Source organism: Actinomadura meyerae, from assembly GCF_900188445.1.
GTDB classification, from domain to species: domain Bacteria; phylum Actinomycetota; class Actinomycetes; order Streptosporangiales; family Streptosporangiaceae; genus Spirillospora; species Spirillospora meyerae.
Genome location: NZ_FZOR01000021.1, coordinates 56,784 through 143,406, shown reverse-complemented (window position 1 = coordinate 143,406; position 86,623 = coordinate 56,784). Strand labels below are relative to the sequence as shown.

Here is an 86,623-nt window from a genome sequence, read left to right as displayed (position 1 = left end):
GCGCGGGAGCCTGCAACACACCCGCCGCCAACGCCACAGCCGCCAACCGCGCCGTCCACACCCGGCGCCGCCACAACACCAACCGCGCACCATCGCCCCGACGACGCCGCCGCATATGAACCCCCGCACGTAAAGGGACGTTGAAGCGGCCTCACGGTAACCCGCTGATCAACTTCCAGGAAGACCTCGAAATCACCCCTTCACTCGTGACTCAAATCACACGACACGTCGGTAAACCTGACAAAGCAACGAGAGCGTCCTGTCCTAATCCCCAACACCGGGAAAGTAACGCTGCGCAACGCCATCACCGCACACCGACGATCTTTCTCGCGCGAACGCGTGCCCGCTAGCCGAGCCGTTCCGAAGAATCAAGAGAATCGACTGACCACAAGTGCCCCTAGCCGCCGAGGCAGACAATTACGCCTTGACGTGACCCGTTAATAACGGTATATCGGCCCGCGATGTGCTCGCAGCGGGTCAGGCGGACGACGGCGGGTCGGCCTTGTGCTTGCCGTTGGGCCGCAGCGGCGGGACGATCCGCACCGGCCGCGACGCACCCCTGGGCAGCGCGTGCCGGGCGGTGCGCCGGGGCGCGGGGACCGGCGGCGGCTCGACCGGGCGCGGCTCCTCCAGCGGGGCGTCCTCGACCTCGGCGAGCGGTTCGCGCTGCAGCTCGCGGACGTACTCCTCGAACTCCATCGAATGCGCGGTCGGCAGCGTGATGATGCCCGGGTTGGCGTCCACGAGCAGCGTCCGGCGGCCGCTGGCGCCGGAGTGCGTGAACACCATCGCGGTCGGCGGCAGCTCCTGCAGCTGCGGCGGCTCGACGAGCAGTTCGCGGAAGCGCTGCCTGTCCGAGCGGCGGTCGGCGACCGTCCGGCCCCATGCGGTGGCGGAGCTGATGCCCTCCACGAGGACGGAGTCGTCGGCGGCGGGGGCGGGCAGCGGCGACCACACCGGGTCGGTGAGGCCGTCGCCGCGCGGGCGCGCGAACGCGACCGTGCTGGCGTAGGTCTCCCCCGCGACGTCGAACAGCGTCTCCCCGGCCGCGTCGGTGATCTCCGCGACGAGGAGCGGCTGGCCGGAGCCGATGTGCTCGGCGGCGACCCGCGCGTCCTCGGGGTTGCCGAGCCGCATGAAGCCGACGGCGGCGTGGCCCCGGCGCCCGAGCCGTTCCCGGACGTGTCCGGGGATCGACCGGTACATCAGCACGAGGCCGGTTCCGGTCGCCTCGCACGCGTCGATGAGGCGGTCGAGGACGTCCCCCCGGAGCTTCTCCGCCCCGCACAGGAAGAGCGTGTGGTCCCACCGTCCGCCCGGCGGGGACTCCCGGATGCGGTGGGTGAGCGCGGTCGTGACGTACGTCCCGAGGATGCGGTTGGTGAGGACGCCCGCGCGCCGGTCCATCGACACCACGTGCAGCCTGGACGGCGGCAGCCGCACGGGCTCGGTCGCGAGCTTCTCCAGCTTCCGGAGCTGCGCCTCCAGGGCCCACGCGCGCCGGACGACGATCCGGTCCGTCGCGTCGCGCCCGAAGAGGGTGGCGATGCGCTCCAGCTGCTCGTCGCTCAGCAGCCCCTTGCGGAGGTCTTCGCGCGGGTCGCCGACCTGGGCGAGGACGCGCAGCGCCGCCGTGATCCGCGGGATCGTCGCGTCCGGCCCGAGGACTTCGATGAGCCGCTCGAGGATGGAGTTGTCGAACGACAGGTCCCGCGTGCCGCCCTCCTCCTCGCCCGCGCTGACGACGAGCGACAGGACGTCCGCCAGCGCCTCGCGGTTCAGGCCGCGCGTGACGTCCAGCCGGGGCAGGTCGGCGGGCAGCACCCACACCAGCGGGTCGTCGCCGCGGTCCGCCGCGAGCCGCAGCAGGTCGTGCGCGACCGCGCCCTCCGACAGGTCGATGATGGTGAGGCGCGCGCCCACCGCGAGCCGGGCCGCGCCCATGGTGGTGACGGCCGCCGACCATCCGGCGAGCGTCCCGCCGACCACGTCCAGCCGGTCGACTCCGGGCGGGACGGCGACCGGGTACCACTCGCGCTGCCCCTCGTAGGCGGCGTGCCGGCGCTCCCATTCGGCCCGGGCCTTCGCGTACTCCTTCTCGGCGGCCTCGCGCTCCCTCGCCTGCGCGGCGCGCTGCCGCTCCTCCTCGGACCGCTCCTGCGCGAGCCGTGCGCGGACGCCCCGCTCGTCCCGCCACAGCCCGCCGCCGGTGATGCCGAGGACGACCAGGCACGCGAGCAGCGCCACCCCGGCGAACGCCCACGGGATCACGCCGAGCAGCCCGCAGACCAGGAACAGGGCGATGAACACGACGGTCCCGCCGACCGCGATCCGTAGCGGGCGGCCGGCCATGTCCTCGCCGGGCCGCCGCGCCGGCGGCGGCAGCGGTGCCGCTCCGGGCCGCTCGGGCGCCTCCGGAGGCGGCCCCGGATCGGGGTGAACCTGTGCATAGCGCCAGCCCACGTGGACGCGGTCGGCCTGTGTGAGCCGCGCCATCGCGGACCCGCTCGCCATGTCCGTCACGTCGAGAGACCCCTGGAGTCGCGGGAGTGGAGGGAACGCCTCGGGGTTGCCGGGTTCGGTTTCCTGCGGTCGCTTACCTGCACGACCCAGGGTAAAGACCTATCCGCCTCACTGCCTCTCGTTCAAGGGAACAGGTCCCCAGATGCGCCCCTATCCCTGACATTCCGGTCACAACGCCCACCTGCATCGAAGATCAGACAACCCTCTCGGCGGCGCTGGCCACACCCGGCCAATCCGGAGAATGCGCACGGCGGATCAGGCGACCGGGTCGGCCTTCACCGGAAGGAACGTCTCCAACTCCATCGACGGGTGCGGGTACTTCCACTCCACGTCGTCGAACCGGACGTACATGCCCTCGGGCGTGTCGGCCAGGAAGTAGTTGCCGTCCCACTGGTTCGGATGCGTCACCGGCGCGTCGTGCGGGTACCGGGCGCCCATCGGCTCGTACTTCACCTCGGTCCCGAACATGGCGTGGACGGCGGCGTCCACGAAGTTGAGGTAGGCGATGTCTCCCCGGAGGTGGGTGGCCTGGATCGCCAGGCTGTGGACTCGGTCGCGGACGTAGAAGAGCGAACTGAGGTCCTTGATGACCTGATCGAAGTTGTGGGCACCGTCGTGGTGCACCATCGCGCGCGTCCGCGGCTCGCCGCTGAGGACGTGCGCGACATAGGTCGCCAGGTCACCGTGGAACATGCGAACCCTTGTCATGGCCCTGGGAAAGGCGCGCCTCAGCCGCTCGTGGGTGAAACGCAGGTAGGCGTCGTTGACGTCGACCAGGTCGAGTTCGAGGCCCATCGGCTCGACGCAGCCGGCGAGGACGGCCGCGGACCCGCCCATGAAGACACCGACGTCGACGAGCCTGGACAGTTCGCCGTGGCTGCGCTCGACACGGGTGAAGAGGTCGAAGTAGTGGTAGGCGCTGCATTGGTCCTCGTAGACGAGGTCGACGCCCTCGATCCTGGCGATCGTCCGGTCGAAGACGGCGTTCTTGCCGGCGAAGACGCCGAACTCCGCGTGATGCCCGCCCTGGATCGGGATGTGCAGGGCCTCGTGGAGGTCATCGACCTCGGCAAGCGCGGGGTCAGGTTCCAGGAACGTCCCCCACGTGCTCTGGTGCATCGCTGTGGTCGCGACGTAATCCGTCATTTCCAGACCCCTCTCTGAGAGACGGCATGTCCTCGGTCCGTGCGGAGGTGGCCAGCCGGACCATCGCGCCCAGCGCGAGGAGACCGGCGGCGGCCGTCCCGAGCGCCGTGGCCGGGCCGAGGGACGGCTGCCAGACGCCGTCGAACGGGTTCACCGCAGGGACGGGAGCGTAGAGCCCGTGCTGGTAGCGGACCATCGCGTACGCCAGTCCGATCAATTGCGCGGGAAGGAGGAAGACGGCCAGCCAGCCGGTGGCCGATCGCGCGAAGCGCGGCGCGAACGGGCCGCGCTCGTCGATGATGTGAGCGGCGAGGACCGCGGCGCCGACCGCACTCGGCAGGATGTAGCGCCCCTGCGCCATCATCCCGTTCTCTTCGGCGCCCATGACGTCCATCCACAGCGGAAGCGCGAACGCGGCCGCGAGGACGGCGGCGAGCCGCAGCCGGTCGGCGCGCCCGCCGGCCGCCAGCGCGGCGAGGACGAGGAAACCGGTCGCGGCGAACCAGACGGCGTAGTAGGCGTCGGGCATCTCCACATCCACCCAGCCGAACTGCCCGACCATCGACTTCAGGTAGAAGGACGTCCGCTCCACGGTCACCAGCCGCAGGGCGTCGGCGACGCCGAGCCCCGCGCCGCCCGGGACGGGAACGAGCTCCGTGGCCTTCATGGCGAGCGTCCAGACCGCGGACAGGCCGCATGCGACGGTCGCCGACAGCCCGAGGAGCCACGCTCCGCGGTCGCGGATCAACGTCCTGAGCCGGGCCGGGCCCGCCGTGCCCGCGAGGATCACCAGGGCGAGCGCGACGGTCATGGGGCCGTCCGGCCGCGTCCACGCGACCGTCACCGCAGAGACGCCGGCCAGGATCAGCAGCCGCCGGTCGGGCGGCCCCTCCGCGCGGACCAGCGGGATCAGCGCCGTCCACATCGCGATCGCGGCCGTGATCTCCAGACCGTTCGCGTTGATCACACCGGCGAGGTGCATCGCCATCGGCGTCGTGGCGATCAGCAGCCCGGCGAGCAGGAACGGGCGGCGGGACCAGGCCAGCACGCTGTAGACCGCGGCCGCCAGGAAGGCGGCCGACAGCGCGGCGCTGATCAGCCGGGCGAGCAGCAGCCCGCCTTCGCCCGGCCACCACTTGAGCGGCCAGCCGACCACCGCGTAGTACGTGGGCTGGTACCGTCCGGCGCCCGCGGTGAACCTCTCCACGGGCTTGTCCGGCGTTTCCGACTTATCGTGTGCGCAGTCCGCCGTCTGCTGGGGCTTGAACGCGAAACAGGGCGGCGACTGATGCGCGACACCGTCCGGGATGGTCTGGTGGCTTCCGGCCACCGGCCGCGAGATCTCCGGAACGGTGATGTAGTCGGGCGGCGCCGCGAAGTCCCCGCCGACGACGCCCGCGGCGCGGGTGATGTGCGACTGCTCGTCCGGGCCGCCGTCCCACGGCATGGCGATCGCCCATCCGGCGCCGACCGAAAAGAAGCCGAAGAACGCCAGGATCGTGATCGCCCGGAGCCGCGCGGCGGGGAGCCGGACGGTCATCGGGGGGCGCCCGGGTTCTTGCGGATGCGGGCGGAGAGCGCGCGGCCGAGCTGCGACACGGCCGCGCCCAGTTCCTGTTCCTGGCTCGGCGGCGCGGACGCCCTTTCCAGTTGCGCGCGCAGCCCCTGCAGATCGTGGCGGTAGGCCGCGGTCTCGGCGCGGGCGCGGTCGAGGTCGGCGCGGAGGGCGGCGATCTCGTGCTGCTGGGCGGTGACGGTCTCCGCCAGCCGGTTCGCGTCCTCGGCGCGGGCCTCGGCCTCGTACTGGAGTTGCAGGACGCGGGTGTAGAGCGCGATGCGGTTGTTCTCCATCGCGGCGAGCAGCCTCGCGGACGTGTACGGCCGCAGCGCGTCGAAGATCTCGGTGGCGCCGGGCGCGTCCGACCTCGTCAGGACGCCGAAGCCGAACACGGCGGGGACGATGGCGAAGCGCCAGCCGGGGGCGTCCGCCAGGGCGTCCTCGACGGCGGTGAGGACGCCGTTGCGCTCGCCGCCCGCGTGCGCGGCCACCGTGAACACGCCGTCGCCGACGAACCCGGCCGGGGTGAGGTCGTCGTGCCAGACGGTCGGCCCGTCGGCGCTCGCCGGGTGGGTGTCCTCCGGCGGCAGGACGGACGGCTGGTAGTAGAAGTCGCGGCGCCCGCAGGGCCACAGGACGTCGTGCAGGACGATCACCGCGTCGGGGGCGTTCGCCATGATGCAGGCGAGTTCGCGGCGGACGACCGCGTAGTTGTGGTCCCCGTCGAGGACGTACAGGTCGGCCGGCGGCACGTCGCCGAGGACGTCCGGGGACGGGCCCTCGACCAGGTTCAGCCGCGGGTCGGCGGCCAGCACGGCCCGCAGCTCCTCGCTGGGCGCGGGCTCGACGCAGTGCACGCTGGCCGCGCCGAGGTCGGCGTACAGCGAGCTGACCTGCCCGGACTCCACCCCGACCTCGACCACCGCGCGGATCTCCCGGCAGGCGAAGATCGCCGCGAAGAGCTCGCGGAACACCGACATCGAGTGCAGCAGCAGCGGCTGCTCGCGGGCGGCGCGGGCCTGGGCGTGCGGGTCCGCGGAGGACCCGGGCTCCGCGGCCCCGCGTTCAGCGGTCGTCACCGAGCTTCCTCCTCGCCACTCGCCTGGCGCCGGCGGCGACGCCCTTGACGCCGGCCGTCCGGTACTCCGCGCGCATCCGCTCGGTGAGCCGCGCCGCGCGGGCGGCCATCTCCGCCCGGCGGTCGACCGGCATCCGCGGCGCCATCCCGGACGCCGACTGCGGCAGCATCGCGAACGCGATCGTGACCTGCGCGGACGACACCGTCGGCGTCCCGGCGCGGCGGGCGAGCGGGAGCCACACCGCCGCGTACGGGGTGTCGAACTCCATGAGGTTGCCGCCGAGGTAACGGCATTCGGCGTAGTGCAGGCCGACGAAGTCTTCTGGTTTGTCCCATCGCAGCACCTTCTCGCGCCGGCGCCCGCCGGCGATGACCTTCGCCTCGATCCAGTCGACGCGGACGATCGCCGGGCGGCCCGGGATCGCGAGGGAGATGTCGACCGTGTCGTGGTGCTCGAAGTCGATCCGGGCGAACGACAGCCCGTTGTGGTTGATCCGGACGCGGCGGCGGATGGGCTCGTGCCATCGGTCGTCGGCGGTCCGGTACCGCAGCCGCGTCTCGTACGGCTCGCCCGCCGGGTCGAACGCGGCCGGGTCGATGGCGCCGTCGGTGATGGCGCGGACCATGGCGCCGAGGCCGGTGTCGGACGCGGCGATGAGCGCGGGCCAGAACGAGTCGCGCATGTGCAGGTCGCCGAGGTCGCCGGGCGACAGGTACGGGATGGCGGGTTTCAGGTCGGCGGGCAGCAGGGTGGTGACGAGGGTGGAGCCGAAGTTGTCCTCGTGGGTCCAGTTGCCGAAGACGGCGGCCTCGTCGGCGGTGGGCGACTCCAGCGCGGCCACGAGGATGCGGGCGAGCCGGTCGCGGGCGGCCCGTGGGCGGGCGAGGTCCGGCCAGTCCCCGCCGGACGCGGCGACGTAGCGGTTCCACTGCTGCTGGAACGCGAGGATGCCGTCCTGCACGGTGCGGCGCTCGGCGTTCTGCGACGGCGCGTCCGGGGTGTCGCCGAGGACGGGCTCGCCGTCCGCGGAGAACCCGATCAGCGACCCGCACAGCGCGTTGACGCACTGCTCCACGATCTCCGGGCTGCGGGTGATGGTCGCGGCGACGTGCGCGGGGTGGCCCGCCTGCGCGAGGTAGCCCTCGGCGCGCAGCCCGGCCAGGGCCACCCGCTCGGACCGGTTGTCGGTGGCGAGGTACAGGCCGGATACCCGCACGTCGATGCGCGCGATCTCCAGGGCGCGGGCGAGCTGCCGCTGGATCGTCCCGCCCCAGCCGAGGTCGACGAGGGTCAGTTCCGGGTCGTCGAGGGCGCCGGCGTCCCGCAGCGACCTGATCATGCGTTCGCGGGCGGCGGTGACCGTCACCGCGAGCCGGTTGCACAGGTGCGGGGTCTCGGTCAGCGCGCGGGCGACCCGGTCGGCGATGTCGCCGTTGTCGATGACGGTGTCCAGCTCGGCGGCGAGGCCCGGCACGTCGCCCGGCTGGAGGTCGAGGACGGTCAGCGCCTGCCGGACGGTCAGCCGGTAGCCGGACCGGATGAAGGCGTGCACCGCGCCGGTGTCGTGCGGGTCGAGCCCGGCCAGCGACGTGACGAACCGCGACAGCCAGACCGGGCCGGCCTGGACGTCCCAGCCGCGCGCCGCCGCGGCCTCGTTGATCAGCCGGGAGAGCAGCTCGCCCTCCCGCATCGAGCACCAGAGCCTGCGGGTGCCGGTGTCGTGCGCCTTCCACGCCGCCCACTCGGCGAACCCCGTCAGCACCGGGCCGAGGACGCCCGCGCCGTACCGCCACGCGACGTCCAGCGCCGAGGTGGTGAACGGCACGCCCGAGTGGACGGCCTTGGCGCGCAGGCTGGTGAGGCCGAAGTCGCCGTGCCGGTCGTCGAGGTCGGGGGCGTGGTCGCCGAACGGCTCGACGGGCTCCTTCTCCCGGCGCAGCACGTCCCGGTAGGCGTCGTCGAGCCGCCGGTAGTGGACGGTGCGGACGCCGAGCGCGGCGGGCACCTCGTGGTCGGCGACCTCGTGGTCGCCGACGTGCACGATCTGCTCGGGGCTGCGGCCGAGGTCGCGCAGGACGATCTCCCAGAGGCCGGTCGCCTTGCCGGTGCCGTGCTGGTTCGACCGGAAGATCCGGACGGTGTCCATCGGGCCCAGCTCGGGGCGGTCGAGGAGCCGCGCGAGCTGGTCGTCGGTGAAGTAGGTGTCGGACACCAGGACGACCTCGATGTCCTGCTTGCGCGCGGCCCGGACGACCTCGGCGATGTCGAGGTCGACGACGGTGAGCTCGCGTTCCAGCCGCAGCTCGGCGTCGACGAGCTGCTCCAGCGGCGCCGCGCCGAACACGCCGTCCGGCATGGCGCGCCAGATGTCGAACAGCGACACCTCGGGGCCGAGGGTGCCGCGGTCGCGGCGGGCGGCGTCCTCGGCGGCGATGCGCATCCGGCGGAACGTCGCGTCGGTCACCCACGGCGGGCACAGGCCGGCGTCCCGCAGCCGGGAGCCGAGCAGGGCGAACGCGTCGGTGGGACGGGGGACGCGGCGCCACAGCACGGTGTCGAAGATGTCCAGGGACAGGACGGAGCACGCCCTGTCGGCGACGATCCGGCGCACGTTGTCGAGCAACGGGCTCCCGGGTTCCTGCTTGGTCAACGCCGTACCTCTCCCCTGGCTCCGGACCGGCGGCGGCCGCGGCCCCCGGCCGCGGCTCGGGACACCCTATCCACCGGAATCTCCCGCTGTGGTGGTCGAAGTTCGGCCCGTCACGGCCCCGGCGGCCCCCGCGGCCCCCGCGGCCCCCGCCGCCTCGGCCGCAGCGGCGGCGCGGCGGGCGGCGCGGTCCTCGCGGACGAGCCGGCCGGCCTCCGCGGTCGGGCCGTCGAAGATCAGCCGCCCCTGCCGCATGGTGACGCCGCGGTCGCACAGGTCGACGAGCATCTTGATGTCGTGCGCGACGACGACCATCGTGCGGCCCTCGCCGCGCAGCTCCCGGATGCGCTCCAGGCACTTCTCCCGGAACGGCGGGTCGCCGACGGCCAGCACCTCGTCGATCAGGAACACGTCCGGCTCGGTGTGCGCCGCGATCGAGAACGCCAGCCGCATGAACATGCCGGACGAGTAGAACTTCACCTGGTCGTCCAGGAACCGCTCGACGCCGGAGAACTCGACGATCGCGTCGAACTTGCGGGCGATCTCCTCGCGGGACATGCCGAGGATCGCCCCGTTGAGGAACACGTTCTCCCGGCCGGTCAGCTCGGGGTGCAGGCCGGCGCCCACGTCGATGAGCCCGGCGACGCGGCCGCGGACGCGCACCGACCCCTCGTCCGGCCGCATGACGCCCGAGATGAGCTTGAGCAGGGTGCTCTTCCCCGACCCGTTGAGGCCCATGAGCGCGACGGTCTCGCCCTGGTCGATGGTGAGGCTGACCTCGTCCAGCGCCCGGAAGCGGTCCGACAGCCGCTGGCGGCGCAGCGCCCGGACGCTCATCTCCTTGATCGACCGCGCGTGCCGCAGCGTGAAGTTCTTCGTCACGCGGTCGATGACGATGGACGGACCGGGCGGCTGACTGGGCATCGGTCACAGCTCCTGCGCGAAGCGCGTCTGCATGCGGGCGAACGCCGCGTGCCCCGCGGCGAACACCAGCAGGCTCACGGCGAGGGACACGCCGGCGCGGGCGTACAGGTCGGGCGGGAACGCGAAGCCGCCGCCGGCCCCGGGGTACCAGAACGCCCGCTGGAACAGCGACACCGCGCTGACGAGCGGGTTGGCGAGGTAGACGTCCAGCACCCAGCCGGGCGCGTGGGTCCGGACGTGCGTCCACGGGTAGATCATCGGCACCGACCAGGTGATGACGATCATCAGGATGTCGACGACCTGCTCCAGGTCGCGGAAGAAGACGTTCACCGCCGCGCACAGCAGCGCGATGCCGAACCCGAGCACGACGATGATCGTGAACCCGAGGGCGGCCGCGCCGAGGCCCGCCGGCGAGGGCCGCCAGCCCGCCGCGAAGGCCCCGCCGAGCAGGATCAGCATGCCGGGCAGGAAGTGGACCAGCGACACCAGCGCCGACGCCGTCGGGAACAGCTCCCGCGGCAGGAACACCTTCCGGACGAGCGGGGCGTTGCCGGTGACCGACCGGGTGCCCGAGTGCAGCATCTCGGTGAACAGGTTGATCAGGACCATGCCCGCGAACAGGTAGACCGGGAAGTCGTCGATCTGCCGGTCCATGCCGAGGAAGACGCCGACGACGTAGAAGTACACGGCGAAGTGCACGGCCGGCCGCACGTAGGACCAGCCGAGCCCGAGCAGCGACCCCTTGTAGCGGGCGCGCAGCTCGCGGCGCACGAGGAGGCGCAGCAGGTACTTGTTGCGGAACGTCTGGCGGAGGCCGCCGTCCTCCCCGGGTGCGCGCAGGCCGCCGTCCGCGCGGATGGGAGCGACCGTCATCCCGGACCGTCCCCGGAAGCGGGAGAGGCTTCGCCCGCATCGCCGGTGTCCGCCGTGCCGGTGCCGGGGCTCGCCGCCTCGAACGTCGCCCGCCACGCCTCCGGCGAGGCGATCTCGGCCATCGCCGCCCGGTAGCGCCGGCTCAGCTCGGGCCACTCCCGGGTGAGCCGGGCGTGCAGCAGCGACGTCCGCGCCAGCAGCCGCCGGAACCGCTCCGGGTCGCGCTGGTACCAGGCGACCTTGGTGCCGTCGGCGGACGAGACGAGCGCGCTGTCGACCTGCGCCAGCAGGCTCCAGTGCCGGTCGATGTGCGGCACGGTCAGCTGCGGGTTGCCGCGCGCGGACGGGTCGACCGGGCGGAGCTGCTTGACGGTGCCGAGCACCGCGCTCGCCAGCACGTTCACGGTGCCGCGCGGCGGTTTGAAGCCGCGGCCCCGCTTCGGCGGCCGGCGCCGCCGCACCCGCGGGAACTCCTCGTGGCTGGCCCGGTTCCGCGCGTCCGGGAAGCCGGCCCGGAACCGCATGATCTCCGGCAGCTTGGTGGCGATCCCGGCGTGCATGTGCTCCGGGCCGCTCAGCACGTCCTCGATCGCCGACAGCATCAGCTCGGCGGTGGAGTACTGCATGGCGAGGGCGTGCTTCACCGAGATGATGAAGCTCTCCTTGACGAGGTTGCCGCCGCGCTCGTAGGGCGAGTGCATCAGCGCGGTGACCAGCCGGTTGCGCTCGTGGAAGTACGCCTGCCAGTCGATGCCGTCGTCCTTGTCCTGCCATGGGACGTGCCATGCGGCCATGCCGGGCAGGGTCACGGTCGGGAAGCCGGCCTCGCCCGCGCGGACGCAGTACTCGGCGTCGTCCCACTTGATGAACATCGGCATGGACAGGCCGACCTTGCGCACGACGTCGACGGGGATCAGGCACATCCACCAGCCGTTGTAGTCGACGTCGACGCGCCGGTGCAGCCACTTGGTCGCGCGCAGGCTCCCGGTGCTGGGACGCGTCTGCTGCTTCTGGACGGCGTCCGGCGCGGTGGGCGGCGGCGCGGGCAGCGCGAAGTCGTGCTCGCGCCGGGTGTGCGGGGCCTCCTCCCACCACCAGCGGTACCGCCCGATGGTCTCGCCGTAGGCGTGCAGCTGCGAGCGGACGAACAGGTTGAACATGTGGCCGCCGACGATCGTCGGGGTGCGGGCGAAGTCCGCGAACGCGACGCCGCGCAGGATGCCCTCGGTCTCGGTGACCACGTCGTCGTCGAGGAGCAGGACGTAGTCGCTCGCGCCGGCCTTGACGGTCTCGTCCATCGCCCGGGAGAACCCGCCGGAGCCGCCGAGGTTCCCCTGCTCGATGAGGCGCAGCGTGCCGCCGAGCGCCTCGGCGGCGCGCGCGAAGTCCGGGTCGTCGCGGACGCGGTCGGTGCCCTGGTCGACGACGTACACGGCGTCCACGACGCTGAGGACCTCGGGGGCGGCGGCCAGCGCGAGGAGCTGGGCGACGCAGAAGTCGGGGCGGTTGAACGTGGTGATGCCGAGGCTGACCCGGCCCTGCCGGACGTCCTCGTCCGGCTCCGCGCACCAGTCGGCCCGTTCGAGGACCGCCTCGCCCTCGCCGGCGAGGATGTCCATCCAGTACCAGCCGCCGTCGATGAACGGCCGGAGCGGCAGCCGGAACGTCTCCTCGTGCGCGTCCTCGGCGTCGACGCGGACGGAGTCGACCCGCTGGATGTGGCCCTTGGCGCTGGACCGGTACACGATCACGGTCGCCCGGCCGCGCACGCGGACCCGCAGGATCACCTCCTCCACCGACGTCCAGCGCCGCCAGTAGCCGGCGGGGAACGCGTTGAAGTAGGTGGCGAACGAGACCCGCCGCCCGACCGGCACCACCACGCTGCGCCGGCCCACGCTGTCGGCGATCCCGGCGCCGTCGGCGAGGCCCGCGAGGATGCCCTCCTCGACCGCGGCCTCCGCCGCGAGCGCCTCGGCGCCCCGGGCGATCTCGCCCTCGACGTACAGCTTGAGGACGTCCAGGTCGCGGTCGACCGGCATCACGACGCGCTGCAGGACGCGCAGGTCCGCGGGCGCCGCCCCGGCGCCGCGGCCGGCGGTCCCGGCGGATGCGCTCATCTGGCCCTACCTCCGCTCTTGAGACGCGCCCCGTCCGCGAAATGGGGACGCAGTTTGTTGTCGACCATGCTCAGCGCGGCGGCGATGGCCATGTGCATGTCCAGGTACCGGTAGGTGCCGAGCCGCCCGCCGAACAGCACGTCCGGCTCCCCCTTGGCCAGCTCGCGGTAGGCGAGCAGGCGGGCGCGGTCGGCGGCGGTGTCGACGGGGTAGTAGGGCTCGTCGCCGCGCGCGGCGGCCCGCGAGTACTCCCGCATGATCACCGTCTTGTCGGTGGGGTAGTGCGCGCGCTCGGGGTGGAAGTGCCGGAACTCGTGGATCCGGGTGTAGGGGACGTCCTCGTCGGCGTAGTTCATGACGGGGGTTCCCTGGAAGTCGCCGGTGGGTTCGACCCGCGTCTCGAAGTCCAGCGTGCGCCAGCCGAGGTCGCCTTCGGCGTAGTCGAAGTAGCGGTCCAGCGGCCCGGTGTAGACGACCGGCACGTTGCCGACCGCGTCGCCGCGCAGGTCGAAGAAGTCGGTGCCGAGCCGGACCTCGATGCGCGGGTGGTCGGCCATGCGCTCCAGCCACGCGGTGTAGCCGTCGACCGGCAGGCCCTCGTGGACGTCGTTGAAGTAGCGGTTGTCGAAGGTGTACCGCACGGGCAGCCGGGTGATGATCTCCGCGGGCAGCTCGCGCGGGTCGGTCTGCCACTGCTTGGCCGTGTACCCGCGGATCAGCGCCTCGTACAGCGGGCGCCCGATCAGCGAGATCGCCTTCTCCTCCAGGTTGCCCGGGTCGGTCACCTCGGCGGCCTGCCGGGCGATCAGCGCGCGCGCCTCGTCCGGGCTGAAGGCGCGGCCGAAGAACGCGCAGATCGTGCCGAGGTTGATCGGCATCGGGTAGACCTTGCCCTTGAACGTGGAGTACACGTGGTGCCGGTAGCCGGTGAAGGCGGTGAACCGGTTCGCGTACTCCCACACCCGCTCGTTGGACGTGTGGAACAGGTGCGCGCCGTACCGGTGGACCTCGATACCGGTCTCCGGCTCGGGCTCGCTGTAGGCGTTCCCGCCGATGTGGCCGCGCCGCTCGACGACGAGCACGCGCAGCCCCAGCGACGCCGCGCACCGTTCGGCGACCGTGAGCCCGAAGAACCCGGAACCGGCCACCACGAGGTCGACGTTCACAGGGCAGTGTCCATCCCGTGCGGGGGGAGCGGAGGACCTCGCCGCGCCACGGCACCGGCCGGTCCTTACGTACGGATTGCGGCTAAGATACCGGGGATTTCATCGGCACCAAGGCAGGGCTCCCCAAGGATCGCGGTGGTCGCACCCACTCCAGGCGGCGCGGAAGGCCGCACCGCGGACCGGACGGCGGGCGGCCCGCGCCGGTCGGTCTTCCTCCACGTCGGTGCCGCCAAGAGCGGGACGTCGTTCCTCCAGGACGTGCTGTGGCGCAACCGCTACCGGCTGCGCGAGCACGGCGTCCTCTACCCCGGCGCCGACTTCTCCGCCCATGTCAGGGCCGCCTTCGACCTGCGCCGGACGTTCTTCCCCGAGGCGTCCGACCCGTGGACGCGCGGCGCCTGGCAGGACCTGGTCGATGAGGTCCGCGCGTGGCCCGGCGACGCGGTCATCTCGCAGGAGCTGTTCGCCCCCGCGCGCCCGGCCGACATCCGGCGGGCCATGGCCGACCTGGGCTTCGCGGACGTCCACCTCGTCTTCACCGCCCGCGACCTCGGCAGGCAGATCCCGGCGCACTGGCAGGAGGACGTCAAGAACCGGTTCACCACCTCGTTCTCCGAGTTCGTGGCCGCGCTCCGGCGGCGCAACTGGCGGACGTTCGAGAGCGCGCGGCTGTTCTGGGGGCTCCAGGACCCGGTCGCGGTCCTGCGGCGCTGGGGCGCGGGCCTGCCACCGGAACGCGTCCACGTCGTCACGCTGCCCCCGCCCGGCGCGCCCCGCGACCTGCTGTGGCGGCGCTTCTGCGCGGCGGTCGGCCTCGTCCCGGACGACTACGACCTGTCCGGGACGTTCGCGAACCCGTCGCTCGGGTTGTCCGAGACGCAGTTCCTGCTCCGGCTCAACAGGGAGCTCGGCCTCGACACCGAGCTCGGCCACGGCACCGAGCCGGGTGAGCGGATCGGCTGGCACGCCTACAACGACGAGGTCAAGCTGTTCCTCGCGCAGCACGTGCTGGTGGAACGGCCGGCGCCGATCCGGATCGAGCTTCCCGCCGAGCACGTGCCGTGGGCGACCGAGCGGGCCGTGGAGATGGCCGAGGGGCTCCGCGCGGCCGGCTACCGCGTGGTCGGCGACCTGTACGACCTGATGCCGTCGGCCGCGTCCGGTCCTGCGCTCGGGACGCCGCCCGCGCCCGACCCCGACGAGCCGCGCTGGGCGGAGATGGCGGACGCGGGCGTCGACGCGGTCGCGGCGCTGCTGGCCCGCGTCCGCGACCGGCACGACGAGGCGGCGTCCGTCCCCGGTGCCGAGGTACCGGTCCGCGACCGGCTCGGACCGCTGCGGCGGGAGGCCGCCGAGCTGGCGGCGGAGACGGGCCGGATGGCCCGCGACGCCGCGCCGCTCGCCGCACGGGCCGCCCGGACCGCCCGCGACCGCTACCCGGCCGTCCGCCGCTTGCGCGGCGCCTACCCTCGGGGGCGGGGCGCGGCGGCATCGTCCGGGTCCGGGTCCGGGGCGAGCGAGACGAGCGAGACGAGCGAGACGAGCGAGACGGGAACGACGAGGTGAGCGCGCTGGTGAGCGAGCGGAGGTCCGGCACATCGGTCTACCTGCACGTGGGTGCGCCGACCGCCGGGACGGCGTACCTGCACCGGGTGCTGTGGGACAACCGGCGGCGGCTCGCCGACGGCGGCGTGTGCTACCCCGTCGCCGGGCCGCAGGAGCACTTCGGCGCCGTGATGGACCTGCGCGAGATGAGCTGGGGCGGTCGCCGCGACCCGGCGTGGGACGGCGCCTGGGCCCGGGTGGCGGAGCGGGCGCGCGAATGGGACGGCCCCGCGGTCGTGTTCTCCCAGGGGCTGCTCGCCGGAGCGACCGAGGAGCAGGTGAAGCGCGCCGTGGCCGCGCTGGAGCCGGCCGACGTCCATGTGGTTTTCGCGACGCGCGGCTGGGGCTGGCAACTGGCCCTCGACTGGCAGGAGCAGATCCTGCACGCCCACACGGTCGCGTTCGAGCGGTTCGCCGACGACCTCGTGAAGCTGGGCGTCAAGGCGCCCGAACCGTACGGCGAGATGTTCTGGGGGCTGCACGACCCGGTGCGGGTGCTGGCCGCCTGGGAGTCCGCCGTGCCGAAGGAGCGGATCCACGTCCTCACGCTCCCCGCGCCCGGCGGCGGCCCCTCCGTCCTGTGGGACAGGTTCCGCGCCGTGACCGGCATCGGCGCGGACGTGTGCGACACCGCCGGGATTCCGGCGGACGAGCCGCTCACGGCGGTGGAGGCCGAACTGCTGCGCCGGCTGAACGAGCGGATCGGGCCCGCGCTCGGCGAGGACTACGAGCGCGTCGTCCGCACCCACTTCCTCGACCGGACGACCTCCGGGACCAAGGCCGACCGGACGCCGATGGGCCTGCCCGCCCGGCACGCCGAATGGGCGGCGGCGCGGACGCGGGAGACGGTCGCGTCGCTGCGCGCGTCCGGCTACGACGTGGTCGGCGACCTCGCCGAGCTGGAGGCCGGCCCGGCGCCGAGGGGCGGGCTCGTCCCGGACGAGGTCCCCGACGAGCTGCTCGCGACCGCGACCGTCGAGGTCGCGGCGCACCTGCTCGAAGAGCTGTCGATGACGCGGGAGCGCGTCGGGCTCGCGCACCTGCACGGTGAGCTGGCCGGCATCCGGGAGAACATGCGCGAGCTCATGGAGGCCGCCGCGGACCCGTCCCCGGCGCTGCGGCGCGCGGCGCGCCGGGCCGCCCGCCGGCGCGGCCGATGAGCGGGCCGGCGAGCGAGCCGACGAGCGGGCCGACGAGCGGGCCGACGGGCGGGGAGCGCGACCCGGCGGCGGAGGTCCGCGTGACCGCCGTGGTCGTCACCTACAACCGGCGCGACCTCCTGGCCGAGGCGCTGGCCGCGCTCGCCGCGCAGACGCGCCCGCCCGACCGGACCATCGTGGTCGACAACGCCTCGGCGGACGGCACCGCAGCGATGGTCGCCGGCCGCTTCCCGGACGCGGACCTGCTGCCGCTGCCCCGCAACGTCGGCGGCGCGGGCGGCTTCGGCGCCGGGATGGCGCGGGCCCTGGACGGTGGGGCGGACCTGCTCTGGCTGATGGACGACGACACCGTCCCCGAGCCGCCGGCCCTCGCCGCACTGCTGGCCGCGCGCGAGCGGGCGACGACACGTACCGACGGGCCGCCCGCGCTCGTCGCGAGCAAGGTCGTGTGGACCGACGGGCGCCCGCACCCCATGAACACGCCCCGGCCGAAGCCCCGCGCGACCGCCGCCGAGACACGGCTCGCCGAAGCGGCGGGCTGCGTGCCGATCCGCTCCGCGTCCTTCGTGTCCGTGCTCGTGGACGCCGCCGCGGTGCGCGAGCGCGGGCTGCCGGTCGCCGACTACTTCCTGTGGAACGACGACTTCGAGTTCACGACGCGGCTGCTGCGCGGCCGCCGCGGGCTGCTGTGCCCGGACAGCGTCGCCGTCCACCGCACGGAGCGGTTCGGGGGTGCCGACGCCGACCCCGGCGACCGGTTCTACTACGAGGTCCGCAACAAGATCTGGCTGTTCACCGGCAGCCCGGGGCTGGCCCCGGCGGAACGCGTCCTGTACGCGGGGTCGACGCTGCGCCGCTGGTCGCGCACCTTCGCGGGCTCCCGCGACCGGGCGGTGCTGCGCCGCGCGCTCGCCCGCGGCGTCAAGGACGGGCTGACCGGGCGCCCGCGGCCCACGGCGGCGATCCTCCGGGACGTGGGCGTCGAGGTGCCGCCGGACGGCTACCGCACCTCGACGTAGTCGATCTGGCCCTGGCCGGGCCCGCCGAGCGGGCGCAGGCCCACCGTGTTCCATCCGGCGGCCAGCTCGACCTGCGCCGCCACCGACGTCCAGGCGAAGCCCCGCGTCGGGTGCAGCCGCACGGACGTCGCGGCGTACCCGTTCACCGCGAGCTCCATGTCGGCGTCGGCGGGCGTCGGGTTCGCGTACTGCGCCCGGAGCGTGTACTTCCCGGCGACCGGCGCGAAGACCGGCACGTCCATGCGGCAGTCGGCGCGCACGAGCGGGCCGACCGCCGCGCCGCCGGACGCGCCCGGCCGGGCCGCCGCGGGCGCGCAGCCGTTCAGCCGCCCCCGCTCGGCCTCGAACCGGGCGGGGACGCCGCGGACGGCGGGCCGCGCGCCGTCCCAGCCGAGCCGGGCGACGTACATGCCGCGGGTGACCTTGGAGCCGCCGTGGTAGCCGAGGATGCCGTGGAAGACCAGGTAGTCGCCGGTCTCGTCGCTGAGGACGTCCGCGCTCCCGGGGCCCTGCACCGCCCCGCCGTACTGCCCGGTCGACTGGACCGGCCCGCCCTTGCGGTACGGCCCCTCGATCGACGGCGCCACGGCGTACCGGGTCTGGTAGTTCGACTGGAAGTACCAGCCCGCCGAGTACAGCAGGACGTACTGGTTTCCGCGCCGGACGAGGTCGGGCGCCTCCACCAGGACCGGCTCGTCCGCGCCCCGCGCCATGATCTTCTTCGGCTCGCCCGCGCGGTGCAGCCCGTCCGCGCTGAGCCGGACCAGGTGGATGGCCGCCGTGCTCCGGTCGTCGGTCTTGTAGAGCAGGTAGCGCGTCCCGTCCGTCTCGATGTAGGACGCCGGGTCGATCGCGCCGCCGAGGTCCAGCGGGCAGACCAGCGGCCCGCCCTCGACCGGGACGAACGGGCCGGCGGGCGCGGACGCCGTCGCCACCCCGATGCACTGCGCGTCGCCGCCCTTGCGGCGGGCCGAGAAGTACAGCACGTACGGGCCCGACCCGCCCTGCGGCGGGACGACCTCGGGCGCCCACGTCCATCCCTCGGTGGCCCACGACGGCAGCCGGGCGAGGGCGTCGCCGGACGTCCGCCACGGCCCGGTCGGGGACGGCGCCGTCGCGACCGGTACCGCCGCGCCGCCGTTGTTGGTGCCGTAGGCGAAGTACGTCCCCGCGGCCTTGATCACGGTCGGGTCCGCGAACGCACTGGGGATCACCGGCTTGACCGGCGAGTAGCCGGGCGGGTCGAGCGGCTGCGGGGAACCGGCGGGGCTGGGCAGCGGCGGCTTGGCCGGACCGTGCGCCTGCCCCGGCCGCGCCCCGCCCGAGGACGGCAGGCACGAGACGGCCAGCAGGATGACCAGCGCGATCACGCCGCTGATCGCGGCGCCCGCGACCAGCGGCAGCAGCGGCGCGAGCGCCCGCGGATCCCCGCCCGGTCTCCTCATGTCACCGGCATCATGCCAACAAGCCGCAGGCACGGCGAACCGCCCCGGTACGCTCGACCGCGTCCGGATCGTTACGCTTGCCCGGCGACCGCATCGTGGAAGGGAAGACGTTGATCCGACACCGGGGGGCGGCCGCGGTCCTGTGCCTGATCGCCGTCCTCGCCCTCGGCGGGTGCTTCCTCCAGCCCGGCGGCCGCGGCGGCGACGCGAAGAACGGCGGGGACGCGAAGGGCGGCCAGAAGGCCAGCAAGCCGAACATCGTCTTCGTCCTCACCGACGACCTCTCCTGGAACCTCGTCGCGCACATGCCGCAGGTACAGCGGATGCAGCGGGAGGGGCTGACGTTCGGCAACTTCATCGTCGCTGACTCGCTGTGCTGCACGTCCCGCGCCACGATCTTCACCGGCCAGTACCCGCACAACACCAAGGTCCGGACGAACTTCCCGCCCAACGGCGGCTTCGAGGTGTTCCGGCGCAACGGCGGCGAGCAGATGTCGTTCGCCCCGGCCCTGCAGAAGGCCGGGTACCGCACCGCGCTGCTCGGCAAGTACATGAACGGCTACCTGCCGAGCATGAAGATGGGCGGGACGACCCAGTACATGCCGCCGGGCTGGACCGAGTGGTACGTCAACGGCAACGGCTACCCGGAGTACAACTACAACCTGAACGAGAACGGCCGGCTCGTCCACTACGGCGGGGAGCCGCGGGACTACCTGACCGATGTGCTGGCGGGCAAGGGCCTGGACTTCATCAAAAGGTCCCAGAGCTCGGACAAGCCTTTCTTCATGGAGGTGGCGACGTTCGCGCCGCACGGGCCGTTCATCCCGGCGCCGCGGCACGCGGGGATGTTCGCCGACCTGCGCGCGCCCCGGGCACCGTCCTTCAACGAGGCGGACGTGCGCGACAAGCCGTCGTGGCTGCGGTCGCACACCCCGCTGCGCAGTCCGGGGCTGCGCGGCATCGACGCGGGCTTCCGCGACCGGGTCCGGATGGTCCAGGCGGTGGACGAAATGATCGGCCGAATCCGGACAACTCTGAAGGAACTGGGCATCGAGCGCGAGACCTATGTGATCTTCGGCTCCGACAACGGCTTCCACATGGGCGAGCACCGGCTCGCCGGCGGCAAGATGACCGCGTTCGACACCGACATCCGGGTGCCGTTCGTCTTCACCGGTCCGGGCGTCCCGGCCGGACGGACGGTCGATCAGATCGCGCAGAACACCGACCTGTCCCCGACGTTCCAGGAGCTGGCCGGGGCGCGCCCCTCCCCCGCCGTCGACGGCCGGTCGCTCGTGCCGTTCCTGCGCGGTCGCACGCCACAGGACTGGCGCCAGGCGGCGCTCATCGAGCACGTCAAGCCGGCGCCGTCCCCGCAGGACCCCGACCGGCAGGACTCCGCACCCGGCGCGCCGACGACCTACAACGCGGTCCGCACGACCGACATGCTCTACGTGGAGTACGCCGCGGGCGAGCGGGAGTACTACGACCGCACCCGCGACCCGCACGAGCTGACCAACATCGCGGGGACGCTGCCGGAGCAGCGGCGGCAGCACCTGAGCGACCTCCTGTCCGCACTGACGCGCTGCGCGGGGGCGTCGTGCACCGCCGCCGGCCGGAGCCGGTGAGGACTTCCGTCCCTTATGCGCCGCTATCATCGCTGACGACTGCGGCGACGCCGCGATGTGCAGGGTGAGCAGATACCGCGCAGTGTGAGCAGATACGGGGAGAGCGGGCGTGACTCCAACCGGAAAGCCGGACGACGAGCACGAGGCGGAGCGTCCCGACCCCGGGCAGCCCGCCCAGGCCCCGCCGCCCCCGCGCTGGCTGGACGGCCAGGACGCCCCGAGCGGTCCGCTGCTCCCCGGCGGCGGGCCGGCGCAGGCGCTCCCGCCGGAACCGCCCGCGCAGCCGCCCGCGCAACCGCCGGCCGAACCGCCCGCCGAACCTGAGGCGGAGGCGGGACCGCCGCCCGCCGGTGAGGGCGCCGGAGCGGTCGGCCCCGGCGTGGCCGACCGGACCGTCCTGGAGTTCCGGTTCGAGCAGGACGACGAGGCGAAGCCCGCCCCCGCGGCACCCTCCGCTCCGGCTCCCGCTCCGGCCACGTCCACCGACATCCCCGGCCCGCCGCCGTTCCCGTACGCGCAGCAGCCGCCGGCGCCGCCCGCGCCGATGCCGCCCGCGCCCGTCCCGGCTCCCCAGCCCCCGGCCGCGCAGCCCCCGGCGGTGCAGCCGCCGCCCGTGCAGCCTCCCGCCGCGCAGCCGCCGCCTTCGCAGAGCCCTCCGGCGCACGAGCCGTTCCCCTTCGCGCAGGAGATCCCGAGCACCCCGGCGCGTCCGGCCCCGGAGCCGTTCCCGTACGCGCAGGAGGTGCCCGGCACCCCGGCGCCGCCCGCTCCCGAGCCCTTCCCGTACGCGCAGGAGATCCCGGGCGCGCAGAGCTCTCCGCCCGCCGCGGAGCCGTTCCCGTGGGCGCAGCAGATCCCCGCCGCCTCCGCCCAGCCCGCCCCGGAGGCCGCCCGTCCCGCGGCGCCGCCGCCGGTGATCGAGGAACCGTGGCGGACGACGCAGAGCGCGCCCGCGAAGCCGCGCAGGAGCTTCAAGAAGCCCCTGCTCATCGGCGCGGCGGGGCTGGCGGCCGTGGCCCTGGTCGCCGCGGCGGTGCTCGTGGTGCCCGGCCTGCTGGACGGCGAGGAGGAGGCGGGCGGCGGCAGCGCCAAGCTGGCCGGGGCGGTGTTCCCGGTCGACGGCGCCGCGCCCACCGACGGCCGCGACCAGCAGATCACCGGGGTCGCGGCGGTCGGCTCGACGGTCGTCGCGGTCGGCGGCGAGACCGATCCGCAGAACGCCCGCGGCCTGTTCCTGGTCTCCGGTGACGGCGGCCGGACGTTCGAGTCCGTCCCGCAGGAGAGCACCGACGGCGGCGTCGCGCCGCCCGGCGGGGTGCCCGAGGCGGTCGGCGCCTCGCCGCGCGGCTGGGTCGCGATCGGCAGCCGCGCGGGCGGCGCCGGCGCCGTGTGGACGAGCGAGAACGGCCGGGAGTGGCGGCGGCAGCCCGACGCCGTCGGCGACGTCTTCGGCCCCAACGACCGGGTGACCCGCATCGCCGGCACCCGCAGCGGGTTCATGGCCATCGGCGAGTACTCCCGCAAGGGCGACTTCAGCGACGCGCAGCGGGCCATGTGGCTGTCCTCCGACGGCCGCCGCTGGGAGGCGCGGATCGGCGACCAGACGGGCCTGCGCGTGGAGAAGTCCTCGCTGTCGTTCGTCGAGGCCGCCGCGAGCGGCGACGTGATCCTGCTGCAGGGGCTCGTGACGCCGAGCTCCCGCAAGCCCGGCCCGTACCGGAAGGTGTGGCGGTCCCAGGACGGCGGCCGGACCTGGGCGGTCTCCGAGGTGCCGGTGCCGAAGGGCAGCCGCGGCCTGATGATCGGCGGCGGCGCGGCCGGGTTCGTGGCGATGCGGGAGGTCACGGTGTCCGGCCGGGCCGCCGGGCAGGCGTTCCTGTCCAAGGACGGCAGGTCCTGGTCGAAGGGCGGCGTGCTGGCCCCCGGCGGCTACCGCGGCACGAGCGGGTTCGCCGTCGACGGCGACGGCTTCACCGCCGTCGTCACGCGGGACGGCGACACGCTGCTGTCGCGCAGCGCGGACGGCCGGAGCTGGCGCAACGCCGGCAGCGCCGAGGCGAAGCCGGGCCGGGAGATCCTGGACGCGGCGGCCGCCGGCGGCCAGGCGGTCCTCGTCGGCCGCGAGCCGGGCGGCGGCGACACCAACGCGGTGCTCGGCGTCTGGGACGCCAACGGCACCGAGGTCCCGATCGACCTCGCGAAGATCCCCGGCGCCGTCCGGCGCGACCACTCCGTCCGCTCCGTCACCGCGACCGGCGACCTGGCCGTCGCGGTCGGCAGCGCGAGCGGCGACGCCGCCGTCTGGTCGTCGCAGGACGGCGGCACCTGGAAGCCCGCGCAGGGGCTCGGCGCGGCGTTCACCCGGCCGGGGTCGCAGCAGCTGACCGACGTGGCCGCCGGGACGTCCGGCTGGGTCGCGGTCGGCTACGACCAGGCGGCCGCCCGCCGCCCGCTCGTCGTCACCTCCGCGGACGGCGCCACCTGGCAGGCCGCCGACTCGGCCGCCGCCTTCGCCGCCGACAAGACCGGCCAGCCCGTCACCTACGCGGCCGCGGCCGGGGAGCGCGGCTACGTGGTCATCGGCACGCAGGGGTACTCGGTGGCGACCTGGTTCTCCGCCGACCTGAAGAACTGGGAGCGCGGCACCGGGGCCGACCCGAAGCAGATGACGGGCGGCAAGGACGACCCGCGCTGGATGCTGGACGTCGCGACCGGCTCGTTCGGCTTCGCCGCAGTGGGCGGCAGCCGCGACGCCAAGGGCAACCACCCGTCGGTGTGGATGTCGTCCGACGGCAAGAAGTGGACGCTGCAGCAGCTTCCGGTGCCGTCCGGCGCGACCGAGGCGCACCTCACGCACGTGGCCGCCAAGGACGGCGCGATCGTGGCCGCGGGGATCGCCGCGATGCCCAAGGGCCTGGACCGGTTCGGCTACATCTCCACCGACGCGGGCAAGACGTGGCGCCCGGTCACGCTCCCCGGCGGGGACACGGCCGTCACGGTCACCGCGCTGGCCGCGACGTCCGGCGGGTTCGCCGCCACCGGCACGACCGGGCGCCCGGGTGCGGCGGACGTCGTGTCGTGGACGTCCGCCGACGGGGTGACGTGGAAGTCCGCGACGCCCGGCGGCACGGGGCTCGGCGGTGTCGGCGACCAGCAGATCACCGGTCTCGCGCCCTTCAAGGGCACGCTGCTCGGCGTCGGCCGCAGCGCCGACGGGAACGGGGACCAGCCCGTCCTGTGGTCCCGGCCGAGCTGACCCGCCCGCCCTCCAGCCCTACGGGAGAAGGGCCGGGCGCGGCGCCCCGCTCGGCGGTCAGCGGACGGGCGGGGCCGGCGGCTCCTGCCGGGGCGCCGGCTCCTGCGGCTCCCGCCGGGGCGCCGGCACCGGCGGCACCTTGCCCCCGCGCCGCGCGTGGCGGGGGATGTAGGACAGCGCGCCCGCCGGGGTGCTGCCGCCGTCGGAACGGTCCCGCGTGCGGTTGCGGCGGGCGCCGTAGGGGGCGACCACGGCCCGGTAGAACGGTTTGCGGATCATCGTGGGGACGAGGCGGTAGCCGCCGCGGACGACGACGTTGCGCCAGTACTGCGGCTGGGAGATGAAGCCCTCGCGGAGCATCTCGCGCTGGAGGCGCAGTTCGGAGCGCAGCAACTCGGTGCCGCCGCGCCGCTTGTAGGCGCCCTCCCCGACCCGGTAGTAGACGAGCGGCTCGGCGACGTTCACCATCCGGGCGCCGTTCGCGATCATGCGGACGAACAGCCAGTAGTCCTCCATCAGCGGCAGGTCGCCGTAGCCGCCCGCGGCGACGACGGCGCTGCGCCGGTAGACGACCGTCGGATGGTTGAACGGGTCGTGGAGGCGGGAGTAGCGGGCGATGTCGGCGGGGTCGCTCGGCGGGATGCGGCGGCCGACGACGTCGGTGATGTCGGCGCCGAACTCCAGCAGGCCCGCGCCGACGAGGTCGGCTCCGGCGCGCACCAGCGGCACCTGGGTCTGGAAGCGGTGCGGCATGGCGACGTCGTCGGCGTCCATGCGGGCGACGATGTCGTGCCACGCGGCGTGCAGCCCGGCGTCGAGGGCGGGGCCGAGGCCGCGGTTGTGCTCCAACGGGACGAACACCACCTTGACGGGGCTGCCCGCCATGAGCTCGCGCAGGCAGGCCGACAGCTCGGGCGGGACTGGCCCGTCCTGGACGAGCACCACCTGGTCCGGCCGCAGGGTCTGCAGGTGCACGGCGCTGCGGAACGCGTCCCGGACATGCTCCGCCTGGTCGCCGCCGTAGACGGTCATCAACAGGGAGAAGGGTTCGAGCTGCATGCGTCCGTTCCGGGGGAGCTCGGCCGGCCGGTGGAGCCCAGTGCGGGGAGGCGGCTCGTCGGGCCAGGATCGTCGGGAGTCAACTAGGCCGTCCTACTAGGGACGCTTTGCTGCGGTTGATGGTTTGCGCGGGGCCAAGATACCGCCTTGGACCTCCGCATCAGGTGTGGGCGCAGATGTCACGGTCCGCACGGATCTCACCCGCCACCTTGGGCACGACCGGTCTCAGCGCGCGCAGCCGGGCGCCGTCGTTCCCGATGAGGAGGTACACGTAGCCCGGCTTCGCCGATCGCCAGGGCCGCGGCTCATGCCCGGGGACCGCGATCGCCACCCGCGCGGCCTGCCGTTCGGCGCCCGCGCCGTACAGGATCCGGGTGCGGGCGTACTTCTTCTTGCTGCTGCCGACCTTGACGACCTGGTAGCCGCGGTCGGCGAGCTGCTCGGCGGTCCGCTGGGCGAGGCCGTGGGCGGAGGACGCGTTGTAGACGCCGATCTTCACCTGCGCGGGCGGCACGGGCTGCACCTTGTTCTGTGCGGCCACCGGCGTCGGCGGCGGGGTCGGCTCCGGTTCCGGGAGCTTGTTGTCCTCCCGGACGGCCCGGAACAGCGGCTCCGCCAGCGCCTGGTCGAACTGGACGCGGTTCCTGTCCTGCGGGTACGCCTGCACCGGCACGGTGACGAACCGGACCTTCCCCGCGCTCATGCCGCGCAGGCCGGCGGCGAGCTTCTGCATCACCGACAGGGTGAGCCGGTCGTCGGCCTTGATGGACTTGGTGGCGGCGGAGAGGAAGGCGTAGGTCCGCCCGGGGTCGGTGAGCATGCCCTTGTCGGTCGCCTTCTTGACGACGGAGGCCATGAACGCCTGCTGCCGCTTGATCCGGTCGAGGTCGGAGCCGTCCCCGAGGACGTAGCGGGTGCGGACGTAGCCGAGCGCCTGGTCACCGTGGACGACTTGCCGGCCCGCCCTGAGGTGCAGCTCGGCCTTGGGGTCGTCGACGCGCTTCGGCACGCAGATCTCGACGCCGCCGAGCGCGTCCACGACCCGCTTGAACCCCGAGAAGTCGACCTCGACGTAGTGGTCGATGTGGATCTTGGTGAGCGACTCGATGGTGCGCCAGGTGCAGGCGGGGCCGCCGTTGGAGAACGCCGCGTTGATCATCCCGAACTGGGCCGGGACGACGGAGCCGTTCCTCCGCTTGCACGGCGGCATCCGCACCATCGAGTCGCGCGGGAAGCTGATCCCGATGGCGCTCTCCCCGCCGGGCGAGATGTGCAGCAGGATCGTGGTGTCGGAGCGCTGCCCGGCCTCCTCGCCGTAGCGGGCGTTCTCCCCCGCGCGGCTGTCGGACCCCATCAGCAGGATGTTCAGCGAGCCGTTCAGCTTGGGCGGGCGGTTCTCGCCGAGCCGGTCGTCGACGTGCTCGCGGTCGATCTGGCCGTCCAGCCGCCGCCAGAAGCCGTAGGCGGTGAGGCTGCCGGCCACCAGCACGACCGACAGCGCGATCGACAGCCCGCCGAGCACGCGCCACAGGCGCCCCCGCACCGGCGGCTCCGGTGGCGTCGGGGCGCTGTCCGCGTAGTAGACGCCGGGGGGCGCGGCGGCTCGCTGCATCCGTAACATTTCAGCACAGATTGGACATGAGCCACCGGTGTCACGGGAAACTGCCCGGGCCCCGGGAAGGTGATCCGCGCGGGTCCGGCGGCCGCCCGGCCGGGGGGCGCTCCCGGTGACTAGACTCCCGGACGAGATGAGCACCGTAGACGCGCTGACCGACCAAGCGATGGTCGTCCTCCAGGACCGGCCGGTCGTGCCGCTGAGCGCCTGGCTGAACAAGGCCCTGGCCGACTGCGCCGAGACCGGCCGCACGCTGCAGCTCGTCACGCCGCTGGAGTCCCGGCTGACGCTGCCGCTGCGCACCGCCGCGTCCGGCGACGGCGCGCAGTGGATCGTGCGCAACGGCGACGGCTACTACGAGGGCCTGACCGGGCGGCCGATGAGATGGGGCGGCCGGACGTTCGTGCCCGTCCCGGAGGCCCGCGACTACGCGCCCGGCTTCACCACCCGGCCGACCGCGCCGATCGGCGCGCAGCTCACCCTCGTCTACCGGATCCGGCACGCCGCCGAGGGCGACCTCGCCGGGACGATCGAGCGCCTCCTCCAGCTGCTCACCGGAAAGTACCCGGCCGGGCTCGGGCTCGCCGAGCCGCTGGAGCACCCGTGGCGGCGCGACCGGCTCACCGAGTACGTGCGCGGACGCTCCAGCGTGCGGCTCGTCGTCGGCGGCGACGGCCCCCGCCCCGCCCAGGCGATCTGCGACTACAGCGCCGCCGAGGGCGGCGTCGTGGCCGAGACCAGCACCGTCACGGTCGGCTACGCCCCGCAGGACCCGCCGCCGTTGCAGCACCTCCCGACGCTCGTCGGCGCGCTCGCCGCCGACCAGCCGATCGCGTCGCTGTTCGTCCAGCTCACCCCCGGCCGCGCCGACCTCACCACCGAGCCCCGCTGGACGGGTGCGCCCGCCCCGGTCGCGCTGGCCGTCGCGGGCACCGTCGCCGGGCCGAACGGGATCCCCGGCCAGCAGGTCGGGCCGCCGCGCGCCCCGCTGACGTTCTTCCCGCTCGGCGACGGCCGCTCCCCGGACGGCTGGCAGCGGCACAGCGCGCTCATGCAGCACCTCCAGTCGTCCTGAGCCGGGGCCTGAACCGCGCCGGCTCCGCCCGTCTCCGGGGCCTGATCCGGTCACCGAAGAACATCCCGCCCATGCCGCCCTTCGGCCGGATGATCTACCCGATAGGGATGATGTACGGTCCATGACCATGGTGACGGACGGCCGGCTCGACGCGCTTGAGCGGGCCGTCGAGGGGACGCTCGCCGAGGGGTCGGTCGAGTACGACGGCGACGAGGCGGTGCTCCGCATCGAGAGCTCCCCCGTCCTCACCGCCGGCTGGAGCCTCGGGGGCACCGTGGGCGGCGTCGCGCTGCTGCTCACCGGGGCCGTGCTGTCCCTCACCGGGTTCCAGGACGAGGCGCGGTGGGCGCTCGCGCCCGGCGCCGCGCTGCTCGGCGCCGTGGCCTGCTTCATGCTGCTGTGGCGCTTCAGCCCGCTGTCGCGCCTCTGGGCGGACCTGGAGCTGCGGTTCGGCGAGCGCGCCATCGTCCACCGCGGGACCCGGCTGCCGTTCGGCGACCTGCGCCCCGAGCACCTGGTGTGGAAGAACGGGCCGTTCTTCCGGCGGCTGTACGTCCGGCACCCGGCGCTGCGCAAGCAGCTCACCGGGTTCTTCGGCAGCGAGAAGCGGCAGGCCGAGGAGTTCCGCCGGCGGCTCTGGGAGCTGATCTCCGCGCCCGACCCGCCCGACGCCCCGCCCGGCGGCGGCCTCACCCCGGTGCAGCGCTGGATCATCGGCGCGGGCGCGCCCTACGGCGCGATCAACGGGTTCCGGGTGGACCGCCTCGGCACCGGTCCCGGCGCCGCCGCGGCCGCCGACCGCCGCGCCGCCCAGGAGCTGCTCCAGGACCCGTGGGGCGCCTACGATCTGGAGCAGCTGCTCGCCGCCGTCAACTGGCTCGTCCAGGACGGGCACCGCGCCGACTTCACCCAGGACGCCCGCCTCGCCGCCCGTCCGCCCGCCGCGCAGGAGGAGTACGCGGCGCTGCTGCGGGAGGTCGACGCGCTCATCACCGCCGACCGGCTCGAACCGCCGTTCGTCGAGCGGCTGATCGAGCTGGTCCGGGTCCGGTACGGCGACGAGGGCGGCGCGTACGCGCGGCTCGTCCCGCCGCTGCTGCGCGACGAGCCGGGCGCGGACGCCAGCGAGGAGGGCGCCGAGCTGGCGCAGTTCCTCCACCAGCTGTTCAACGACCGCAACCACGCCGCCGAGGAGCTGCACCGGCTGAAGGTCCTCGCCGACCCGGCGCTGCGGGCCGACGTGGGGCGGTTCCTCATCTGGGACTACGGGCGCGCCCTGATGCTCTACCGCTGGGGCCACATGGTCGGCTGGCTGACCGAGGAGTACTGCTGGGAGCGGATGCTGCCGCTGGCCCTCGACATCCAGCGGCGGTACTCGTCCTGGCGGGACATGGCCACCTGCTACCTGCAGGGGCGGCTGCTCTGGTCGGGCGGCGGCGGGAAGGCGCAGGACGAGTACGAGCGGCTCGTCGACGACCTCGCCACCGAACCGCGCAGCCCTTGGAACCTCGTCCCGTGGGACCTGGACCTGACCCGCGACTGGACCTGACCCGCGAGCGGGACGCGACCCGCCGGGCGGACGCGGGCGGGGTCAGCCGATGACGCCGCCCTGGTAGGCGTCCCCGGGCAGGCCGCCCGGCTGCGGGGCGTCGTCGCCGTGCTCGGCCGCACGCCAGCTCTGGGCGGGCGGGTCGGTCGCGCCGTCGGGGTAGACGATGCCGCCGAGCCAGCGGACGAGCGAGTCGGCGAACACGCGGGCGACGCGCATCGCGTCCGGGACGTCGGCGACGGCGCGGACGTCCACCCACCAGACCGGCACCCCGACCCGCTCGGCGAACTCGGGGCCGAGCAGCCGCCGGATCTCGCTCGACGCCGAGACCCGCACCGCGTCCTCGATGGCGACGAGCAGCCGGCCCTCCGCGTCGTACAGCAGGGTCGGCTCGGGCTCCCCGCCGCGCAGCTCCAGCCGCTCGCCCATGGCGATCATGCCGTCGGCCACGGCGTGCACGTCCGGATCGCGGCGCACCAGCGCCACCAGGTCAGTGCTCATCGGTCACCTCGGCCTCGGGCGGGACGGAGCGGGCCGCCGCCGCCCCGGGCGGCCGGTCGCCGGATTGAGTCGGACACGTGCCTCCCCTCTTCCCCGCAACTTTATGAGAGATCCGGACGCGCCGCGCACGGGACGACCCTGCCTCCGCCGACATACCTACCATCTACCGCGAAATAGGAACGTTCCGCCCGATACTCTGGTCCGACCTTTCGCGCACCCCGCATGAGCACCGGCACGGAGCGAGCAGCATGTACCCCCCTCAGCAGCCGGGCCCGCCGCCCGGCGGTCCCGGCTACCCTCCGCCGGGCGGGCCCGGGTTCCCACCGCCGGGCGGCCCCGGCCCCTACGGCGCCCCCGGCTTCCCGCCGCCCCCGCGGCGCGGCGGCGGCGCGCTGGTCCCGCTACTGATCATCGGCGTGGTGCTGGTCCTCGCGCTCGTCGGGGTCGGCGCGTTCCTCATCCTGGACGGGGACGACGACGACGACGCCGTCGCGATCCCGTCGTACACGCCCTCGTCCCCCCGCCTCGGCTCGACGCCGGAGGCGACGTCCAGCCCGTCGAGCGAGACGCCGTCCGGCGACCTGTCGGAGGTGCTGTCGACGACCATCCGGACCGCGAAGGGCAACACCTTCACCCGGGCCGGCACCCGCACCCAGTCGTGCACCTCCCGGGCCAACGACCGGCTCCGCACCGCCCTGCGCGCGAACCCGTGCACCGGGCCGATGTACTCGGCGGTGTACGCCGACCCGACCAAGAAGATCATCACCGCGGTGTCGATCATGACGCTGTCCAGCCCGTCCGCGGCGAGCAGCGTCAGCCGGGCCACCACCGACAAGGGCTGGCCGCTGCTGCTCACCCCGTCCAACGCCAGCGGGCTGCCGCAGCCGCGCCCGGACCCCGCCTACTGGACGCGGTCGTGGACGCAGGGCTCGCGCGTCATCTACGCCCAGTCCTACTGGACGACCGGCGCCGCGACCGGCGGGCGCGACGGCAGCGTCTTCGCCACCGCCGGGGAACTCGGCGTCGAGGTCACCAACACCCTCATCTGGAAGAACTGACGGCCGCCGGGCGCCCCGACGGGCGGCCCGGCAGCGCGTTCAGTGGGTCGCCGTGGGGGTGAGCGCGCGCGAGAACACCTCGTAGACGACCCTGGTCACCGCCGCGCGCGCGGCGGCGGAGACCTTGCCCATCTCTACGGAGCTGCCCGTCGCCAGATGCCGGTCGTACGGCACGAAGACCACCGGCAGGCCCCAGGCGGAGAGCATCTGCTGCGCGCGGTGCAGGTCGGCGCCCACCTGGGGCGCGTGCGAGACCATCGCGATGACCGTCCGGCGGAGAAGGTCCTGCTGGCCGTTGGCCATGTACCACTCGAGCGCCCCGCGCGCGCTGAGCGCGCCGTCGACCGTGCCGGGCGTCACCAGGACGAGGCCGTGCGCGTTCGCGACGACGCCCCGGTTCAGCTCGGTGAGGATCCCGGCGCCGCAGTCGACGACGGTGGTCCCCACGTACCGGCCCACCACGCTGAGGGCGTTCTGGAACATGTCCAGCGTGAACTCGCCCGCGATGCGCCCGCCCCGCGTCGACGACAGCACGAACAGGCCCTCGGGGGTGCGCGCCAGGTACCGGGCCGCCTCCTCGAACGAGCCCGGGTTCTGCCCCGCGAGGTCGAACAGCGACAGCTCGGTGCGGACGCCGAGGCGCAGCGGCAGCGAGCCGAGTTCGGCGTCGGCGTCGGCGGCGAGCACCCGGTCCTGCCGGTAGCGGGCCAGTTCGGTCGCGACGAGCGCCGCCATCGTGGTCTTGCCGGCACCGCCGCGCACGCTGGCCACGGCGAGCCGCCGGGTGCTCGGCACCGGCCGCCGCATGAGGTCGATGAACCCGGCGAGCTCCCTGGCCTCGCGCCCGCCGCCGCCCATCGCGTTGCGGACGCCGCGGCCCACCCGGCGGGCGAGGGGGTCGCCGTGCTGGTTCCTGCGGACGAGCTCCTGCGGCGGGATCTGGTGGCCGGTGCCCGCGGCCTGGTCGGCCGGGGCGGGCGTCTGCGCCTGCGCCGCCTGGGCGGAAGCCTGCGCGCCCGCGGCGGCGTCCTCACCGGACGGGGCCGACACCCCGCCGAGGACGGGGTTGACCGCCGACTCCCAGTCGAAGTCGGCGTGCACGAGAGGCTCGGCGGGCGGCTCCGGCGCGCTCGGGGCCTCGGGCGCCTGCGCGCTCTCGGGCACCGGCGCGCCGTGGGGAGGCTGGGCGGCCTCGGGCGCCTGCGGGCTCGCCTGAACCTGCGGGTTCTCCGCGGCCTGCGCGCTCGCCTGGGCCTGTGCGCTCGCTTGGGCCTGTGCGCTCTCCGTGGCCTGCGCGTTCTCGGCGGCCTGCGGGTTCACCGGCCACGCGGCCGGCTGCTGGGCGTTCTCCTGCCGCGGCGGCTCGCGCTCGGCCGTCGCCTGCTGGTCGGTGCCGGGCGCGTCCTGGCGCGGGGGACGCTCGTACCACTGCGCCGCCGCCTCGGGCTGCGGCTGGGGAGTCTCGGGCCGCCGCTCGGCGGGCGGCTGCTGCTCCTGGGGCTGCGGGTCGGGGAGCAGCGGAGCCGGCTCGCCGGCCCCGGTGCCGTTCTGCATGCCGGGCGCGGCGAAGGGCGGCGTCTCGGGAACCGGCTCGGCGGTGCCCTGCGCGGCCTGGGCGGGCTGCGGCGAGGACGGCACCGGCTGCGCGGCGGGCGCGGCGGGCGGTTGCTGCTCGAGCGCGGGACGGGGCGGTGCCTCCGCGCCCCAGGACGCGCCGCCCAAGCCGTGCGGCGCACGGTCGAGCCGCCGCAGGCCCCGGCCCGAAACGCCCATGTCACGCAGCACCGCCTGCTGCCAGCTGGAGTCGGACACCTGCCTCCCCTCTCAGCGGCCAGCCTATGAAACGCGCGCCACCGCACGCACCGGAACGGGGGGCGGGTGACGCGTCCCTTACAGCCTAGGAGCCCTCGCGTCCCAGCGTTTCACCGGCGCGGGGGCCTGCACAGGGAAACGCGGTCACGAATCGGATGCTTCACCGGCCGCGCGCGCCGCCTTCCGGGCCTGCGCCGTCTCGTAGGCGGCGAGGGCGCGCTCCCCGCCGGGCCGCAGCTCGAAGCGGATGCCGCGGTCGCCCTCGAACGGGTTGCGGTGGTCGAAGCCGCCGCGGTAGATCTCGTCCGGCACCCGCTCGGGGAACGCGTCGCAGTAGGGGACCCAGCGGTCGAGCGACGTCTGCGCGTCAGGGTTCGACCTCTTCTGCAACCGCACGCAGGCGTCACAGATGTTCGGTCTCCTGCGCATCGTCCGCCACCCTCCAATGTCGTACCGCCGGCCCCAGCAGTGTTCCACACCACCACCGGTGCACACCGAGTCCCTCTATTGTTATCGATCGTTGCATACCGGTTGCTAAACCCAGTTTGAGACCCGTATACATTGATCAATCCCTGTGTGTCTGTGATCGTGCGCGGTCGCGGGCTATCGCAAGCTCCCGACGAACAGAGGGGTGGCCGTGCGCGCTGAATGGCAGGCGCATATCGACGAACTCCTGCAGACCTACCAGGAGAAGCGCCAGCAGATCGCGGACATGCAGTCCCGCCTGGAGGCGATCGAGGCCGAGGCGGAGGCCGCCGACGGCATGGTGCGGGTGAAGGTCGACCGGCAGGGCCGGCTCACGTCCCTGGAGTTCGATCCGCGCGTGCAGCGCAAGCTCGGTTCCGAGGAACTCGCCGAGGCGATCCTGGAGGCGTCCAAGGACGCGCAGGCGCAGGTCGCCGAGCAGATGCGCACGGCGATGCAGGGACTCGTGCCCGAGGGCCAGTCCGAGGGCGGCTTCGACCTCACCAAGCTGCTGCCGGAGCGTCCCGACGACTTCGAAGCGGTCCGCGAGCGCCTGAGGATGCCGCCGCGATGACCTACGAGTACCTAGAGGTCGACACAGAAGAGCTGAAGCGCGCCGGCAAGGGGTTCACCACCGGCGCCACGCAGCTCGAAGCGATCTTCAACCGGCTCAGCTCGGCGCTGTCCGCCGAGGGCGAGTGCTGGGGCACCGACGAGACCGGCAAGACCTTCGCCGAGGGCTACAAGGAGCCCAGCACGCAGGTGCTGGAGTCGTTCCCGAAGCTCAAGGAGGGCCTGGAAGGCATCAGGAAGGGTGTCGACCAGATGGCCAAGACCTACAAGCAGGCTGAGGACTCCTCAAGGCTGAAGTGAGCTGATCCGTGGGTCTTGAAATCCCAGATTCGGTCCAGTGGCTGTCCTGGATCATCGGAGCCGACTGGCCCGAGGGCGACGAGACGGCGATGCGGCGCTGCGCCGAGGCGTGGCGCGCCGCCGGCACCGAGGTCGGCGAGCTGATCGAGGAGCTGAACCAGGCCGCGAACGACGTCCGCGCCGCGCTCGACAGCGGCGCCGCCGAGGAGTTCGGCAAGAACTGGGAGAAGTGGGTCTCCACCGACCCGCAGATCCTCACCAAGCTCATCGAGTCGTGCGAGAAGTTCGGCGAGACGCTGGACGGCGGCGCGCTCGACATCGAGTACGCGAAGTACATGTGGATCGCGCTGCTGATCATCACGGCGATCGAGATCGCCTATCTGATCGCGGCGGCCTTCGCGACGTTCGGCGCGTCCACCGCGGCCATCCCCGCCGTGGAGGCGGGGGCGCAGATCGCGTCCAGGACCATCTTCCAGCGGCTGCTGGAGTGGCTGAGCCGGCGCTTCATCGGCGCCGTGCTGAAGGGCGCGCTGGTCGGCGCGCTCGAGGGCGGCGGGCTCGACCTGCTCGTCCAGGGCATCCAGGTCGCGCAGGGCAACCGGGACGGCATCGACTGGAAGAAGACCGGCGCGGCCACCCTGGACGGCGCCATCGGCGGCGCCATCTCCGGCGGCGTCGGGCACGGCATCGGCAAGATCCCCGGTGTGGGCGACGCCGCCGACACCGCGCTCGGCAACATGGTCAAGGGCGCCGTCCGGGACGGCGCGTCCGAGGCCATCAGCGGCGTGGCCGGCACGGTCGCCACCGCCGCCATCCACGGCGACCCGCTGACCTGGGACGCCATCGCCAAGGGCGCCACGTCGGGCGCGTTCGGGGGTGCCGTCGGCGGCGCCAAGGACGGCCTCAACAGCTACAACTCGCCCACTCCGGGCGGTGAGCCCCCCACGCCGGGCGGCGATCCGCCCACCCCCACCCCTACACCCACACCGACTCCGTCGAACGACCCGTCGCCTTCGCCGTCGCCTTCGCCCTCCGGCGGAGGCGGCGAAGGAGGCGGCGGCGGAGGTACCAACCCCGGCGGGGGCGGGCCCTCCGGCGGCGGAGGCGGCGGTGGAGGTGGCGGCGGCTACTCCAGCGGCGGTGACGGCGGCGGCGGTGGAGGCGGGGGCGGAGGCTCCCATTCCAGCGGCGGCGGAAGCGGCGGCGGCGGAGGCGGGGGCGGGGGCGGTTCCCACTCCAGCGGCGGCGGTGACGGCGGTGGAGGCGGCGGAGGCGGTTCGTCCTCCGGCGGCGGAGGCAACCGCATCGCGACGCTGCTCGGCGACACCGGCGGCGGTGGCGGCGGAGGGGGAGGAGGCGGAAACGTCTCCCTGGCCTCCTCGGCTCCCGACGGCGGCGGCGCTCCCTCCGGCGGAGGCGGCGGTGGATCCGGCGGCGGGTCGGGCGGCGGCCTCGGCGGCAACCCGGCCGCGTTCGGCGGCTCGTCACCGTCCGGCGGCGGTGCTCCGGCCGCGGGCGGTGCTCCCGCGGGCGGCGCTGCGCCCGGCGGCATGGCGCCCATGGGCGGCGGCGCCGCTCCAGGCGGTGCGGCCCCCGGTGGCGCGGCCCCGGGTGGTGCCGCCCCTGGCGGTGGCTCGTCCTCGCCCGGCGGCAGTTCACCCTCTGGAGGCTCGTCCTCCTCCGGCGGCGGATCGTCTTCGTCGTCCGGTGGCGGGTCCTCTCCGGGTGGTTCCTCTTCTTCCGGTGGCGGGTCGTCCTCGTCGCCCGGCCGCGGTGGCTCGTCCACGTCTTCTTCGGGGGGCGGCGCGCCCGAGGGCTCCCGCCCGCACGGCGGCTCCACCCCCCATGGCGACGGGTCGTCCACGCCGCACCCCGGCACCGGCTCCCCCGAGAACACTGGCGCGGGCACTTCGCCGTCCAGCGATGCCCCGACCCCGCATCCCGGCGGCAGCCCCACGCCGGACGGTGCCACGCCGGACGGTGCCACGCCGAGCGGCGGCCCGACCCCGGGCGACAGCACGGCGCGCACCGACGCCCCGTCGCACACCGACGGCGCAACGCCGAGCACCGGCACCACGCCGAGCACCGGAACGACACCCAGCACCGGAACGACGCCCAGCACCGGAACCACACCGGGCAGCGGCACGACTCCGGGCGACGGCGCCACGCCGGGCCGCGGAACGACCCCGGGCGACGGCGCCACACCGGGCGACCGTCCGGCATCCGGCGAGCGCACCGGCACCACACCGAGCGAGGGCACCACACCGGGCGACGGCACGACGCCAGGCGACCGTCAGGCACCGGCGGACGGCACGACACCCGGCGACGGCACCACACCCGGCGACGGGCCCGGCGAGGGAACGACGCCCGGCGACGGCCCGACGCCTGACGAGGGCGCGACGCCCGGCGACGGTCCGACCCCCGACGAGGGCGCCGGCACGACGCCCGAGGACGGCACGGCACCGAACGAGGGAACGCCTCCCGCCGAGGCGGCCATGCCCACCGGAGAGCCCGCGCCTCGCGGCGGGGGGAGCACGCACACCGCCTCCGAGTCCCCCGGCGGTTCCGACGGGTCCGATCCGACGCGCGACCCCGGCTCGTCCTCCGACGACGGTTCCGGCGTGCAGCCCGGCATCATCGCGCCCATGCCGATGGGCATGATGGGCGGCCCCGCCGGCACCGCGTCGGCGAGCGTCGGCGGTCCCACCAACGGAGGCCCCACCAACGGCGGGACCGAGCGTCCGGCCGGCTCGCCGTCGCCATCCACGTCCCGGCCCGCGGACCGTCCCGGCGCGGACGGCAACCCCAACCTGGAGTCCCCGCGCCCGAAGCAGGACTCCCAGCCGTACTCCCCCGTGGACTCCGACGGCGTCGTGCGCAACGAGCAGACGCCGCCCGCGGACGACTCCGCACAGCAGGGCGGGGACGCGCCCCACAAGAAGGAGTCGGACGGCAGCACGCCGGACGACGGCTCCACCGACGACGGCGCGTCCGGCGACGGCACCCAGGGCAAGGGCGACCCGGCGGACGAGGCGCAGCAGCTCGCGGACGCCGAGCAGCAGGCCCGGGACATCCTCTCCCAGTTCGGCGACGACGCGCCCACGGTGGACTTCACGTCCAGCCCGATCGACCCGGCCGCCGCGCACGAGGTCAACAACGCCATCCAGGCGCTCGCCGCGGACTACCCGAGCACCATGCAGGGCCTGACCCACATCGGGTCGGAGGACTTCAACCAGTCGCTCGGGCCGGGCAACGACGACGTCCTCGCCTACGCGACGCCGGAGTCGAACGACCCCGGCATCTACCTCAACGACGAGGCGTTCGCGGACAACGCGCAGCGCGCCGAGGACGGCGCCGACGAAGAGGCGACGGGCTTCACCGTGCCCGGCGGCGGCTCCACCGAGGGCGTCTTCACCCACGAGTTCGGCCATCACCTCGGCGAGCAGCTCCTCAACGACCCGCAGATGCTCGGGGACCTGAACCAGGCGGTCTCCGGCGCGCTCGGCATCCCGTACGACGCGACCCAGCCGCACGACCCCGCCACGCAGCAGCGCGTGGAGAACGCCCTGTCCGGCTACGGGTCCGGCGACCCGCACGAAATGATGGCGGAGGCGTTCACCGAGTACCGCCTCCCCGAGAACCCCCGTCCGCTGGCCCAGGCCATCGGCCAGGTCATGGACCGCCACCTTGGCGCCAACAGCGGCAACACGCCCGCGCCGAACAACACCGGCGGCACCGGCGGCGGCTCGACGACGTCCCCGAACCCGGACGGCGCCGCGCCCGCGAACGGCACCGCCCAGAACACCGAGGGCGGCCAGCCCCGGATCGGGGAGAACCAGCCGGGCTCGGACCCGACACAGGACGGCACGGGCGGCGACCCGACCCGCGCGGAGGACGGCACCTCTCGGCCGGACGACGGGCAACCGCGCACCGAGAACGAGCAGCCGCGCACCGACGAAGGCCAGCCCGGCGACGCCGACGAGGGCCAGCCCCGCACCGACGGCGAAGGCCAGCCACGAGACGCCGACGACGGGCAACCGCGCGACGGGCAGCCGCGGGACGCCGACGAAGGCCAACCGCGGAACGACGCTGAAGGCCAGCCGCGCGAGGACGGCGAAGGCCGGCCACGTGACGGCCAGCCTCGCGACGCCTCCGAAGGCCGGCCCCACGACGGGCAACCGCGTAACGACGCCGAGGGCCAACCCCGTACCGATGGCGAAGGTCAGCCGCGCGACGGCCGGCCCCGCACCGACGCCGAGGGCCAGCCGCGCAACGACGGCGAGGGCCAGCCGCGCAACGACGGCGAAGGGCAGCCCCGCACCGACGGTGAAGGCCAGCCGCGCGACGGGCAGCCGCGGGCGCGGGAGGGGCAGCCGGAGGACTCCGGCGGGCAGCCTCCGCACCGGGACGTGCCCGAGAACCTCCCGGAGGGTCTGCACGACGCCTGGCGCAACAGCACGGAGACCCCGGCGGGGCGGGCGCTGTACGGTCCCGACGAGCCGCACATGCGCGGCGCGGCGGCGATGGTGCCGCCGGACCCCGCGGGCCGCTTCGTCCTCGACGCGCACGGCGACCGCAACGGGCTGATCGTCGGCGACCGGCCGATGAGCGCCACGGAACTCGCGACGCTGATCCGCAACGACCCGAACTGGGGCGGTCGCGACCTGCTCCTGCTGGCCAACAACAGCGGGGACGGCCGGTTCGCGGCCGACCTCGCCCAGCAGCTCGGAGTCCGGATCACGGCACCGAGGGGCGCCGTCGACCTCGACGCGCACGGCAACCCCGAGTCGGCCCGCTGGTCCGTCCACGACCGCGACGGCAGCGAGGTGGCGCCCGACCCGGTGCGCCGCTTCACCAGCAACGACGAAGGCCAGTGGTACGGCGACAGCCGGCTCGGCGACCAGTTCCAGAACCTGCCGCCGCACCTGCAGAACGCGCTGTACCAGTACACGGTCCAGTCGATGCCGAACCCGTTCCTGCGGCCGGGAGCGGACCTGCAGGGCGCGCTGGACTACTGGCACGGCCAGTCCGACCGGGCCTCGGCGCTGGTCGGCATGCACGACGGCACGAACATGCCGACGGTGGCCGACCTCGAGCGGCTGTCGACGAACCCGAACCTCACTCCGGAGCAGCGGGCTCTCGTCGACGGCGTGCTGCGGTCGCCCGACCCCGAAGCCACGCTGAAGCGGATGACCGGGGACGCGCAGTACTGGTCGTTCCTTAACCAGTACTTCGGTGAGACGCCCACCGTGGACGCCTTCAACAGGCGGATCGGCGACCTCGACCAGGCGTTGAGCCAGCCCCTCCCGGAGCCGGTGCAGACCGAGCGCGGCCTGCACGACGTGAGCTTCATGCGGCTTCCGGACGGCACGGCACTCGGCCCGCGCGACGCGCAACTGCTGGTCGGGACGGTCCAGACGGAGCCGGGGTACATGTCGACGTCGCTCGGGCGCGAGCCCGCCGTCGTCGACAACAACCCGTTCGAATACCGCATCCACATCGACCTGCCGGAGGGGTCGCACGGCGTCTGGATGGGCGGCGAGAGCGCCTACCCGGACCAGCGCGAGCTGATCCTGCCGCGCGGCACCCGCTACCAGATCACGAGCGTTGACCTCAACGGCCGGGACATCGACGGCAACCCGATCGTCGAGATCCGCGCGACCGTGATCCCGCCGGGCGCCCCCGACCCGGGCCCGCTCAACACCAGCGGCACGTCGGCCACGCCGGGGACCGGAAACCCCGCGTACGAGGGGGCACCGCCCAACCCCGGCCCCTCACGTGCCCCGGGTTCACCGCCGCACCCCGGCACGTCCGACCCGGGTTCGCCCCCCGCGGGGCCGCCCCGGTTCCGCTCGACGCCTCCGGCCGACCCGGGCGGCTCCTCCTCGGCGAACACGCCCGGCGGCAACGACTCGGGTCCGCGCCCCGGCACCGACGGCCCGGCCGCCCGCCCCGGCGAGGGTCCGGCGACCCCCGGCGGTGAGGGACCCGCCGCACGCGGTGACAGCGGCCCGGCCGCACGCGGCGGTGAAGGACCCGCCGCCCGTGGCGGCGAGGGTCCTGCGGCCCGTGGCGGCGAAGGCCCCGCCGCACGCGGTGGCGAAGGACCTGCCGCACGCGGCGGTGAAGGACCTGCCGCACGCGGCGGTGAAGGATCCGCCGCACGCGGTGACGACGGTCCGGCGGCGCGTGGCGAGCACGACCCGGCGGCGCGTGGCGAGCACGACCCGGCCGCGCGCGGCGACGACGCCGCGTCGCGCTCCGACGACGACCAGCGGCACGGCGACGACGACGGCCGGCCCCACGACGACGGGGACACCGGCGAGACGCCGCCCGAGAACCTCCCCGACCACCTGCACGACGTCTACCGCGGCAGCCAGGAGACCCCGGGCGGGCGGGCCTTCTACGGGCCCGGCGAGGGGTCCATGCGGGACCTCGCCTCGCGCGTGCCAGCCGACCCCCAGCGGTTCATCGTCGACGGCCACGGCGACGCCGACGGCATGCGGGTCGGCGACCGCCGGCTCAGCGTGGACGACGTCGCCGACCTGATCCGCAACGACCCGAACTGGGACGGCCGCGAGGTCATGCTGCTGTCCTGCGAGACGGGCGACGGCCAGTTCGCCGCCCAGCTCGCGCAGCGGCTCGGTGTCCCGGTCACCGCGCCGCGCGGGCTCGCCTGGTCGGACGCGGACGGGAACGTCTACGCTTCGTCCGGCCGGCCCGGCGAGGACGGGCGGACGCGCCCCGACCTGCCACCGAACGGCGGCTGGCAGACCCACCGCCCGGACGGCTCGGTCACCCCGGCCGGACGCGACGGCTACGCGCCCGGCCACCCGCGGGAGGACGCCGGTGCGGGCGAGCCGCCGCGGTCCGGCGACGGCGACGACGGCGGCGGCGGCGAGGCGACCCGGGGATCGCCCACCCAGCATCCGTGGAATCCGCCGCAGGTGGACCGGGCCGCCACCCAGAACCACGCGCTGCGCCCGGACCAGCACGCCGCGGACGCCACCTACCCGAAGCAGGAGGGCCGGCACCGCATCCTCGCACTGGACGAGAACGGCAACCCGGTCCTGGACGCCAACGGGCAGCAGATCGTCCGGTCGATCGTCTACACGGACGCCGACGGCCAGGTCACCCACGTCACGAACCCGCAGGCGGAGGGCGAGCCCCACGCGCTGCGCAACCCGAACGAGAACATCGACCTCACACAGCCGAGGCCGGGCGTCGTCCACCAGATCGACTTCGGCCACGGCGACCCGCACGTCTTCGCGGGCGGCGACGACGGGCGTTCGCCCGCGGCGGCGCCGTTCGACCCGCCGACCCACACGGCGGACGGCGAGCCCCTCAGCGAGGTCACCCGGACCCACGACCCCGCGGACGGCCCGTACAGCGCGCAGCAGCCGCTGGACGCGAAGAACTCCCGGGTCGAGGTCCGCGGCCCGGACGGCAGCCTGCACGGCATCTTCTGGACCGATGCCGACGGCAACATCACCCACGTCCGGACGTGGTACGGCGACCAGGACGGCGTCCGCAACTACAACCCGGAGCTCGGCCTCCTCTCGCACAAGAACGACGGGGTCCCGCTTCCCAACGTCAACTACATGGTCGAGCCGCGGGAGCGCTTCCGGACCCTCGGCTCCGACGACTTCGACCCGGTCGAGGCCGTCCGCCGCGGCGACCTCGGCGCGCTGGAGGAACCCGACCAGAACGGCCTGCCCGGGACGACCACGGCCGGCGCCAACCCGTCGGCGCACCAGGTCCCTCCCGGCACGTTCCTGTTCCACACCGACGACAACGGCCAGGCCGACATGGCCACCGGCCGTCCCGACTACGCGGCGGGCGGCGGCGCCCGCTACGGGGCGCAGGGCCACGTCGGGCACATGGGGAACAAGGAGTACCCCGGCACCCGGTTCAACGGCGGCCACATCTTCGGCCACCAGGGGCAGGGCCCGCGCGAGCGGATCAACTACTTCCCGCAGTGGGAGGTCGAGAACCAGGGTCAGAACGCCCACCAGGTCACCCGCCCCGAGAGCTGGTACGGGCTGGAGGAGCGGCTCGCCGCGCTCGACCAGGACCCCCACAACGACGTGCGGGTCGACCGGTTCGAGTTCTTCGCCGAGCCGAACCACACCCGCGAGGGCACCCTCGCCTACACGCCGCAGGTGATCCACGCGCGGTGGGCGCAGACCGACTTCAGCACCGATCCGCCGACGACGACGGTCCACTACCGGACGTTCTACAACCTGCCGCCGAACCAGCTCGGCACGACGCCGACGCTGCCCGTCGACGGCAACGGGGACCCGAAGGGTCCGGCGCGCCCGTTCGGCTGGGCGGAACCGGAGGCCAGGTCGGCGGGCGAGCCGCCGCAGCCGATGGCCCGCTCGGCGGGCGAACCACCGGAGGGGACGCCCCGCTCGGACGGGGAGCCGCCAGAGACCGCACCCCGGTCGGCGGACGAGCCGCCCGAGGGGACGCCACGCACGGACGACACCCCGCAGCGGGCGTCCGACGAGGTGATGCGGGCCGTCCACGACGACCCGGCCGTCCGGGACATGCTGGACCAGGCCGGGGAGCCGCTGGGCGACCAGCTCCGCACCCAGCTGCGCGACACGCTGCCCAACCACCCGGAGCTGGCCCGGATCATCGCCGGCGACGGCCTGAACGACGTGGAGAGCTCCCTCCGCGAGTCGCTCCTCGCCCGCCCGAAGACGCTGAACAGCGTGCTGAGCCACCCGGAGGCCGTGGGGATCCTCGAAGGGGCCGTGCACGACGTCAACGAGCGCGGCGCGGAGGCCATCCTCGGCGGGGAGCGGGTGAAGGCGCAGCCGACGCCGCTCACGCCCGAGCAGGAGCAGGTCAGCCGCGACCTGGCCGACTCCGTCGCGGAGTCGCGGCGGCCGGGCGAGGCCGAGAACCCGCGGGTCGCGCCGGACCAGCCCGGCTTCGACCCGTCGCGGGTCGACCCCGAGGCCGGGCGCGACGACCCGTACATCAACGCCTACCTGGACGGGCTCTACGACGCCAAGCACGAGTCCGAGGCGGTGCTGCACGCGCTCGTCCACGATCCGGAACTCGCGGAGATGGGCGCCGACCCGAAGCTGCGCCCCGGCGACAAGGACCGGACCCGCGCCCTCGACAAGATCATGGGCGACTACCAGGGGGACGCGAGCCGCCTGAACGACCTGCTCGGGGCCCGCATCCAGTTCCGTTCCGTGGACGGGCTCTACCGGGCGCTCGGCGACATCCAGCGGATCGCCGGGAACCACGGGGTCGAGATCGTCTCGGTGAAGGACCGGATGCAGACGCCGGTGCCGAGCGGCTACCGGGACGTCCAGATGACGATCCGCATGCCGAACGGGCACATCGGCGAGCTGCGGCTGCACCTGCGGTCGATCGACGACGTCGCCTCCTACGAGCACTCGCTGTACGAGGTGCGCCGGGACCTGCCGAACGTCGCGCAGTCCCAGGACCGGGACCTCACCCCGGAGGAGCGCGCGCTCGACGAGGCCATCAAGCAGCGCGTGATCGGCCGCTTCCAGGACGCCCTGGACGAGGCGCTCACCGACCCGCCGCCGCGCGCCCGCACCGCCGGACCGCAGCACGCGCCGCCCGCCGACGCTCCGGCGGCGCGTCCCGAACCGGCGTCCCGTCCGGAGCCCGAGCCGGCGTCCCGGCCGGAACCGGAGCCGGAGCCGCAGGCCGCGCAGGGGACCGTGCCCCCGCCGCGGCCGGAGGTGGCGGCCAAGTACGGCTGGTACTCCGAGCCCGCACCGCAGCCGGTCGCGCCCGGCGGGCCGGCCCCCGAACGCGGACCCGCCGCCCCGTCCGACACCGCACCGTCCAGCACCGGCCGCACGGGCACGGACCCGTCCCACACGGATCCGACCCACACCGACCCGACCCACACCGACCCGACCGAGACCGGCCGGACCGACACCGACCCGGCCGAGACCGCCAGGGCCGATTCGGACCCGTCCGACGCGGACAAGGGCGACGCGGACCCGTCAGACGCGGACAGGGCCGACGCCGACCAGGGCGACGGCGCCGACACGGTGCCCGCCGACCTGCCGCAGCACCTGCACGACGTCTACCGGGACAGCGAGAGCACCCCGGCCGGGCGGTCGTTCTTCGGCCCGGACGAGCACGCCATGCGCGACCTCGCCCGCCGCGTCGCGTCCGATCCCGACACGTTCGTGGTCGACGGCCACGGCGACCGGGACGGGGTGCTGGTGAACGGCCGGCGGCTCAGCGTCGACGACATGGCCGCGCTGATCCGCAACGACCCGAACTGGAACGGCCGCCAGGTCATGCTGCTGTCCTGCCGGACGGGCGAGGGCGACTTCGCCGCCCAGCTCGCGCAGCGGCTCGGCGTGCCGGTGGTGGCGCCGCGCGGCCTGGCCTGGTCGGACTCCGACGGCAACGTCTTCGCCTCGTCCGGCCGCACCGACCCCGACGGGCAGCAGCGGCCCACCTGGCCGCCGGACGGCGGCTGGGACGTGAACCGCCCGGACGGCACCGTCCTCGCGAGCGACGGCGCCCACCCGCCGGGCCACACCCCGCCGCACGACGGCGAGAACGGGCCGCCGCGGGACGCCGAGGCCCGCGGGCTGCGCGACTGGCTGCACCCCGAGGGCCGCACGGACGAGAACGGCACCCACCGCTTCCACACCGACCGGCAGGGCGAGCGGTACGGCGAGAACCGGCTCTCGCACGTCTTCCGGAACCTGCCGGAGCCGCTGCGGCGCGCCGCGTGGTGGTACACGCGGCAGTCCATGCCGAACCGGTTCCTGCGGCCGGGCGGGCCCGACATCGGCGCCCACCTGAACCGGCTCGCGTGGTCGGACTGGTCCGCCCAGCAGCTGCGGCACCTCAACGGCGGGCGGATGCCGACCCGGCTGGAGGAGATCGTCCGGCTGCGGAGCCGCACCGACCTCGACCAGCACCAGCGACAGCTCGTGGAGCGGCTGCTGGCGCCGCCGCTGACGTCGGTGACGGCGCGGCTGGAGCAGTTCACCGCCGACCAGCAGGAGCGCAACTGGCTGCGCCAGTACCTCGGCGAGGAGCCGACGGAGCAGGCGTTCTGGCGGCGCATCGCCGAGCTGGACCAGGCGCTCCACCAGCCGCTGCCCGAACCGGTGCAGGCGGTCCGCGGCGTGGACAACGTGAACTTCCTGATCGCCCGGGACGGCCTGCCGCTCAACGGCCGCGACGCCGAGGCACTGGTCGGGACGGTGCAGACCGAGGGCGCCCCGATGTCCACGTCGCTGGGACGCAACCCGGCGCAGGTGGACGGGCAGAGCTTCGGCAACCGCATCCACCTGGTGCTGCCGCCGGGCAGCCACGGGCTGTGGATGGGCAGCCGCAGCGCCTTCCCCGACCAGCGCGAGCTGATCCTGCCGCGCGGCACCCAGTACCAGATCACCCGCGTCGTGCACACCGGCTACGAGAACGTCACGCTCCGCGACGGAACGGTGCAGCGAAGGCCGACCTACGATATAGAGGCGGTGGTCATTCCCCCGGGGCCGCCTCCAACGCCCAGGTCAGGGCCTTGATGGGCGGACGTCGATGTGAAAGGTGCGCGCGAGATGAGTGACCTGCCTCCCCCGTGGGATCCGGGCGCTCCCGCCGGCGTGCCGGGGGCGCCGCCGGCGTTCCCCGACCCGCCCGAGCCGCCGGGCGAGGCCCGGTCGTACGCGCACTGGACCCGGGAACCGGTGATCTACTACTGGGTGCGGCTGCGCGGCCGGGTGATCGGCTGCCTGTGGGGGTCGGCGGGCCGGCAGGCCGCCGGGTTCCTGCTCGCCCCCGACGTCTCGGAGGCGGAGATGTTCGCCGCCGACCGCTGGGAGGACCGGCTCGCCGAGGCGTACGCGGCGGGCGTGCCCGCCGCCGAGGCCGTCCGGCGCTGGAAGGGCGCCCCCGAGGACCCGACGGCCGGTGCGATCGCGCCGGACGAGCCCGAGCGGCAGGCCCCCGACCTGCGGGCCCTGCACCAGGTGGTCGCGCCCGGCTACCCGCCGCCGGAGGGGCCGTCGGTGCAGGACGGCAGGTTCGAGGACGGAACGCCGGTCGACCGGTCGCAGGGGTTCGGGCCGCTGGTGAGCGTCATGCCGCCGACGTACCCGGAGCTGACCGCCGCGGCCGTCCGGTACCTGCCCGTCACCCTCGGCGGGACGGTCGTGGGCTTCGTGTGGGCCTCCGTGGACGGCCGCGCCGCCGGCTACATGGCCCGGGTGCCCGCCGGCACGGCGGGCGAGGTCGCGGCCGGCCTGTGGAAGCTGCGGCTCAGCGAGGCCCACCGGGAGGGCGTCCCGTCCCTGGAGGCGCTGCGGCGCTGCGCGCTCGCGCCCGAGGACCGGCTGTCGGGCGTCATCGGCCGGGACGCGCCCGCGCAGGAGCTGCCGGGCCTCGACGCGCTGCGCGAACTCGCGCGCCGGTAAGGGAGCGAAGTGGCTGAGACGTATCCGCAGTACTACGCCTACGAGGGCCGGCCGGTCGTCTTCGTCGAGACGCCCGACGGCGGCCTGTCCATCCTGGCGCTGTCCGCGCGGACCGGTGAGTTCGAGCGCGACCGGTCGTACCTGGACAAGATCTGGTTCGGCACGACCGCGGACATCGAGACCCTGACCCGCGACGAGTTCATCCAGCGGGTCGAGGAGTACCGGGGCCGGCGGCTTCGCGGCGACGGCCCGGCGTTCGCGCTCTACGAGACCATCAACGGCATCGAGGACGCGGCCCGCGCCGAGCCGCGCCGCCTCACGCCGGAGGAGAAGGCCCTCATCCACACGCTGCGTCTCCGCGTCCACGAGCTGTTCGAGGCGGAGCTGCGCGAGCAGGGACGCCAGGGGACGCCCCCGGCTTCGTGATGCCCGGAACGCTCCCCGAGCTGCCGCAGGACGAGCAGGACCTCGTCGCGCGGCTCCATCCCGAGAGCGCCTGGACGTTCGTCTGGGCGCGCCGGGTCCTGCGCGACCTCGTCGGCGACGGGGTCGCGCGGTTCCTGGTGGGGCGGATCGCGCCCGGCCACTGGTCGGTGCTGCGCGGGGACGGCGCATGGCTGGCCGTCCGGTGCGCGGACGGGAACGGCGCGGACGGGAACGGCCCTGACGGTGAGGCGAGCCCGTCCCATGCGGCGTCCTTCGACTCGGCCGGGGACGCCGTGGCGTACGCGGCGGCGGGGCTGGTCGTCGACGCGGAGGTGACCGTCCACGAGGACCTCCTCCGGATCCAGGGCCTCGCGGGCGACTCCTGGGACGACGCCGCGAGACGCCTCGTCTGGGGGCTGACGGACGAGGGCGAACGCCTGGTGGAAGCGGCCCGAGACGACACACGCCCCCGCTACGGGACGTCCTTCCTCCCCCTGGGCCGGGTGCTCGAACAACGCAGGGGATACCAGGTGATCCCCCGGGCGCCCCGTCCGGACGGCGGCGCCTATCTCGCCGAGCACGACCTGTTCACCCAGCACGTCCGGGTGCGCCTCCCCGGAGAGTTCGGCGCGAGCACCGGCGAGGAGCTCCCGGAGGACACCCTCCTCGACACCTACGCCGACGAGGACGAGCCCTACCTCTTCACCCTGGAGACGCCGTTCGAGCGCCGCGGGCTGTCGGGGACGGGCGTCGGACGCGAACGCAAGTTCTTCCTCGTACGGCGCCCCATCCACGTGTACGCGGGCTTCCCGGTGCGGGAGACCACCGTTCCCGCGCGCGGCAGGGGCTCCGGCCCGTCCGACGAGGGCCAGGGCTATCTCCTGCCGCGCCCGATCACCGCCCTGCTCGACAGCGGCGACATCGCCCGGATCTCCGAGGCGGAGACATTGCGCATCTACCGGGAGCAGCGCGCGTCCCGGCAGCGGCGGAACGGCTGATCCCATCCGGTGAGGAGGTGAGGAAGAGTGCTGAGCACGGCTGAGCAGGACGCGCGGCTGGACGCGATCGCGTCCCGGATCGCCCCGCTGGCGCCCGCCGGGGCGAAGTCCCTGGAGTTCTCCTACCGCGCGGTGGGCTCCTCGTTCGAGACGGCCGTCCTTCCCTTCACCGCGCGGCCGATCGAGGCGCGGCTCCCGTCGACCGGCGTGTACCCGCTGGTCCGCGAACTCCGCTCGCTGATGTACATCGACGGCGAGGGCACCTGGCTGGAGATGAACCTGAAGCTCCGCCTCCGCGCCTCCGCCGCCCCCGAGTGGGACGTCCGGTTCCAGAGCGTGGACGAGATCCTGTTCGCGGACGAGGTCCCCCCGGCTGCGGCCGCCGAAGAGCTGCGCGCGTTCCCGCAGGCACCGCACCGCGTCCCGGAGTGGATGGCGGAGCTGGCGGCCGTCCAGGAGGCGGCGGACCGGTTCGCCCCGGACGCCTTCGAACCCCAGCCGGAATCGGACCTCGCGGCCGCCCTCCCGGACGGTCTCGCCGGGCTGTTCGACACGGCCCGCGCCAAACTGCGCGACATACTGCCCGAAGGCCAGGCCGGCCGGTTCCTGGTCGGCGGGATCGCCGACGGATGCTGGTCGGTCCTCCACCTTCCGCCCGCATGGCTCGCCGCGCGCATGGACGGCGGCGCCTGCGTCGAGCAGCGGGCGTTCACCGGCCCGGCGGCCGCCGTGGCGTTCGCGGCGGGCGCCGTGCTCGCCGAGGCCGGAGCCGAGGTGAACTCCTCGGTGCTGCGGGGCGCCGGAGCGCTGGACGAGTCCGTCAACCGCGCCCAGGGCGTCCACGCCTGGCGGCTCACCGCCAACGGCGGGAACGGGGGGCGGCAGGTCCGCCGCTCGATCGCCGCCGAACGGCCGCGCGGCGCCGACCTGCGGGACCGCCGCTTCTTCGCGCTGTCACCGCTCGACAACCGGCCGGGCGGGTACTTCGTCGTCCACCCGGGCCCGGTGCCCGCCACGGGCGACTTCGTCAGCACCCACCAGATCTTCGAGTGGCACATCGGGACATCGCTCCCCAAGGCGGCCGAGGTCACCCCGCCCCCGGTCGAGGACGTGGTGCTGGAACCCGGCACGGAGTTGGACACCTACGAATCCACCAGCCTCGGAAAGCTGTTCACCATCGGCACGCCGATCGAATGGCGCGAGCTGGACGGCTACCCCGACGAGCCGCCCCGCACCTTCCGGGTGCTGCGGCCCCTCCGCGCGACGCCCCTCCGCCCCGAAGGCCGGACGTTCCGCCGCTCCGGCGAGCGGGGCCCCAAGCGGCTGCCGGAGAACCGCGGCCGGGGCTACGACCTGCCGCGCGCGATCATCGACCACGTCCGGGACGGCGACCTCACCGAGATCAGCGGCCCCGGCGGCGACCCCGTCCCGCCGCGCGACCAGTGGGAGACCGGCGGATAGCCGCATCCCGGCACGAACACGTCCGGACCGCACGGCCACCGGGCACGGGAGCAATAGACTTGCGCGACGGAGAGAGGAGCAGCGACGCGATGAACCAGCCCCCCGCCGAGGTTCCGGTGCCGCAGGGACCGCGGCCGTACGACCGGCAGCGCTACGAAGAGCTGACGCAGCGGCTCGGCATGGCCCTGCTGCAGGTCGCGCCCGCCGGCTGGCGCCGCATCGACCTGCGCATCCTCATGCTGGCCGGCGTCACCGACCTCCGCCTCTCGGTGATCATGCCGGACGGGTCCTCCCCCGCCGCCGACCCGCCCCGCGAGTGCGCGCAGATCGCCGCGGAGCTGCGGTCCATGATGTACCGGCCCGGTGAGGGCACCTGGTTCGGGATGCGGTTCATGATGGACCCGCCGAGCGCCTACTGGGTCAGCTTCAACGCCGACTTCGACCCCGGTTGGGAGCCGCCCGCCGCGCCCGAGGAATGGGCCCGCGACCTGGCCCTGTTCCCCCGCGACGACGCGCACGTCCCCGGCTGGCTGCGCGAGCGGCTCGGCCAGGGCGCGGACGCGCACGGCGGATGACTCCCAAGGCCAGCCCCCGACGGACGGAAAGAGGTAAGTCGTGAGCGAGAACGGGTCGCTGAACCCCGTCGAGCAGAACGACCTGCTCCAGCAGATCACCCTGCTGCTGACGCACATCCTGCCTCCCGGGTGGGGGGAGTGCACGGTCGTGCACCGCTCGCTCGGGCGGCACACCGAGACCCTCGGGCAGCTCCGCCTGGTCACCGGGCCGGGCCTGCCCGCCCCCTTCGACGTGCCCGCCGCGCTCGGCGAGCTGTTCGAGCGGCTGCGCGCCGGCATGTACGCGCCCGGCCTCGGCACCTGGTTCACCGCCACCTTCACGCTGACGTTCCCGTTCACCTACGACGTCCGCTACGACCGCGACGGCGAGCCGCAGTGGCAGACCCCGCCGCCGCCGGACACCCCGGAGGCCGAGCTCCGCAGGTTCCCCCGCGACGCCGAGCACGTCCCGGCCTGGCTGGGCGCCCCGGCTTCGGAGGGCATGCGCATCGCCCGCCCCTTCGACGGCACCTCCCCCGACGGGCGGCCCGAGGTGCGGCGGCCCGAGGTCCCCGGGGACGAGCGGGAGCCGATGGTCCGCTACCTGGAGCAGGCCCCGATCGTGCTGGCGGCCCGCAGCTACGACAGCGACGCCCTCGACCCCGAGCACGCCCGTAACGTCCCGCTGACCTACCACACCGACGGCACCTGGATCTGGCCCGGCGCCGTCGGCTACTACCTGCGCGCCCACGGCGTCCCGCCGGAGCCCGAGCTCGCCGCCCACATCCGGCAGGCCGGGTTCCGGGTGCCGGACGTCGCCGACAACGTCCGCTCCGCCGCGGTCGCGACCATCACCGGCTCGGAGTCGTCATGAACCTTCCCCCGCCGAACGGCCCGCAGGGCGTCCCCCCGGTGCCCGCCTTCGCGGAGTCGAGCACGTCCTACTCCCACCGGACCCGCAAGCCGATCGTGTACCTGCCGGTGATGCTGAACGGCCTCCACATCGGATACCTCTGGGCGGGGATGGACGACGAGTCCGCCGGCTTCATCCGCCGCAACCAGTACCTGGACGAGGCGTTCGGAGCCCCCGCCGTGTGGTCGGAGCGGCTCCGGGAGTCCTACCAGCAGGGCCTGCCGTCCCGCGAGGCGATCCGCCAGTGGATCGGCCGCCCCGAGGACCCGCGCGGCGGCGGCGTCCCGGCCGACGCCCGCGAGGAGACCGCGGACAGCAGGGCCACGCTGGCCGACCTGGCCAACCCGGACGCCGAACGCTCCCCGTGGGAGTCCCTCAGCGACGGCGTGTTCCCCGACGGCACCCCGATGGACCGGTCGGAGGGCTGGGGGCCGCTCCACTTCGAACTGCCCCCCGGCTACGACCTGACCACCGACGGCCCCGTCCAGTACCTGCCGGTCGTCCAGGGCGACGTCGTCCTCGGCTACCTCTGGCAGGGCGGCACCGCCGCGCTGTTCCTGGCCCGCACCGACGCGGCCGCCCTCGGCGGCGACGCCGCCGGCGTCTGGATCCAGCGCCTCCGCGACCTGTACGCGCGGAACGTCCCGGCCTCCGAGGTCCTCTCCCACTGCCGCGCCATGCCCGCCGACCCCGTCGCGGGCGCCGTCCCGCCCGACGCGGCCGTGCAGGAAGCACCGTCCCTGGCCGCCCTCCGCGAGCGCGCGGACGTCCACGAGCAGTCGCTGCGCCTGGCCAACAACCCGGTCCCGGGCGACCCGGAAGTCATGCAGCGCCCCGCCCTGGACGCGGCCGAACGCGACGCCGTCCTGCGCTACCTGCGCGAGGCCCCGGTCGTGTACGACAGCGGCCGCCTGTTCACCGACGCCTTCGACCCCGCGCGCCCCGCCAACGTCCCCGACACCTACCAGACGGACGGCACCTGGATCTGGCTCGGCGGCGTCCCCCACCACCTGGAGCACCACGACATCCCGCCGGAGCCCGACCTCCTGCGCCACATCCGGGACAACAACGCCCAGCTCCCCGCGGAAGACCCCGCCACGCGCGAGCGCGCCAAGCGCACCCTCCGCTGGCACCGCCTTCTGGTCCCACCTCCCATGTGAGACCGCGCAACCCGACCGCGCTCGGCTAGCTGGCCCTCTGCCGCGCGATCTCCTGTGCTGCCCTCCGCAGCCCCATCTGGATCACCGCATAGGCGACGAAGGAGCAGAGCGCCGCGAGGAAGAGCACCGCCACGGCGGCCTCCGGCAGGACCGTGAACGGAGTGCACAGCAGCAGGAGCGCGCCGAGCACGAGAAGCGCGTTCCCCGTGCGCATCCGCTCCCGATGCGGCAACTCCGCATAAGGCACCTTGACGCCGCGGGAGACCGAATAGCTCCCCACGGCGTTGCGAGTCCGCACTCCGGCGGCGACACAGGCGAGCCCCAGCAGCGCGTACGCCACGGTGCCAATGATCACAGGCACAACAAGACCTCTTCAGAATCAGTCCACCGTCTGGAGCGCCAGAGTATCTCCAGGGCCGACATCCCTCCGGTTTTTGCATCCGCCGAAGAGCGGGTTTTTGGTCGTCCGATATGAAGTTCCATGGAACTGGTCAGGGCGCCGGTGGAGTCGAAGACCATGCCGACGGGCCACTTTCGCGGCTTTGCCGGCGACCACCGAACCAACCTTTTCAGAAAATCGCCCACGATGGGCGATACCGGCCACTACAGTGGCCGCAATCGTTGATCAACTATTCGAGCGAACTCGAAACACCGTCGCGGACGGCCGGGGAGTCCCATGATGTTCAGCGCCAATGACTTCGACATGGACAAGCTCGTCGAGGACGCGCAGCAGCGCGTGGCGAAGATGGCGGCGCTCCGGGAGCAGACGGCGCAACTCACCGGGCACGCCGAATCGGCCGACGCGCGCGTCCGGGTCACGAGCAGCGCGGACGACCCGGTCGCGGAGTTGCACATCGATCCGCGGGCGATGCGGATGCCGGCCGAGGAGCTGGCGGAGGCCATCCGCAGCACCGTCAAGGCCGCCCGTCGCGACCTCGACCGGCAGGTCGAGGAGCTCGCCGCCTTCGAGTACGGGGACTCGGTGAACCCCCTAGAGCTGATGCGGAACAAGGAGGCGCTGAAGGAGACGCTCGGCGAGGTCCAGGGCATGTTCGAGAAGGCCGGCCGGGAGACGCAGGGAATGATCGAGCAGCTGCAGCGCAACCTCGGCATCTCCGGGCAGGCTCCGCCCCGGTGACGCGGTCCGCGAGTACCCGAGCATCGAGGACGGAGTGACGGATGGGCGATAACAAGATCAACAACATCATCAACGGGCCGAGTCCGACTCCGGCCCCCAGTGCGTCCCCGCCGGGCGCGTCCCCTTCCGGGACACCGTCCACCGGGGGCCGTCCCGCGCCGGCACCAGCGCCGACGCCCACTCCCGCGACGCCGGCGCCGAACGCCGGCGCCAAGGCGACCGGCCAGGTGCATTTCTCCCCCGAATCACTGAAACGGCTCGGCGACGCCCTGGAGAAGGACGTCGGTGCCATTCTCAAGAGCGCCCGGTACAAGCTGAACGTCAAGCCGCGCGATGCCCAGCCCGACGCGTTCACGACCTTCGGCTTCTTCTGCGCGACGGCCTACACCGAACTGATCGAGTTCACCGACCAGGACCTCATCGACAAGACGAAGCTGCTCATGGACTTCAACGACAGGCTGCACCAGGCCGCCAAGATCCAGGACGAGGCCGACCGCAAGTCGACGATCAAGAAGGGCTCCTGATGACCGACGTTCTGGGGGCCGCGAAGGGCCTCGCCCAGGCCGCGATGTACGAGTGCATCTTCGTCTCCACGGTGATCCCCGCCGCCATTCCGATGAACCCGATCGTGTACCAGGCCCAGGGCGACCCCAAGAAGATCTGGGACGCCGCCGACGGGTGGAAGGAGACGATCGACGAGCTCACCAAGGCCAAGGAGCAGATCGAGACACTGACGCGCGGCGTCCAGCAGACCGCCTGGGAGGGCGACGACCGCACCGCCTTCGAGCAGCGGGCCGAGGAGTACCGGCAGCAGCTCGAGGCCGCGATCGCCACGGCCTGGGTCGTCGCCATCGCGCTGTGGATCCTCGCCGTCATGATCGCGGTGTTCATCTACCTGATGTTCATCATCATCACGCTGCTCGGGATCTTCGCCGCGGCCATCTGCATCGCGGCGGGCAGCATCATCGGGGCCCCCGCGGCCGTCGAGCTCGAAGCGCAGGCGAACCAGTTCGCGACCATGGCCTACCGGGTGCTCAGCATGGGCTCGAAGGTGCTGACGATCACGTTCGGCGCCACCGCCGGGATCTTCGGCCTCGCCTGCGCGGGCAACATCGCCTGGCAGTGGGGCCACGGCAACGACGACGTGTTCAAGACCTTCGGCCAGGCCACGGTCAACGGGCTCGACGACATGCTGAAGGGGACCCTCAACTTCCTGGAGCAGAAGTTCACCGCCAAGTTCATGGGCGAGGGGCAGGCCGGGAAGTGGACGGGCATACCGCAGTCGAGCCGTGTCGCGCCGCTCACCGGGCTGGAGCGGGGCGTCACGGGGCTCGGCGCCGTCGACACCGCTAACGGCGGGCCCGTCCTCGTCGCGGGCGGCGAGAAGCTCGCCGGAGCCGCCGGCATCAAGGGCGACGAGTACGGCAGCGGCGAGGACGGCGAGCCCGACCCCGGACGCAACTACGTCGACAAGACCCAGCCCCACCGCTGACGCGGCCGGACGAGGTGCATCGTGTCGCTCCGTATCATCGTCGCGGCGGCGGTCTTCCTGCCGATCCTCGCCGTGATACTCCTGCTCGGGATCGCCGCGTACCGGGGGCGCTGGCATTCCTGGCACGGGAACGACGGCTTCTTCCGTTGGCCGTACGCGCCCCTCGCCGGGGCTTGGTTCGCGTCGTCCATGCTGCTGATCACCGCGGCCCTGCTGGTGGCCACGGTCGTCCCCGGCGTCGTGGTCGCGGTGATGCTGGCGATCGCCTTCCTGCTCCTGCTGGTCTCGATCGTCGTCTACGTGCATTCCCCGAGGTGGCTGCTGCCCGGGTACGTCCGGTGGCTGGACGGCGACGCCGGCTTCACCGAGCGCCCCGCCTGCCTGGACGCGTACCGGAATTCGCGGCTGAACAGGGTCATGCGCAAACTCACCCTCGACCCCCGGCGGGAATTCTGAGGCGCGGTCAGTCGAAAGGGTCTTTCCTCGCCTGGCGGACCGTGTTGATCAGCACCAGGACGCCCGCGCCCAGACCGAGGACCATCGACACCAGCATCACGGCGCCGGCGGCCCCGTCCGACTTGTCCAGAGCGAACATGACCAGCCACACGCCCATGAAGACGTTGGAGACGGCGATGTACTGAAGCCCCTCCAGTTCCCTGCGGCGCCCGGCCCGGAACAGGCAGGTGCCGCAGCAGATCAGGCCGAGCACGATCAGGCCGACCCCGACCGCGAGCTCCATGTTCTTCATGCGCCTCGACCCCGCATGCCATCACCCGACGAGCGGATCGGTCCGGCGGCGCCCCTCCCCGCCATCACGGCCCGCATGACTTGACTTGCGTTCTGACCATTGTGCGGTAGGCACCATAACAGCAGCGGTGAACCCGCGTCGTCGATTATGCGGACGCGACCGGATGGGCTTTTAATGATCGTGGGAGCGATGCACGCGTTCCCGGGTGTTAGCCTCGCGGCAGATCGCAAGTGGACGGGTTGGGGGTCGGCAGTTGTCCGAGGGGTCGCGGCCGGAGTTCATCGCTTCGGAGCAGCAGCTGGACGGCTCGTACCGGCCGGTCGAGGAGCCGCCCACCGAGGAGCCGCCGGCCGAGGCTCCGGAGGCGGCTGCGTCGCGCCGGTGGCCGGGTCGCCGGCGGTGGTGGGCGGCGGGCGCCGGTGCGCTGGTCCTGGTCGCCGGGGGGGTCGGCTGGTGGGTGCAGGCCGCCTCCGGTGAGGACGAGCCCGCCCGTTTCACGTCGATGCCGGAGCCCTGCTCCCTGGTGCCTGGGGAGACGCTCGAACAGTACGTCCCGCGCTCCGATCCGCCCGTCCCGAACGAGGCCGAGAACTCGGCGGACGAACGGTACGCCGCCTGCTCCTGGGCGGAGCGGCCGGGCCTGGCGGGCGTCCAGGCATCGCGGCGCATCGACGTCTCAGTGCGGCTTCACCTGGACGGCACGGCGTCGGCGAAGTCCGAATACGACGCGGCCTGGAACAGCGCCCGGACGATGGAGGGGACGTCGACGGACGCACCCGGTTCCCTGCGTGCCGAGGCCCCCACGCTCATCCGCGTGGGCGACCAGGCGTTCGCGCAGAACCTGACGCTGACGGGCCCGCTGGGACGGTCCGGTACGGCCGCGGCCACCGTCCGACTGCGCAACGCGGTCATCACAGTGCGCTTCCGCGCCACGGTGTCGCCGGACGCCAAGGACGCCTCGCCGAAGACCCGCGAGGCCCCGCCGGTCGACAAGGCGAGCGCCCGCGCGGCGGCCGAAGCCGCCGCACGGAGCGCCACGTCGGCTCTCGCGGCCTGCCGTACCTGCCTGAGCCGCTAGGCCGCCGTCAGCGGCCCGGAGGCCGGTTCTGCGGTCCGCCGGGCGGCGGTCCCTGCTGCGGGCCGGGCCCCGGCGCCCCGAAGGGCTGCGGCGGTGCCATCGGCGCGGGACCGGCCGGTGCGGCGCCCTTCTTGCGACCGCGCATCAGCAGGAAGCCGCCGACGCCCAGCACGACCAGCACCACGACGACACCGCCCACGATCAGGATCGGGAAGCCGCCGGAGTCGTCCTCGTCGGCCGCGGCCGGCTTGGTCGCGCCCGCCCCGGCCTTCGAACCGCCCGCGACCTTGTCCAGCCGCTCGTAGACGGGGTTCGGCGCGGTGTCCGGCACGTTCTGCTTGAGCGCGCGCGGGATGCTGATGACGCCGTACCCGAGCATGTCGTCCTTGCCGGTCGGGCCGAAGTCCTTCGCCGTCGCGGTGATGCGCTGCACGACCTTGCGCGCCGACATCTCCGGGTAGCGGGCGCGGACGAGCGCGATCGCGCCGGAGGCCAGCGCGGACGCCTGGCTCGTCCCCGCGCCCGAGTTGTAGGCGTGGCCCTCGCTGCCGAGGTAGCCGACGTCGGCGCCCGGCGCGGCGACGGTGACGTAGGACTGCCGCTGCGTCGACTTCCACGGCTTGCCGTCATGGCCGAACGCCCCCACGGCGACGACCCCCGGGCAGGACGCGGGGTAGTTGGGCTTGTTGTCGATGTCGCCCGAGTTGCCGGCGGAGGCGACGAGCACCACGTCCTTCTCCGCGGCGTACTTGATCGCGTCGAGGAGCTCCGGCGGGCACTGGTTCGGGTAGATGCCGGCGGACTGGCTGCTCTCGGAGATGTTGACGACCTTGGCGCCGTTGTCGACGGCGAACCGGACGGCCTTCGCCGTCGTCGGCCCGCTCACCGAGGGGGCCGCGATGGGCAGGATCTTCGCCTCGGGCGCGATGCCCACGAACCCCGTCTTGGTCCCCTGCGAGGCGATGAGGCTCGCCATGCCGGTGCCGTGGCCGTGGTTGTAGGAGTCGTTGTCGCGGCGGCCGTCGCCGCCCTTGCCGGTCAGGTCGGTGCCGGGGAGCACCACCGGCTTCATGTCGGGCAGCTGCGCGTTGACACCGGTGTCGATGACGGCGACCGTCACGCCCTTGCCCTTGGTTACAGGCCACACTTCCTTCTGGATGCTCCAGGAACGGAACCACCACTGGTCCGCCCTGGGGCCCGGGGCTGCGTGCGCGGGAACGGCGGGCGCCGCCGCCAGCCCGATCGCCGCCGTCGCAGCCACCGTCCGAAGCAGCCACCGCATCTGTCGCACTCCTAGTCCGTCGTGCCGGTACGGGCGGCACGGAGGGCCCGCGGCCGCCCGTACCGCCCGTGTCCGAGAGGTCAGCCGATCAGCCGATCACCGGCGGAGCGGTGTCGTCATCGGCTCCCCACACATCTTCGTCCTCGGTGAGCCAGGTGTTGCGCTCGCGCTCCTCGTTCTTGCCGCCCTGCGCGCCCTGCCCCATCGGCATGCCGCCCATGGGCATGCCGCCGCGGGCACCGGCGCCGGCCGCACCCGCTCCAGGGCCGCCGCTGCCGAGAGCACCACCGGGACCGCCGGCCGGGGAAGCGCCCGCGTTCGGGCCGCCGAAGCCGCCCGGGTCGGCGCCGAAACCGCCGCCACCGCCGCCGGGCATGCCGCCGGGCAGGCCGCCGCCACCGGGGCCGCCGCCGGGCATGCCCGCCAGGTCGGTGCCGGAGCCGCCGCCGAACGGCGATCCGCCCGCACCGCCGAACGGCGAGCCGCCGCCCAGGCCGCCGCTGCCCGGGCCGCCCGCCGGGTTGTACGAACCCGCACCGTCGGGAGTGAAGGGGCTGGCGCCGTCGTTCGTGAAGGGGCTGGTGGTGTTGCGGCTCGGGTCGAAGGCACCGACGCCGTCCGACGTCGGGAACTTCGAGCCGGGGCCGCCGGGGGTGTTCGAGCCGGGGTCGAAGCCGCCGGGGCCGCCGGGGGGGCCGCCACCGGGAGGACCGCCACCGGGCGGGTTCCCGGTGTACGGCGGCTTGTCGGTCACTCCACCCTGCTGGCCGGGCAGGTCCTTGGAGATCTTGAGGGGGTGACCCTCGAACGCCTCCTTCATCCGGCCGATGAACCTGTTCATCAGCTGGCGGGCGTTGTCGTCGTCACCGCCGGTGTGGACCCACCCGTCGGTCATCGTGTCGCCCTGGGTCTTGTACCAGTCCAGAACGTCGTGCTTGTACCAGGTGTAGAGCGTCGCGTTGTTGTGGCTGTCGTCCGACAGCTTTCCCGCGGTGGAGTAGACCTGGCCGAGCTGGTCGAGCGCCTTCTGCGCCGACTCGCCCTTCCAATGCTTGATGATCTTCTTGGCGAAATTGTTGGTCAGCTCGTCGGTCATCTCGGCGAGCACGTCGGCCGCGTCCTTGTAGGCCGTCGCGGCGTCACCGACCTTGCTGGGATTGAGCGCCTTCAGCTTGTTCTTGACGTCCTCATGGCTCATGCCGTCCGCGTTGTACGAGCCGAAGCTCATCCCGTCCCGGATCGGGTAATGCTCGGTGTTCTTGCCCATCGATACCTCCTCTCAGGGCCGGCGATCAGCTGAGGTTGGGGTCACCGGTCGGGTTGACACCGTCCACGGTCTTCTTGGTGTTGCCGTGGGCGTTCTCGTACTGGTCCGCCGTCCGCTTGAGGTTCTCGATGACACCGAGGTAGGCGGTCTCGATGGCGCTGATGTACTCCTGGAAACCGGTCTTGCTCGCGTTCGCCACGTTCACGAACTGCTCGGATCCCTGGATGTTGCCGAGGTCGGCCTGGGTGATCGACGTGGCGCCGACCTTGTTGAGCTTGCGCTTCCAGATGTCGAGCTTGTACTTCATGTCGCCGGCGAGGCTGCGAAGCTCCGCCGGATCGACCTCGTAGCCGTCTTCGGCCTTGGCCTTCCAATCCCCGCGTTCAGGCTGCGTGCCCCGTGGAAGCGCATTGCTCGGGTCGTTCCACTTGCCGGCGTCGGCGCCGGCGCTGTATTCGAAGTACAGTTCGCGCTGCCGCGACTCCGAGAGGTTGTTCCATTCGTCGCGGGTCATTCCCGTGACGGTCTGGTACTCCGGAATCTCCCCGCTCTCGTCCCGGCCGGCGACGCCCACGTACCGGTCGTGCACGATTTTCGCGAGTTCCGCGTCTGTCAGATAGTAATCACTCATCGCTGACCCTCCGGCGGATCCCCTTCATCCCCGGCACATCTGCGTCGTGCGAGTCCTCCGCGGACCCGCACGACGTAGACGGACCTCGCTGCTCCTGCGTCAGCCCGCCCAGATGTTCTGGTTGGCCCGCTCGGCCCCGCTGTAGTTGGTGTGCGCGTCGCCGATGACGACACCGAGCTGGTTCAGAACCCGGCCGATGTGGGCCGCGGCGGCGTCCCACTGGCGCTTGGCGTCCCAGTAGGCGGTCTGGGCACCGCCCTCCCACTGCGAGAGGTGCTGCTCCAGGGTCTTCTCAAGGTCGTCGAGCTCGTCGACGAGGGCGCGGTAGGCCAGCGTGAAGTCGGCCTGCGCCTGCTGCATGGCGCTGAAATTTGCCTTGGTGTAGCTGTCGCTCACGGTCGGAGTCCTTACGGTCGGAGGGTTGGCGGTGACGGGAACCGATCAGGTGCCGCCGTTGAGCAGCTGGTTGATCTTGTTGACCGCGTCCTGCTGCTCCTGTTCCGTGCTCTCGTACGTGATCTTGGTGTGGACGAGCTTCTGGTGCATGCCCTCCAGGGCGGTCCGCACCTTGCCCATCTCGGTCTGGAACTCGGTGAACACCCGGTCGAAGGACACCGCAGCGTTACCGGCCCACCCAGACATCAGCTGCGCCTTGTGCCCGTCGAGCTGGCTCTGCAGACCCTTGACGATGCCCGCGGAGTCCTCGATGCGCGTGGCGGCCTGCTGCATTGCCGCTCTGTCGGCTGCGGATGTGTTCCCCACAGTGTCACCTCCGTTTTCCGATTTCTGGTTGCCTCATCAGGAGAGTGGAGACTGACCGTAACTCCGGCCGGCCCGGGAGCAATCCCAATGACACGAAATGTCAGCGATCATAAGCCTTGCGTCCATCTATGTCGACGCAACCGATGATCTACCGGTTCATGTGATCTACATTACATTATGCCTTCGACGTCGAGACCGGCTGGCGAGCCAGCGCGGGGTCGAGGGCGGGGCCCTGCGGGATCAGGTGGATGACGCTGGACGGCACCGGCGCGGCCTGCTTGGCCTCGTAGCCGAGCTTCTTCGCGACCTCCGCCGACGGCAGCGCGAACCGGACGCCCTGGTCGTTGACGAGCGACAGCGACCCGGAGCCGGCCGTGGAGCCGCCGTCGCCGCCGGCGGGCACCAGGCTCATCAGCGCCGCGCCGCCGGGCGGCAGCACCATCTGGTCGATCGTCCCGGACGAGCCCGAGGTGCCGGCGCCGAGCGCGCCCGCCGCCGGGGCGGGCAGCGAACCGCCCATCGTGAGCTGCGCCGTCGAGGAGCCGATCGGGAACACCGAGCACAGCGGCGTCGCGGGGTCCCAGGCGACGAACGTCGGCAGCGTCGGCGGCAGGTCGTTGTCCAGCAGCCGCGTCCGGGAGGCGATCGCCTGCGCGGACGGGACGTCCGTCGGCAGCGGCACGGCCTGCTCGCCGGGGTAGGCGGCGGTGGTCCGCACGTCGCGGAGCAGCAGCTGCGCCTGCGTCTCGTTGATCTGGGAGAGCCCGTCGGGGAGCATCACGTACCACAGCACCTGCCCGCCGGCGCCGGTCTCGGCCTTGAAGACCTGGCCGACGCGCGCCGTCCCGTTGCGCGGGCCGCGGACGGCCTTGCCCCGGTCGGGGACGTCCGGCGCCGCGAAGTTGCCCGCCGCGGGGATCGCGTTGAGCCACGTCGCCGAGACCTCGACGGCGCTCGGGCCGCCGGTCAGCGCCGTCACCTGGTCCGCCCGGATCGTCATCTGCATCCGGTGGTCCTTCCAGACCACCCACGGGACGCCGCCGCTCTGCACGACGACGGCCTCGGTGTCGGCCAGCCTGCGGCCGCCGACCTTCCGGCCCGCGGCGAGCGCGCTGATCTGCCGCTTCACCCCGGTCGCCCCGGCCGCCTCCCGCGTGCACACCGACCAGGGCCCGCGGATGAGCTGGTCCTTGCCGGGCAGCGAGTCGGGCGCGCCGACGATGCCGATCATCGCGCCGCGCTCGAACTTGGCCAGCGACTTGCGCGAGACGGTGCGCCGCTCGGGCGTGCTGTCGGAGTCGAGGGCCAGCAGCGCGGACGCGTAGTTCGCGACCGGGAACATCTTCCCGTTCTGGGCGTTGTAGATGTACTTCGTGCCGGTCTCCTTCTCGATGATGAGCTGGCCGGCCTTGTCGAGTCCCTTGGCGCCGCCCGGGGACAGGATCCCCCAGATGCCGAACACGGCGATGATCAGCAGTCCGACCATCACGCCGGCGAAGGCGCCCACCGACAGCCGCCGCATCGGCGACTCGGCCACGTCGGGCTCGCCCTGCAGCAGGGCCAGGCCGACGCGCTGCGTCATCAGGCGGTGCGCCTGGTAGAGATCCCGCCGGTTCTGCATCAGCGCGTCACCCGGCCAGCCCGCGGACGCGGGAGTACACGTCCAGCACGGCGAGCGCCAGCGGGATCAGCGCGATCATCACCAGCATGTCGAGGATGTCGCCCCACCGCCCCCAGACGGGGGTGGGCCGGTGGCCCGGCAGCCACAGCGTCACCGCGACGACGATCGCGGTGAGCACCAGCAGCGGGACGAGCGCCACGGCGAGCGCGACGACCTGGCTGCCGTGCAGCGCCATCCCGATCGTCGTCAGCACCAGGCCGAACAGCCCGATCACCAGCATCCACGAGCGCTGCCCGACGCCGCGGAAGATCCGGGCGCGCAGCAGCAGCGACACCGACATCGCGGTGGCCGTGGCCGGTCCGGCCCAGCCGTCCTCGCCGCTCAGGAACAGCATCGCCCCGGCCGCGACGAGCGCGATCGAGGCGATGAGGCCGGTGGAGAAGCGGTCGGCCGCCGCGGTCCGGGCGAGGACCTCGCGGCCGTTCACCGTCTCGGTGTCGCGGCGCAGGTCCTCGGCGCTGCCCGGGACGGGCGGCAGCGGCATCCGCGCCAGCTTGAACGACAGCGACGGGACCGCGGCGATGAACATCATCATGACGACCGCGCAGACGGCCGCGATGCCCGCGGCCGGGAGGTCGTCGAAGAAGAACCCGACGCCGGACCCGATCACGCCCATGAACGCGGCGAACGCGATGCCGAGGAAGACCGGCAGCCCGTCCGCGATGGCGAACGCGGCGATGATCGCGGCGAGGGCGGTCAGGCCGAATCCGGCCAGCAGGTGCGGGGCGCCGAGGTCGAGCAGTTCCAGGTCCTTGCGGGCCGGCGCGGCAAGCCCGGCGAGGAACGCGTACGGCAGTGCCGTGTAGCCGATGATCACGCCCGCGCCGGAGTCGGCGACCGCCCGCGACAGCACCGTCGCCATGATGAGGGCGATGAGCGCGATGATGCCCGCGGCGACCGCCGGGACGATCCACGGCGGTCCGGACAGCGCGATCACGACCGCGCCGACGAGCAGCGCGATGCCGCCCGCGCCGAGCCCGAACGAGCGGGTGGTGGTGGGGCGCCACCGGTCGGTGCGCTCGCGGATCCCGGACGCGATGACGTCGGCGACGTCGTCGAACGACATCTCCGGGAGCTGCGCCATCCGCGGCCGGAAGTACAGGATCTCCCCGTCCCGGATGCCGAGGGCGCTCGTCGTCTGCGCGGCGTCGAACGGGTTCCCGTCGAGCCGCTGCAGCACCCAGCCGGAGTGGGCGAGCCCGGCGTCCGCCATGTCCTCGCCGGCCGCGCGCAGCAGCGTGGGGAGCATGTGGGCGAGAGGCACGTCTGCGGGCAGGGAGACATCGATGCGCCGCTTGGGCGCGACGATGGTCACCCTGCACAGTTCGGTCATGGCAGGCGAGTTCACGGGAGCTCCCGTCCTCCACATTCAGATCAGGGGGCGGATCCGAGCAACGCGCAGCTTAGGATGTGACGTCCGCTTACGCTAAAGCAACCTCAAAGTTTGACAAGTATCCCCCAAACGGGCCGGCCGTCTCCCCGTACCGGCCGCCCCGGCGTCGAAGCTCCGGAGGAACGCCGAGGTGAGCACGATCCTCGTGCGGCGCAAGGAGCGCCGCAAACCCCCGCCAGCCCCCAAGGGCGAACTGCTGCTGGAGTCGCCGCCCGAGATCCCGGAACTGCAGAGCGGCGGCCTGCAGAACGTGCTCACGTACCTGCCGATGGCCGTGATGCCCATGATGATGGGGCTGATGTTCCTCGGCGGCGGCACCCGCAGCCCGATCATGATGATCAGCAGCGGCGGCATGGCGCTGGCGATGGGCGGCATGATGCTCGGCCAGCTCGGCCGCGGCTCCGGTGAGCGCAAGTTCAAGCTGAACGGGGCGCGCCGCGACTACTTCCGCTACCTGTCGCAGGCCCGCCGCAAGGTGCGCCGCGCCGCCGAGCAGCAGCGCGAGTCGCTCGAGTGGAACAGCCCCGCGCCCGACTCGCTGTGGTCGCTGGTGATGAGCGCCCGGATCTGGGAGCGCCGCCCGAGCGACCCCGACTTCGGCAACGTGCGGATCGGCGCCGGCCCGCAGAAGCTCGCCGTGCAGCTGATCCCGCCGGAGACGCGCCCGGTGGAGGACCTGGAGCCGATGACGGCGGGCGCGCTGCGCCGCTTCGTCCGGGCGCACTCGACGGTGCCGAACCTGCCGGTCTCGGTCTCGCTGCCGTCGTTCGCGCGGATCCTGCCGATGGGCGACCTCGAGGCGGCGCGCGGCATGGTCCGCTCGATGATCGCGCAGCTCACGTCGTTCCACTCGCCCGACGACATGCGGGTCAGCGTGTGCGCGTCGGCCGAGGCGATGCCGCACTGGGACTTCGTCAAGTGGCTGCCGCACGCGATGCACCCGACCGTGACGGACGCGGCGGGGCCCGTCCGGCTGATGGCGGGCAGCCTCATCGAGCTGGAGCGGATGTTCGGCGCCGAGGTGAAGGACCGTCCCCGGTTCACCCCCGGCCTCCAGCAGAGCGACCTGCCGTACCACGTCATCATCGTGGACGGCGGCGCCGTCACCCCCGACTCGCAGATCGGCTCGGACGGCATCGAGGGCGTCTGCGTGATCGATCTCACCGGCGCCGTCGCCCCGACCACCGACGGCACGATGCTGCGGCTGCGGGTCGCGCCCGACAAGATGGCGATGCTGCGCCGCGACCGCACCGGCAAGGACGTCCCGAGCCTGCTCGGCCGGCCGGACGCGTTCAGCTACGTGCAGGCCGACGGCCTGGCCCGGCAGCTCGCGCCGCTGCGGGCGAGCGCCGCCAGCGGCCCGGAGATGGACGCGCTGTCGGCCGCGACGACGCTGACGACGCTGCTCGGCGTCCCCGACCCGGCCCGGATCGACCCGCGCCAGGCGTGGCAGCCGCGCGCGCCGCGCAACCGGCTGCGGGTGCCGATCGGCCTGGACGCCGAGGGGCGCCCGATCGAGCTGGACATCAAGGAGGCCGCGCAGGGCGGGTACGGGCCGCACGGCCTGTGCATCGGCGCGACCGGTTCCGGTAAGTCGGAGCTGCTGCGCACGCTCGTGCTCGGTCTCGCGATGACGCACTCGTCCGAGGTGCTGAACTTCGTCCTCGTCGACTTCAAGGGCGGCGCGACGTTCCTCGGCATGGACGGCCTGCAGCACGTCTCGGCGATCATCACGAACCTGGAGGACGAGCTCCCGCTCGTCGACCGCATGTACGACGCGCTGCACGGCGAGATGGTGCGGCGCCAGGAGTGGCTGCGCGCCGCCGGCAACTACGCCTCGCTGCGCGACTACGAGAAGGCCCGCGAGCAGGGCGCGCCGCTGAAGCCGATGCCGACGCTGTTCGTCGTGCTGGACGAGTTCTCCGAGCTGCTGTCCGCCAAGCCCGACTTCGCCGAGCTATTCGTGATGATCGGCCGGCTCGGCCGTTCGCTGGGCGTCCACCTGCTGCTCGCGTCGCAGCGGCTGGAGGAGGGCAAGCTCCGCGGCCTCGACACCCACCTGTCGTACCGGATCGGCCTGCGGACGTTCTCCGCGGCGGAGTCGCGGGTCGTCCTCGGCGTCCCCGACGCCTACGAGCTGCCGCAGGCGCCCGGCAACGGCTACCTGAAGATCGGCACGGAGACGATGACGCGGTTCCGCGCCGCGTACGTCTCCGGCCCCTACCGGCCGGAGGAGAACCAGGCGCAGCAGTCCCAGCAGGGGCCGCGCCAGGCCGCGCAGATCGTGCCGTTCACCCCGGCGTACGTGCGGCCGCAGATGCTGGAGCAGGCGCGGCCGCAGCAGCAGCGGCAGGAGGACGACGGCCCGCAGATCAGTCTGTTCGACCTCGTCGTCAAGCAGCTCGCCGGGCACGGCCCGCCGCCGCACGAGATCTGGCTGCCGCCGCTGTCCGAGCCGTCCACGCTCGACCAGGTCCTGCCGAACCTGCAGCAGACGCCCGAGTACGGCTTCAGCACGGCCGGCTGGGACGGGCGGGGCCGGCTGCACGCGTTCGCGGGCATCGTCGACAAGCCGTTCGACCAGCGCCGCGACCCGATGTGGCTGGACCTGTCCGGCGCGGCCGGGCACATCGGCGTGGCGGGCAACCCGCAGGCGGGCAAGTCGACCCTGCTGCGGACGCTCATCACCTCGCTGGCGCTCATGCACACGCCGCAGGAGGTGCAGTTCTACTGCCTCGACTTCGGCGGCGGCGCGCTCGCCGCGCTGGCCGACCTCCCGCACGTCGGCGGCGTCGCGAGCCGGCTCGACCCCGACCGCGTCCGCCGCACGGTGGCGGAGGTGTCGGGGCTGCTGGAGTCGCGGGAGCGGTTCTTCACCGAGCGCGGCATCGACTCGATCGCCACCTACCGGCAGATGCGGGCCGCGGGCCAGATCGCCGGGGACGGCTTCGGGGACGTGTTCCTCGTCGTCGACAACTGGCTGACGGTCCGGCAGGAGTTCGAGGCGGTCGAGGCGACCGTCACCGACCTCGCCGCGCGCGGCCTCGGCTACGGCATCCACGTCATGGCCTCGACGAACAAGTGGTCGGAGTTCCGGCTGACGATCCGCGACCTGCTGACGACGAAGCTGGAGCTGAAGCTCGGCGACCCGTACGAGTCGGAGATGGACCGCAAGATCGCCTCGAACGTCCCCGAGGGGCGGCCGGGCCGCGGCATCACCCGCGACGGGCTGCACTTCCTCGGCGCGCTGCCGCGCATCGACGGCAACCCGTCGGCGGGCGACCTCGGCGACGGGGTCCGGCACCTGGTGCGGACGGTCCAGGCGGGCTGGCAGGGCCGGCCGCCCGCGCCGCCCGTCCGGATGCTGCCGGACGTGCTGCCGCACACCTCGCTGCCGGTGGTGGCCGAGACCGGCAAGCGCATCCCGATCGGCATCGACGAGGACACGCTCTCGCCCGTCCTGCTGGACTTCGAGAACGACCCGCACTTCGTCGTGCTGGGCGACAACGAGTGCGGCAAGTCCAACCTGCTGCGGCTCATCGTCGAGTCGATCAAGGAGCGGTACACGACCGCGGAGGCGCGGATCATCATGCTCGACTACCGCCGGGCGCTGCTCGACTCGGCGGAGAGCGAGCACGTCATCGGCTTCGCGGCGTCCTCGACGGCCGCCTCCGGGCTGATGAAGGACGTGCACGGCGCCCTGGTCAACCGGCTCCCGCCGTCGGACCTGACGCCGGAGCAGCTGCGCAACCGGTCCTGGTGGAGCGGGTCGGAGCTGTTCCTGGTGGTGGACGACTACGACCTGGTCGCCACCCCGTCCGGCAACCCGCTCGCCCAGCTCGCCGAGCTGCTGCCGCAGGCCCGCGACATCGGCATGCACGTCATCCTGTCCCGCACCATGGGCGGGGCGGGGCGCGCCATGTTCGACCCGATCCTGCAGCGGCTGAAGGACATGGCCAGCCCGGCGCTGATCATGTCCGGCAACAAGGACGAGGGCAACCTGTTCGACGTGCGGCCGAGCCCGCTGCCGCAGGGTCGCGGCACCCACGTCGACCGGCGCATCGGCAAGCGCCTCATGCAGACGGCCTTCTACGGCCAGGAGAAGTAACGAACGGAGAAAGCGGAACGCCCCGGACCGGTCGGTCCGGGGCGTTCCGCTTTTCCGTGTCGCGGTCAGTGGCGGGTGGGCCCGGTCATTCGTGACCGGTCCCGGTCAGTCGCGGCCGGCGGGCCGGTCGCGGTGGGCCGGCCGGTCGCGGCCGACGTGGCCGGTCGTGGTCAGTCGCGGTCGTCGGCGGGGAGGGCGGCACGTCCCGGGCGCCAGCCGCGCCGCCGGCCGAGCGGGAGGATCGCCCCGGCGAACGCGACGGCCAGCGCGGCCGCGACGGCGCCGCCCGCGACGGCCAGCGCGATGCCGCGGCTGCGGTGGTCGACGGGCTCCGGCTTGGGGAACGGGACGGCGCCGCCCAACGGGCGCGGACCGGCCGCGCCCGGGGTCGCGGTCGGGTCGACCAGCGCCGACACCGCCTGCAGCGGGCTGATCATGCCGTGCCCGCTGCCCTGCCCGTTGCCGCCCTCCGCGGTGATCAGGATCCGGTTGATCACCTGCTGGTAGGTCAGCTTCGGATGGCGGGCGCGCACCAGCGCCGCGACGCCGGCGGCGTAGGGGGCGCCGAAACTGGTGCCCTGCAGGCCGCCCGCGTAGCCCTCGCCGAGGGTGGAGATGACGTTCTCGCCCGGCGCCGACACGTCGATGCGGGACTTGATGTTGGAGAACCCGGTGATGGTGCCCGCCTCGTCCACCGCGGCGACCGACAGGACGCCCTTGTAGCTCGCCGGGTAGGCGGCCGTCTCCTTGCCGCGCTGCTGCTCGGTGACGTTGCCGGCGGCCGCGACGATCAGCGCGTCGCGGCGCTGCGCCGCCCGCACCGCCGCGCGCAGCGCGGGCGTGTCCGGCGCCGCGGACGAGACGTTGATCACCTTGGCGCCGTGCTCGGCGGCCCAGGTGATGGCCTTGGCCAGCAGCGTGTTGTCCACCGTGTTCTCGCCGGAGGCGAACTTGGCGTTCAGCAGCTTGACCTGCGGAGCGACCCCGACGAAGGGGACGTTCGCGGCGCGCATGTCGGCCCCGGCGATGATGCCGGCGACCTCGGTGCCGTGCCCGAGGCAGTCGTCGGCCGTGGTCCCGGACGCGTCGAAGGCGCCGACCACCTTGCCCTTGAGCTGCGGGTGGCGGGCGTTGATGCCGCTGTCGACGACGGCGACGGTCACGCCGCGCCCGCGGGTGATCCGCCACGCCTCCTCGAAGTCGAGCCGGCGCTGCGGCCACGGCTCCACCTTGATCGCCGACGCGGGCTGCCCGATCGGCCGGTTGCACTTGGGCGCCGGAGCGCGCTGCGGCTGCGTCCTCGCCGGTGACGACGGCTTCTTCGACGGCTTCTTGGTGGTGGGGGCCGCATGGGGCCGGTCCGCCGGAGCCGCGGCCGGTGCCGCGGCCGCCGCCGGGGCGAACGCCAGAACCGACGTCAAGGCCAGACTCGCGGCGCCCGCCGCGATTCGCCCTTCGCGCATACCTCGTCTCTCCTGACGTGTGCGGACCCCAAGACTCTAAGGGATCCCGGGACGGAGCATCACGCCCGCGCGGTCACATCCCAGTGCATTATCGTCGTGCGGGTGCATTCCACCGCACCGGTCCTTCCGCCGCCGCCGGGCGAGGCGCGGAGCGCGCCCGCGCGGCGGCTGCTCGTGCCGCTCGCCGCGGTGGCCGCGGTAGCGGTCCTCGCGGGGGTCGTGTGGGCGCTGGGCGGGTTCGCGAAGGCGCCGGAGCAGCCGGTGCGGAAGGCGGGCGAGCGGCTCGACCTCGGGCTGTTCGAGGTGACCGTCCACGACGTGCGGATCGGGCTGGCGAGCGGGACGCTCGGCAGCGGGAAGAAGCGCTTCCTCATCGTGCGGATGCGGGTGCTGAACAAGGGCAAGGAGACCGAGTCGCTCGGCATCGGCGGACTCGCGGACGGCGTCGTCGCGCTCACCAAGGACGGCAAGTGGGTCAAGCCCGAGCGCGTCGAGGGGGTCGCGGGCGGCGCGGCGACCGGGGCCGCGCAGCCGGGGCTTCCGGTGGAGGCGTCCGCCATGTGGGAGATGGGTCCGGCCGACGCGCCGGCGAAGCTGACCGTGGGCCTGCGCGAGTGGAAGTACGAGCACGGGTTCACCGACGCCGACTTCAACTGGATCGTCGACCAGCGGAGCAAGAAGCTCGCCGGCCGCCTCACGCTCCCGGTGGCGGCGTCGTGAACGTGCGGCAGGTGCTCCTGCGGGGCGGCGCCGCGATCGGCGGGACGCTCCTGCTCGCGGCCGCGATGTGGCTGCACTCCGTCCGGCCGGAGGTGCGGGCCGCGGAGCTCGACCCGATCCGGACCGGCGGCAAGGCAGGCGAGAAGGTCGAGACCCGCGACTTCACCGTGCGGGTCGACGGCGTGGACGCGGCCCGGTCGCTGGAGCAGGGCGTCTCGCTGGGCGGCGCGCCCCCGGTGGGGACGGACGGCGTCTATCTGATCGTCAGGCTGAGCGCGACGGCGGCGCGGGAGCCGCTGCAGCTCAGGACGGCGGAGCTGGAGACGCCGGGCGGCTACACGTTCCGGCAGGACCCGCGCTCGTCGGCGGTCTCGGCCGGCCAGCCGACGTACGAGCCGATGATCTGGTCGTCCGCCAAGCTCGTGTTCGAGCTGCCGAAGGAGCGGGTGGCGGGCGCCCACCTGGTGGTCGGCACCGGCGGGCTGCTGCCTCAGCTCTCCTCGGCCGCCGACATCGACCTCGGGCTCAGCGAGGAGAAGGCCGCGCGGCTCGTCGGCGCGGCGACCGACCGGTACCAGGTGCGGACACCATGACGGCCTCCGACACCCGCCCGGACGGCATCCCGCTGCCCGACCTGCGGCAGCGGTCCGGGATGCGGCCGCGCGACCGGCGCATCGCGCAGGCGATCGCGCTCGTGTGCGCAGTGGCGGCGATGCTCGTCATCCCCTGGGTGGACGAGACGAACCTGATGCACGCCTCGGTGAAGCCTCCAGAGAAGGTGACGACGCTCCCCGAAGGCCAGATCGGCGAGCTCGCCGGGGCGAAATGGAAGGTCTTCGACCGGCGGACGGCAGCACCGCTCGGTAACCGGCAGGGCGGCGACGTGGTGGAGCTGCGGCTGGAGCTGGCCGTCCGGCCCGCGGACGCGGCCGCCGCCAAGGCGGTGGGCTCCTACGGCCTCCAGTTCCGCTTCCACGACGACGACGGCCGCCAGTGGACGGCGACCGCCCTGCGGACGGGCGAGCCGAAGGCGGGCGTCGCGATGCGCATCACCGTCAAGGGGACGGTGCCCCGCGCCAAGGCGGACCGGCTTGAGCTGCGTATCCGGGCACCGAAGGAGACGCTGAAGCAGGGGGACCCGCTGGTTTCGCTGCGTTTCTCGCGCTGACCCGCGCCATCACCAGGTTGAACGCCGCCGCCAGCAGGCACACGCGCAGGATCTCGAAGACCAGCCCGGTCCCGTAGCCGATGGCCGGCAGCCACTGCATCCACCAGGCGACCTCGTGCGGGCCGATCAGCTCGTACACCAGGCGCCGGGCCGCGTCCTCCCCCACGTAGAGCCCCGCGAACAGCAGGCAGAACGTGGCGAACGGCATGAAACCGGACCGGCGGACGAGCCGCAGCCCGTACCAGGCGGGCAGCCACATCTCCCGCAGCCCGCGGGTGAGCAGCTCCCGGGGGCTGTTGACCCGGTCGACCGCGCCCGCCCGCGCGAGCCGCCGCCCCGCCCGGCCGCGGCCGAGCACGACCCGCTCGTCCCCCGCGTCCAGGCCCAGGATCACCCCGGCGATCACCAGCCAGATCAGGGCGCCCAGCACCGCGTGCTTGAACGGCGGCCACAGCGTGAAGGCGGGGCCGACCGCCCCGGTCACCCAGCCCCACACCTCCCGGCCGGTGAGCCAGTCGGTGCCTAGACCGCGCAGGTGGTCGATGGTGAAGATGCCGAACAGCGCGAAGTTGATCTCCAGGAAGGCGACGAGCGCGCCGACGGCGCGCGGCAGCCGCTCCTCCAGCCGCCACTCCGCCAGCACCTTCAGCACGAACAGGCCGGCGGTGAGGCCGATCGCGAGGCCGACGTGCTTCTCCAGCGACAGCAGCATCCCGGTGGCCTCGATCTGCCCTTCGAGCCCGCCCTCGGCGAACCCGCGGCTCGCCGCCGCGGACGCGAACTCGCGCGCGTCCTCGCTCTGCAGCCCCCACGCCAGGTAGAAGATGACGAACGGGAGCGCGGCCCGGCCGATCGCACCGAGCACCGGCTCCTCGTTGCCGACCGCCCACGGCGTCAGGTCGCCGTCCGCCGCGCGGGCGTGCACCACGTCCAGGCCCTCGCGGACGCTGTGCACCATCAGCACCGTGACCGTCAGCGTGATCACCACGAGCAGGCCGATGGTGACGATCGGCGCGACGGACGCGGCCGTGCCCTTCATCGCGCCGAGCCGGTACCCGCCGTACATCGCGCCGTAGCGGAGCAGCTCCCCCACGGTGAACCACAGGGCCAGCGGCAGCGCGAACCGCCCCGCGAGCTTCAGCGCGGCCCACGGGAGGATCAGCGGCGAACGGGCGGACGGCCAGGCCATGGCGCCCGATCGTAGAGGATCCGGGCGAATCGCCGGCCTACGACACCGCTTGCGACACCGCTTACGAGACCGGTACGTGCAATTCCATGCCGACCATCGAGGCGAGCATCAGCGTGCGGGCCGGTTCCGGGAGCGGGCGGTGCAGGCGGACGGTGTACCGCCGCCGGTTCTCCCCCGACGGCGCCTCCGCGACCAGGTATCCGCCGAGTTCGGCGCCGTCCTGGGTGGTGATGGGTTTCTCCTCCGCGCGGTCGTGGTCGAACCCGCCGCCCAGCATCGCGACCACGGCGCCGGCGGCGTCGTGGAGGATGTAGCCGCGGGTGCCCTTGACCTGGACGTAGCCGATCCGGTTGCCGTCCGGCGCCACGATCTGGGCGGGCGGGACGCTCATCTCCGCCGCCGTCCGGTCGATGTAGCAGTACGGGGTGCCGGCGGCGTCCGCCAGGCACACCACGACGCGGCTCTCGTCGTACAGGACGTGCGGGTCCGGGTACGGCAGCCCGAGGTCGTCCGCCGGCTGCGCCGGGACGCGCGTGGCGTGCCCGAGCACCTCCCCGGCGTCGTGGTAGACGTACGAGCGGACACGGCCCGGCTGGTCGATCGTCCAGGTGAGGGCCTCGCGCAGTGCGGGCATGTCAGCTCTCCCTCAGGTCGAACGCCAGCGGCGAGACGGCCACCAGGGTGCGCAGCGGCTCGGGCAGCGGCCCGGCCAGCTCCAGCCGGTACCGGTCCTTGTGCGTGGCCGCCTTGTAGTCCAGTTCGGCCACGGGCTCGTCGTCCACGCCCCTGTAGCGGGCGCTCTCCGGGATGCGGCGCTGGTCGCGCACCTTCTGCTTCCAGACGAGGCGGCACACCGTCCGGTCCTGCGCGTCGAGCAGGCGGTCGCACATCGGGACCACGACGGGCGACAGGAAGCCGGACCCCCGGATACCCTGCCGCGACATCCCGAACAGGTCGGTGTCGTAGCGGCCGAGCACCGCGCCGCCCGCGCTCACGATGGCGACCGGGCACTTCGGCTTGTGGTCCACGTAGCAGACCGGCCGCCCGCCGGCGTCGTCGACCCGGACGACCACCCGGGCGTCGCCCAGCCCGGAGCCGAACATCGACATCACGCCCTTGCGCGGCGCCGGCCCGGCGACCTGGACCGCCTCCCCGATCGGTCGCTCGTCGCCGTCGCTGATCTCGTACTCCAGCTGGGACGACCGCTGCCTCAGCTGAATCACCGGAACGTCGAACACAGGACTCCCGTCTCACGGCGATGATCGGGAGCCATTATGGGCGAACGCGACGGACCCCGCCGTCCCGGGTGGGGCGGGACGGCGGGGTCCGAAGGTCTCAGCCGGTCGGCCATCTGACCGGTTCGGCCGAACCGGTCAGATGGCGACCTGCAGACCGGCGACCTCGCCGGTCTTCGCGGTGACGGTGCTGTCGATGCTCACCCCGCCGGCCGCGAGGACGCGGACGGTCCAGTCGCCGTCGGCGGCGAAGAACCGGAACACGCCCTCGTCGCCCGTGACCACCTCGGCGGTGAACTCGCCGGACGAGTCGAGCAGGCGAGCGTAGGCGCTGGACACCGGCACGCCGTCGCGGGTGACGGTGCCCTGGATGACGGCCTCGTTGGTCAGGTCGACGGTCGCGGGAAGGTGCGCCGTCTGCTCGGGCGCTGCGCAGCCCTGGGTCATAGCTCCTCCAGCTCTCGGAAGGTCAGCGGACTTACTTGCCGGCGCCGAGCTCGATCGGCACGCCGATCAGCGAGCCGTACTCGGTCCAGGAACCGTCGTAGTTCTTCACGTTCTCGATGCCGAGCAGCTCGCTCAGCGCGAACCAGGTGTGCGAGGAGCGCTCGCCGATCCGGCAGTAGGCGATGGTGTCCTTGTTCAGGTCGACGCCGGCCTCGGTGTAGAGCTCGCGGAGCTCCTCGTCGGACTTGAACGTGCCGTCGTCGTTGGCCGCCTTCGACCACGGGATGTTGGCGGCGGTCGGGATGTGGCCGGCCCGCTGCGACTGCTCCTGCGGCAGGTGCGCCGGGGCGAGCAGCTTGCCGCTGAACTCGTCGGGCGACCGGACGTCCACCAGGTTCTGCTTGCCGATCGCCTCCACGACCTCGTCGCGGAACGCGCGGATGGACAGGTCCTGGTCCTTGGCCTTGTACTCGGTGGCCGGACGGGACGGCACGTCGGTGACCAGCTCGCGGGAGTCCAGCTCCCACTTCTTGCGGCCGCCGTCGAGCAGCTTCACCTTCTCGTGGCCGTACAGCTTGAAGTACCAGTAGGCGTAGGCCGCGAACCAGTTGTTGTTGCCGCCGTAGAGGATCACCAGGTCGTCGTTGGCGATGCCCTTGCCGGACAGCAGCTGCTCGAACCCGGTCTTGTCCACGAAGTCGCGGCGGACCGGGTCCTGCAGTTCGGTCTTCCAGTCGATCTTCACGGCGCCACGGATGTGGCCCTTGTCGTAGGCGGACACGTCCTCGTCGACCTCGACGAGGACCAGACCGGGGTCGTCCAGGTGGGACTCGACCCATTCGGTGTCCACCAGGACGTCGGAGCGGCTCATGCGGGAACCTTCCTCTCGGAGCGGAATTTCGCGGTGACACGTCGGAAGAGCAGGTACATCTCGCAGCCGAGGCAGAACCCGAACACCGCGTTCAGGAACGCCGCCGCCAGCGCGAGGGCGGTGGCACCGATGCCGAGCCAAACGGTCCCCGTCGCGTATCCGGCCGTTCCGGCCAGGGCGAACACCAGCCCGACACCCTGCGCGAAGCGGGGCGCGGCGGCGTCCTCCAGTTCCCTGGGCGGCGCGAGCCGGGGACGGATCAGCACTCTGAACAGCAGCCCGTACGGGGCGTACCGCAGGCCGAGGAAGGTCGCCAGAGCGAACACGACGGCCTGGGCGGCGAGCAGGGCCCCGCTTCCGGTCACCAGCACCGCGACGAGGACGACGGTGGTGACCGCCGCGCCGAAGCGCGGCCCACGCGGATCAACCTGCATCGGGTACTCCTGGCGGAGTGGAAGCGTGCGTACGAGCTGGGAAGTAGGAAGAAGTGCTCGGGGGCGGACGGGCTCGATGCCTCAGGCCGGGCGACAGAGCGAGGCGGCCACGCGGCAGAAGTCGACCGCGCGGCGCTTCGTGAGCATCTGCTCTGTCCAGTAACGCACGGACTCGATGTTAAGCGGCAAACCACTGGCTGTCACATCTGTCTCGCCTTGCGAGACGGTGACAGTCGCCTTGACGCAGGTCGCGGCGTTGCAGCTCATACGATCACTCTCCCGCCGCTCCTCAGTCCAGTCACCGCACGACCTCGCCCAGGGCGGCGATGACGTCGGGCTTGCGGGGGGCTCCGGTGGCGCGGCGGACGATGCGTCCGGCGGGGTCCAGGACGAGGACGGTCGGGGTCCGCACGATGTTCAAGCGGCGGACGAGGTCGAGGTGCGCCTCGGCGTCCAGCTCCACGTGGGCGACGCCGTCCACCATCCCGCTGACCTCGCCGAGGACGCGGCGGGTGGCGCGGCACGGCGCGCAGAACGCGCTGGAGAACTGCAGCAGCGTGGCCTTCGAGCCGAGTTCGGCGCCCAGGTCCTCCGGACCGACGGTCTCCGCCACCTCGTCGCCCTCCCCTCGCCGTACACCCAGAACGCTGCGCCGCGCGCGCAAGACGCCGTCACGGCGCCGCCGCACGAGGCCGAACGCCGTGGCCGCGATGAGGACCGCCGCCGCGATCAGTGCTCCCGTCATCGACATGCACAACCTCGCGGGCCCGCGCGTTTCTTCCCCGGGGCTTTCCCGGGCTTTTCCGGGGGCTCCGGCCGACCGGAGGCTCAGGTGGGGATGGTGAGGATCGGCCGCCCGTCCAGCCCGACGACCTCGAACGAGAACAGCTGGCCGCGCGGGAACATCGTCGACCCGCGGTACTCACCGTAGCCCTCGTCGTAGGGGACGTACCAGCTGCCGAGGGCGTCGCGGCGGCCGTCCCGCGCGATCACCTGGAGCCGGCAGTGCGACCCCTTCGGCACCCCGGCCAGATGGAGCTCGACCTCCGTACCCCACGCCTTCCTGCGGAGGACGACGTAGCCCTTGACGTCGCCCTTCGCGTTCGCGGCGCTGATCCGCTCGGCGGCCGGCGCGGGCGAGGCCGTCGCGGACGGCGGCGGCTGCGCCGTGTCGCCGCCGCCCCGCCCCATCGGCAGGACGAAGCCGCCGAACAGGCCCCCGACGACCAGGAGCAGGCACGCGGCGGCGGCGAGCGGGGCCCACCTCGCGGGGCCCCGCTCGCCGACCAGGCGCCCCAGCGGGCCGAGCCGTCCCCTCCTCCGCTCGGCCGCCCTGGCGAGCAGCCCGTCCAGCAGCTCGGGCGGCGGCCCTGCCACCTGCTCGAACTGCTCCGCCTCGACCCGCCCCAGCAGGGCGGGCAGGCCGGCCAGCCCGGCCAGCTCGTCCCGGCAGGCGGGGCAGCGCTCCAGGTGGCCCTCCACCTGGCTCCGCTCGCCCGGGTCGAGCGCGCCGAGCACGTACACACCGAGTGAGGTGCGCACGTCCGTGCAGTCGTTCATGGCGCCAACCCCCGCTCCTCCAATGCGAGCTTGAGCGCCCGCAGTGCGTAGAAGGTGCGGGACTTCACCGTGCCGGGCGGTATGCCGAGCGTCTTGGACGCCTCGGCCACCGACCGGCCTTTGTAGTAGGTCTCTACCAGGACGGCCCGGTGCGAGGGACTCAGCCCGGCCAGGGCCTCGGCCACCGTCCAGGACTCCAGTGCCCGGTCGATGTCGTCGGAGCCGTCGGGGGTCATCATGACGTGCTCGTCGATCCCGGTCTCCGGCGGCCGCGCGCGCTTGGCGCGGTGCGCGTCGACGACCAGGTTCCGCGCCACCGTGAACAGCCAGGGGCGCACGGGACGCCCCGCCAGCGCCTCCGGATGCCGCCACGCGCGCAGGAGCGTCTCCTGCACCACGTCCTCGGCCTGCGTCCGGTCCCCTCCCGTCAGCCGCAGGACGTACCCGAGGAGGGGACCCCCGTGCTCGCTGTACAGGGCGCGTAGCAAACCCTCATCCGCGGTCGGACCCACACCACTGTCACGTATGCCCCGACCGGGCGGTTCATCCCGAGCGCGGACTATCTGCGCACCTGCTGGAGATCGTTCAGGTGGACGTTCTCGGCGGTCGCGGCGACGCGCAGCCCGTCCGGGGTGGGCTGGATCCGGCTGATCCGCGACCCGACCGGCAGGTCCGCGACCGGGACGACCCAGGTGAGCTGCCGCTTCACCAGCGCCAGCGGGATCTGCGCGGCACCGTCCGACCCGACCGAGACGGGCGAGATCGCGATGCCCTTCGCGGTCGGCTTGACCTCCACCACGGCGGTCCCGGAGACGGGGAAGCCGAGGATGTTGCCGGTGAGGTCGACCGAGAGGTCGTCGCCCTTGGGCCGCAGCCCCGTGACCTCCTTCGGCGCCTCCTTGCGGATCACGTCGTAGGGGATGACGGCGGACGCGGTGGCCGTCTTCGCGGTGACGTTCGCGGAGCTGCCCTTGCTGACCTCCGACAGCGGCGCGCTCACGCCCCGCATGTCGACGGTGACGCCGGAGACGCTGACGCCCTGCTCAGTCCAGTCCCCGATCTCGACCTCGATGTGCTTGTACTCGCCGCCGACCGCCTGCGTCAGGAACGGGATGCCGTGGATGGTGACGTCCGGCTGCTGGGACAGGTTGTACTGCGCCGCCACCTGCTCGCCGATCCTGTCCTGCGCGACCCGCACGCCGATGCGGTCCGCGGCGACCAGCACGACGGCCACGAAGATCAGCAGTACCAGCAGTACCTTCCGCATGTCACTCCTCCGATGACGGCATGCGATCGCCACACCTTAATGCGGGTTCACACCAAACCGGGTCACACCGGAGAATGACCTTGCGTCACCCGCCCGCGAACGGCGGAAGCACCTCCACGACCCCGCCTTCGGGCAGGACGACCGAGGCGTGCGGCCGGCCGCCGACCGGGTCGCCGTCGATCAGGAACGAGCTCCGCCGGACGACCCGGGCGAACTCCTCGCCCCGCGACGCCGTCGCGGCCGCCAGCGCCTCCGCCAGCGTCCCCGCCTCGTACGGCTCCTCATGCGCGCCCGCGGCGGCCTTCGCCGCCGCCCAGTACCGCATCGTCCCCTTGGCCATGTGACCAGTATTCAACGTCCCGTCCCGGGACCGCCGGGGGGCCGTCCGTTATGCTCTGGGTGAGGGATCCGGGCGACGAGGCCATGGAGTTCATCCGAAAGGCCCTTCATGGTCGCCTCGTCGTAGAGTCGCCGACCGCGGGCGGGGCTGGGGAGATGAGCCGTCCGGGTCCTACGTCTTGGACGGGAGGCGGCACTTGAGCAGCCTGCTCTTGCTGACCAACGCGCTGGAACCCTCCGACGAGGTCCTGCCCGCGCTCGGGCTTCTGCTGCACTCCGTGCGCGTCGCCCCCGCGGAGGCGTCCGCGCTGATCGACACCGACCCGGCCGACATCGTGCTGGTGGACGCCCGCCGCGACCTCGTGCAGGCCAAGAGCCTGTGCCGGCTGCTGCGCACCACCGGCCTCGACTGCCCGCTCCTCGCCATCGTCACCGAGGGGGGCCTCGCCGCGCTCAGCCCGGAGTGGGGCCTGGACGACGTGCTGCTGCAGACCGCCGGCCCCGCCGAGGTCGAGGCCCGCCTCCGCCTCGCCCTGGGCCGCGCCGCCGCGGGCGCCGAGGCCGACGAGGTCCCGGGCGAGATCCGCAGCGGCGACCTCACGATCGACGAGGCCACCTACACCGCCCGCCTGCGCGGCCGCGTCCTCGACCTGACCTTCAAGGAGTTCGAGCTGCTGAAGTACCTCGCCCAGCACCCGGGCCGGGTCTTCACCCGCGCGCAGCTCCTCCAGGAGGTCTGGGGCTACGACTACTTCGGCGGCACCCGCACGGTCGACGTCCACGTCCGGCGGCTGCGCGCCAAGCTGGGCGCCGAGTACGAGTCGCTGATCGGCACCGTCCGCAACGTCGGGTACCGCTTCGTCCCCGACCACCGGCCCGGTGACGCCGAGGAGAAGACCCCGGCCCGCACGTAAGGGCGGCGGGGTCCGCCGCGGGGCTCAGTCCCAGCGGGCGGAGCGCTGGCGCTTGACGGCGGAGCGGCGCTTCTTGTTCTCCAGGCGGCGCTCGTTGATGCCGCGCGGGATCTTCTTCGGGATGCGCTTCTTCGGCGGCGGGGCCGTCGCCTCGGCCAGCAGGGTCGCGAGGCGGGTGCGGGCGGCGTCGCGGTTGCGCTGCTGGGAGCGGTACTCCTCGGCGCGGATCGTCAGGACGCCGCGGACGAGCCGTCCGGCCAGGCGGTCGAGCGCGCGGGCGCGCAGGTGCTCGGGGAGGGACGGGGAGTTCGCGACGTCGAAGGAGAGCTCGGCGGCGGTGGCACTGGTGTTGACGTGCTGCCCGCCCGGCCCCGACGAACGGGAGAAACGCCAGCTCAGCTCGGTCTCCGGGATGGTGACCGAGCCGCGGACATGGATCTGGGCGGGCATGTCCCCATTGTCGCAGGGGCCGCGCGGGATTGTCGTCCGGTTAAAGCCCCGCCTGGCATCGAATGCAAGCACTTACTTACACTGATCGCCATGACTGCGGGAATCTTCCAGGACGGCGACCTCATCCGCGTGATCTCGCGGGAGGGCGCGCTCATCGCGGCGGGCGGGGCCGCGTCGCTGCTGCAGACGGCGCATCCCAAGGTGGCGCAGGGCGTGTACGACCACAGCTACACGGCGGACGACCCCGCGCGGCGGCTGCGCAACACGATGGGGTGGCTCTACGTCGTGCAGTTCGGGACGCGCGAGGAGGCCGAGACGCTCAGCGCGCTCGTCACCAAGGGCCACGACGCCATCACCGGACCCGGCTACGAGGCCAACGACCCGGAGTTGCAGGTGTGGGTCGCCTCCACGCTGTTCGCCGTCGCGACGCAGTTCTACCAGGTCCTGTTCCGCCGGACGTTCACCGAGGCCGAGCTGGAGGAGTTCTACGGCCAGGCCAAGATCTACGCCACGATCCTCGGCTGCCCCGAGGGCCGGATGCCGGAGACCTACCGCGACTTCCGCGCCTACTACGCCGGCATGCTGAACACCTTGGAGATCAGTGACGCGTCGCGGGCGGTCGCCGAGCAGGTGCTGCACCCGAAGCTGCCGGGCGGGCCGCTGAACGCGCCCGGCCTGATGATGATCCGGCTGCTCACCGCGGGGCTGATGCCGGCGCCGATCCGCGAGCAGTACGGGTGGAAGTGGACCCGGGCGCGGCAGGCGCGCTTCCGGCTGCTGCTTGCGGTGCTGTCGGCGGTGTACCCGCGGCTTCCGCTGCGGATCCGGACGCTGCCGCGCGAGTACTACCTGCACTCGACGCGCAAGATGCTGGCCAAGGTGAAGCGCAGGCCCGCGATCAGCGTGCGCGGCTGACCGGCGCGGGCCGGCCGATGCGGGCCGGCCGATGCGGGCCGGCCGATGCGGGCCGGCCGATGCGGGCCGAGGGCCGGGAACGGCTGAACGGCCGCGCGGTCCACAGGCAGATCGCGCGGCCGTTCTCCCTTGCCGGTCCTTCCGAGCCCGGCCCGGCCGGAAGGACCTTCTGACCGGTCCGCCGCCCGTCCGCCCGCTCCCCCCAGAGCCTGGCCGGACGGCGGCCGGGTCAGACCGAGGCGCCGGCGATGATCTCGTCGGCGGTCTTCTTGGCGGCGTCGATCGGGATGGCGAAGCCGACGCCGATGTTCCCGTCGCCGCCCCCGGACGTGGCGATGGCGGTGTTGACGCCGATCACCTGGCCCGACGCGTTCACCAGGGCGCCGCCGGAGTTGCCGGGGTTGATGGCGGCGTCGGTCTGGATCGCGTTCTTGATCACCGTCTGCTCCTGCCGCGACAGCTGCCCGCGCAGCCCCGGCGGGAGCTGCGGCTCGGAGTCGTCCTCCCGCACCTCGCGCCCCAGCGCGCTCACGATGCCGGACGTCACCGAGCCGTCCAGGCCGAGCGGGCTGCCCACGGCGAGGACCTGGTCGCCCACGGCGATCCGGTCGCTGTCGCCGAGCGTCGCCGGCTTGAGGCCCGACACCCCCCGCGCCTTGATCACGGCGATGTCGGCGCCGGAGTCGGCGCCGACGACGTCCGCGGTCGCGGTCCGGCCGTCGCTGAACTTCACCGCGGCCTCCCGGGCGCCCGAGACGACATGGGCGTTGGTGAGGATCACGCCGTCCGAGCGGAGGATCACGCCCGACCCGCCGGAGATCCCGGACGGGGTCCGCGCCTGGCTCGACACCACGCTCGGCTGGACGGCCGCCGCCACCTGCGCGGTCGTGCCACCGGACGACGTCCCCGACACCGCCGTCGGGCTGGCGTAGACGGTGTTCTCGTGCGTGAGCGCCAGTGTCACCGCGGCACCCCCGGCGCCCGCCCCGAGCGCGAGCGCCGCGGCGGCCCCCACCGCCGCGAGCCTGCGCCGCGCCGTGCCGAACATCCCCGGCGCGGCGGGCCCGCCCGCCTCCGCGGTACCGGTGCCGGTCGGCGGAGCGTCCGGCCAGGACCACTGCCCCTCCGCGGCGGACTCCGGCCGCCGCGGCTCCCATGGTGACGGCTGCGGCCGTCCGGCATCGGTGTTCATGCGGATCCCCCTGTCGTTCACTCACCATCGAGAGTGCGCGACCGGGCTGCAGGCCGCCTGAGTTGAACCTGAAAGTGTGCTGAAAGCCGTCAAAGCATGAAAAACCGCGACCGTGGGCGGTGAATCCCACGGCCGCGGTGCCCCCGGGCAGCCCGGGGGTGCGTTGGCCAGGGCGCGGGCTCCCGCTCCCCGTCGAGACCGGGGCGCGCCCTGTACGACCACCTAAGCGCACCTACCTGAACATTGCCTGAATGTGACCCGCGTCTCCCCGTACCGCCCGTCCGGCCCGGCGGTGGCGCTAGTCGTCGGCCAGGGGCAGGACAACGCGGAACGTGGCGCCGCCGCCCGGCGTCGAGTCGGCCTCCACGGCGCCCTCGTGCGCGGCGACGAGCGCGGCGACGATGGCGAGGCCGAGACCGGCGCCGCCGTAGTCGCGGGAGCGGGCCTCGTCCGCCCGGTAGAACCGCTCGAAGACGCGTTCCGCCTGCTCGGCGGACAGGCCGGGGCCCTGGTCGACGACCGCGAGGACCGCCGCGGGCGCGTCCCGCAGCGTGCCGGGGCGCAGCCGGACGTCGACCGGCGTCCCCTCGGGCGTGTGCGCGATCGCGTTGGACAGCAGATTCCCGAGGACCTGGCGCAGCCGCGGCTCGTCCCCCCGCACCTGGTACGCAAGCCCTCCCTCGACCGAAAGGTCGATCTTCCGCTCGGGCGCGAGAACCCTGGCCTCCTGGACGCAGTCGGCGGCGACGGCGAGCAGGTCCACCGGGCGACGCTCGATCGGGCGCTGCCGGTCCAGCCGGGCGAGCAGCAGCAGGTCCTCCACCAGCAGCCCCATCCGGGACGCGGTCTCCTCGATCCGGCCGATCAGCCGGTCCAGCTCGGCGGGACTGCGGGCCGCGCCCTGCCGGTAGAACTCGGCGAACCCGCGGATCGCGGTCAGCGGGGTGCGCAGCTCGTGGCTGGCGTCGGCGATGAACCGCCGCATCCGCTCCTCCGAGCGCAGCGCCGTCTCCTCCGAGCGCCGCGCCGCCGCCTCCGACTCGGCGCGCGCCCCGAACGCCGCCTCGATCTGCCCGAGCATCGTGTTCAGCGACCGGCCGAGCCGGCCCATCTCGGTGCGCGGATCGGCCTGCGGGACGCGCCGGGACAGGTCGCCGGCCGCGATCGCGCCCGCCGTCTCCTCCACCGCGGCCAGCGGCCGCAGGCTGGCCCGCACCACCCACACGCCGAGCGCGACCAGGACGCCGAGCACCAGCAGCCCCACGATCGCGTCGATCACCACGAGCCGCTGCACGGTGCGGTCCACCTCGTCCATGCTGAACGCGAGCACGATGATGCCGCCCGGGATGGGCTCGGCCAGGATCCGCCACGTCGAACCGCCGGTGCCCTGCACCGTGAACGGCCGGTCGATGTGCTCGCGCAGGTCGTCCGGCAGCTTCGGATGGCCGGTCTCGCTCCACGCCGGGTTCTGCCCCACGGCGTGCCCGTCGTCGGTGCGGACCTGCCCGTACATCTCGCTCGGGATGCGGACGTCGATGTCGACCTCGCCGCGCCGCAGCTGCGGGATGACCTGCTCGATCGCCCGCCCCACCGAGCTGCGCAACTGGTCGTCGGCCCGGCCGACCAGGTACTGGCGCAGCACCGACGCGCCCGCCGCGCTCATCACCGTCATCCCGAACGTGACGAGCACGAGCATCCCGGCGATCAGCTTGACGCGCAGCGACGTCCGTCCCCACAGCCGCTCCAGCGCGCGGCGCGGCGACCGCGCCGGGGACCACGTGTGCTCCGCGGCACCGGTGCCGTCGCCGGAGGCCGGCCTGCCCGCGCCGGTCAGCTCGGACGCCGGGACGCGGGGGGCCATCAGCCCGATCTCGACGGCTCGCGCAGGACGTACCCCACACCGCGCAGCGTGTGGATGAGGCGCGGTTCGGCGTTGTCCACCTTGCGGCGCAGCGCGGACACGTACGACTCCACGATGCCCGCGTCGCCGCGGAAGTCGTAGTTCCACACGTGGTCGAGGATCTGCGCCTTCGACACCACGCGCCCCGCGTTCGCCATGAAGTAGCGCAGCAGCTTGAACTCGGTCGGGGACAGCTGGATGGGCCGGCCGCGGCGCCACACCTCGTGGCTGTCCTCGTCCAGCTCCACGTCCGCGAACACCAGCCGGGGCGGCGGCTCGGCCGCACCGCCGCGGAACCGGCGCAGCACCGCCCGGATGCGGGCGATGACCTCCTCCAGGCTGAACGGCTTGGTGACGTAGTCGTCGCCGCCGATCGTCAGTCCCTTGATGCGGTCCTGCACGGCGTCGCGCGCCGTCAGGAACAGCACCGGGGTGTGGTCGCCGCCGGACCGCAGCCGCCGCGCGACGTCGAAGCCGTCGATGTCGGGCAGCATCACGTCCAGCACGATCAGGTCGGGCCGGTGCCGCCGCGCCGACTGCACCGCGTCCGCCCCGTTCGTGGCCGTGACCACGTCGAACCCGGTGAAGCGCAGGCTGCCGGCGAGCAGCTCCAGGATGTTGGGCTCGTCCTCGACGACGAGCAGGGTCGCCTCCGCCGCCGCCGCCTTGCCGCCGCCGTTCACCGTACGTTCAGACAATTGCCCAGTCCCCCTCCACATCACCGCCGAGGATTCCAGCCGAACCTGAACGTCTCCTGAATGCCGGCAGAGGATACGTTGAGCGCCGCCCCGGCTCGGGCTGGAAGCGTGCCTGGCCAGGGTAGGTGACGCAGCGTGGGAAGACGGTTGCGGGGAGGACGGGGAGCCGGGGGCTCTGGTCAGCGCTGGAGGGCGCGGATGGCGCGCATCGCCTCGCGCCGGGCGTCGCCGGACAGGACGTCGATGTAGACGCCGCCGTCCAGGTGGCCGCACTCGTGCTGGAGGCAGCGCGCGAAGTAGCCGGTGCCCTCGACGCGGACGGGCTTGCCCTTCATGTCCACGCCCTCGACGACGGCGTGGGCGTACCGCGGCGTCTCGAACCGCATGCCGGGGACCGACAGGCAGCCCTCCGACTCGATGAGCTGCTCGCCGTCGGCGGCGACCAGCACCGGGTTGGCGACGTGGCCGATGTTGCGGCGGCCCCGGTCGTCCTCGCAGTCGTACACGAACAGGCGCAGGCCGACGCCGATCTGGTTCGCGGCAAGCCCGGCGCCGTCCTCCTCGTACATGGTGACGAACATGTCGTCGACGAGGCGCTCCAGGGAGGCGTCGAACGTCCGGACCGGATCGCACTCGGTGCGCAGTACAGGGTCGCCGAGAAGCCTGACCGGGCGGGCGTTCCCGCCCTTCGGATGGGTCCTTTTCCTCACGCCGGTGATCCTACAAAGCGTGCGGCGGTGCGCCCGTCCCCGCGAGGGGCGGGCGCACCGCCGGGCGGGCGGGCCGGTGCCCCGGCCCGGCTCCGCTACAGCTCGATCGGCCCGCGCTGCTGCTGCGGCGGGACCGGGGGGTGCACCGGGCCGTCGTCGGCCGGGCGCGGGGCGGGCTTGGCCTGCGGCGGCACGGACGGCCCCGCGGGCTCGGCGGGCACCGGCTCCGGCTTGCCGAGCGACGGCGCGGCCTGCGGCGCCGGGGCGGGGGGCTTGGGCGCCGGGCCCGGCGCCGGCGCGGGGGCCGAGGCGGGCTTGGGCGAGGCGGGCGGCGGGGCGGTGGCCGGCTTGGCGGCCGGGGCCGGGGCCGGGGCGGGCTTGGCGGCCGGCGCGGGCTGCGCGGGCGGGGCCTGCTTGCGCGGGCCGCTCTGCCGGACGGCGTCCTCGACCATCTTCTCCAGCGGGCCGGCCTCGTTCTCGGCGGTGAGCAGCCGGTGCAGCGTGTCGCTGATCTCGGTCAGCCGCTGCAGGGCCTGCGTGTGGTTCTTGGTGAGCGCGGTGAGCCGCTGCGTGGCGCCCTCGTTGATCACGCTGGCGCGGCGCTCGGACGCGGTGAGGGTGCGCTCGGCCTCCAGCCGCGCGCTCGTCACCGTCTGCTCGGCCTCCTGCTTGGCCGCCGACAGGACGCTGTCCGACTCCTTCTTGGCGGAGGCGAGCACGTTCTCGGCCTTCTCCTGCGCCTGCGCGAGGTTCTTGTCGGCGTGCGCGCGCGCCTCGTCGATGATGCGCTTGGACTCGCGCTCGGCGTCCTCGCGGATCTCCGCGCCCTTGGCCTCGGCCTGCGCGACCTTGTCCTGGGCCTCGTCCTCGGCCAGGTTGATGATCTGGCGGAGGCGGTCGCTCAGGTCGTCGCCGGTGGGCTTGCGCGCCTCCCTGAGCTCGGCCATCTCGCGGCGGAGGCGCTCGCCGTCGTCCTGGGCGCGGGCGAGGCGCGCCTCGAGCTCGCGGTGCTTCTGCTGGGCGCGGGCGATGTAGTCGTCGACCTGGCGGCGGTTGTAGCCGCGCATGACGATCTCGAAGGACTCGTCTTGGAGGAGGTTGGGCAGGATCTCGGCTTCGTTGCTCATGGTGCCTTGGGGGGTCGTTGGCGGGGGTCATCACCCCGTCAGGGTCGGACGCGATAACAGCCTCACCCGCCTGAGCGGGCCCACAGGATACGGACGCGCCATGCGCACGCACGGATACGTCAGGACGACTCTTGTCCGGTCCACCCCATTCGCGCAACCGGAACACGCGTCTTGCTGCCGTTTCTTCTTCCGAGCGCGCCCAGGAAACCCTCTAATCCGGTCAAATCCCGTGCCCCCCGGTCGGCGCGCGGGACGGGCCGCGTCCTAGCATCGGCGGCATGAGCTACCTCGGAGCGCTGGGTGCGGACGAGCCGAAGATCGACCCGTCGGCGTGGGTCGCGC

Annotated in this window: 74 protein-coding genes (1 of these 74 running past the window's edge); 31 read left to right on the top strand and 43 right to left on the bottom strand. The window is 73.3% G+C overall.

Annotated elements, in window-relative coordinates; genetic code table 11:
* Nucleotides 1-477 precede the first annotated feature (477 nt).
* The 9 genes from CHF16_RS21930 to glf all read right to left on the bottom strand — a co-directional run bounded on the left by CHF16_RS21930 (nucleotide 478) and on the right by glf (nucleotide 14,033).
* Nucleotides 478-2,514: a coiled-coil domain-containing protein gene (locus CHF16_RS21930; RefSeq protein WP_179271638.1), complete on the bottom strand. Its 2,037-nt coding sequence runs from the start codon at nucleotides 2,512-2,514 to the stop codon at nucleotides 478-480.
* A gap of 264 nt (nucleotides 2,515-2,778) precedes the next feature.
* Nucleotides 2,779-3,669 (bottom strand): class I SAM-dependent methyltransferase, encoded by an 891-nt coding sequence (locus CHF16_RS21925; RefSeq protein WP_143228086.1) that lies wholly within the window; start codon nucleotides 3,667-3,669, stop codon nucleotides 2,779-2,781.
* Nucleotides 3,605-5,209, bottom strand: coding sequence for a DUF2142 domain-containing protein (locus tag CHF16_RS21920; RefSeq protein WP_089327968.1), 1,605 nt, complete (start codon nucleotides 5,207-5,209; stop codon nucleotides 3,605-3,607). The genes CHF16_RS21925 and CHF16_RS21920 overlap by 65 nt, the downstream gene beginning before the upstream one ends.
* A complete protein-coding gene (locus tag CHF16_RS21915) occupies nucleotides 5,206-6,306 on the bottom strand; it encodes a class I SAM-dependent methyltransferase (protein ID WP_218826769.1) in 1,101 nt (366 codons plus the stop codon). The genes CHF16_RS21920 and CHF16_RS21915 overlap by 4 nt, the downstream gene beginning before the upstream one ends.
* Nucleotides 6,293-8,956: an HAD family hydrolase gene (locus CHF16_RS21910; RefSeq protein ID WP_179271637.1), complete on the bottom strand. Its 2,664-nt coding sequence runs from the start codon at nucleotides 8,954-8,956 to the stop codon at nucleotides 6,293-6,295. Before CHF16_RS21910 ends, CHF16_RS21915 begins: the two co-directional genes overlap by 14 nt.
* A gap of 66 nt (nucleotides 8,957-9,022) precedes the next feature.
* Nucleotides 9,023-9,877, bottom strand: coding sequence for an ABC transporter ATP-binding protein (locus CHF16_RS21905; protein WP_089327967.1), 855 nt, complete (start codon nucleotides 9,875-9,877; stop codon nucleotides 9,023-9,025).
* Between the two features lie 3 nt (nucleotides 9,878-9,880).
* The gene (locus tag CHF16_RS21900; RefSeq protein ID WP_089327966.1) at nucleotides 9,881-10,750 is read right to left on the bottom strand and encodes an ABC transporter permease; all 870 of its coding nucleotides are present in this window, start codon (nucleotides 10,748-10,750) and stop codon (nucleotides 9,881-9,883) included.
* Entirely contained in the window at nucleotides 10,747-12,867 is a 2,121-nt protein-coding gene (locus CHF16_RS21895; protein ID WP_089327965.1) for a glycosyltransferase, read from the bottom strand. Before CHF16_RS21895 ends, CHF16_RS21900 begins: the two co-directional genes overlap by 4 nt.
* On the bottom strand, nucleotides 12,864-14,033 hold the full coding sequence (glf, locus tag CHF16_RS21890; protein ID WP_089327964.1) for a UDP-galactopyranose mutase: 1,170 nt from the start codon (nucleotides 14,031-14,033) through the stop codon (nucleotides 12,864-12,866). Before glf ends, CHF16_RS21895 begins: the two co-directional genes overlap by 4 nt.
* Before the next feature lie 135 nt (nucleotides 14,034-14,168).
* Between glf and CHF16_RS21885 the strand changes: the two genes are divergently transcribed.
* From CHF16_RS21885 to CHF16_RS21875, 3 genes are read left to right on the top strand one after another with little or no spacing between them, the layout of a single operon-like run.
* Entirely contained in the window at nucleotides 14,169-15,599 is a 1,431-nt protein-coding gene (locus CHF16_RS21885) for a hypothetical protein (RefSeq protein WP_089327963.1), read from the top strand.
* 8 nt (nucleotides 15,600-15,607) lie between these two features.
* Nucleotides 15,608-16,798 carry a hypothetical protein gene (locus tag CHF16_RS21880; RefSeq protein WP_143228085.1) on the top strand — a complete coding sequence of 397 codons (1,191 nt, stop codon included), beginning with the start codon at nucleotides 15,608-15,610 and terminating at the stop codon, nucleotides 16,796-16,798.
* The gene (locus tag CHF16_RS21875; RefSeq protein ID WP_089327961.1) at nucleotides 16,795-17,817 is read left to right on the top strand and encodes a glycosyltransferase; all 1,023 of its coding nucleotides are present in this window, start codon (nucleotides 16,795-16,797) and stop codon (nucleotides 17,815-17,817) included. The genes CHF16_RS21880 and CHF16_RS21875 overlap by 4 nt, the downstream gene beginning before the upstream one ends.
* Here the strand turns inward: CHF16_RS21875 and CHF16_RS21870 are convergent.
* Nucleotides 17,799-19,262: a family 43 glycosylhydrolase gene (locus CHF16_RS21870; protein WP_089327960.1), complete on the bottom strand. Its 1,464-nt coding sequence runs from the start codon at nucleotides 19,260-19,262 to the stop codon at nucleotides 17,799-17,801. The two genes, CHF16_RS21875 and CHF16_RS21870, sit on opposite strands and share 19 nt — an antisense overlap.
* Before the next feature lie 110 nt (nucleotides 19,263-19,372).
* Between CHF16_RS21870 and CHF16_RS21865 the strand changes: the two genes are divergently transcribed.
* Nucleotides 19,373-20,887, top strand: a complete 1,515-nt coding sequence (locus tag CHF16_RS21865; RefSeq protein ID WP_089327976.1) for a sulfatase family protein — start codon at nucleotides 19,373-19,375, stop codon at nucleotides 20,885-20,887.
* 109 nt (nucleotides 20,888-20,996) lie between these two features.
* Nucleotides 20,997-24,143, top strand: coding sequence for a sialidase family protein (locus tag CHF16_RS21860; RefSeq protein ID WP_089327959.1), 3,147 nt, complete (start codon nucleotides 20,997-20,999; stop codon nucleotides 24,141-24,143).
* A gap of 57 nt (nucleotides 24,144-24,200) precedes the next feature.
* Here the strand turns inward: CHF16_RS21860 and CHF16_RS21855 are convergent, their stop codons facing one another.
* Together CHF16_RS21855 and CHF16_RS21850 are read right to left on the bottom strand one after the other, a co-directional pair.
* A complete protein-coding gene (locus tag CHF16_RS21855; protein ID WP_089327958.1) occupies nucleotides 24,201-25,202 on the bottom strand; it encodes a glycosyltransferase in 1,002 nt (333 codons plus the stop codon).
* A 160-nt stretch (nucleotides 25,203-25,362) separates the two neighbouring features.
* Nucleotides 25,363-26,814, bottom strand: coding sequence for an LCP family protein (locus CHF16_RS21850; protein ID WP_089327957.1), 1,452 nt, complete (start codon nucleotides 26,812-26,814; stop codon nucleotides 25,363-25,365).
* Between the two features lie 136 nt (nucleotides 26,815-26,950).
* On the opposite strand from CHF16_RS21850, the gene CHF16_RS21845 reads away from it, so the two are divergent.
* Nucleotides 26,951-27,892 (top strand): DUF6177 family protein, encoded by a 942-nt coding sequence (locus CHF16_RS21845; RefSeq protein WP_245868978.1) that lies wholly within the window; start codon nucleotides 26,951-26,953, stop codon nucleotides 27,890-27,892.
* Between the two features lie 121 nt (nucleotides 27,893-28,013).
* Nucleotides 28,014-29,441, top strand: coding sequence for a DUF1266 domain-containing protein (locus CHF16_RS21840; RefSeq protein ID WP_089327956.1), 1,428 nt, complete (start codon nucleotides 28,014-28,016; stop codon nucleotides 29,439-29,441).
* A gap of 42 nt (nucleotides 29,442-29,483) precedes the next feature.
* On the opposite strand, the gene CHF16_RS21835 is transcribed toward CHF16_RS21840, so the two are convergent.
* Complete coding sequence (locus CHF16_RS21835) at nucleotides 29,484-29,942, bottom strand: hypothetical protein (protein ID WP_089327955.1); 459 nt, start codon at nucleotides 29,940-29,942, stop codon at nucleotides 29,484-29,486.
* A 248-nt stretch (nucleotides 29,943-30,190) separates the two neighbouring features.
* On the opposite strand from CHF16_RS21835, the gene CHF16_RS21830 reads away from it, so the two are divergent.
* Nucleotides 30,191-31,000, top strand: coding sequence for a hypothetical protein (locus CHF16_RS21830; protein WP_089327954.1), 810 nt, complete (start codon nucleotides 30,191-30,193; stop codon nucleotides 30,998-31,000).
* Between the two features lie 39 nt (nucleotides 31,001-31,039).
* On the opposite strand, the gene CHF16_RS21825 is transcribed toward CHF16_RS21830, so the two are convergent.
* The gene (locus tag CHF16_RS21825) at nucleotides 31,040-32,812 is read right to left on the bottom strand and encodes a MinD/ParA family ATP-binding protein (RefSeq protein ID WP_089327953.1); all 1,773 of its coding nucleotides are present in this window, start codon (nucleotides 32,810-32,812) and stop codon (nucleotides 31,040-31,042) included.
* A 144-nt stretch (nucleotides 32,813-32,956) separates the two neighbouring features.
* Nucleotides 32,957-33,241, bottom strand: a complete 285-nt coding sequence (locus CHF16_RS21820; RefSeq protein ID WP_143228083.1) for a hypothetical protein — start codon at nucleotides 33,239-33,241, stop codon at nucleotides 32,957-32,959.
* Between the two features lie 208 nt (nucleotides 33,242-33,449).
* On the opposite strand from CHF16_RS21820, the gene CHF16_RS21815 reads away from it, so the two are divergent.
* From CHF16_RS21815 to CHF16_RS21770, 10 genes are all read left to right on the top strand, one after another.
* The gene (locus CHF16_RS21815; RefSeq protein ID WP_143228082.1) at nucleotides 33,450-33,851 is read left to right on the top strand and encodes a YbaB/EbfC family nucleoid-associated protein; all 402 of its coding nucleotides are present in this window, start codon (nucleotides 33,450-33,452) and stop codon (nucleotides 33,849-33,851) included.
* Nucleotides 33,848-34,150 carry a WXG100 family type VII secretion target gene (locus CHF16_RS21810; RefSeq protein WP_089327950.1) on the top strand — a complete coding sequence of 101 codons (303 nt, stop codon included), beginning with the start codon at nucleotides 33,848-33,850 and terminating at the stop codon, nucleotides 34,148-34,150. The genes CHF16_RS21815 and CHF16_RS21810 overlap by 4 nt, the downstream gene beginning before the upstream one ends.
* 8 nt (nucleotides 34,151-34,158) lie before the next feature.
* Nucleotides 34,159-45,702: an ADP-ribosyltransferase gene (locus CHF16_RS40400; RefSeq protein WP_179271636.1), complete on the top strand. Its 11,544-nt coding sequence runs from the start codon at nucleotides 34,159-34,161 to the stop codon at nucleotides 45,700-45,702.
* Nucleotides 45,703-45,735: 33 nt separating this feature from the next.
* Nucleotides 45,736-46,590: a hypothetical protein gene (locus CHF16_RS21800; protein ID WP_089327948.1), complete on the top strand. Its 855-nt coding sequence runs from the start codon at nucleotides 45,736-45,738 to the stop codon at nucleotides 46,588-46,590.
* A gap of 9 nt (nucleotides 46,591-46,599) precedes the next feature.
* On the top strand, nucleotides 46,600-47,016 hold the full coding sequence (locus CHF16_RS21795; protein ID WP_089327947.1) for a hypothetical protein: 417 nt from the start codon (nucleotides 46,600-46,602) through the stop codon (nucleotides 47,014-47,016).
* A complete protein-coding gene (locus tag CHF16_RS21790; RefSeq protein WP_089327946.1) occupies nucleotides 47,016-48,014 on the top strand; it encodes a hypothetical protein in 999 nt (332 codons plus the stop codon). The genes CHF16_RS21795 and CHF16_RS21790 overlap by 1 nt, the downstream gene beginning before the upstream one ends.
* Nucleotides 48,015-48,041: 27 nt before the next feature.
* On the top strand, nucleotides 48,042-49,475 hold the full coding sequence (locus CHF16_RS21785; protein ID WP_089327945.1) for a hypothetical protein: 1,434 nt from the start codon (nucleotides 48,042-48,044) through the stop codon (nucleotides 49,473-49,475).
* Between the two features lie 89 nt (nucleotides 49,476-49,564).
* Nucleotides 49,565-50,050: a hypothetical protein gene (locus CHF16_RS40395; protein ID WP_179271635.1), complete on the top strand. Its 486-nt coding sequence runs from the start codon at nucleotides 49,565-49,567 to the stop codon at nucleotides 50,048-50,050.
* Nucleotides 50,051-50,090: 40 nt separating this feature from the next.
* Entirely contained in the window at nucleotides 50,091-50,903 is an 813-nt protein-coding gene (locus tag CHF16_RS21775) for a hypothetical protein (protein WP_089327943.1), read from the top strand.
* Nucleotides 50,900-52,102 carry a hypothetical protein gene (locus CHF16_RS21770; RefSeq protein ID WP_089327942.1) on the top strand — a complete coding sequence of 401 codons (1,203 nt, stop codon included), beginning with the start codon at nucleotides 50,900-50,902 and terminating at the stop codon, nucleotides 52,100-52,102. Before CHF16_RS21775 ends, CHF16_RS21770 begins: the two co-directional genes overlap by 4 nt.
* Nucleotides 52,103-52,127: 25 nt before the next feature.
* On the opposite strand, the gene CHF16_RS21765 is transcribed toward CHF16_RS21770, so the two are convergent.
* Entirely contained in the window at nucleotides 52,128-52,442 is a 315-nt protein-coding gene (locus CHF16_RS21765; protein ID WP_143228081.1) for a hypothetical protein, read from the bottom strand.
* Nucleotides 52,443-52,583: 141 nt separating this feature from the next.
* Between CHF16_RS21765 and CHF16_RS40390 the strand changes: the two genes are divergently transcribed.
* From CHF16_RS40390 to CHF16_RS21745, 5 genes are read left to right on the top strand one after another with little or no spacing between them, the layout of a single operon-like run.
* Nucleotides 52,584-52,727: a hypothetical protein gene (locus tag CHF16_RS40390; RefSeq protein WP_179271634.1), complete on the top strand. Its 144-nt coding sequence runs from the start codon at nucleotides 52,584-52,586 to the stop codon at nucleotides 52,725-52,727.
* Between the two features lie 54 nt (nucleotides 52,728-52,781).
* Nucleotides 52,782-53,240, top strand: a complete 459-nt coding sequence (locus CHF16_RS21760; protein ID WP_179271633.1) for a YbaB/EbfC family nucleoid-associated protein — start codon at nucleotides 52,782-52,784, stop codon at nucleotides 53,238-53,240.
* Nucleotides 53,241-53,281: 41 nt separating this feature from the next.
* The gene (locus CHF16_RS39585) at nucleotides 53,282-53,764 is read left to right on the top strand and encodes a hypothetical protein (RefSeq protein ID WP_143228080.1); all 483 of its coding nucleotides are present in this window, start codon (nucleotides 53,282-53,284) and stop codon (nucleotides 53,762-53,764) included.
* Nucleotides 53,764-54,732 carry a hypothetical protein gene (locus tag CHF16_RS21750; protein WP_089327938.1) on the top strand — a complete coding sequence of 323 codons (969 nt, stop codon included), beginning with the start codon at nucleotides 53,764-53,766 and terminating at the stop codon, nucleotides 54,730-54,732. Before CHF16_RS39585 ends, CHF16_RS21750 begins: the two co-directional genes overlap by 1 nt.
* Nucleotides 54,733-54,753: 21 nt before the next feature.
* On the top strand, nucleotides 54,754-55,188 hold the full coding sequence (locus CHF16_RS21745) for a hypothetical protein (RefSeq protein ID WP_089327937.1): 435 nt from the start codon (nucleotides 54,754-54,756) through the stop codon (nucleotides 55,186-55,188).
* A 7-nt stretch (nucleotides 55,189-55,195) separates the two neighbouring features.
* Here the strand turns inward: CHF16_RS21745 and CHF16_RS21740 are convergent, their stop codons facing one another.
* On the bottom strand, nucleotides 55,196-55,480 hold the full coding sequence (locus CHF16_RS21740) for a hypothetical protein (protein WP_089327936.1): 285 nt from the start codon (nucleotides 55,478-55,480) through the stop codon (nucleotides 55,196-55,198).
* Between the two features lie 253 nt (nucleotides 55,481-55,733).
* Here CHF16_RS21740 and CHF16_RS21735 point away from each other — a divergent pair, with 253 nt between their 5' ends.
* Nucleotides 55,734-56,558: a hypothetical protein gene (locus CHF16_RS21735; protein ID WP_089327935.1), complete on the top strand. Its 825-nt coding sequence runs from the start codon at nucleotides 55,734-55,736 to the stop codon at nucleotides 56,556-56,558.
* 7 nt (nucleotides 56,559-56,565) lie between these two features.
* On the opposite strand, the gene mycP is transcribed toward CHF16_RS21735, so the two are convergent.
* From mycP to eccD, 7 genes are all read right to left on the bottom strand, one after another.
* Complete coding sequence (mycP, locus tag CHF16_RS21730; protein WP_089327934.1) at nucleotides 56,566-57,840, bottom strand: type VII secretion-associated serine protease mycosin; 1,275 nt, start codon at nucleotides 57,838-57,840, stop codon at nucleotides 56,566-56,568.
* 88 nt (nucleotides 57,841-57,928) lie between these two features.
* Nucleotides 57,929-59,107 carry a hypothetical protein gene (locus CHF16_RS21725; protein ID WP_089327933.1) on the bottom strand — a complete coding sequence of 393 codons (1,179 nt, stop codon included), beginning with the start codon at nucleotides 59,105-59,107 and terminating at the stop codon, nucleotides 57,929-57,931.
* Nucleotides 59,108-59,132: 25 nt separating this feature from the next.
* Complete coding sequence (locus CHF16_RS21720; RefSeq protein ID WP_089327932.1) at nucleotides 59,133-59,738, bottom strand: hypothetical protein; 606 nt, start codon at nucleotides 59,736-59,738, stop codon at nucleotides 59,133-59,135.
* 99 nt (nucleotides 59,739-59,837) lie between these two features.
* Nucleotides 59,838-60,134 carry a WXG100 family type VII secretion target gene (locus tag CHF16_RS21715; RefSeq protein WP_245868974.1) on the bottom strand — a complete coding sequence of 99 codons (297 nt, stop codon included), beginning with the start codon at nucleotides 60,132-60,134 and terminating at the stop codon, nucleotides 59,838-59,840.
* A gap of 45 nt (nucleotides 60,135-60,179) precedes the next feature.
* On the bottom strand, nucleotides 60,180-60,467 hold the full coding sequence (locus CHF16_RS21710) for a WXG100 family type VII secretion target (protein WP_089327930.1): 288 nt from the start codon (nucleotides 60,465-60,467) through the stop codon (nucleotides 60,180-60,182).
* 208 nt (nucleotides 60,468-60,675) lie between these two features.
* Complete coding sequence (eccB, locus tag CHF16_RS21705) at nucleotides 60,676-62,121, bottom strand: type VII secretion protein EccB (RefSeq protein ID WP_089327929.1); 1,446 nt, start codon at nucleotides 62,119-62,121, stop codon at nucleotides 60,676-60,678.
* A gap of 7 nt (nucleotides 62,122-62,128) precedes the next feature.
* Nucleotides 62,129-63,529, bottom strand: a complete 1,401-nt coding sequence (gene eccD, locus CHF16_RS21700) for a type VII secretion integral membrane protein EccD (RefSeq protein WP_089327928.1) — start codon at nucleotides 63,527-63,529, stop codon at nucleotides 62,129-62,131.
* A gap of 175 nt (nucleotides 63,530-63,704) precedes the next feature.
* Between eccD and eccCa the strand changes: the two genes are divergently transcribed.
* Nucleotides 63,705-67,682: a type VII secretion protein EccCa gene (gene eccCa, locus CHF16_RS21695; RefSeq protein ID WP_089327927.1), complete on the top strand. Its 3,978-nt coding sequence runs from the start codon at nucleotides 63,705-63,707 to the stop codon at nucleotides 67,680-67,682.
* Nucleotides 67,683-67,852: 170 nt separating this feature from the next.
* Here eccCa and CHF16_RS21690 read toward each other — a convergent pair whose 3' ends face one another.
* Nucleotides 67,853-69,145 carry a S8 family peptidase gene (locus CHF16_RS21690; protein WP_089327926.1) on the bottom strand — a complete coding sequence of 431 codons (1,293 nt, stop codon included), beginning with the start codon at nucleotides 69,143-69,145 and terminating at the stop codon, nucleotides 67,853-67,855.
* A 102-nt stretch (nucleotides 69,146-69,247) separates the two neighbouring features.
* On the opposite strand from CHF16_RS21690, the gene CHF16_RS21685 reads away from it, so the two are divergent.
* Genes CHF16_RS21685 through CHF16_RS39580 form a run of 3 tightly spaced genes read left to right on the top strand, consistent with a single transcriptional unit; the run spans nucleotide 69,248 to nucleotide 71,033 of the window.
* Nucleotides 69,248-69,865: a hypothetical protein gene (locus CHF16_RS21685; protein ID WP_089327925.1), complete on the top strand. Its 618-nt coding sequence runs from the start codon at nucleotides 69,248-69,250 to the stop codon at nucleotides 69,863-69,865.
* Complete coding sequence (locus tag CHF16_RS21680; RefSeq protein ID WP_089327924.1) at nucleotides 69,862-70,458, top strand: hypothetical protein; 597 nt, start codon at nucleotides 69,862-69,864, stop codon at nucleotides 70,456-70,458. The genes CHF16_RS21685 and CHF16_RS21680 overlap by 4 nt, the downstream gene beginning before the upstream one ends.
* Nucleotides 70,455-71,033, top strand: a complete 579-nt coding sequence (locus tag CHF16_RS39580; RefSeq protein ID WP_143228079.1) for a hypothetical protein — start codon at nucleotides 70,455-70,457, stop codon at nucleotides 71,031-71,033. Before CHF16_RS21680 ends, CHF16_RS39580 begins: the two co-directional genes overlap by 4 nt.
* On the opposite strand, the gene CHF16_RS21675 is transcribed toward CHF16_RS39580, so the two are convergent.
* The 12 genes from CHF16_RS21675 to CHF16_RS21620 form a co-directional block, all read right to left on the bottom strand.
* Nucleotides 70,921-72,222 carry a hypothetical protein gene (locus CHF16_RS21675; protein WP_089327923.1) on the bottom strand — a complete coding sequence of 434 codons (1,302 nt, stop codon included), beginning with the start codon at nucleotides 72,220-72,222 and terminating at the stop codon, nucleotides 70,921-70,923. The two genes, CHF16_RS39580 and CHF16_RS21675, sit on opposite strands and share 113 nt — an antisense overlap.
* 61 nt (nucleotides 72,223-72,283) lie before the next feature.
* Complete coding sequence (locus CHF16_RS21670) at nucleotides 72,284-72,856, bottom strand: hypothetical protein (RefSeq protein WP_089327922.1); 573 nt, start codon at nucleotides 72,854-72,856, stop codon at nucleotides 72,284-72,286.
* Nucleotide 72,857: 1 nt separating this feature from the next.
* Nucleotides 72,858-73,460 carry a hypothetical protein gene (locus CHF16_RS21665; protein WP_089327921.1) on the bottom strand — a complete coding sequence of 201 codons (603 nt, stop codon included), beginning with the start codon at nucleotides 73,458-73,460 and terminating at the stop codon, nucleotides 72,858-72,860.
* A 135-nt stretch (nucleotides 73,461-73,595) separates the two neighbouring features.
* A complete protein-coding gene (locus CHF16_RS21660; RefSeq protein ID WP_089327920.1) occupies nucleotides 73,596-73,904 on the bottom strand; it encodes a DUF1416 domain-containing protein in 309 nt (102 codons plus the stop codon).
* Nucleotides 73,905-73,935: 31 nt separating this feature from the next.
* On the bottom strand, nucleotides 73,936-74,775 hold the full coding sequence (locus CHF16_RS21655; protein ID WP_089327919.1) for a sulfurtransferase: 840 nt from the start codon (nucleotides 74,773-74,775) through the stop codon (nucleotides 73,936-73,938).
* Nucleotides 74,772-75,209: a DUF4395 domain-containing protein gene (locus CHF16_RS21650; RefSeq protein WP_089327918.1), complete on the bottom strand. Its 438-nt coding sequence runs from the start codon at nucleotides 75,207-75,209 to the stop codon at nucleotides 74,772-74,774. The genes CHF16_RS21655 and CHF16_RS21650 overlap by 4 nt, the downstream gene beginning before the upstream one ends.
* 81 nt (nucleotides 75,210-75,290) lie before the next feature.
* Nucleotides 75,291-75,476: an Ms5788A family Cys-rich leader peptide gene (locus CHF16_RS21645; RefSeq protein WP_089327917.1), complete on the bottom strand. Its 186-nt coding sequence runs from the start codon at nucleotides 75,474-75,476 to the stop codon at nucleotides 75,291-75,293.
* Nucleotides 75,477-75,507: 31 nt separating this feature from the next.
* Nucleotides 75,508-75,852 (bottom strand): TlpA family protein disulfide reductase, encoded by a 345-nt coding sequence (locus CHF16_RS21640; protein WP_245868986.1) that lies wholly within the window; start codon nucleotides 75,850-75,852, stop codon nucleotides 75,508-75,510.
* Between the two features lie 185 nt (nucleotides 75,853-76,037).
* The gene (locus CHF16_RS21635) at nucleotides 76,038-76,769 is read right to left on the bottom strand and encodes an anti-sigma factor family protein (RefSeq protein ID WP_089327916.1); all 732 of its coding nucleotides are present in this window, start codon (nucleotides 76,767-76,769) and stop codon (nucleotides 76,038-76,040) included.
* Complete coding sequence (locus CHF16_RS21630) at nucleotides 76,766-77,257, bottom strand: sigma-70 family RNA polymerase sigma factor (RefSeq protein WP_425427503.1); 492 nt, start codon at nucleotides 77,255-77,257, stop codon at nucleotides 76,766-76,768. The genes CHF16_RS21635 and CHF16_RS21630 overlap by 4 nt, the downstream gene beginning before the upstream one ends.
* Nucleotides 77,258-77,328: 71 nt before the next feature.
* Entirely contained in the window at nucleotides 77,329-78,036 is a 708-nt protein-coding gene (locus CHF16_RS21625) for an LmeA family phospholipid-binding protein (protein WP_089327914.1), read from the bottom strand.
* An 85-nt stretch (nucleotides 78,037-78,121) separates the two neighbouring features.
* On the bottom strand, nucleotides 78,122-78,376 hold the full coding sequence (locus tag CHF16_RS21620) for a MoaD/ThiS family protein (RefSeq protein ID WP_089327913.1): 255 nt from the start codon (nucleotides 78,374-78,376) through the stop codon (nucleotides 78,122-78,124).
* 196 nt (nucleotides 78,377-78,572) lie between these two features.
* On the opposite strand from CHF16_RS21620, the gene CHF16_RS21615 reads away from it, so the two are divergent.
* On the top strand, nucleotides 78,573-79,289 hold the full coding sequence (locus CHF16_RS21615; RefSeq protein WP_089327912.1) for a winged helix-turn-helix transcriptional regulator: 717 nt from the start codon (nucleotides 78,573-78,575) through the stop codon (nucleotides 79,287-79,289).
* A gap of 24 nt (nucleotides 79,290-79,313) precedes the next feature.
* On the opposite strand, the gene arfB is transcribed toward CHF16_RS21615, so the two are convergent.
* Entirely contained in the window at nucleotides 79,314-79,739 is a 426-nt protein-coding gene (arfB, locus tag CHF16_RS21610) for an alternative ribosome rescue aminoacyl-tRNA hydrolase ArfB (RefSeq protein ID WP_089327911.1), read from the bottom strand.
* 90 nt (nucleotides 79,740-79,829) lie between these two features.
* Between arfB and CHF16_RS21605 the strand changes: the two genes are divergently transcribed.
* A complete protein-coding gene (locus CHF16_RS21605) occupies nucleotides 79,830-80,654 on the top strand; it encodes an oxygenase MpaB family protein (RefSeq protein WP_089327910.1) in 825 nt (274 codons plus the stop codon).
* 229 nt (nucleotides 80,655-80,883) lie between these two features.
* Here the strand turns inward: CHF16_RS21605 and CHF16_RS21600 are convergent, their stop codons facing one another.
* From CHF16_RS21600 to CHF16_RS21580, 5 genes are all read right to left on the bottom strand, one after another.
* A complete protein-coding gene (locus CHF16_RS21600) occupies nucleotides 80,884-81,846 on the bottom strand; it encodes a S1C family serine protease (protein WP_089327909.1) in 963 nt (320 codons plus the stop codon).
* A 298-nt stretch (nucleotides 81,847-82,144) separates the two neighbouring features.
* Nucleotides 82,145-83,707: a sensor histidine kinase gene (locus CHF16_RS21595; RefSeq protein ID WP_089327908.1), complete on the bottom strand. Its 1,563-nt coding sequence runs from the start codon at nucleotides 83,705-83,707 to the stop codon at nucleotides 82,145-82,147.
* Nucleotides 83,707-84,444, bottom strand: a complete 738-nt coding sequence (locus tag CHF16_RS21590) for a response regulator transcription factor (protein WP_218826768.1) — start codon at nucleotides 84,442-84,444, stop codon at nucleotides 83,707-83,709. Before CHF16_RS21590 ends, CHF16_RS21595 begins: the two co-directional genes overlap by 1 nt.
* Before the next feature lie 179 nt (nucleotides 84,445-84,623).
* Nucleotides 84,624-85,154, bottom strand: a complete 531-nt coding sequence (gene def / locus CHF16_RS21585) for a peptide deformylase (RefSeq protein WP_089327906.1) — start codon at nucleotides 85,152-85,154, stop codon at nucleotides 84,624-84,626.
* Between the two features lie 95 nt (nucleotides 85,155-85,249).
* Nucleotides 85,250-86,281, bottom strand: a complete 1,032-nt coding sequence (locus CHF16_RS21580) for a DivIVA domain-containing protein (protein ID WP_089327905.1) — start codon at nucleotides 86,279-86,281, stop codon at nucleotides 85,250-85,252.
* A 278-nt stretch (nucleotides 86,282-86,559) separates the two neighbouring features.
* Here CHF16_RS21580 and CHF16_RS21575 point away from each other — a divergent pair, with 278 nt between their 5' ends.
* Nucleotides 86,560-86,623, top strand: partial view of a gamma carbonic anhydrase family protein gene (locus CHF16_RS21575; protein WP_089327904.1) — the 5' end (the start) only. Its footprint extends 458 nt past the window's final position; only the first 64 of its 522 coding nucleotides appear in the window; it begins with the start codon at nucleotides 86,560-86,562; its stop codon lies beyond the right edge, outside the window.

Bases quoted from the DNA above. Each gene is read 5' to 3' on its own strand.
- CHF16_RS21620 (WP_089327913.1), bottom strand. From the start codon at position 78,376: ATGGCCAAGGGGACGATGCGGTACTGGGCGGCGGCGAAGGCCGCCGCG.
- CHF16_RS21930 (WP_179271638.1), bottom strand. From the start codon at position 2,514: ATGGCGAGCGGGTCCGCGATGGCGCGGCTCACACAGGCCGACCGCGTC.
- CHF16_RS21725 (WP_089327933.1), bottom strand. From the start codon at position 59,107: ATGGGCAAGAACACCGAGCATTACCCGATCCGGGACGGGATGAGCTTC.
- CHF16_RS21925 (WP_143228086.1), bottom strand. From the start codon at position 3,669: ATGACGGATTACGTCGCGACCACAGCGATGCACCAGAGCACGTGGGGG.
- mycP (WP_089327934.1), bottom strand. From the start codon at position 57,840: ATGCGGTGGCTGCTTCGGACGGTGGCTGCGACGGCGGCGATCGGGCTG.
- CHF16_RS21760 (WP_179271633.1), top strand. From the start codon at position 52,782: ATGTTCAGCGCCAATGACTTCGACATGGACAAGCTCGTCGAGGACGCG.
- CHF16_RS21740 (WP_089327936.1), bottom strand. From the start codon at position 55,480: ATGAAGAACATGGAGCTCGCGGTCGGGGTCGGCCTGATCGTGCTCGGC.
- CHF16_RS21790 (WP_089327946.1), top strand. From the start codon at position 47,016: ATGCCCGGAACGCTCCCCGAGCTGCCGCAGGACGAGCAGGACCTCGTC.
- CHF16_RS21650 (WP_089327918.1), bottom strand. From the start codon at position 75,209: ATGCAGGTTGATCCGCGTGGGCCGCGCTTCGGCGCGGCGGTCACCACC.
- CHF16_RS21625 (WP_089327914.1), bottom strand. From the start codon at position 78,036: ATGCGGAAGGTACTGCTGGTACTGCTGATCTTCGTGGCCGTCGTGCTG.
- CHF16_RS21660 (WP_089327920.1), bottom strand. From the start codon at position 73,904: ATGACCCAGGGCTGCGCAGCGCCCGAGCAGACGGCGCACCTTCCCGCG.
- CHF16_RS21875 (WP_089327961.1), top strand. From the start codon at position 16,795: ATGAGCGGGCCGGCGAGCGAGCCGACGAGCGGGCCGACGAGCGGGCCG.
- CHF16_RS21710 (WP_089327930.1), bottom strand. From the start codon at position 60,467: ATGCAGCAGGCCGCCACGCGCATCGAGGACTCCGCGGGCATCGTCAAG.
- arfB (WP_089327911.1), bottom strand. From the start codon at position 79,739: ATGCCCGCCCAGATCCATGTCCGCGGCTCGGTCACCATCCCGGAGACC.
- CHF16_RS40395 (WP_179271635.1), top strand. From the start codon at position 49,565: ATGAACCAGCCCCCCGCCGAGGTTCCGGTGCCGCAGGGACCGCGGCCG.
- CHF16_RS21870 (WP_089327960.1), bottom strand. From the start codon at position 19,262: ATGAGGAGACCGGGCGGGGATCCGCGGGCGCTCGCGCCGCTGCTGCCG.
- CHF16_RS21920 (WP_089327968.1), bottom strand. From the start codon at position 5,209: ATGACCGTCCGGCTCCCCGCCGCGCGGCTCCGGGCGATCACGATCCTG.
- CHF16_RS21655 (WP_089327919.1), bottom strand. From the start codon at position 74,775: ATGAGCCGCTCCGACGTCCTGGTGGACACCGAATGGGTCGAGTCCCAC.
- CHF16_RS21845 (WP_245868978.1), top strand. From the start codon at position 26,951: ATGAGCACCGTAGACGCGCTGACCGACCAAGCGATGGTCGTCCTCCAG.
- CHF16_RS40390 (WP_179271634.1), top strand. From the start codon at position 52,584: ATGGAACTGGTCAGGGCGCCGGTGGAGTCGAAGACCATGCCGACGGGC.
- CHF16_RS21600 (WP_089327909.1), bottom strand. From the start codon at position 81,846: ATGAACACCGATGCCGGACGGCCGCAGCCGTCACCATGGGAGCCGCGG.
- CHF16_RS21595 (WP_089327908.1), bottom strand. From the start codon at position 83,707: ATGGCCCCCCGCGTCCCGGCGTCCGAGCTGACCGGCGCGGGCAGGCCG.
- CHF16_RS21800 (WP_089327948.1), top strand. From the start codon at position 45,736: ATGAGTGACCTGCCTCCCCCGTGGGATCCGGGCGCTCCCGCCGGCGTG.
- CHF16_RS21905 (WP_089327967.1), bottom strand. From the start codon at position 9,877: ATGCCCAGTCAGCCGCCCGGTCCGTCCATCGTCATCGACCGCGTGACG.
- CHF16_RS39585 (WP_143228080.1), top strand. From the start codon at position 53,282: ATGGGCGATAACAAGATCAACAACATCATCAACGGGCCGAGTCCGACT.
- CHF16_RS21850 (WP_089327957.1), bottom strand. From the start codon at position 26,814: ATGCAGCGAGCCGCCGCGCCCCCCGGCGTCTACTACGCGGACAGCGCC.
- CHF16_RS21895 (WP_089327965.1), bottom strand. From the start codon at position 12,867: ATGAGCGCATCCGCCGGGACCGCCGGCCGCGGCGCCGGGGCGGCGCCC.
- CHF16_RS21645 (WP_089327917.1), bottom strand. From the start codon at position 75,476: ATGAGCTGCAACGCCGCGACCTGCGTCAAGGCGACTGTCACCGTCTCG.
- CHF16_RS21720 (WP_089327932.1), bottom strand. From the start codon at position 59,738: ATGAGTGATTACTATCTGACAGACGCGGAACTCGCGAAAATCGTGCAC.
- CHF16_RS21900 (WP_089327966.1), bottom strand. From the start codon at position 10,750: ATGACGGTCGCTCCCATCCGCGCGGACGGCGGCCTGCGCGCACCCGGG.
- CHF16_RS21810 (WP_089327950.1), top strand. From the start codon at position 33,848: ATGACCTACGAGTACCTAGAGGTCGACACAGAAGAGCTGAAGCGCGCC.
- CHF16_RS21580 (WP_089327905.1), bottom strand. From the start codon at position 86,281: ATGAGCAACGAAGCCGAGATCCTGCCCAACCTCCTCCAAGACGAGTCC.
- CHF16_RS21635 (WP_089327916.1), bottom strand. From the start codon at position 76,769: ATGAACGACTGCACGGACGTGCGCACCTCACTCGGTGTGTACGTGCTC.
- CHF16_RS39580 (WP_143228079.1), top strand. From the start codon at position 70,455: ATGACGGCCTCCGACACCCGCCCGGACGGCATCCCGCTGCCCGACCTG.
- CHF16_RS21820 (WP_143228083.1), bottom strand. From the start codon at position 33,241: ATGCGCAGGAGACCGAACATCTGTGACGCCTGCGTGCGGTTGCAGAAG.
- eccB (WP_089327929.1), bottom strand. From the start codon at position 62,121: ATGCAGAACCGGCGGGATCTCTACCAGGCGCACCGCCTGATGACGCAG.
- CHF16_RS21840 (WP_089327956.1), top strand. From the start codon at position 28,014: ATGACCATGGTGACGGACGGCCGGCTCGACGCGCTTGAGCGGGCCGTC.
- CHF16_RS21830 (WP_089327954.1), top strand. From the start codon at position 30,191: ATGTACCCCCCTCAGCAGCCGGGCCCGCCGCCCGGCGGTCCCGGCTAC.
- CHF16_RS21855 (WP_089327958.1), bottom strand. From the start codon at position 25,202: ATGCAGCTCGAACCCTTCTCCCTGTTGATGACCGTCTACGGCGGCGAC.
- CHF16_RS21675 (WP_089327923.1), bottom strand. From the start codon at position 72,222: ATGGCCTGGCCGTCCGCCCGTTCGCCGCTGATCCTCCCGTGGGCCGCG.
- CHF16_RS21770 (WP_089327942.1), top strand. From the start codon at position 50,900: ATGAACCTTCCCCCGCCGAACGGCCCGCAGGGCGTCCCCCCGGTGCCC.
- CHF16_RS21750 (WP_089327938.1), top strand. From the start codon at position 53,764: ATGACCGACGTTCTGGGGGCCGCGAAGGGCCTCGCCCAGGCCGCGATG.
- CHF16_RS21835 (WP_089327955.1), bottom strand. From the start codon at position 29,942: ATGAGCACTGACCTGGTGGCGCTGGTGCGCCGCGATCCGGACGTGCAC.
- CHF16_RS21670 (WP_089327922.1), bottom strand. From the start codon at position 72,856: ATGCCCGCACTGCGCGAGGCCCTCACCTGGACGATCGACCAGCCGGGC.
- CHF16_RS21605 (WP_089327910.1), top strand. From the start codon at position 79,830: ATGACTGCGGGAATCTTCCAGGACGGCGACCTCATCCGCGTGATCTCG.
- CHF16_RS21690 (WP_089327926.1), bottom strand. From the start codon at position 69,145: ATGCGCGAAGGGCGAATCGCGGCGGGCGCCGCGAGTCTGGCCTTGACG.